At 37.9% G+C, this 115,343-nt stretch carries 105 protein-coding genes and 1 pseudogene (2 of these 106 only partly in view); 89 read left to right on the top strand and 17 right to left on the bottom strand.

Annotation, left to right across the window (positions count from 1 at the left end; translation table 11 throughout):
* A protein-coding gene (locus NST21_RS16540) for a magnesium transporter CorA family protein (protein ID WP_053346469.1) crosses the window boundary here: on the top strand, positions 1–609 show its 3' portion. The gene continues 330 nt to the left of window position 1, outside the view; the window shows 609 of its 939 coding nt (coding positions 331–939); its start codon lies off the left edge, out of view; its stop codon occupies positions 607–609.
* A gap of 31 nt (positions 610–640) precedes the next feature.
* Here the strand turns inward: NST21_RS16540 and NST21_RS16535 are convergent, their stop codons facing one another.
* Positions 641–835, bottom strand: a complete 195-nt coding sequence (locus NST21_RS16535; protein ID WP_053346468.1) for a hypothetical protein — start codon at positions 833–835, stop codon at positions 641–643.
* A gap of 100 nt (positions 836–935) precedes the next feature.
* Between NST21_RS16535 and NST21_RS16530 the strand changes: the two genes are divergently transcribed.
* The gene (locus NST21_RS16530) at positions 936–1,097 is read left to right on the top strand and encodes a hypothetical protein (RefSeq protein WP_252432287.1); all 162 of its coding nucleotides are present in this window, start codon (positions 936–938) and stop codon (positions 1,095–1,097) included.
* 36 nt (positions 1,098–1,133) lie between these two features.
* Here NST21_RS16530 and NST21_RS16525 read toward each other — a convergent pair whose 3' ends face one another.
* Positions 1,134–1,268 carry a YuzL family protein gene (locus tag NST21_RS16525; protein WP_098176396.1) on the bottom strand — a complete coding sequence of 45 codons (135 nt, stop codon included), beginning with the start codon at positions 1,266–1,268 and terminating at the stop codon, positions 1,134–1,136.
* Positions 1,269–1,366: 98 nt separating this feature from the next.
* Between NST21_RS16525 and NST21_RS16520 the strand changes: the two genes are divergently transcribed.
* Positions 1,367–1,618 (top strand): YkuS family protein, encoded by a 252-nt coding sequence (locus tag NST21_RS16520; RefSeq protein ID WP_056520657.1) that lies wholly within the window; start codon positions 1,367–1,369, stop codon positions 1,616–1,618.
* A gap of 45 nt (positions 1,619–1,663) precedes the next feature.
* Here NST21_RS16520 and NST21_RS16515 read toward each other — a convergent pair whose 3' ends face one another.
* The gene (locus tag NST21_RS16515; protein ID WP_057219033.1) at positions 1,664–2,116 is read right to left on the bottom strand and encodes an OsmC family protein; all 453 of its coding nucleotides are present in this window, start codon (positions 2,114–2,116) and stop codon (positions 1,664–1,666) included.
* Positions 2,117–2,365: 249 nt separating this feature from the next.
* Between NST21_RS16515 and NST21_RS16510 the strand changes: the two genes are divergently transcribed.
* Genes NST21_RS16510 through NST21_RS16500 form a run of 3 tightly spaced genes read left to right on the top strand, consistent with a single transcriptional unit; the run spans position 2,366 to position 4,748 of the window.
* Positions 2,366–3,145 (top strand): SDR family oxidoreductase, encoded by a 780-nt coding sequence (locus NST21_RS16510; protein ID WP_056520653.1) that lies wholly within the window; start codon positions 2,366–2,368, stop codon positions 3,143–3,145.
* A gap of 24 nt (positions 3,146–3,169) precedes the next feature.
* Entirely contained in the window at positions 3,170–3,700 is a 531-nt protein-coding gene (locus NST21_RS16505) for a hypothetical protein (protein ID WP_340890259.1), read from the top strand.
* Entirely contained in the window at positions 3,693–4,748 is a 1,056-nt protein-coding gene (locus tag NST21_RS16500) for an alpha/beta fold hydrolase (protein WP_340890257.1), read from the top strand. The genes NST21_RS16505 and NST21_RS16500 overlap by 8 nt, the downstream gene beginning before the upstream one ends.
* A gap of 177 nt (positions 4,749–4,925) precedes the next feature.
* Here the strand turns inward: NST21_RS16500 and NST21_RS16495 are convergent, their stop codons facing one another.
* A complete protein-coding gene (locus NST21_RS16495; RefSeq protein WP_340890255.1) occupies positions 4,926–5,057 on the bottom strand; it encodes a hypothetical protein in 132 nt (43 codons plus the stop codon).
* Between the two features lie 326 nt (positions 5,058–5,383).
* Here NST21_RS16495 and NST21_RS16490 point away from each other — a divergent pair.
* From NST21_RS16490 to NST21_RS16450, 9 genes and pseudogenes are all read left to right on the top strand, one after another.
* A pseudogene (locus tag NST21_RS16490) lies at positions 5,384–6,360 on the top strand (ring-cleaving dioxygenase).
* Positions 6,361–6,384: 24 nt separating this feature from the next.
* Complete coding sequence (locus NST21_RS16485; protein ID WP_340890251.1) at positions 6,385–7,332, top strand: ring-cleaving dioxygenase; 948 nt, start codon at positions 6,385–6,387, stop codon at positions 7,330–7,332.
* A gap of 5 nt (positions 7,333–7,337) precedes the next feature.
* Positions 7,338–7,952 (top strand): alpha/beta hydrolase, encoded by a 615-nt coding sequence (locus NST21_RS16480; protein WP_180320475.1) that lies wholly within the window; start codon positions 7,338–7,340, stop codon positions 7,950–7,952.
* 14 nt (positions 7,953–7,966) lie between these two features.
* Positions 7,967–8,575 carry a flavin reductase family protein gene (locus NST21_RS16475; protein WP_053348102.1) on the top strand — a complete coding sequence of 203 codons (609 nt, stop codon included), beginning with the start codon at positions 7,967–7,969 and terminating at the stop codon, positions 8,573–8,575.
* A gap of 577 nt (positions 8,576–9,152) precedes the next feature.
* Positions 9,153–9,596, top strand: coding sequence for a CoxG family protein (locus NST21_RS16470; RefSeq protein WP_340890250.1), 444 nt, complete (start codon positions 9,153–9,155; stop codon positions 9,594–9,596).
* Positions 9,597–9,781: 185 nt separating this feature from the next.
* The gene (locus NST21_RS16465; RefSeq protein WP_053346459.1) at positions 9,782–10,045 is read left to right on the top strand and encodes a metal-sensitive transcriptional regulator; all 264 of its coding nucleotides are present in this window, start codon (positions 9,782–9,784) and stop codon (positions 10,043–10,045) included.
* A gap of 249 nt (positions 10,046–10,294) precedes the next feature.
* Positions 10,295–11,752 (top strand): cardiolipin synthase, encoded by a 1,458-nt coding sequence (cls, locus tag NST21_RS16460; protein ID WP_340890248.1) that lies wholly within the window; start codon positions 10,295–10,297, stop codon positions 11,750–11,752.
* A gap of 82 nt (positions 11,753–11,834) precedes the next feature.
* Positions 11,835–12,584: a (S)-benzoin forming benzil reductase gene (locus NST21_RS16455; protein WP_340890247.1), complete on the top strand. Its 750-nt coding sequence runs from the start codon at positions 11,835–11,837 to the stop codon at positions 12,582–12,584.
* Positions 12,585–13,071: 487 nt separating this feature from the next.
* Positions 13,072–14,334 (top strand): glycosyl hydrolase family 18 protein, encoded by a 1,263-nt coding sequence (locus NST21_RS16450; protein ID WP_340890246.1) that lies wholly within the window; start codon positions 13,072–13,074, stop codon positions 14,332–14,334.
* 243 nt (positions 14,335–14,577) lie between these two features.
* Here the strand turns inward: NST21_RS16450 and NST21_RS16445 are convergent, their stop codons facing one another.
* Positions 14,578–15,780: an MFS transporter gene (locus tag NST21_RS16445; RefSeq protein ID WP_340890245.1), complete on the bottom strand. Its 1,203-nt coding sequence runs from the start codon at positions 15,778–15,780 to the stop codon at positions 14,578–14,580.
* Between the two features lie 221 nt (positions 15,781–16,001).
* Here NST21_RS16445 and NST21_RS16440 point away from each other — a divergent pair, with 221 nt between their 5' ends.
* From NST21_RS16440 to NST21_RS16315, 26 genes are all read left to right on the top strand, one after another.
* Positions 16,002–17,717 carry an ABC transporter ATP-binding protein gene (locus NST21_RS16440; RefSeq protein WP_053346454.1) on the top strand — a complete coding sequence of 572 codons (1,716 nt, stop codon included), beginning with the start codon at positions 16,002–16,004 and terminating at the stop codon, positions 17,715–17,717.
* Positions 17,718–18,015: 298 nt separating this feature from the next.
* A complete protein-coding gene (locus NST21_RS16435) occupies positions 18,016–18,234 on the top strand; it encodes a hypothetical protein (protein ID WP_201185275.1) in 219 nt (72 codons plus the stop codon).
* A 1,447-nt stretch (positions 18,235–19,681) separates the two neighbouring features.
* Entirely contained in the window at positions 19,682–20,707 is a 1,026-nt protein-coding gene (locus tag NST21_RS16430; RefSeq protein ID WP_340890243.1) for a TRAP transporter substrate-binding protein, read from the top strand.
* A 31-nt stretch (positions 20,708–20,738) separates the two neighbouring features.
* The gene (locus tag NST21_RS16425; RefSeq protein ID WP_340890242.1) at positions 20,739–21,314 is read left to right on the top strand and encodes a TRAP transporter small permease; all 576 of its coding nucleotides are present in this window, start codon (positions 20,739–20,741) and stop codon (positions 21,312–21,314) included.
* Positions 21,311–22,588, top strand: a complete 1,278-nt coding sequence (locus tag NST21_RS16420; RefSeq protein ID WP_201224113.1) for a TRAP transporter large permease subunit — start codon at positions 21,311–21,313, stop codon at positions 22,586–22,588. Before NST21_RS16425 ends, NST21_RS16420 begins: the two co-directional genes overlap by 4 nt.
* A gap of 61 nt (positions 22,589–22,649) precedes the next feature.
* Positions 22,650–23,690 (top strand): TRAP transporter substrate-binding protein, encoded by a 1,041-nt coding sequence (locus NST21_RS16415; RefSeq protein WP_223305490.1) that lies wholly within the window; start codon positions 22,650–22,652, stop codon positions 23,688–23,690.
* A gap of 27 nt (positions 23,691–23,717) precedes the next feature.
* Positions 23,718–24,968, top strand: coding sequence for a lactate racemase domain-containing protein (locus NST21_RS16410; protein WP_340890240.1), 1,251 nt, complete (start codon positions 23,718–23,720; stop codon positions 24,966–24,968).
* Positions 24,969–25,032: 64 nt separating this feature from the next.
* A complete protein-coding gene (locus NST21_RS16405; protein ID WP_340890239.1) occupies positions 25,033–27,237 on the top strand; it encodes a dihydroxy-acid dehydratase domain-containing protein in 2,205 nt (734 codons plus the stop codon).
* 61 nt (positions 27,238–27,298) lie between these two features.
* On the top strand, positions 27,299–28,066 hold the full coding sequence (locus tag NST21_RS16400; protein ID WP_057219004.1) for an IclR family transcriptional regulator: 768 nt from the start codon (positions 27,299–27,301) through the stop codon (positions 28,064–28,066).
* A gap of 31 nt (positions 28,067–28,097) precedes the next feature.
* On the top strand, positions 28,098–28,985 hold the full coding sequence (locus tag NST21_RS16395) for a fumarylacetoacetate hydrolase family protein (RefSeq protein WP_056520497.1): 888 nt from the start codon (positions 28,098–28,100) through the stop codon (positions 28,983–28,985).
* A gap of 11 nt (positions 28,986–28,996) precedes the next feature.
* Positions 28,997–29,302 (top strand): UxaA family hydrolase, encoded by a 306-nt coding sequence (locus tag NST21_RS16390; RefSeq protein WP_053346444.1) that lies wholly within the window; start codon positions 28,997–28,999, stop codon positions 29,300–29,302.
* 4 nt (positions 29,303–29,306) lie between these two features.
* Positions 29,307–30,464 (top strand): UxaA family hydrolase, encoded by a 1,158-nt coding sequence (locus NST21_RS16385; RefSeq protein ID WP_056520625.1) that lies wholly within the window; start codon positions 29,307–29,309, stop codon positions 30,462–30,464.
* 24 nt (positions 30,465–30,488) lie between these two features.
* Positions 30,489–31,955 carry an alpha-ketoglutaric semialdehyde dehydrogenase GucD gene (gene gucD / locus NST21_RS16380; protein WP_340892578.1) on the top strand — a complete coding sequence of 489 codons (1,467 nt, stop codon included), beginning with the start codon at positions 30,489–30,491 and terminating at the stop codon, positions 31,953–31,955.
* 67 nt (positions 31,956–32,022) lie between these two features.
* Positions 32,023–33,171, top strand: coding sequence for a galactonate dehydratase (dgoD, locus tag NST21_RS16375; protein WP_340890236.1), 1,149 nt, complete (start codon positions 32,023–32,025; stop codon positions 33,169–33,171).
* A 19-nt stretch (positions 33,172–33,190) separates the two neighbouring features.
* Positions 33,191–34,099, top strand: a complete 909-nt coding sequence (locus tag NST21_RS16370) for a dihydrodipicolinate synthase family protein (protein ID WP_328116413.1) — start codon at positions 33,191–33,193, stop codon at positions 34,097–34,099.
* Positions 34,099–35,046: a U32 family peptidase gene (locus tag NST21_RS16365; protein ID WP_056520502.1), complete on the top strand. Its 948-nt coding sequence runs from the start codon at positions 34,099–34,101 to the stop codon at positions 35,044–35,046. The genes NST21_RS16370 and NST21_RS16365 overlap by 1 nt, the downstream gene beginning before the upstream one ends.
* Before the next feature lie 75 nt (positions 35,047–35,121).
* Entirely contained in the window at positions 35,122–36,081 is a 960-nt protein-coding gene (locus tag NST21_RS16360) for a C-terminal binding protein (RefSeq protein ID WP_340890232.1), read from the top strand.
* 14 nt (positions 36,082–36,095) lie between these two features.
* Positions 36,096–36,959: a fumarylacetoacetate hydrolase family protein gene (locus NST21_RS16355; RefSeq protein WP_340890231.1), complete on the top strand. Its 864-nt coding sequence runs from the start codon at positions 36,096–36,098 to the stop codon at positions 36,957–36,959.
* Between the two features lie 23 nt (positions 36,960–36,982).
* A complete protein-coding gene (locus tag NST21_RS16350) occupies positions 36,983–37,939 on the top strand; it encodes a sugar kinase (RefSeq protein ID WP_340890229.1) in 957 nt (318 codons plus the stop codon).
* A 14-nt stretch (positions 37,940–37,953) separates the two neighbouring features.
* Positions 37,954–38,586, top strand: a complete 633-nt coding sequence (locus tag NST21_RS16345; RefSeq protein WP_053346437.1) for a bifunctional 4-hydroxy-2-oxoglutarate aldolase/2-dehydro-3-deoxy-phosphogluconate aldolase — start codon at positions 37,954–37,956, stop codon at positions 38,584–38,586.
* Positions 38,587–38,811: 225 nt separating this feature from the next.
* Complete coding sequence (larE, locus tag NST21_RS16340) at positions 38,812–39,627, top strand: ATP-dependent sacrificial sulfur transferase LarE (protein WP_053346436.1); 816 nt, start codon at positions 38,812–38,814, stop codon at positions 39,625–39,627.
* Positions 39,624–40,391, top strand: coding sequence for a nickel pincer cofactor biosynthesis protein LarB (gene larB / locus NST21_RS16335; RefSeq protein WP_340890227.1), 768 nt, complete (start codon positions 39,624–39,626; stop codon positions 40,389–40,391). Before larE ends, larB begins: the two co-directional genes overlap by 4 nt.
* Positions 40,372–41,253, top strand: coding sequence for a LarC family nickel insertion protein (locus tag NST21_RS16330; protein WP_340890226.1), 882 nt, complete (start codon positions 40,372–40,374; stop codon positions 41,251–41,253). Before larB ends, NST21_RS16330 begins: the two co-directional genes overlap by 20 nt.
* Positions 41,250–41,726 carry a nickel insertion protein gene (larC, locus tag NST21_RS16325; protein WP_340890224.1) on the top strand — a complete coding sequence of 159 codons (477 nt, stop codon included), beginning with the start codon at positions 41,250–41,252 and terminating at the stop codon, positions 41,724–41,726. Before NST21_RS16330 ends, larC begins: the two co-directional genes overlap by 4 nt.
* Before the next feature lie 500 nt (positions 41,727–42,226).
* Positions 42,227–42,385 (top strand): hypothetical protein, encoded by a 159-nt coding sequence (locus tag NST21_RS16320; RefSeq protein ID WP_157443803.1) that lies wholly within the window; start codon positions 42,227–42,229, stop codon positions 42,383–42,385.
* A gap of 4 nt (positions 42,386–42,389) precedes the next feature.
* Positions 42,390–43,151, top strand: coding sequence for an SDR family NAD(P)-dependent oxidoreductase (locus NST21_RS16315; RefSeq protein WP_056520517.1), 762 nt, complete (start codon positions 42,390–42,392; stop codon positions 43,149–43,151).
* A gap of 478 nt (positions 43,152–43,629) precedes the next feature.
* Here NST21_RS16315 and NST21_RS16310 read toward each other — a convergent pair whose 3' ends face one another.
* The gene (locus NST21_RS16310; RefSeq protein ID WP_056520520.1) at positions 43,630–44,547 is read right to left on the bottom strand and encodes a DMT family transporter; all 918 of its coding nucleotides are present in this window, start codon (positions 44,545–44,547) and stop codon (positions 43,630–43,632) included.
* A gap of 569 nt (positions 44,548–45,116) precedes the next feature.
* Between NST21_RS16310 and NST21_RS16305 the strand changes: the two genes are divergently transcribed.
* From NST21_RS16305 to NST21_RS16275, 7 genes are all read left to right on the top strand, one after another.
* Positions 45,117–46,073, top strand: coding sequence for a sugar kinase (locus NST21_RS16305; protein ID WP_340890221.1), 957 nt, complete (start codon positions 45,117–45,119; stop codon positions 46,071–46,073).
* 67 nt (positions 46,074–46,140) lie between these two features.
* The gene (locus NST21_RS16300; RefSeq protein ID WP_340890220.1) at positions 46,141–47,160 is read left to right on the top strand and encodes a zinc-binding alcohol dehydrogenase family protein; all 1,020 of its coding nucleotides are present in this window, start codon (positions 46,141–46,143) and stop codon (positions 47,158–47,160) included.
* Between the two features lie 13 nt (positions 47,161–47,173).
* The gene (locus NST21_RS16295; protein ID WP_340890219.1) at positions 47,174–47,794 is read left to right on the top strand and encodes a bifunctional 2-keto-4-hydroxyglutarate aldolase/2-keto-3-deoxy-6-phosphogluconate aldolase; all 621 of its coding nucleotides are present in this window, start codon (positions 47,174–47,176) and stop codon (positions 47,792–47,794) included.
* 12 nt (positions 47,795–47,806) lie between these two features.
* A complete protein-coding gene (uxuA, locus tag NST21_RS16290; protein WP_056520526.1) occupies positions 47,807–48,883 on the top strand; it encodes a mannonate dehydratase in 1,077 nt (358 codons plus the stop codon).
* A complete protein-coding gene (locus NST21_RS16285) occupies positions 48,880–49,716 on the top strand; it encodes an SDR family oxidoreductase (protein WP_328116430.1) in 837 nt (278 codons plus the stop codon). The genes uxuA and NST21_RS16285 overlap by 4 nt, the downstream gene beginning before the upstream one ends.
* 219 nt (positions 49,717–49,935) lie before the next feature.
* A complete protein-coding gene (locus NST21_RS16280) occupies positions 49,936–50,937 on the top strand; it encodes a LacI family DNA-binding transcriptional regulator (RefSeq protein ID WP_190271383.1) in 1,002 nt (333 codons plus the stop codon).
* A 173-nt stretch (positions 50,938–51,110) separates the two neighbouring features.
* The gene (locus NST21_RS16275; protein ID WP_340890216.1) at positions 51,111–52,352 is read left to right on the top strand and encodes an MFS transporter; all 1,242 of its coding nucleotides are present in this window, start codon (positions 51,111–51,113) and stop codon (positions 52,350–52,352) included.
* A gap of 204 nt (positions 52,353–52,556) precedes the next feature.
* Here the strand turns inward: NST21_RS16275 and NST21_RS16270 are convergent, their stop codons facing one another.
* Complete coding sequence (locus NST21_RS16270) at positions 52,557–53,426, bottom strand: AraC family transcriptional regulator (protein ID WP_162878626.1); 870 nt, start codon at positions 53,424–53,426, stop codon at positions 52,557–52,559.
* Positions 53,427–53,625: 199 nt separating this feature from the next.
* On the opposite strand from NST21_RS16270, the gene NST21_RS16265 reads away from it, so the two are divergent.
* From NST21_RS16265 to NST21_RS16245, 5 genes are all read left to right on the top strand, one after another.
* Positions 53,626–55,131, top strand: coding sequence for a UxaA family hydrolase (locus tag NST21_RS16265; protein ID WP_340890214.1), 1,506 nt, complete (start codon positions 53,626–53,628; stop codon positions 55,129–55,131).
* A gap of 60 nt (positions 55,132–55,191) precedes the next feature.
* The gene (locus NST21_RS16260) at positions 55,192–56,205 is read left to right on the top strand and encodes a zinc-binding alcohol dehydrogenase family protein (RefSeq protein WP_340890213.1); all 1,014 of its coding nucleotides are present in this window, start codon (positions 55,192–55,194) and stop codon (positions 56,203–56,205) included.
* 100 nt (positions 56,206–56,305) lie between these two features.
* A complete protein-coding gene (locus tag NST21_RS16255) occupies positions 56,306–57,802 on the top strand; it encodes a tagaturonate reductase (protein ID WP_340890211.1) in 1,497 nt (498 codons plus the stop codon).
* Positions 57,803–58,494: 692 nt separating this feature from the next.
* Complete coding sequence (locus tag NST21_RS16250; RefSeq protein ID WP_053346418.1) at positions 58,495–59,199, top strand: TerC family protein; 705 nt, start codon at positions 58,495–58,497, stop codon at positions 59,197–59,199.
* 394 nt (positions 59,200–59,593) lie between these two features.
* Positions 59,594–60,514 (top strand): SRPBCC family protein, encoded by a 921-nt coding sequence (locus tag NST21_RS16245; RefSeq protein WP_340890208.1) that lies wholly within the window; start codon positions 59,594–59,596, stop codon positions 60,512–60,514.
* A 331-nt stretch (positions 60,515–60,845) separates the two neighbouring features.
* On the opposite strand, the gene NST21_RS16240 is transcribed toward NST21_RS16245, so the two are convergent.
* Together NST21_RS16240 and NST21_RS16235 are read right to left on the bottom strand one after the other, a co-directional pair.
* Positions 60,846–61,406, bottom strand: a complete 561-nt coding sequence (locus NST21_RS16240; protein WP_340890206.1) for a cysteine hydrolase family protein — start codon at positions 61,404–61,406, stop codon at positions 60,846–60,848.
* A gap of 195 nt (positions 61,407–61,601) precedes the next feature.
* Positions 61,602–63,083, bottom strand: a complete 1,482-nt coding sequence (locus tag NST21_RS16235; RefSeq protein WP_340890204.1) for an aldehyde dehydrogenase family protein — start codon at positions 63,081–63,083, stop codon at positions 61,602–61,604.
* 904 nt (positions 63,084–63,987) lie between these two features.
* Here NST21_RS16235 and NST21_RS16230 point away from each other — a divergent pair.
* The 8 genes from NST21_RS16230 (at position 63,988) to NST21_RS16195 (ending at position 77,775) form a co-directional block, all read left to right on the top strand.
* Positions 63,988–65,838: a sigma-54-dependent Fis family transcriptional regulator gene (locus NST21_RS16230; RefSeq protein WP_340890203.1), complete on the top strand. Its 1,851-nt coding sequence runs from the start codon at positions 63,988–63,990 to the stop codon at positions 65,836–65,838.
* Positions 65,839–66,229: 391 nt separating this feature from the next.
* Positions 66,230–67,354 carry a histidine kinase N-terminal domain-containing protein gene (locus tag NST21_RS16225; protein ID WP_201250795.1) on the top strand — a complete coding sequence of 375 codons (1,125 nt, stop codon included), beginning with the start codon at positions 66,230–66,232 and terminating at the stop codon, positions 67,352–67,354.
* Between the two features lie 1,419 nt (positions 67,355–68,773).
* Positions 68,774–70,180 carry an amino acid permease gene (locus tag NST21_RS16220; RefSeq protein ID WP_340890201.1) on the top strand — a complete coding sequence of 469 codons (1,407 nt, stop codon included), beginning with the start codon at positions 68,774–68,776 and terminating at the stop codon, positions 70,178–70,180.
* A gap of 455 nt (positions 70,181–70,635) precedes the next feature.
* The gene (locus NST21_RS16215) at positions 70,636–71,394 is read left to right on the top strand and encodes a hypothetical protein (protein ID WP_340890200.1); all 759 of its coding nucleotides are present in this window, start codon (positions 70,636–70,638) and stop codon (positions 71,392–71,394) included.
* A 363-nt stretch (positions 71,395–71,757) separates the two neighbouring features.
* Complete coding sequence (locus NST21_RS16210; RefSeq protein ID WP_340890199.1) at positions 71,758–72,750, top strand: cation diffusion facilitator family transporter; 993 nt, start codon at positions 71,758–71,760, stop codon at positions 72,748–72,750.
* A 307-nt stretch (positions 72,751–73,057) separates the two neighbouring features.
* On the top strand, positions 73,058–73,801 hold the full coding sequence (locus NST21_RS16205) for a Cof-type HAD-IIB family hydrolase (protein WP_057218962.1): 744 nt from the start codon (positions 73,058–73,060) through the stop codon (positions 73,799–73,801).
* Between the two features lie 171 nt (positions 73,802–73,972).
* Entirely contained in the window at positions 73,973–74,971 is a 999-nt protein-coding gene (locus tag NST21_RS16200) for an NAD(P)H-dependent flavin oxidoreductase (protein ID WP_057218961.1), read from the top strand.
* Positions 74,972–75,390: 419 nt separating this feature from the next.
* Positions 75,391–77,775: a YhgE/Pip domain-containing protein gene (locus tag NST21_RS16195; protein WP_340890197.1), complete on the top strand. Its 2,385-nt coding sequence runs from the start codon at positions 75,391–75,393 to the stop codon at positions 77,773–77,775.
* Between the two features lie 106 nt (positions 77,776–77,881).
* Here NST21_RS16195 and NST21_RS16190 read toward each other — a convergent pair whose 3' ends face one another.
* Both NST21_RS16190 and NST21_RS16185 read right to left on the bottom strand, forming a co-directional pair.
* The gene (locus NST21_RS16190) at positions 77,882–78,481 is read right to left on the bottom strand and encodes an exonuclease domain-containing protein (RefSeq protein WP_053346408.1); all 600 of its coding nucleotides are present in this window, start codon (positions 78,479–78,481) and stop codon (positions 77,882–77,884) included.
* Between the two features lie 380 nt (positions 78,482–78,861).
* Entirely contained in the window at positions 78,862–79,755 is an 894-nt protein-coding gene (locus NST21_RS16185) for a helix-turn-helix domain-containing protein (RefSeq protein ID WP_340890196.1), read from the bottom strand.
* A gap of 370 nt (positions 79,756–80,125) precedes the next feature.
* On the opposite strand from NST21_RS16185, the gene NST21_RS16180 reads away from it, so the two are divergent.
* The 9 genes from NST21_RS16180 to NST21_RS16140 all read left to right on the top strand — a co-directional run bounded on the left by NST21_RS16180 (position 80,126) and on the right by NST21_RS16140 (position 89,573).
* On the top strand, positions 80,126–80,662 hold the full coding sequence (locus NST21_RS16180) for a GNAT family N-acetyltransferase (RefSeq protein ID WP_340890195.1): 537 nt from the start codon (positions 80,126–80,128) through the stop codon (positions 80,660–80,662).
* 245 nt (positions 80,663–80,907) lie between these two features.
* Positions 80,908–81,342 carry a DMT family transporter gene (locus tag NST21_RS16175; protein ID WP_201224171.1) on the top strand — a complete coding sequence of 145 codons (435 nt, stop codon included), beginning with the start codon at positions 80,908–80,910 and terminating at the stop codon, positions 81,340–81,342.
* A 437-nt stretch (positions 81,343–81,779) separates the two neighbouring features.
* Positions 81,780–81,893 (top strand): DUF1572 family protein, encoded by a 114-nt coding sequence (locus tag NST21_RS28910; RefSeq protein ID WP_377428799.1) that lies wholly within the window; start codon positions 81,780–81,782, stop codon positions 81,891–81,893.
* 901 nt (positions 81,894–82,794) lie between these two features.
* Entirely contained in the window at positions 82,795–84,429 is a 1,635-nt protein-coding gene (locus tag NST21_RS16165) for a peptide ABC transporter substrate-binding protein (protein ID WP_340890194.1), read from the top strand.
* 128 nt (positions 84,430–84,557) lie between these two features.
* Positions 84,558–85,487: an ABC transporter permease gene (locus NST21_RS16160; protein WP_053346403.1), complete on the top strand. Its 930-nt coding sequence runs from the start codon at positions 84,558–84,560 to the stop codon at positions 85,485–85,487.
* Positions 85,487–86,416 (top strand): ABC transporter permease, encoded by a 930-nt coding sequence (locus NST21_RS16155; RefSeq protein ID WP_053346402.1) that lies wholly within the window; start codon positions 85,487–85,489, stop codon positions 86,414–86,416. Before NST21_RS16160 ends, NST21_RS16155 begins: the two co-directional genes overlap by 1 nt.
* A 50-nt stretch (positions 86,417–86,466) precedes the next feature.
* Entirely contained in the window at positions 86,467–87,480 is a 1,014-nt protein-coding gene (locus NST21_RS16150; protein ID WP_340890192.1) for an ABC transporter ATP-binding protein, read from the top strand.
* A gap of 13 nt (positions 87,481–87,493) precedes the next feature.
* Positions 87,494–88,486 (top strand): ABC transporter ATP-binding protein, encoded by a 993-nt coding sequence (locus NST21_RS16145; RefSeq protein ID WP_053346400.1) that lies wholly within the window; start codon positions 87,494–87,496, stop codon positions 88,484–88,486.
* A gap of 232 nt (positions 88,487–88,718) precedes the next feature.
* Positions 88,719–89,573 (top strand): crotonase/enoyl-CoA hydratase family protein, encoded by an 855-nt coding sequence (locus tag NST21_RS16140; RefSeq protein ID WP_340890189.1) that lies wholly within the window; start codon positions 88,719–88,721, stop codon positions 89,571–89,573.
* A gap of 246 nt (positions 89,574–89,819) precedes the next feature.
* Here NST21_RS16140 and NST21_RS16135 read toward each other — a convergent pair whose 3' ends face one another.
* Both NST21_RS16135 and NST21_RS16130 read right to left on the bottom strand, forming a co-directional pair.
* Positions 89,820–90,020 (bottom strand): cold-shock protein, encoded by a 201-nt coding sequence (locus NST21_RS16135; RefSeq protein WP_029714163.1) that lies wholly within the window; start codon positions 90,018–90,020, stop codon positions 89,820–89,822.
* A 185-nt stretch (positions 90,021–90,205) separates the two neighbouring features.
* Positions 90,206–91,168, bottom strand: coding sequence for a D-2-hydroxyacid dehydrogenase (locus NST21_RS16130; protein WP_340890188.1), 963 nt, complete (start codon positions 91,166–91,168; stop codon positions 90,206–90,208).
* Positions 91,169–91,290: 122 nt separating this feature from the next.
* Here NST21_RS16130 and NST21_RS16125 point away from each other — a divergent pair, with 122 nt between their 5' ends.
* The 6 genes from NST21_RS16125 (at position 91,291) to NST21_RS16100 (ending at position 99,379) form a co-directional block, all read left to right on the top strand.
* Positions 91,291–91,839 (top strand): GNAT family N-acetyltransferase, encoded by a 549-nt coding sequence (locus tag NST21_RS16125; RefSeq protein WP_056520569.1) that lies wholly within the window; start codon positions 91,291–91,293, stop codon positions 91,837–91,839.
* A 376-nt stretch (positions 91,840–92,215) separates the two neighbouring features.
* Positions 92,216–93,673: a CoA-acylating methylmalonate-semialdehyde dehydrogenase gene (locus NST21_RS16120; RefSeq protein ID WP_340890184.1), complete on the top strand. Its 1,458-nt coding sequence runs from the start codon at positions 92,216–92,218 to the stop codon at positions 93,671–93,673.
* 68 nt (positions 93,674–93,741) lie between these two features.
* Positions 93,742–95,082 (top strand): aspartate aminotransferase family protein, encoded by a 1,341-nt coding sequence (locus NST21_RS16115; protein ID WP_340890183.1) that lies wholly within the window; start codon positions 93,742–93,744, stop codon positions 95,080–95,082.
* A gap of 502 nt (positions 95,083–95,584) precedes the next feature.
* Entirely contained in the window at positions 95,585–97,597 is a 2,013-nt protein-coding gene (locus NST21_RS16110) for a bifunctional metallophosphatase/5'-nucleotidase (protein WP_340890180.1), read from the top strand.
* Positions 97,598–97,873: 276 nt separating this feature from the next.
* A complete protein-coding gene (locus NST21_RS16105) occupies positions 97,874–98,488 on the top strand; it encodes an NUDIX hydrolase (RefSeq protein WP_328116462.1) in 615 nt (204 codons plus the stop codon).
* Between the two features lie 93 nt (positions 98,489–98,581).
* Positions 98,582–99,379, top strand: a complete 798-nt coding sequence (locus NST21_RS16100) for an endonuclease I family protein (RefSeq protein WP_340890179.1) — start codon at positions 98,582–98,584, stop codon at positions 99,377–99,379.
* Positions 99,380–99,555: 176 nt separating this feature from the next.
* Here NST21_RS16100 and NST21_RS16095 read toward each other — a convergent pair whose 3' ends face one another.
* The 3 genes from NST21_RS16095 to NST21_RS16085 all read right to left on the bottom strand — a co-directional run bounded on the left by NST21_RS16095 (position 99,556) and on the right by NST21_RS16085 (position 103,007).
* The gene (locus NST21_RS16095) at positions 99,556–100,620 is read right to left on the bottom strand and encodes a lactonase family protein (protein WP_340890178.1); all 1,065 of its coding nucleotides are present in this window, start codon (positions 100,618–100,620) and stop codon (positions 99,556–99,558) included.
* Between the two features lie 136 nt (positions 100,621–100,756).
* Entirely contained in the window at positions 100,757–102,526 is a 1,770-nt protein-coding gene (gene ade / locus NST21_RS16090) for an adenine deaminase (protein WP_340890177.1), read from the bottom strand.
* Between the two features lie 28 nt (positions 102,527–102,554).
* Positions 102,555–103,007, bottom strand: a complete 453-nt coding sequence (locus NST21_RS16085; RefSeq protein ID WP_377377866.1) for a nucleoside deaminase — start codon at positions 103,005–103,007, stop codon at positions 102,555–102,557.
* 265 nt (positions 103,008–103,272) lie between these two features.
* Here NST21_RS16085 and NST21_RS16080 point away from each other — a divergent pair, with 265 nt between their 5' ends.
* From NST21_RS16080 to NST21_RS16030, 11 genes are all read left to right on the top strand, one after another.
* Positions 103,273–104,175 carry an AEC family transporter gene (locus tag NST21_RS16080; protein WP_056520588.1) on the top strand — a complete coding sequence of 301 codons (903 nt, stop codon included), beginning with the start codon at positions 103,273–103,275 and terminating at the stop codon, positions 104,173–104,175.
* Positions 104,176–105,565: 1,390 nt separating this feature from the next.
* Positions 105,566–106,228: a DUF421 domain-containing protein gene (locus NST21_RS16075; RefSeq protein WP_340890174.1), complete on the top strand. Its 663-nt coding sequence runs from the start codon at positions 105,566–105,568 to the stop codon at positions 106,226–106,228.
* 378 nt (positions 106,229–106,606) lie between these two features.
* Entirely contained in the window at positions 106,607–107,017 is a 411-nt protein-coding gene (locus tag NST21_RS16070) for a hypothetical protein (RefSeq protein ID WP_340890173.1), read from the top strand.
* A gap of 507 nt (positions 107,018–107,524) precedes the next feature.
* The gene (locus NST21_RS16065) at positions 107,525–108,253 is read left to right on the top strand and encodes an amino acid ABC transporter ATP-binding protein (RefSeq protein ID WP_053346386.1); all 729 of its coding nucleotides are present in this window, start codon (positions 107,525–107,527) and stop codon (positions 108,251–108,253) included.
* Positions 108,254–108,275: 22 nt separating this feature from the next.
* Entirely contained in the window at positions 108,276–109,103 is an 828-nt protein-coding gene (locus NST21_RS16060; protein WP_340890169.1) for a transporter substrate-binding domain-containing protein, read from the top strand.
* A 126-nt stretch (positions 109,104–109,229) separates the two neighbouring features.
* A complete protein-coding gene (locus tag NST21_RS16055; RefSeq protein ID WP_053346384.1) occupies positions 109,230–109,868 on the top strand; it encodes an amino acid ABC transporter permease in 639 nt (212 codons plus the stop codon).
* Between the two features lie 14 nt (positions 109,869–109,882).
* Positions 109,883–110,533: an amino acid ABC transporter permease gene (locus NST21_RS16050; RefSeq protein WP_056520598.1), complete on the top strand. Its 651-nt coding sequence runs from the start codon at positions 109,883–109,885 to the stop codon at positions 110,531–110,533.
* A 174-nt stretch (positions 110,534–110,707) separates the two neighbouring features.
* Positions 110,708–110,989, top strand: a complete 282-nt coding sequence (locus NST21_RS16045) for a DUF4190 domain-containing protein (protein ID WP_082527392.1) — start codon at positions 110,708–110,710, stop codon at positions 110,987–110,989.
* Positions 110,990–111,097: 108 nt separating this feature from the next.
* Positions 111,098–111,418: a type II toxin-antitoxin system HicB family antitoxin gene (locus tag NST21_RS16040; RefSeq protein ID WP_056520599.1), complete on the top strand. Its 321-nt coding sequence runs from the start codon at positions 111,098–111,100 to the stop codon at positions 111,416–111,418.
* 650 nt (positions 111,419–112,068) lie between these two features.
* Positions 112,069–112,494, top strand: a complete 426-nt coding sequence (locus NST21_RS16035; RefSeq protein WP_340451947.1) for a nucleoside 2-deoxyribosyltransferase — start codon at positions 112,069–112,071, stop codon at positions 112,492–112,494.
* 117 nt (positions 112,495–112,611) lie between these two features.
* Positions 112,612–112,734: a hypothetical protein gene (locus NST21_RS16030; RefSeq protein WP_255264044.1), complete on the top strand. Its 123-nt coding sequence runs from the start codon at positions 112,612–112,614 to the stop codon at positions 112,732–112,734.
* A 418-nt stretch (positions 112,735–113,152) separates the two neighbouring features.
* On the opposite strand, the gene NST21_RS16025 is transcribed toward NST21_RS16030, so the two are convergent.
* A complete protein-coding gene (locus NST21_RS16025; RefSeq protein WP_340890164.1) occupies positions 113,153–113,899 on the bottom strand; it encodes a L,D-transpeptidase family protein in 747 nt (248 codons plus the stop codon).
* A 222-nt stretch (positions 113,900–114,121) separates the two neighbouring features.
* Here NST21_RS16025 and NST21_RS16020 point away from each other — a divergent pair, with 222 nt between their 5' ends.
* Positions 114,122–114,571, top strand: coding sequence for a YueI family protein (locus tag NST21_RS16020; protein WP_340890163.1), 450 nt, complete (start codon positions 114,122–114,124; stop codon positions 114,569–114,571).
* A 212-nt stretch (positions 114,572–114,783) separates the two neighbouring features.
* Positions 114,784–115,343 (top strand): IS3 family transposase gene (locus NST21_RS16015; protein WP_340888657.1). Its coding sequence is split into 2 segments (ribosomal slippage): positions 114,784–115,156 and positions 115,156–115,343, totalling 1,335 coding nucleotides; it runs 774 nt beyond the window's last position; the frame shifts between segments, so codons are not numbered across the junction.

Below are 115,343 nucleotides of genomic sequence, written 5' to 3'. Positions count from 1 at the left end.
ATATTAACAAACTTTAAAAACAATAAAATCAAAGGGTTTTTTACAAATAAGAAGACAAGGTTTGCCTTGCAATTATTATTTGAAATTTCATCGTATTATTTACGTTATCTAAAACAAATTAACAAGATGACTAATGAAGCGGAACGTGAATTGCACCAGTCAATGAAAAACAAAGAACTATATACATTCTTAGCATTAGAAAAAAGCCTGGTTTATTTCACGACATCATTGAAATCCAATAGGGTTGTTCTTGATAAAATTCTCCGATTTAATTATTTGAAAATGTATGAGGAAGATAAAGAATTACTAGAGGACGTAATTATCGAAAATGCACAAGCTATTGAAATGGCTGAAGTGTATTTATCGATTCTTAGCGGGATGATGGATGCATTCGCTTCAATTATATCCAATAATGTTAATAATGCTATGAAGTTTCTAACATCAGTTACGATTATATTAACGCTTCCAACCATGGTGGCAAGTTTTTACGGAATGAATGTAGAACTCCCGTTTGAACATAGTTCGTTTGCATTTATCTTTACTTTATTAATTGCTATTACTTTAGCGGGTACAACAGCATTTATTTTTTGGAAAAAGAAATATTTTTAAGATTAACCGGCTTACAAGTAAGCCGGTTTTGTTATGATTCCTCAAAATACTCATTAAAGCCTTCACTGCTTATTCTATCGGTATAGGGGTTCTTATCCGTTACATTCTTTGTATCTAAATTTGTTTTAATGACTAGTCTGGGGCTTTGTGATGGCTGCGCAATGATACGGTCATTTAAATCCTTAAAATCTGGTAACTCCTTATTGCCGGGATTGTTTGGTTCCAAAAAAATCACCTCCACTTGTATCTTTGCAAAAAATGATGCAATGTATTCATGAATATGCTCGTTGATGGAAATCATAAAAGAACAAGAGGAGGAGATTATGATGACAACATGGAATGAGCAGGCAGCTCCTGATAATAATTTAAAGGCAACTGATTTAAAACCAGAAAGGGCTGTAAAAGCAAAATCGAAAACAGTCACCATTGATGAAGATCAATTGAATGATGTGAAAATTCAACAGGAAATCATGAAACAGAATATATAATAACAAAAGGGGCCTAGTTTTAGGCCCCTTTTGTTATTATGAACGTTTCTGCTTTTTTTGTGATGAGGATTGGGTAAAGGAACCAGTTTCTTTCGTTGTTGTACCTTGTCCCTCTATTTGTGAAGAACCTAAACGAGTTTGCGATGCGTCTTTTTTATTTTTTCCATTCATATTTATCACCTCGACATTACTTTTCCTATTTCCTTTGCATCCTATACATATATTGAAGGTAAAAAGGACAGCTTAGCAAGTAGAGGAGGTGTGTGTTGATGTCAAAAATCGGTGTTGAAGAATCATTAACGAATATTCAGGAAGCACTTCGTGAAAAAGGTTTTGATGTTGTGGAGATTAAACAAGAAGCTGACGCAAAAAACTTGGATTGTTGTGTGGTAACAGGTTTGGAAACTAATGTGATGGGAATAATCGATACTTCATCTAAAGCTTCTATCATAGAGGCAAATGGTTTATCGGCTGATGAAGTGTGCCGCGAGGTTGAAAATAAAATTAACTCTATTCAATAGTACAAAAAGTGCCTAACCCTCTATAGGGTTAGGCACTTCTTCTGTTCAGGGCTGAGCTATGGAAATAGTAGCGTTTAATTCAACTTCTACATTGCCTTTGATGGCTCGGGAAATCATACAACTTGATTCCGCTTTTACTGCAAGTTTCCGTGCTTTTTCTGCCTCCTTTTCCGATGTAAAGGATGCTAATACGAGAGTTGGCCGATGAATGATTTTCTTGTATGTGAATACACCATTCGTAACATCAACTAAGGCTTCTGATTGCATTGTCAAACTGACCTTTTCAATTTTACTTCGCTCTAACATGGCAGCAAAGGTAATTATATAGCAGGTCGAAGCTGCTCCTAGAAGCATTTCATCTGGATTGGTTCCAATCCCAGGCCCTTCCATTTCGGTTGGCACGCTTATTTGGGTCTGAAGATTCCCCGATTGAATCGTGCCGATATCATTTCTTCCGCCAGGCCATTCCGCGCTTAAATGAAAGTGATGCATCGTCATATCTATAACCTCCTTAATATTCTTTTAGTGTAAACGAATAAACAGGCTATGTATTCGATTTTGCTCGTAAATCATGATGAAATCTCATATGATATTGAATTCTTAAGAAAAGCGAAAATTAGTAAGGCTAGTGAAACAAAAAGGCAGAGGCATTAGGCTATTTTAAGCACCATAATGGATAGGCTTTTCTATAATAATATAAATCGCTTTATAAAAAGATAGATATTTCATAACGGAAGGGCTGAAAAGTTGACAACATTAAGTAATCTGTTCGATTTAACGAATAAAACGGCTATTATTACCGGAGGCGGCAGAGGGCTAGGCAAACAGATAGCTTTGGCGCTGGCAGAGGCAGGAGCTAATATTGTTATTGCCTCACGCAATCTTTCTGCATGTAAAGAGGTCTGTGACCACTTACAATCAATAGGAATTAAAGCGATCGCCTTTGAATGTGATATTACCAATAAGAGTGACATCGAACATGTTGTAAAAGAAACTGTTTCTCAATTCGGTGCCATTGATATTCTTGTCAATAATAGCGGTACATCTTGGTCAGGCCCGCTATTGGATGTTCCTGAGGATAAATGGGAGAAAGTGTTGAAGGTAAATGTTACGGGTACGTTCTTGTTTTCGCAGGCTGTAGCAAAGGTCATGTTACAGCAAAAGTCCGGCAAAATCATTAATATTGCATCTGTGTCGGGTCTTGGCGGTTCGATACCTGAAGTATTGGATACCATTGCTTATAACACAAGTAAGGGCGCTGTGATAACAATGACTAAGGATCTAGGGGTTAAACTTGCTAGACACGGGATTCAAGTCAATGCGATAGCACCAGGCTTTTTCCCGACTAAAATCACAAAAAAAATCCTTGAAGAATCCAACTTTGACATCGTAGGTCAAACTCCGGCTGGCCGGTATGGTAATGAAGAGGATTTAAAAGGAGCCGCCGTTTTTTTAGCCTCGAAAGCGTCCGATTATTTGGTTGGACATGTTTTAATTGTTGACGGAGGTATAGCAGCATTAGCATAATCGGAGAAGAGAGGAACGATATATATGACAGAAAAAAAATCAGATTTATATAAAGAGCTAAAAGTGTTCGGCAAACAAAAAGAGCAACAGTTGAATAGTAAAATTCAGGAGTTAATAAATAATAGGGAGTTAATAGAATCAGTTAGTAGAAGTTCACAAATGCAGGTTCCAGAGATAATAAAGATGCAGGAGGCCTCAGAAAGAAGGTCCATTATCATGAATTATCCCACAAAAAAAGATGTAGCCAATATTGCGAAATTAGTCCTCCAGCTCGAAGAAAAAATTGACAAATTAGAAGAGCTACTTTCCACTGTAATTCCAGAAAGAAATGGGTTTCTTAGAAGTCAACCTTCTTTGAGTGATTTAGGGGTCGTTTATTCATTAGGTAGTAAAAAAATGAAATCAAGAGAGGAATCTAACAAAAAGGAAGGTAGTAAAAAAATGAAATCAAGAGGGGAATCTAACAAAAAGGAAGAGAATAAAAAAAGGATTTTAGATTTAATAAACCAATTACAAGATTTAAAATTTGTTGGACAGAGGAATAGAAATGTCTAAACGGAAGGTGCCAAAAAATCAACCTAATTCGATATCTAAATGGAAACATTTTTCGGATATTCCCAATCAGCCTATGCCGGAAATGGGATTAACACCAAAAATTCCGGTGTGGAAAAAAAATAAATCTACACTTTGGTATTATCCGGCGGTAAAAAAAAGATATAACGTGCCGGTTTTTCTAATTTATTCACTCATCAATACCCCGTTAATTCTCGATTTAGCTCCAGGTAATAGTTTAATAGAAGCTTTTGTAAATGAAGGGTTTGAAGTGTATTTGCTTGATTTTGGAAGTCCAGGCTATGAAGATGGTGACATCTCGATTGATGATTATATCGTCGATTACATTCAAAAAGGAGTCCAGCGCGCATTACGACACTCCGGAGCGTCAGAGATAACTGTAATGGGTTTTTGTCTTGGCGGTACAATAGCTGCTATGTATGCGGCTATTGCAGACGAGCCTGTTAAGAATTTAATTCTCTCCGTTACACCTATAGATTTTAGTGCCTCCCAATCTTTTGATCAATGGCAAGCTGCAATAAAAGATGGTACCGCAGATTTTGACGAGACGATTGACATTTTTAAAACGATCCCAGCTAGTGAGGTTAAATATGGAATCCGCTTGATCACATCACCTATCTATATATCACCCTATCTGTCTTTATTAAATCAAGCTGATGATGAAGAATATGTTCAACATTGGCGTCGATTCAATGCGTGGACAAATGGACACGTGCCTTTAGCTGGAGCGACTGCAAAACAGATAGGTGAAGATCTTGTGATAAACAATCGTTTGGTTAAGGGGAGTTTAAGAATCAGAGGAAAAAAAGCTATGCTATCCAATATTGACGCTAGTGTATTAGTATCAGCAAATGAAAATGACCGTCTGGTACCGCAGGAAATGATTAATCCGGTTATGAAGCATTTGACTTGTAAGGATAAGACATACATTCTCCTACCAAGTGGACATGCTTCCAAGGAGTATGTGAGTGGACTCCCACTTTACCTTAAGGAATGGCTTCCGAAGCGATCTTCTCCAATAAATAATTAACAGTTTTTGAAGGGAGATGTATGACGTACGTGGTAAATGAATATGAAAATTTTAAAATTATGCCAATTATAGGTTATTTAGGGTTTGCGCCCGTAGTATTCACAAGATTTTTTGGAACTATTCCAGATTATATCGGTTGAAAATAGTAGGGCTGGCTCGGAAGTTGAGCCAGCCCTACTACGTTATGGGATATTTTACTCGATCTTCAAGTGGGGAGAATGTTTTATCACCTGGGTCGGCAGTGGGTTTTCCAAATGGCATCGGTGCAATCAGCTTCCAATTCTGATGAATGTTCAATGTCTTGCTCACTTCGCCACCAATTGCTCTTGAAGACCTTTAATAAAAGCATGATAATCAACAAATAAAACCGTACCATATCCATTTTCATTTTCTCTACTGATTGTCCGAAATTTTTTTAAAAATAAGTAGAAATAAATGGTCGTATTTTTTTCATAGTATTTTCTATAAGTGAAAGGCAAGAATGGTTGACAAAAATATCACTCTAGTTTATCTTTGAATCAAGATATTTGGATTAAAAGCATTATTCTTTGTGCTGATACCTCGAAGTCGAGATATTAATCACAGGTTAATTTATCTCTCTTAAGGGGAGATATATATAGAAAGGAGTGGTACAGATGGAATTAAAAGGATTACATCACGTTTCGGCGATTACGGCTAGAGCGGGTGAGAATTTTGAATTCTACACGAAAACGTTAGGGTTGCGATTAATCAAAAAAACGGTGAATCAGGATGATATTCGTGTGTATCACTTATTTTACGGAGACGAGGCAGGTTCTCCGGGGACAGAACTAACGTTTTTTGAAATTCCTCAGGCTGCCCGTACACATGAGGGGAACAATAGTGTTTCAGAAATTGCTTTAAGAGTGAAAGATAATAAAGCGCTGGATTATTGGAAAAAACGGTTTGTAGAATATAATGTTGAGCACGACGAAGTAACGACTCGTTTTCAACGACAGGACTTGCATTTAAAGATCCAGAAGGGCAGAGACTACTACTAGTTTCCGATCAGGATAATAAAGGCGTTCACGGAGGAGTGCCATGGGATAAGAGCCCGGTACCTAAGGCATTTTCTATCCTTGGATTAGGACCAGTTAAGCTTACAGTTCCTAATATTGAACCGACTGAAAGAGTACTTACTGAGGTGTTGGGGTACAGGAAATCAGGCGCATATTCATCATCTATAAGGGGTCAAAGCAAGATTATCGTTTATGAGACAGGCAAAGGTGGAACTGGTGCAGAAATTCATATTGAAGAGCGGAATGACTTGCCGCGTGAACGACTAGGAAGGGGAGGCGTACATCATGTTGCCTTTCGTGTCGATAACGAAGAAGAACTGAGAAAATGGATAGAAAAATTAAATGAATCAAGTTTAATAAACTCTGGGTTTATTGACCGTTTTTACTTTCGTTCCCTCTATTTTAGGGAACCAAATGGTATATTGTTTGAACTAGCAACAGACGGACCTGGTTTTGCAACGGATGAAGAAGAGCAACACCTAGGAGAGTCTTTGGCCGAGCCACCCTTTTTAGAATCAAAAAGAGCGGATATAGAGGCGAATTTAAAACCACTAAATACAAAATCTACATTTTAATTGAATTGAAAGGTGGTTAACACCATGCGAAAGCAGACAAAAGGAATTCATCATATAACCGCCATAGTTGGTAATCCGCAAGAGAATGTGGATTTCTATGCAGGGGTATTGGGAATGCGAATGGTGAAAAAAACTGTGAATTTTGATGATCCAGGTACCTATCATTTATATTTCGGAGATGAATCAGGTTCACCTGGCTCCATCATCACTTTCTTTCCGTGGCCTGATGCATACCAAGGAAGAATTGGTTCTGGACAAGTAGGGATTACGACATATGTCGTTCCAGAAGGATCTATTGAATTCTGGGAACTACGTTTATCCAAATTTAATATTGAATTCGAGAAAGCCACCCGTTTCGGAGAGGAATATCTCGAATTTAACGATCCTCATGGTCTGCACCTTGAACTTGTCGCTCGTAAAGAGGGTAAAAATAGCGAGTGGTCATTTGGCGGTGTGCCTGCTGATAAGGCGGTCAAAGGGTTCGGTGGCGCGGTATTATTGACGGCAAAACCGGACAAAACGATGAAACTATTAGAAGAAGTGATGGGATTGAAGAGAATTGCAGAAGAAGGGGACTTTATTCGCTTCAAATCCAATTCAGACATCGGGAATTTGATTGATATCAAAAAAACTATTATGCCAATTGGGAAAATGGGAGTAGGGACAGTACATCATCTCGCATGGCGTGCGAATGATTTTGATGATCATAAGGATTGGAGAGAGCATATCGGAAGCTTTGGCTATGGAGTGACACCTTTTACGGACCGTCAATATTTCGATGCCATTTATTTCCGTGAAGAAGGTGGCATTCTTTTTGAAGTTGCCACAGATCCACCCGGATTTGCTCACGATGAATCGAAGGAAACAATGGGAAGTAAATTAATGCTGCCACCATGGTTGGAAGAAAAGCGAGAAATTATGGAAAAAACGTTACTTCCGGCTGTACCAAGGGTTCTTGAGGAGGATATATAATGTTAATGAAACATATTTTTGAAAAAGGAAGTAATCCAGGAGCTCCGTTACTTTTGCTTTTGCATGGTACAGGGGGAACGGAAACAGACCTTTTACCATTAGTAGAAATGGTTTCACCAGGTTCATCCGTATTGAGTGTGCGCGGAAATGTTCTTGAAAACGGTATGCCCCGTTTTTTTCGAAGGTTGGCTGAGGGTATTTTTGATGAAGAGGATTTGATTTTTCGTACAAAAGAGCTTAATGACTTCTTGGATATAGCAGCCGGAAAGTACGATTTTGACCGTGAGAATGTGGTAGCATTAGGTTATTCTAATGGTGCGAATATCGCTGCAAGTTTGATGTTTCATTTTGAAGGGGCATTAAAAGGGGCGATTCTTCACCATCCAATGGTTCCTAGACGAGGGATGACTTTGCCGTCACTTTCCGATGTACCTATCTTTATTGCCGCTGGGAAAAACGATCCAATTTGCCCGGCTCAAGAAACGGGTGAACTTTCACAACTCTTACAGCAAGCAGGTGCGACAGTCGACATTCACTGGGAAAATCACGGACATCAGTTAACACGATCAGAGGTCGAAGCAGCTAGTTCATGGTTTCAAAAACATTTATTGAAAGATTGAAAGAGGGAGAGAAGATGATTTCAGTAAATCCTGAAGGTCTAAGTGAACGGGAAAATTATAAATTTTTGACTGGAAGTATTATTCCGAGACCCGTAGCCCTTGTTACCACACAATCTGAAACTGGAGTATTCAATATAGCGCCGTTTAGTTTTTTTAATATAGTCAGTTCTAATCCTCCAATGATTTCAGTATCCGTTCAAAGGAAAAAAGGAGTGTCAAAAGATACTGCACGAAATGCGATTGAAACCGGTGAATTTGTTGTTCACATAACTGATGAAGACAATGTTGTAGATGCAAATCAAACGGCAGCAGAACTCCCAGCTGAGGAAAGTGAATTAAGGCTAACTAATTTCACGACGACGGCTAGTGATAAGGTTGCGGTTCCTGGGTTGCGAGAAGCGAAGGTACGCCTTGAATGCAAACTTGAACGGGCTATACCATTAGCAGGTTCATCAGATAAACCAGGTTGTGATTTGTTGATAGGGAAAGTAGTGTGCTACCATATCAAGCAAGACATCTATCACAATGGTCGTATTGACCAGAATGGACTCAAACCGGTAGCCCGGTTAGCTGGTCATACGTATACTAAACTAGGCGAGTTATTTGATCTTGAACGTCCTTAAAAATCACATTTTAAAACAAATGGCGACATCTTTTTTAGATGTCGCCATTGTTCTTACTGTTATTTTTTAAGAAAAAGACTTTATTCATGTAGTCACATGTATTTTTTTATTTTAGTATAACCATCGATCGCTAAGATTTCATTTGATTAGCATGACCAGATTGTTAATAACCTCCAAATTGTACAGAATTAAATATTGTATTGGAAATTAAAATTAAATCAGAACAATAATCAAAGGCACCGCTTAGTCGAATGCTGTTTCTGTCAGTTTGTCCCTTAGTGGGGCAAGTAGACCCTTAATGCCTAATGACGACAGGACCTAATGGGATGCTGAATGCAAGTGCATTTATACCTTTTGGAATAGCAAGTAACCCTGTTAAATCAACATTTTCATTTTAGCTTCCATGTATCTTTTGACGTATCATCTGTCATTGCAGTCCTTCTTTTCAAATGGTCAAAATTGCAATATGCGATATTGAGAAATTTGTTTCGGACTCTTTTCTAATATCAGGTCTAACCTAAATGCTGCAATGAATACATTAAAAAGATGTAAGTAAAATGATTAAGGGGGAACTCAGTTGTCAGAAGGATTACATAGTATCATCTTACCGGTTTCAATTGAAAATGTATGGGGGTTTGTCAGTGTCATTGATCTATGGGCGCCTCTGGTCCCAGGATATATTAGTCATGAGATAATAAATGATGAGACACTCGTATGGGAGTTTAAAAGCGATTTGGGTTTAATGAAAAAGAAAATTAAACTTGAAGTTGATATATTAGAATGGAACGAACCTAATAAGGTATCATTTAACCTTCGGGGATTAAATGAAAAATTTGATGGATATGGTTACTTTTTTGCTGAACAGATCGGGAAAGGACAGACTAAGATGACTGGTTGTCTTGCGATAATGGCTAAAGGAGCTAAAGCGCCGATTGTAAATGCTTTGTTAAAATCCTACGTTCCCCAAATGACTGTTGAATTTTCAGAGGCTATTGCACAAAATCTCCTTGTACAAAAATAGAGTATTTACCTATCGAATAAGGGTTATTTGATATAAATACTTGACAAGTATACCTGAGAGGTATGTATTATGAATTGTAAGGCGATAAGATTTATTTTATACATTCATTCCATATGGGACTAAACGTTGGATGGTATGCCTGATAAGAATAATAAGTTACAAGGGATAGGAGGTCAACCTCACACATGGAATATGAAAAGCAAATGAAAAATAGAGTTAAACGAATTGAAGGACAGCTTCGAGGGATTTTGAAAATGATGGAAGAAAATAAAGACTGTAGAGATGTCGTAACACAGTTATCTGCCACTCGATCTGCAATCGACCGTACAATTGGTGTAATTGTGAGCTCCAATCTTGTAGAATGTGTCCGGGAAGCTAATGAGACAGGTGAAAAGAACCCTGAAGAACTTGTTAAAGAGGCAGTTAATTTATTAGTGAAAAGCCGATAAAATAAATGAGTTAAATACAATGTATCCTGTATATTGCAATGAAAGTTTGTATAAGAAGATTAAAAGTCACCCTGGCAGTTATGGATGTTTTAAGGGGTGGTTCGAAAATACTTATATAGAGATAGGCCCCTACAGGAAGGGGCCTATTTATTGCGAATTTTTGTTTTCTTTTTTCTAATAGGCAAATCCTTTGATATAAAGAATTTGCATGTTATCCTTAAAGGGATAAAAATTGAGTGAGGGTATGCTATGGAATTTACGCATGTTACATCGGTTTTGTTAGGCCTCGTTATTATTCTTAATATTCTATTTGCAACGATTGTTATATTTTTTGAAAGAAGAGAAGCGAGCACGACCTGGGCTTGGTTATTGGTGTTATATTTTTTACCTGTAGTCGGTTTTATTTTATATCTTCTTTTTGGAACAAGTTTGAGGCACGCTCACTTATTCCAATGGGAGGATAAGAAAAAAATTGGGATTGAAGAAATCCTTGATAAACAGATGGAAGAGCTTTCTACGGATCACTTTCCTTTTCGAAATACCTCTTCGAGCAATTACCGTGATTTGATTTATATGCACCTTCGAAATAATGATGCAGTTCTGACGGAAGATAATCAAGTCGATATTTTTTCGGATGGAAGAAAGAAGTTTGAACAGCTTTTTAAAGATATCGAAGAGGCAGAAAACCATATACATATACAATATTATATTATTCAAAGAGACGGTCTCGGAAAACGGTTCATTGAGGCTTTGACGAAAAAAGCAAATGAAGGTGTCAAAGTCCGCCTGCTTTATGATGAATTAGGGTCAAGGGGAATGACAAAAAGTTTTTTCAAGGACTTTAGGCAGGCAGGCGGCAGAGTGGAAGCATTTTTTCCATCCAAGTTAAAATTTATTAATTTACGTTTGAATTTCCGTAATCATCGAAAGCTCGTCATCATAGATGGAAAAGTAGGGTATGTTGGCGGCTTTAATGTCGGAGATGAATATTTGGGGCTTAATCCAAAGTTCGGTTATTGGCGTGATACACACCTTAGAATAAAGGGATCTGCGGTCAAAGCCATTCAAACTCGTTTTATTCTTGATTGGAATCAGGCTTCAAAAAATCATGATATTATTTATCAGCCACATTATTTTCCTAATTTGAAGCCTCAGGGTAATATTGATTTGCAAATTGTGACAAGTGGTCCTGATTCTGAATGGGAACAAATAAAAAATGGCTATATTAAATTAATTTCTTCAGCAAAGAAATCGATTCTGATTCAAACACCTTACTTTATACCGGATGCTAGTTTATTGGATGCACTCCGGATTGCCAGCTTGTCAGGGCTGGATGTGAAAATCATGATTCCAAATAAACCTGATCATCTTTTCGTTTATTGGGCAACAACCTTTAATGCAGGGCAGTTATTAAGAGCGGGAGCTAAGGTATACATCTATGATAACGGTTTTATACATGCGAAAATGATTGTTGTGGACGAAGAGGTCTCTTCGGTCGGTACTGCTAACATTGATGTCCGGAGTTTTAAATTGAATTTTGAAGTCAATGCCTTTATTTATGATGAAGGAATGGCCGAAACGCTGACGAAAAATTTTTATAATGATGTAGAAGTTTGTAGACAACTAACAATTGAAGAGTTTGAAAAACGTTCAAAGTGGATTCGTTTTAAAGAGTCCATAGCAAGGCTGTTATCACCCATTTTATAATTTTTATACGGAGCAGCCAAACACTTTACGGGCTGCTTCTTTTGGTACAATAAATAATAATCAATGAAAGGGAGGATTTGTGGTGAAGACTTTTATAATCACAGGAGCTTCGAGAGGATTAGGTGCAGCTATTGCTAAGCAATGCATGCAGAAGAGTGACCATTGTATTTTATTATCTCGTACAGCTCATCCTGAAATGGTGGAAATAGCTGCTCAATTCGGAACAAAACTTACTTTTATTTCCGTTGATTTAAATGAAATTGAGCAGCTTACTTCGTTAGTCAATAAGATTCTTGAAGAGGTCGATGAAAAAAGCGAGATTTACTTTGTTAATAATGCTGGTGTAATTGAACCAATCAAGCCGGTAGGAAATCTGGGACAGGAAAGTTTGGAAACCAGCTTGCGAGTAAATTTTATGGCACCAGTAGTATTAGCAGATGCATTCGTTAAACGAACAAAGCAATGGGACCGAAAGAAGGTTATGGTCAACATTTCTTCAGGAGCAGCGAAAAATCCCTATCATGGCTGGGCTGCCTACTGTAGTACAAAGGCGGGACTTGAAATGTTCACCCGTGTTGCAGGATTGGAACAGGATAAGGCGCCTTTCCCTATGACTCTCATATCTTTTTCACCAGGTGTAATGGACACAGGGATGCAAGAAACAATTCGTTCAGCTAATGAACAGGACTTTTCCGACAGGGAAAAATTTCATGACTATAAAGAAAAAGGCACTCTAAGAAGCCCAGAATTCGTTGCGGAAAAACTATTGGAGCTACTCGAAGTGGATGAGTTGGAAAATGGAAAGTTTTACGATATTAAAAGTTTACTTTGAGGTATAGAAGAAAAGCTGGGATGGAAACTTAGCAAATAGTATTAAAAGTAAGAGGTTGTCCTTTTGGACAGCCTCTTTTCATTTTAAAGCAGTGATGATAATATATTTTTCTCTTTGTACACTTCTCACCATTTTGACAAGGTTCTATCCATGTAAACCAATCTTCTTTGCTTCATATGCTTTTCGAAGTACATTTCATAAAGAGCGTAAGTAGTTTGCAGCCAGACCAATAGAAATGGTTTTGTTGACAATTTGATAATTCCTTTAAATTAGCCTCCTATGACTGTTTTTTTGCGTCATGTATAAAAGTGCGGGGAGACTGGAATATTGTAAGTTTTATTTACAAATCAATCAGTATAGATTAATAACATGGCGGACTCTGAGTGTCAATATATTTAGAATATGCAACACGATGAAAATTTGATAATTCGTTCTATATAAATACCCGAATAACATACACTTTTTCGAGGGAGTGGGAGGGTTTTGAATGACGATCGTTATTGTGAAAAAAGGTGATAGCCTATGGGAAGTTACTAAAATGAATAAGGTTGACCCATCGAGGATAGTCGAAGTTAACGGATTGGAATCAACAGCACTGGTTCCCGGTCTGGCGTTGTATATCCCGGATGACAAAGTGGTGAATCGAACGTATCTTATAAAAAATGGTGATACGCTCTCTGAAATTGCCCGACGTTTTGGAACAAGTATAGCGGCCATCATGAAAGCAAATCCAGGGCTTGTTGCAAGCTCACTTAAGGTCGACACGGAAATTTTGATTCCGTCTCCTTACAAAAATCAATTGATCACGCTTGGGTTTGCCTTCCCAACTTCAGGTGGAGTAGTGTTTAAAACGCTTGAGGAGAATGGTGATAAGTTATCCTATTTAGCAATTGTAGCTTATTCCTTTACCAAGGAAGGCAATGCATTCGTTGATGGTGATGATCTCCCTCTTATCGCGAAATGCGAACAGACCGGGGTGACGCCACTATTGATGATCCGGAATTTTCAAGACGGTGATTTTGATGCTGACTTGGCGGGTGAAGTTCTCACTAGTTCGATTTACAGAGGGAATTTGATTAATAGTATGCTGAATTTCGTAAGGGAGAAAGGCTATGGGGGGGTCAGTATGGACATCGAATTCATCCCTCCTGCAAGACGGTCTGATTATGTGCTTTTTTTAAAAGAATTAAAAGAGGGGTTGAACGAACTAATTCTTCATGTTAACGTACATGCAAAAACATCAGATAATCCTGACAATCGAATTGTAGGAGGTCATGATTATCGGGGAATTGGAGAGGTAGCCGACCTTGTTGCCGTGATGACAATTGATTTTGGGTATCCAACGGGCCCACCCGAACCAATTTCTCCACTTTGGTGGATGGTCGAGGTTCTTCGTTACGCTTTAACGAATATCCCTGCGTATAAATTGCAGTCGGCATTTCCCATGTATGGATACGATTGGATTGTACCAAGCAATGAGACGAAGGCATTATCAGCGCAAAATGCACAAAATCTTGCCATTGCGACTGGCTCGGAAATCTCTTTCGACACGTCAGCGGCATCACCTACCTATTCTTATAGAAAAGAAAACTTGGATCATGTCGTTTGGTTTGAAGATATTCGTTCGATAAGTGCAAAATATGAAGTGATTGATGCCTATGAACTGATAGGTGCCACCTATTGGCAGATTGGTTTGGAATTTCCGCAGAATTGGGCGTATATGGAACAGAATATTATAATTATAAAATAGAATGTTTTGGTGTAAGTAATGAGCATTAAAAAGAGAATATCGATCAACCGTGCAATTTTGGATGGTTCTGTTGGTTTGCTGTTAACGGGTCCAAGCAAGTTCCTACCGAGGAAAAATATGAGGACAGCCAATCATGATCAACACAGCCTTGGGTGTCACTAAAAAGGGAAAGGAGCTACGAAATGAAAGCTCCTTTCAAATACAGAAACAAATGGAGGTACAAGAAGGCTTGCAGTGATGATTTTATATTTCTATCCCTTGAAAGTCCTTCCTTTTCCAAATCGCATAAAGAAAGGCAATGAATATTAAAATTGAAGAGAATTGGAAAGTTGTTTTGACACCGTATGTTTCCGTTATATAGCCTAGAAGCAGAACGGAACATGCAAACGTAAGATTGATAACAGCTCCCCAAACCGCATATATTTTTGCTAAAGTTTTTTCCGATGCTTGATCTTGGATAAGCTTGGTGTAAAATACATCCCGAATTTGTTCTGGGAGGCCGTACAGACATGCTAGCAGCAAAGCAATTGCTGGATTAGTATTTGCACCGAATAGCATTGTCAGTAGGGCACTGAGAAATAGTCCGAAAACAATGAAAAAGCAGATATATCTTTCTAGTAACTTTGCAAAACGGATGACAAGCAATCCACTAACAATCATGCCGATAAAGTAGCTTGTGTTAATATACCCCCACCATTGCTCTCCTAGTTTTAAGTTCTGTTCGACATATACATATATAACAGCAGCGACCCAGACGCTAGATGCTAAAGTTGTTATAAAATCAAGGGAGATGAGTGTACGGATAGTTGGGCTTTTCCGAATCGCCACCCATCCGGATTTAATCGAAGCCCGACTTGATGAAAGAATGGTTTCTGCTGTTTGTTCAGTGATTTCAATTTTTATGGTACAGATTGTTGAAACGGCATAAAGTATAACTGTCATCCAAATAATAAAGCTATTGCTGGTGGATATTAATAAAACAGAACCAAGTGGCCACCCTGAGACAAAGATTGTCTGGGTGAATACATTCAAAAAACCATTTGCCCTTATCAATTCTTCTTTTGGAACTAATTGAGGAGTCAAAGCTGCACTTACCGGGGCAGCTACTCCATCTAATAATGAAATCATGGCGATAAAGATTAGAGCTACCACAGCAAAAGCTTGATTAAAATTAGTTATATAGATTCCTAGTATAATGAGTAAGATAGTTTTCCACAATTGAGATAGTACAAGGATTCGATTTAAAGTAAATCTGTCAATAATGAGAGGTGCAAGTAAACTACTGATAAACCGAAAAATCGTTGTAGTGAACGGAAGCAAGCTCAAATAAAGAGCCGATCCTGTTAAGGCATATATAAGTGAAATCAACCCGACTACATAAAATATATCTCCAAGATTAGCAAACGCCTGACCAATCCAAAGGTGGCGAAACGATTTGTTCTTCATGATTACCATCCTTTTGAATGAATAATGTTATATGATATTAGAATGGATTTTAAAAATTACACTGGATTCACTCCTTAAAATTAATAGGTTTATGAGCCGGGTTAGTGGCTGTTTAATATAGATAATTTTACCATAATAGTAGCTTCGTAATCCGAAATACTTGAAGATTAATGAATATGGAATTATACTCCTATATATATGTTTAAAAGGAGAATAATTTGATGATTCGACGTTTTGCTTCATATTACCTGCCACATAAGCGGTTATTCATTATTGATTTCTTCAGTGCAGTGGTTGTTGCTGTGCTTGAACTTGCTTTTCCGCTAGCTGTTCAATGGTTTATAGATACACTGTTGCCGGGTGACGATTGGTCGGCAATTGTTTCTGTGAGTGCGGGCTTATTACTTCTCTATATTATTAGTACATTCCTGCAGTTTATCGTAGGTTACTGGGGGCATAAACTGGGGATTAATATCGAAACTGATATGCGCGAAGAGCTATTTGAGCATGTTCAAAAACAGTCTTTTAGATTTTTCGATAACACAAAAACTGGCCATATCATGAGCCGAATCACGAATGATTTGTTTGATATCGGAGAACTAGCACACCATGGTCCCGAAGATTTATTCATTGCTATTATGACCTTTATTGGAGCTTTTTGGATTATGTTGACGATCAATGTGAAGCTGGCGCTCATATCCGTTTGTATATTGCCATTCCTTGTTTTGCTAATTGTTATAAGTAATTTAAAGATGAATAAAGCATGGAAGCAAATGTACAAAGAAGTTGCAGATGTTAATGCACGTGTGGAAGACAGCGTCTCAGGTGTTAGGGTCGTTCAGTCTTTTACTAATGAAACATATGAAATGGAACGATTTTCGACGAATAATCGCAGATTCCGTAAGGCGAAGTTACTTGGATATAAGGTAATGTCCTTCAGCTTATCAGGCATTTACATGATGACAAGGTTTATGACACTCGCAGTGTTAGTAATGGGTGCTTGGCTTACTTTTCATGGACAGCTCTCATATGGGGAACTAGTCGCGTTTGTCTTATATGTGAACGTTTTATTTAAGCCAATCGATAAAATCAGTGCGTTGATGGAACTATATCCGAAAGGGATGGCTGGATTTAAGCGTTTTACTGAACTTCTGGATATAGAGCCAGATGTCGAGGATAAAAAGAATGCATTTGCCGTTAATGCTCTTTTAGGTGATATTTCTTTTAATGATGTCACTTTTAATTATGAAGACAAAAAAACTGTTTTAAAAGGCATTGATTTGAATATCAAAGCTGGTGAAACCATTGCTTTTGTAGGTCCATCCGGAGCTGGAAAAACGACTATCTGTTCGTTAATCCCTAGATTCTATGATGTTATTTCCGGTTCAATTTCTATTGATGGAATTGATATTCGAGAGATGACAAAAAAATCACTACGGTCACAAATAGGCATAGTCCAGCAAGATGTGTTTCTTTTTACAGGAACATTAAAAGAGAATATCTCATACGGATTGCTTAATGCAACGCATGAACAAATTCAAGAAGCAGCAAGAAAGGCCCATCTAGAGGCTTTCATTGAAGGATTACCAGAAGGATATGAAACTCAAATAGGTGAGCGAGGTTTAAAGTTATCGGGAGGACAGAAACAAAGAATTGCAATCGCCAGGATGTTCTTAAAAAATCCGCCGATATTAATTCTCGATGAGGCAACATCTGCGCTTGATACTGAAACCGAAAGAATCATCCAACAGGCACTTACCGAACTTGCTGAAAATAGAACTACACTCATTATCGCCCACCGATTAGCAACGATTCGAAACGCCGACAAAATAATTGTTGTTACAGAAGAAGGAATTGCTGAAGAGGGCCGCCATGAAGACTTACTTAAGCAAGGTGGTATCTTTGCTAATCTGCATAAATTACAATTTCAAAAATAATAGTGATATAAAGCTACATGTCCATTCATTGAGGATATGTAGCTTTCTTAATTTATTTGAATTATTCCTCAGTTATTGAAGTAATTTTAATTAATGATAACTAAAGTTACGAGGAAAAAGTTCTATTTTATTTAAAATCCATGAAAATTATCACCTAATCCGTTATTATATAGGTAATAAAGAATGGTTTTGGGAGCTGTTATACATTCGTTATAGTATAAAAGTAACGGTTTCTTAGTTGCTTTCTTTGCAAGAGAAATATAAATTTTTACTATATAAACATGTAGGGGTGCGTTAATTGGTTACGGATATCATTAAAAGAATGGAAGATTTCATGAATGAAATGGAGGGAAAATGGGGGGCAATGGATAAAGAGTTTGATAAAGTACAATTTCAGGAGGATATCTCAAAAAGGTTCCAAACAACTTTATACACCCTTAAGGACTCACTTTTTATGCAAGAGCAAATCGAAATTGAAAAATGGAAGAATCATGTGCAGAAACAATTGGAAGGATAGCTTGCTCAAATATCAAGATTTATTTAAAGAAGAATCTCCGGCAAGTAAAAAAAGCATCAGTAATCTCTTTGAATAAAAGGGGTTACTGATGCTTTTTGATTTTCTTTATAGGCCTAAGATTAAGGCCATATCGAAAGTGGCGGAAACTTCATCAAGTTGCTGAGCATTGTTGCATACCTAAAAGAGAAACTGACTTTTCGATATTAGTGCTTAAAAAGGGAACTTATCATGCGTTAAGTAACCGGAACCCTGAATTCAGAAGGCAAGATTAACTATTAAAATGGCTCCATCAAAAATCCGGCGATTAAGCATGAGAGCTATCGTAAAATATAAAAAGTTCAAGAAAACTTTCATTGGAATAGTGCGAAGGAAGGTAAGTTAAGTACCTCCGAATGTCACCATAATGAAAAATAAAAGAATGGATCGATAAATCGTAACTTGCTAACAGGTATAGGAATACTTTTTTATAGAATCGATAAGGCTAGGAGGATGCCGATAATCCCCGATAGCTCTATATATTATTAATGTCAATCTCCGCCAAAATTAACTCGGGGGAGGTCTGAATGCGAGAATAATTACCAGACATACCATATAGTAACCCATTACCTCTCCAAGACGCTTAGGTCGAAAGAGGTTTAAACGATTGTCGAAACATGTGTTCTGGATGTTCCCCAGCCTACATTCTGAATGTACCAAAACTTCATCTTTTTAGAAACATGTGATTCTGCTAGAGAATTGATTGATGCTATGGACAACAAAAATAACGTCAAGAAGGTTTCTGTTAAAGAGAGTAGGAAAGAGCGACTTTAATGTCGACTAATCAATGTCTTAAGAAATCTTAAAAATATCCTAATATAGAAAAAATGAAACTTCTATTCATTCATTCTTCAAATGGTTTAAATATTTATTGTTTAATTAATTTAGTGAAATTTCCAGAATGTTGTTATTCCCCTTGTGAATAAAAATCTTTGTGCTTGGGCTCTGTTGAAATAACTTCCTCCACCGAACCGAAAATGACAGATAGGGCAACAGAATTATGCTTTTATTTCCTTGAGGATATCGGGAGGAGATGTTTAAATATAGACTGGAAAGAAGAGTAACTATTGTATTTTGTTAAGTTGTTAAAAAATTCAAAAAATGGTTTGACAAGGATAAAAACAGAAGCTTATAATCAACGTAAGTTCTAATTTTGAAAACTGAGTTTTACATTATAGAACACATTTAATCTATATTTTAATACTGAAGGAAAAATCAGGTCTAAAAATTGCAGAAATAATGGGTGAAACAGGTATTTATTAGTAAATTATCTTCCTTGCTCCGGTTAAAACAAAACGGAGTTTTATATTATAAAACAAAATTCTGTGATACTAACAAGAAATAGTAATGGGAAGTTCTTAATATCAGTCTATAATGATAACGCTTACAAAAACTTTAGGGGGTGTTTTAAATGAAAAAAAGAAAGTTTTATGGATTTGCCACAAGCGTAACTCTTGCTGGGGTATTACTTCTTTCAGGATGTGGAAGTGAGGGAGAAAAGACTAGCGGATCTGGGATTGAAAAGAAAACCATTAAAGTTGCACATTATTTTGCTGAAGATCATCCTCAAAATATTGCATTAAAAGAAAAATTCAAAACACAGGTTGAAAAGGAAAGCAATGGAGAATTAGAGGTCCAAATTTATGCTAACAGTACATTAGGAGCGGAAAAAGAATTTTATGATGGTGTCAGAAACGGAACAATCGAAATGGGTATCCCAGGTCTAATAATGCAGGCTGACATTCCTAAAATGGGAGTTCCTGAATGGCCATTCCTATTTAGAGATTTCGAACATGTAAAATCGGTACTGAATGGTCCGATTGGTGAAGAATTGACCGCAGACCTAAATCCAAAACATGGAGTAACGCCACTAGCTTGGAGTGCAAATGGATTTAGAATGTTTTCGAGCAATCGTACGATAGAAAGTATGGATGACTTTGATGGCCTTCGACTTAGAATGCCTAACATTCCAAACTACATAAAATTAGGTGAATCGCTCGGAACAAACGTTAGTCCACTGCCTATTTCTGAAGTGTTTACTGCCCTTGAACAAAAGGTAGTAGATGCTCAAGATAACCCTATCGCCACGCTTAGATCCTCAGGATGGAATGAAGTTCAAAGTGATGTACTAGAATCAAAGCATATGTTTAGCCCTAATATTTACATTATTAATAGCAAATTCTTTAACGGCTTGACTAAGGAACAACAAAAAATTATTGAAACAGCAGCAAAAGAAGCAGCAGCATATGAGTTTGAATTATTGGAACAAAGCTATGAAGATGATAAAAAATTCCTCCAGGATAATGGAATCAAATTTACTAGGCCTGACGATAGATTTACCCAAGAAATGGTAAAGGCGTCTCAACCTGTATATGATGAAGTCTTTGCAGAAAATGATTGGGCAAAAGAGCTAGTTGGAAAAATTAAAGCAGAATAAAGCAAGGTCATAGGAAGGGGGAGATGTAAAGATGAGTAAAATATCCAGACTATTAGAAAATACTTTGAACATTGTTATGGCTGCTGCATTAGCGATCATGGTTGTTCTCGTCTTTGGTAATGTAGTTCTTCGATATTTCTTTAATTCAGGTATCACTTGGTCAGAAGAAATGTCAAGGTACCTTTTTATCTGGCTGACGTTCCTCGGTGCCATTGGTGCTTATAAAAACAAAGAACACTTGGGTGTTGACATGGTCATTAAAAGGCTTCCAAATAAAATGAAAAAAGTGGTGCTCGTTATTAGTGATTTGATGATATTGTTTGTCCTTCTCCTTGTCCTGGATGGTAGCTGGAAAATGACTTTGATTAACATTGATAGTACAGCGCCTGCTACTGGTATGCCATTAGCATTTGTATATGGGACAGGTATCCTTGTTAGTGTTTCCATGGGTTTATTGATCATTAACAATTTATATAGGATCTTTTTCAATAAGATTAAGGACGAAGAATTAGTCAGTATTAGTGAGTCTGAAGAGCTAATCTCTCTCCATGGTGATGAATTTATAACAGAAGGAATTGTAGAAGGGAAGGAGGAGAAACAAGGATGATAGGTGTATTTGTCGGATCTTTACTAGGAGCAATGTCTTTAGGAATGCCTATTGCTTTTGCCTTACTCGTAAGTAGCGTAGTGTTAATGTACGCTCTTGGTATTTTTGACAGTCAAATCATCGCGCAAAACTTAATCAGCGGTGCTGATAATTTCCCACTCATGGCGATTCCGTTCTTTATGTTGGCAGGGGAGGCAATGAATCGGGGTGGATTGTCACGGCGTATCGTTGAGATGGCAATGTCTATGGTTGGGCATATCAAAGGAGGACTTGGCTATGTTGCAATAATTGCGAGTGTATTATTTGCAAGTTTATCAGGTTCAGCCGTTGCTGATACAGCAGCTCTTGGGGCTATCTTAATACCAATGATGACAAAAGCTGGCTATAATGTGAACCGTTCAAGCGGGTTGATAGCATCTGGTGGAATTATTGCCCCAATCATCCCACCGAGTATTGGTTTTATTATTTTCGGTGTAGCCAGTGGTGTGTCCATTACAAAGCTATTTATGGCAGGGATCGTTCCGGGGATTCTACTTGCGGTCGGACTTACTATTACCTGGGCCATTATAGCACGCAAAGATAATGTAGCCGTTAAACCTCGTGCCTCAATTAAAGAAATACTTATTTCACTTCGTCAAGGGATATGGGCTCTATTCCTACCCGTCATTATCATTGGGGGATTGAAATTCGGATTATTTACACCGACTGAAGCTGCAGTCGTGGCTGCAGTGTACGCAATATTTGTCGGTCTAGTAATCTATCGTGAAATGAAAGTGACAGATTTGTACGATGTCTTTGTTCATGCCGGAAAAATGACAAGTGTGGTTATGTTTCTGGTCGCAGCAGCACTCGTGTCATCTTGGCTGATTACTGTAGCTGATTTACCTGGTCAGGTAATTGGCTTGCTGGAACCATTTTTGGATCATCCGCTCCTTCTATTAATAATGATTAACTTGCTGGTAATTGTAGTTGGAACAGCGATGGATATGACGCCGACGATCCTAATTCTCACACCTGTTTTGATGCCGCTAGTTGAAGCAGCAGGAATTGACCCAGTATACTTTGGTGTCCTGTTTATCCTGAATAATGCCATTGGTTTGCTTACACCACCGGTTGGAACCGTTTTAAATGTCATGTGTGGGATAAGTAAAATCAGTATGGAAGACATCATGAAAGGGATATGGCCTTTCTTGCTCGTTGAAGTAATTGTTTTGATTTTGTTAATCTTGTTCCCTTCCTTAGTATTAGTCCCTCTAGGATGGTTTACATCCTAATGGAATGAACCAGTAATTGGATTTGTATGCTCAGAGTTATAACATTTTAGGAGGAAATATGATGAATAATTGGCTTAAGCGATTGGCAGCTGGTGTGATTTTGCCGGGAATATTACTATTAAGTGCTTGTGGAAGTGCACAAAATGAAAGCGCTACAACAGACGGTATCCAGGAAAGAACAATCAAAGCAGGTATCGGAAATAGTAAAATGCACCCACAAGGGCAGGGGATGGTCAAATTTAAAGAACTGCTTGAAGAAAAAAGTGGAGGGAAAATGAAAGTCCAAAACTTCTTTGATGCCACCCTTGGAGATGATCAAAAAATGACAGAAGCTCTTCAAGGAGGCTTACAGGAAGTAACAGTTCCTTCAACTTCTCCACTTGTGGGGATGATAAAGGAATTTGGAATCTATGACTTTCCATTTGTCTTTAATAATGAAGAAGAAGCCTATTCAGTACTTGATGGTGCTATAGGTAAAAAGCTTTTGGATAAATTACCGGAACATGATTTAGTAGGTCTGGGATATTGGGAAAACGGCTTCCGAAACTTAACAAACAGCAAACACCCAGTTGTAACAGCTGATGATTTCAAGGGCCTTAAGATACGTACTATGCAAAATGAAGTGCACTTAGATGCATTTTCAAAGTTAGGGGCTAATCCATCTCCAATGGCTTTCTCTGAAGTGTTCACCGCATTAGAAACAGGCACTGTTGATGGTCAAGAGAATCCTCTCGCGACAATTCAAACGCAAAAATACAATGAAGTACAAGACTACTTAAGCCTTACAAAGCATGTTTATACACCATTTGTATTCCTTGTCAGCAAAAAGTTCTGGGATGACTTATCGGAAGAAGAACAAAAAATCATGAGTGAGGCCGCACAAGAGGCTGGAGAGTACCAACGGGCACTTAATCGAAAGGAAAATGAGAAAGCACTTAAATATCTAGAAGAAGAAGGAATGAAAATCAACGAAGTAAAGCCGGAAGAAATGGCAAAAATGAAGGAAGTTATTCAACCAGTGACGGACAAGTTTGCCCAAAAATTCGGCCCGGATCTTGTTGAAGAAATGATGACCGAAGTTGAAAAAGTGCGCGGTAATTAAACAGCACTGCAGTATGGAGGAATGATAATGAATATTATCTCTGAGCTTTTACGAGAAATTCAATTACCGAAAATGGTCAAAGTGCGGCAGGTATTTCATGCACCTCAACTCGCCGATGTAGCGGGTGAGGTGCAAAAGGCGATAAAAGAAGCTGGGGTCTTATCAAGAATAACTGAAAATGACAATGTGGCTATTGCTGTAGGAAGCAGGGGGCTAGCAGATCTCCCTATATTGGTAAGAGAAACAGCAGCTGCAGTTAAGAATGCAGGAGGCAATCCATTTATTGTACCTGCAATGGGGAGCCATGGCGGAGCAACAGCGGAAGGACAAATTGACGTGTTGCATCAGCTGGGTGTGACAGAAGAAGTGGTTGGAGCGCCAATAAGGTCTTCAATGGAAGTGGTGAAACTGGATGAGTTGCCTAATGGGCTCCCTGTATATATCGATAAATTTGCCTATGAAGCGGACAAAATTATAGTCATTAATCGAATAAAACCACACACTGCATTTCGTGGGCCGGTTGAAAGTGGTCTAATGAAAATGATCACAATTGGTTTAGGTAAACAAAAAGGAGCCGAAGCAGCTCATGCATATAGTTTTAAGTATATGGCTGAGCATGTACCTGAGATGGCGAAAATTTCCTTATCGAAAGCTCCGATTATATTCGGCATTGCGACTATTGAGAATGCCTACGATAAACCTGCGAAAATCGTAGCTGTACCGGCGGAGGATTTAGAAAAGGTTGAGCCGGGACTGTTGATAGAAGCGAAATCGTTAATGCCAAAGATTCATTTCGATAAGATGGATGTACTTATTGTAAATGAACTAGGAAAAGACATTTCCGGAGATGGAATGGATCCAAACATAACGGGCAACTTCGCCACTCCTTATGCTTCTGGCGGTCCAGAAGTTAAACGGACCGTTGTCCTTGGACTTACCGAGAAAACTCATGGGAATGCAAACGGCATCGGTATGGCTGATATGACGACGAAAGCGGTCATGAATGAAATCGAATGGGAAAAAGGGTATGCCAATGCACTCACCAGCACCGTGACAGATGTTGTAAAGCTCCCTATGTTTTTAGATACTCAGGAATTGGCTGTAAAAGCTGCAATCAAAACGTGCAATGCCTTCGATTTAAATCAAGTAAGAGTCGTAAGAATAAAAAATACACTTGAAATCGGTGAAATTTGGATTTCTGAAAGCATGATGGAAGAGGCTGAAAGAAATAGCAAGTTAGAAATCTTGTCAGAATTAGAAGACTTGGTTTTAGACTAATAGATACCCTTCTTTATTTCTTTTAATAGATTTCATTTGAAAATAGTGAAAAGGAGTGCTTTAAATGACTCACCTATATCCCCTCATTGATAACGAAGTTAACCCTTACCGAGATAACGTACAGGGAAAAGCAAATGAACCGATTACGGTCGCGGGTCTGCTTGACCGCTCCAAATTGACACTTGGTTCTACCTATGAAGGTGGCAAGCCGGACTGGACGCTGGAAGAAATTTATATGCGGCTTGAAAGAAATGCGCCGCGTATTGCGATTATCGGCGGTTCGTCCGATCACCCGGCGCACATTATGGATTACCAAACGTCCGCACGGGCAGCAATCCGCATCTGGCAAAATGGCGGTGTGCCGTTTCACTTCTCGACACCGGTAATGTGTGATGGAACTGCACAAAGCAATCAAGGGATGAGTTACTCACTTCAAAGCAGAAATGCGGTTGCACAAATGGTTGTTAATCAGCTTGAAGCTCACAGTTATCATGGTGCATTCGTTATTCAAGGGTGTGATAAACAGCCTCTTGGTGTTGTAAGCGCGCTCGCGCATGTCGACCGTGTGCGTCGCAACCGCGGTGAAGCGCCCTTTTTCGCGACATTCGCACCTGCTCACGTATTAGAAGGTGGTTCGATTCCTGCCGACGTGATAGAAGAATTGGAAGCACTGGCGAAAAAAGCGGAAAGTGAAGGTGTAGCTGATGTAGCGGTTGATTTACGTGATACGATGGCGTATATCTTGCAATGTTCATCGAATACTGCATTTCAGGGTGTATTCGAACGTGCATACGAACGTGGCATCTTGACGAAAGAACAGCATAAATATTTTGAAATGAGGCTTGCTGTGGCTACTTGTGATGGTCAGGGAGGCGTGTGTGCCTTTAACGGAACAGGAAATAGTTCACGTCATCTAGTTGCAGGCATGGGACTCGTTCATCCAGCAGTTGAGCTATTAACAGATCCACCATCACAGCGCCAGATTAACGCCGTGCTTGATAGCTTTTCTGTAATGATTAACGACGAGCGATACGGAGTGGCCAACATTGTCGCGACGAATATAAAAAATGCAATACGCATTCACAGCGCTTCGGGTGGTTCTACGAACTTAATGATGCATATCGTAGCTGCCATGTTATATGCAGGATACAAATTCAGCTTATGGGATCTTGACCGCATTCACCATTTACATCCGATTCCTGATTTATTTGATTACAGCTTGACTGAAGGACGTGACATTTATTCACTTGCAATGCAGTGTTGCAGTGGCACAAGCCGTGGGATGGAAACGCTTGTTTACGAACTTATTGAAAATGGTGTACCAATGGATCAGGATGCGCCAACAGTCGCCGCAAAAACGTGGAAAGAACGTCTTGCGATTACACGCAGCCTTCAGGCAGTAAATGTAAAGAATAATCAAGTTATTTTATCTACTCCACGCCGTGGATTCAGCGGTGTAGATGTATTAAAAGGAAACTTTTTTGAAAGTGCTGTTGTGAAAATTAGCGGGATGCCGACACCGCAGCTTAATCAGTTCAATGATAAGCTAGCATTCGTTCTTTATTACGAAAATGAAGATGATGCCAATAGAGGCCTGCTTGATTCAAGCCTGCTCTCGAAAATAAAAGAGCAAAAGCTGTTCGAGCATGATCATCTTCTTGCATCACTTAAATACAATAATGAGCCTGAATGGTCACGAATAAAAGATGCACCTTACGAGGAATTATTTGACGAGATGGCTGATCAAGGTACTTTGAAAATTGCCGTCATTATCGCAGGGCAGGGTCCCATTGCTTTCGGTATGCCGGAAATGTTTACACCGATGCAACATATTAATGCTAACCGTGTTATGAAAAAACTCGCAACAATCATTAGCGACGGCCGCTATTCGGGTGTCACTTACGGCGCCGCTATTGGTCATATGACACCAGAAGCATATGAAGATGGAGGCATTGGTTTCCTCCAAACGGGTGATGTTGTTCACCTTCAGCTTCGCGAGGGCCGCATTGATTTTGTCGATGCCGCTCAACTTCTTACCGGAAAGGTTGTGCATGAGTTTGAGGATTTTATAAAAGAAGAAAGACAATCATTGGTCACGGAACGTAAGCAACGAATGAAAAATCGTCAAAAAATGGTTGCGGCAAGCAACCGGATGTATGGACATACAGATGCGGCAAATGGGGTTGTACCAATCGCCGTCGTAGAAGATGCTGTACTTGATTATGAACAGGATATTTTGCTTCTGGAAAAAAACATAGTAATAAAGTAAGGAACGCTCGTCATAAATCCGATAAAATAAAGATAGACAGAAAATGAAGGAGTGAGGAACAATGCCTATCATCCAATCAGTGGAGCGCGCATTGAAAATATTGGATTTATTTGACGAGCGTGACAGGGAATTAACTATCACAGAAATAAGCAAACGAATGAATTTGCATAAAAGCACGGTTCATTCGCTTTTAAAAACCTTACAGCTGCATCAATATATTTCACAAGGTGAAGAAAATGGCAAATACTCTCTAGGTTTAAAGCTATTAGAGAGGGGGAGCGTGGTGGTGACCCATCTCGATTTGCGTAATGTCGCAAGAAAACATCTTGAATGGCTTTCCGAGACAACAAACTTAACGCTCCACCTCGTCATATTAGACGGGCAGGAAGGTGTATATATCGATAAAGTGGAAGGCAGAGGGGTTACGGTTTTGTATTCTCGTATTGGCCGCCGTGTCCCGATACATACAAGTGCAGTAGGTAAATCACTAGTGGCAACTAAAACCGATAGTGAACTAGATTTGCTCTTGGACGGCTATGTATATACAGGACCAACTGAAAGATCAATAAGGTCAAAAGAACAGTTCTTAGCTGAAATCGAAAAAGCACGTATTGCTGGGTATTCAATGGATAATGAAGAAAACGAACCAGGAATTTTCTGTCTGGCTGTCCCAATAAAAGATTATTCAGGCAAAGTAATAGCCGCTATGAGCGTATCGATGCCTTCATCGAAAGTAAATGAAGAAACACACGAGTATTATGTACGTATCTTAAAGGAATGCAGCAGTAAAATTTCGCAGGAGCTTGGATATGAATATCAAAAAATATAAAACGTGACTGCCATTTAGGAGGGACTAGCAAATGAGAATTATTCGCTATGTAAAAGAAAACGAGAAACAACTTGCTGCCGTGACAACCGAAAACAAGGTGGTGGATCTTCCGTTTATAGATTTTATGTCGTTGATTGAAACGGCACGTCAGAAAAACAAAACTGCGTTTGATATTGTAAAACAAATAGTTGCCGAAGAAGAAAAACAGCCATTAGAAGGTCTTAAATTAACAACGCCCATCGACGCACCAGAAGTATGGGCATCTGGTGTAACGTATAAAAAAAGCAAGGAAGCACGTAATTACGAAGCAACGCAAGGAAAGCTTGACCGCCAAACGTTCTATGACAAAGTTTATGATGCAGTGCGTCCCGAGATTTTCTTTAAATCGACTGCAGCAAGAACCGTAGGACCGAATGATCCAGTTTACTTACGTTCAGATTCACACTGGCAAATCCCGGAGCCAGAACTTGGTCTCGTCATCGACAAAGAAGGGACAATACTTGGATACATCGCAGGTAATGATATGAGCTGCAGGGACATTGAAGGTGAGAATCCACTTTATCTTCCACAGGCAAAAGTATGGAAAAATTCTTGCTCTATCGGACCGGCCATCTTATTAAAAGAGGCTGTTTCGGATCCATATGACCTTAAAATAATGTGCCGTATCTATCGAAATGAAGAAAAGGTATTTGACGGAGAAGCAAAAGTAAACCAACTGAAACGTAAACTGGAAGAGCTTGTGGAGTATTTAGTGTTAGATAACATTATTTTTGACGGAACAGTTCTGCTCACAGGTACATGCGTGGTTCCACCGAATGAATTTACATTGTATGACAACGATCGGATTGAAATTGAAATTCCAGGCATTGGAATTTTGAATAACCCCGTCATCCAAAGTAATGCCGTACAAACAATTTAAGGAGTGACAAAATGAGCGAATATAAAACCCTGTATTTAAGTAAGGAAGATAGTGTAGCTGTTGCCTTATCCGAAATTCCTGAAAAGACATCAGTGGTTGTGAAAGTAGGTCAAGATGACCTCGCTGTAACCGTAACCATTCTTGAACCGATTCGCTTTGGTCATAAGTTCGCAGTTAAAGCGATCGAACATGGAGCAGACATCATTAAATACGGTGAAGTCATCGGTGCAGCCTCCGCTTTTATTCCTGCTGGAGCACACGTTCATGTACACAATTTAGAAGGAAAAAGAGGAAGGGGTGACAAGATTGCAGAATGAAAAAATGCAGTTTTGGGGCTACCGCCGTCAGGATGGACGCGTAGGTGTCCGGAATCATGTTCTGATTTTACCGACGATTACTTGCGCAACGCAAACAGCTCAGCGCGTAACAGAGCTGGTAAGCGGAACAGTCACATTTATTCACCAGCATGGCTGTGCGCAAGTAGGCACTGATTATGATCAAACGGCCAGAACCTATGCGGGAATGGGTATGAATCCAAATGTATACGGTGTCATTGTACTTGGCCTTGGCTGTGAAACACATCAGGCGCATCGAATTGGAGATGAGATTGCCAAATGCGGCAAACCAGTCGAAACGGTGTCGATACAGGATCATGGCGGCACACTTCAAACCATTGCAGAAGTAGCTAAAATTGCAGTCAAAATGGTACAGGATGCCTCGATGGTACAACGAGAATTATGTGATTTTAGCGAGCTGATTGTCGGCACAGAATGCGGTGGGTCGGATGCATGCTCTGGATTATCGGCGAACCCGGCAGTCGGGCGTACGAGCGATTTGGTTGTCCAACAGGGGGGAACGGCTATTTTAGCAGAAACGACTGAACTCATCGGAGCAGAGCATTTGATAGCTAACCGGGCAGCAAACGACCAGGTAGCTAAAAAAGCTTATGCGGTTATTAAAATGATGGAAAACCGCTCGATTCAAATGGGCGTAGACATCCGCACCGGAAATCCAAGTCCGGGCAACATTGAGGGAGGTCTCAGCTCACTCGAAGAAAAATCACTAGGGGCTGCGACAAAATCAGGTACAACCCGGCTGGAGGAGGTCATTGATTATGCACAGGTACCGACGAAAAAAGGGCTCGTATGGATGGATACGCCTGGCCACGACATTGAACAATTGACGGGTATGGTCGCAGGCGGTGCCCAAATCGTTCTCTTTACAAGTGGACGAGGCACGCCAACTGGTTCTCCAATTGCACCTGTTATTAAAATTTCAACGAATACGCCAATGTTTGAGCGGATGAATGAAAATATGGATTTAAATGCAGGTACGATTGTCGATGGTATAGAAACCGTTGATGAAGTGGGCCGGCGCATTATGGATGAAATTCAACACGTTTCAAACGGAAAACTCACAAAAGCGGAAATATTAAAGCAACATGACTTTGGGATTTGGAGAATTGGACCAACATTTTAATATAAAAAGGAGCCAAAAACAATGATGTCAACTACATTTGCAACGAAAACATATAAAAATTTTATTAACAATGAGTGGGTAAACGCATCTTCTATGGAGACGATTAAAAGCATTAATCCGGCGGATAAAGAACCGGTTGGCTACGTTCAGAGCTCAACGGAAGATGACTTGAACAAAGCGGTAGTATCTGCGGATAAGGCGAAGAAAGCTTGGCGCAAGCTTGGGCAGTCTGCACGTGGCCAACTTCTTTTCAAAACGGCCAATATCTTAGAAGAAAACCTCGATGAAATTGCTGAAACAATGACCCGCGAAATGGGTAAAACATTACCCGAAGCAAAAGGCGAAACGGCACGAGGTGTTGCGATCTTACGTTACTATGCAGGGGAAGGAATGCGCAAAGATGGCGATGTTATTCCATCATCTGATAAAGATGCCCTTATGTTTACAAAACGTACACCACTTGGTGTTGTCGGCGTTATCACGCCATGGAACTTTCCAGTTGCGATTCCCATATGGAAAATGGCTCCGGCCCTTGTATATGGCAATTCAATCGTGTGGAAACCTGCTACGGAGGGAGCTGTTACAGCAGCGAAAGTGATGGAATGCTTCACAAAAGCCGGCTTCCCAGAGGGTGTTGTGAACTTCATTACCGGTACAGGATCTATCATCGGCCAAGGACTCATCGATCATCCGCTTTTAAATGCAATCACATTTACCGGTTCTGAAAGTGTCGGGCAAGGTGTAGCGAAGTCAGCTTCCGCGCGTGGCATTAAATATCAGCTTGAAATGGGTGGCAAGAATCCAGTTATCGTGACGAAAGATGCGAACATCGATCAAGCAGTCGAAGCAGTCATCAGCGGTGGATTTCGTTCTTCTGGCCAAAAATGTACAGCTTCAAGTCGTGTGGTCGTTGAATCAAAAGTCTATGATGAATTTAAACAAAAACTTGTAGACGCAGCTGCAAAAATTACCGTCGGCAATGGTCTACAAGAGGGTATTTGGATGGGTCCGTGTGCAAGCGAAAGCCAGTTTAATACGGTGAAAGAATACATTGAAAAAGGCAAGCAGGAAGGCGCAAAACTTATACATGGCGGCGAGATATTAACTGGCGGAGACTACGATAGGGGCTTTTTCATTACTCCAGCGATTTTTGAAGACGTCACGACGGATATGGTGATTGCACAGGAAGAAATTTTTGGACCAGTTATTGCACTTATAAAAGCAACCAATCTTGTCGAAGCAATTGACATGGCAAATAATACGAAATACGGATTGAGTGCATCGATCTTTACTTCAAATATTAGCTCAATTTTAGAATTCATCGATGAAATCGAAGTAGGGCTTGTCCGCATTAACGCAGAAAGCGCAGGCGTTGAGTTGCAAGCACCATTCGGCGGCATGAAGGCATCAAGCACAGGTTCTCGAGAGCAAGGTGAAGCGGCGAAAGAATTTTATACAGCATTAAAAACGGTTTATATTAAAGGTTCTTAACAAAAGAAAGAGAGGTTTTCATATTTGAAGATCTCTCTTCTTCCAAAAAAACATTGCGAGGTGCTTAATGAAAATCACAAAAATTTCTCTATTCAAAGTTCCACCCCGCTGGCTATTTTTAAAAATCGATACGGATGAAGGCATTTCTGGCTGGGGGGAGCCTGTCGTTGAAGGCCGTGCTGAAACGGTAAAAGCAGCAGTTAACGAACTGACCGATTATTTAATCGGGAGAAATCCGAACGACATTGAAGACATTTGGCAAACGCTTTATCGAGGGGGATTTTACCGAGGTGGCCCTATTTTAATGAGTGCCATTTCTGGCATTGAGCAGGCATTATGGGACATTAAAGGAAAATACTTTAACATTCCTGTATACCAAATGCTCGGGGGCAAAGCACGTGGAAAAATTAAAGTGTACTCGTGGGTCGGCGGCGATCGTCCAGTGGATGTCGTTGCTGCCGCAAAAGAAAAACAGAACGAGGGCTTTCTCGCTGTCAAAATGAACGCATCAGAAGAAATGAACTACATAGACAGCTTTTCGAAAGTAGAAGCGGTCATTGAACGCGTAGCGTCAATTCGGGAAGCGGTAGGGAAAGACTTTGGCATTGGTGTAGATTTTCACGGGAGGATTCATAAAACGATGTCAAAAACGATCGTGAAAGAACTCGAACCATACCGCCCAATGTTCATTGAAGAGCCGGTGCTGCCAGAAAATAATGAAGCACTTCGTGAGATTGCCTGGCACACGACGTGCCCGATTGCGACGGGTGAAAGGATGTATACTCGCTGGGGCTTTAAGCAGCTTCTTCAAGATGGCTATGTCGATATTATTCAGCCGGATCTGTCTCACACAGGTGGTATTTTAGAAGGGAAAAAAATTGCCGCGATGGCAGAAGCGTATGATGTAGCCATTGCGCCGCACTGTCCGCTCGGCCCAATGACACTCGCTTCATCGATTCATCTGGATGCTACGACGCCGAATTTCATTATTCAGGAGCAAAGCCTTGGTATTCATTACAACAAAGGGATGGATATTCTCGATTATGTTAAAAATTCTGAAATATTCGACTATGAAAATGGTTATGTGAACATTCCGGATAAACCGGGTCTTGGGTTAGAAATTGACGAAGAAAAAGTGAAGCAGGCAGCAGAAATAGGACATGATTGGAAAAACCCAATTTGGCGTCATGAAGACGGAAGTATCGCTGAATGGTAAAAAAAAGGAGGTCAAAACAATGAATTTTCATGGCATCATTCCGCCGGTAGTCACTCTTTTTGACGAAGCGGGAAATTTAGATATAGAGCTGAACAGAAGCTATATGGATCAATTAATTTCACGGAATATTGACGGTATTTTATTGATGGGAAGTTCAGGTGAGTTCTCATCACTTACAACAGAAGAACGAAAGCTATACGTACGCGAAATGATTAAGCACATTAACGGTCGAGTGCCGGTTATGGTTGGCGTTGGGCATACCGCATTAAAAGAGGTACATGAATTAACTTCTTATGCAGAAGAGCATGGAGCTGATGGGGTTCTTGTAGTCAACCCATATTACTGGAAACTGTCCGACGAACAATTATACCGTTATTATTCCAGCGTAGCTGATCACACAAATCTACAAGTGTTCATATATAACATTCCACTTTTAACAGGACAAAATATATCGGTAGAATTGATTAAAAGATTAGTAGTAGATCATTCAAATATTGCCGGTATTAAAGAAACGGTCAGTGATTTCGGCCACCTGCGGCAAGTCCTGACCGAAGTGAAAAAAGTTCGCAGTGATTTCCGCGTCTTTTCTGCATTTGATGAGCATTTGCTTCCAGCTCAAATGATTGGTGCAGCGGGTAGCATTAACGGAAGCGCTGTCTTTGCACCTGAAATATCCGTTGATTTATATAATTCATATCAAAAAGGTGATCTGGAAAAAGCACAGAAAAATCATCAAATGATTTCAAAGCTGATGGATATCTACACGTACGGACCGACATTTTTTACAGCCATGAAAGAAGCCGTTCATCAGCGCTGGTTTGACGTATCCGCTGGACACCGTGCTCCGTGTGATGTTTTCCCGGCTGATTTGCGTGACAAAGTAGCGGCTCTTTTAAAAAATATTGATATGAAAGAAGGTGTCCAATAATGAAAGAATCACGCGACTTGCTCGAGCAATTAGGCTACCCATCAACTGATCTTAAAGAACTTCCGACATCAACGAAAACATTTCCAGACGGGGCGCAATACCGCATTGAACTTCCAAGTGTAGAAGGTCCAGTTGCACTAAAAGAAACATTGAAAGAAATTGACCGCTTAGGCTTAACGATTCACAGAATATCTCAAGGAAGCGGCATCATGCTACAAACGGATGAAGAAATTAAAGAAATGTGTGAAATGACAGCAGAACGTGGCATGGAGCTTAGTTTGTTTGTCGGCCCCCGAGGTTCATGGGATGTCAGTGCGGGACCGCTTACACCTGGGGGCAAATCACAGGGGATACGCCATGAAGGTGCTGACCAGCTTGTTTATGCAATGGAAGATTTGAAAAGAGGAGCAGCTCTTGGTCTACGGGGTGCGTTAGTTGCAGATGAAGGACTTCTTCTTATGACGAAAGAAATGAAAAAGTACCGACAGTTGCCGGAAGATTTTGTTGTAAAAGTTTCGGTCCAAATGGGGTCAGCCAATCCAGTATCCGTTAAATTAATGGAAGACATCGGAGCGGATACGTACAACGTGCCACCTGCATTGACGCTTTCTAAACTTGCAGCGATTCGTCAAGCAATAGACATTCCAATTGATTTGTATGTCGAGGTACCGGATACATTTGGCGGCTTTTTGCGCTATTATGAAATACCGGAAATTATCCGTGTATTGGCGCCAGTTTACATCAAATTTGGTCTTCGTAATCACCCTGATGTATACCCATCTGGTAAACAATGGGAGAGTACGAACATCTCACTTGCACATGAACGTGTACGCCGTGCCGCAATTGGAATTCAAATGATTGAACGATATTATCCAGAAGCGAAAACATCGAAACTTGGTGCGGAAGGACTCGGAATTGCGAAAGTCGAAAAAGCAGCTGCGAAATAAATGATTTTCACCTGAAACGGGAGGAATCCCCCTGACCTAAAGGGGTTTATTACCATATGTGGGAGTGGAGTCTAAATGGCCTTTAAAATATTATTAACGGATTATGAATTTGAGAATTTGCAATATGAAGAAGACGTTTTTAAAGAAAGCGGATTGGACATTGATTTCATAAAAGCGCAATGCAAAACAGAAGAAGAAGTTATTGAGTTGGCAAAAGAAGTGGATGCGATTTTAAATCAATATGCTCCTGTCTCACGCCGTGTCATTGGATCACTTGAAAACACGAAAATCATATCCCGCTACGGTGTCGGCGTCAATACAATTGATCTCGATGCGGCGAAAGAAAAGGGGATTACTGTTGCCAATGTACCTGATTATGGCATGGAAGAAGTTTCGAATCATGCATTGGCGCTTTTGCTTTCATGGGCGCGCAAAGTGACGCTGTTAAACAATGAGGTAAAAAAAGGTAACTGGAACTTTAAAGCTTGTGTGCCGATTCATCGTTTTAACGAGCAAACGGTTGGGGTTCTTGGTTTTGGTCGTATTCCGCGTCGTTTCGTGGAAAAGGTGAAACCGCTCGGTTTTAAAACGGCTGCATACGATCCATTCGTATCGGCAGAAGATATGGCAGCCGTCGGCGTTCAAAAAATGAATCTCGAAGAAATTATTAGTGAAGCTGATTATTTGTCAGTACATGTACCGCTAATTGATGATACGTTTCATCTGATCAATGAGGAGCGCTTAAGACAAATGAAGAGAAATGCGGTCATCATTAACACAGCTCGTGGGCCGATAATCGATGAAAAAGCACTCGCTGAAGCACTTGAAAAAGGGATAATTGCAGGCGCCGCACTTGATGTTACAGAAGATGAGCCGGTCAGCATCGATAGCCCGCTTCTCAAAATGGACAATGTCATCATCACACCGCACAGCGCCTGGTATTCTGAGGAAGCGATGATTGAACTTCGTCAAAAAGCAGCGAAAAATATCGTTCAGGTCTTAAGCGGCGAAAAAACACCATACGCGTTGACGTAAGAAAGGATAAAAATATGAAAATAGCATCTTTTTCGGTAAAATCCGACCATCATATCGGCATCGTACAAGATGATCAAATCATAAGTTTAACGGCACTCGGTCCAGATGATTTTCCTGCTTGTATGAAAACGTTTATAGAACGAGGAAGCGAGTTGCGTAAACGTGCTGAACAGTTAATCGAGCAACGGGGTAATGACGATGCAAAATTCCCACTATCAGAAGTAAAATTCCTCCCACCGATCGCACAGCCGGAAAAAATCATTTGCGTCGGGCTGAACTATATAGATCATTGCAAGGAAACTGGAATGGAGCCGCCGGCTTCACCGGTCATTTTTTCAAAATATGCGAATGCGATTGTCGGTCAAAATGATGTTATTGAGATCCCAATTAATTCAAAAGAAGTCGATTTTGAAGCAGAGCTTGCGATTGTCATTGGAAAAAAAGCGAAAAATGTGTCAGAAGAAGAGGCGAATGACTACGTCTTTGGCTATACAATTATGAATGACATTAGCGCCCGGGATTTGCAATTTCAGGACGGCCAGTGGTCACGCGGCAAAACGGCAGACACATTTGCGCCAATAGGTCCTGTTGTCGTTACACATGATGAAGTGGGTGATCCACATGAGCTGGCGATTTCCCTTGAATTAAACGGAGAAATGATGCAGGATTCCAATACAAGTAACTTAATTTTTACCGTTCCGCAAATCATCTCATTTTTATCACAGTCCATGACGCTAAAGCCAGGTGATTTGATTGCAACTGGTACACCACCTGGCGTTGGAATGGGGCGTAATCCGAAAGTCTGGTTGAAAAACGGTGACCGGATGAACGTCAGTATTGAAAGGATCGGTACGCTTTCTAATCACGTTAAAGCCTAACATGAGAGAAAGAAGATGATGAAATGGATGTTGTAACAATCGGAGAAACGATGACAGTATTTACCCCGAATGAAGAAGGACCCCTTCGCCACGCCCGCTCTTTTTCAATGAAGTTCGGCGGTGCGGAATCCAATGTCGCGATCGGGTTAAGCCGTCTCGGTCACAGGTCACGCTGGATAAGCCGTCTCGGTGAGGATGAATTTGGCGATGCGATGCACTCGTTTATTCGCGGTGAAGGTGTCGATGTCTCATATGTAACACGAGATGCTAATGCGCCGACCGGAGTCTTTTTCAAAGAATTCAGGCGGCTAAATGATACGCGAGTCTATTACTACCGTAAAGATTCGGCGGCTAGCAAAATGACAGCAGAATTACTGCCGGAACATGCGATTCAAGACGCCTTTTACTTACACATTACCGGTATTACTCCTGCACTTGGTGAGTCGTGCCAGTTGCTCATAGACAAAGCGATCCGCATTGCCAAGGAAACCGGAACAAAAATCGTCTTCGATCCGAATATTCGGTTGAAAATATGGGCGGATGAAAATGAAGCGCGTCACTTCATTACAAAATACGCATCGGAAAGTGATATCGTCATGCCGGGTGTGGCCGAAGCTGAATTTTTATTCGGTTCCTACACACCGGAGCAGTTTATCGATCATTTTCATGAACTCGGTGTCGAAACAGTTTTGCTGAAATTGGGCAAAGAAGGTTCTCTAATTTCATCCCCGTCTGTACCGAAAACACACGTACCGGGATTTTTTGTAGATCGTGTCGTAGACCCAATCGGTGCTGGGGACGCTTTTGCATCTGGTGTACTCTCCGGCCTTCTTGATGGACTGGCGCTAGAAGAAGCTGCACGGCGCGGAAATGCCATGGGAGCAATGGTAACGATGGTAAATGGCGATGTAGAGGGTTTGCCGATACGTGACGACCTCGATTTATTTATGAGTGGCGGAGCAGAAGATGTGACTAGGTAGAAAGGTGGAAAAGAATGACTAAACTAGTAGAGCTGAAACAAGGGAAGCTAGTCGCCGTTATTCGTGGTGCACGTCCCGATCAAATTGTACCAATCGCTAGAGCCCTGAATGAAGGTGGGATCCGAACACTCGAAATTACAGTAGAAACACCCAAAGTTTGCGAGTTAATTGATAAAGTAAAAGAGGAGTTCGGCGATGATATCATAGTGGGTGCCGGTACAGTATTGGATCCAGAAACGGCTCGTTCGGTCATCATGGCTGGAGCGGAATTTATCTTTTCGCCAACCGTCAATATTGAAACGATTAAAATGGCAAAGCGCTATGGCATTATTAGCATCCCCGGTGCGCTTACACCAACGGAAATTTTGACAGCTTACGAGCATGGAGCCGACGTTATTAAAGTATTTCCGGCAGATGCACTTGGGGTTGGTTACTTTAAAAATCTTAAAGGTCCGCTGCCTCACATCCCTCTAATGCCGACTGGCGGTGTTAATTTGGATAACCTCGCTTCCTTTTTAAAGGCAGGTGCGGTCGCAGCGGGAATCGGCGGTTCTTTAATAAACCCAAAGAAATTGCTTTCAGAGGAAGATTACACTGAACTGGAAGAAACGGCCAAAAAATTCTCTGCTATTGTACAAAATAATTAGAGTAAGCCGAAGCTAATACGCGAGGCTTTATAGGGAAATAGGGATGAAATGAAACGTATAAAAAAACTGGATCCATTTCCACCTTCCCCATTTTGTCAATGGCACCTTAAAAAAATCCCTGTAGAGCTTCTGTTCAATCTTTATGTGGCCCATACAGGTGTTCCTGTTAGCGGTAAAAGAGGATAAAATTAGAATTGTTTTATCAAGAAAGGAGAACAATTTGGCATGATACAAGAAAAATACAAAAAACTTCAGGATATTCTTGTAAAGATGGAGACTGTTGTGGTCGCATTTTCAGGAGGGGTAGACAGCACATTTTTGCTTAAAGTTGCAATTGATACTTTGGGATATGACAACGTGTTAGCCATTACAGCGGATTCGGAAACTTATCCGTCGAGCGAGCTGGAAGAAGCCATTATGCTCTCAAAATGGATCGGTGCCAGCCATCGTGTCATTCAAACATCAGAGTTAGCCATTCCAGGATATACAGAAAATAACCAAAATCGCTGTTACTTTTGTAAAAGTAGTTTATTTGACCACTTGCTTCCTATTCTTGAAGATTATGAATTTAATAATATTATTTATGGGGTTATTGCCGATGATGCGAATGAATTTCGTCCAGGCATGAAAGCAGCAAAAGAAAAAGGCATCCGGGGACCTCTTCAAGAAGCGAATTTATTCAAAGAAGAAATAAGAGTGTTGTCTAAAGAAGTAGGTTTGCCAACTTGGGATAAACCATCATTTGCCTGCCTATCATCACGTATAGCCTACGGCGAAATCATTACGAAAGAAAAATTGACGAAAGTAGATAAGTCAGAGGCTTATTTAAAATCATTAGATATTCACCAGGTGCGTGTTCGGACCCATGAGGATACCGCCCGTATAGAAGTAGATCCTGCTGATATGCCACTTGTGCTTGAATATCACGTTTTAATTACGAAACGTCTGAAGCAATTTGGTTATAAATATGTCTCTTTGGATCTCACGGGCTATACAAGCGGGAGTATGAATTTAGCGCTTAAAAAGGAAGAAATGGTATGATTGACGATATTCTAGAGCAGGTACAAAATGGTACATTGACAGCAGCGGAAGCAAAAACAAAACTTGCATCCTATGAAAATTTAGGGTTTGTAAAAATTGATCATCATCGTAAAAAAAGACAAGGCTTTCCCGAAATTGTATTTGGAGAAGGGAAAACAGCAGAACAAATTTTAACGATTGTTCAATCGTTACGGGCAAGGAATGATTCTGTACTAGTGACACGTATTTCTCGAGAAAAAGCGTTATTTGTACAAAAAGAATGTCGGGACTTTGAGTACAACGAGATTGCACGGACACTCGCATGGGTTAAAGAAAAGAAGAAAACTAATGGTTCATATATCGCGATTGTGTGTGCTGGGACATCGGACTTGCCCGTTGCGGAAGAAGCAGCCGTCACGGCCGAAACTTTAGGTATTCCAGTCAGGCGTATTTACGATGTGGGTGTCGCAGGGCTGCACCGACTTCTTGATAATATAGACGAAATACGAAATGCGACTGTTTCGGTATGCGTCGCGGGAATGGAGGGAGCGCTTCCGAGCGTGCTAGGAGGCCTTGTCATGAATCCGATTATTGCTGTGCCAACAAGTGTTGGATATGGTGCGAATTTCAACGGATTATCGGCACTTTTATCGATGCTCAATTCATGCGCATCAGGTGTAAGCGTTGTCAACATTGATAATGGATTTGGTGCGGCATACAACGCAGCGCTCATTTACAAACTCGTACATAAAAAGGAGGTCAATGATGAGGACATTATATTTTGACTGTTTTTCTGGCATAAGCGGCGACATGGTAATTGGTGCTTTAATTGATGCAGGTGCCGATCCTTTTCAAATGGAAGAAGAGTTAAAAAAGCTAAATATAGAAGAAGAATATACTCTGTCCTGGGAAAAAGTTGTCAAAAATGGTATTACCAGTACAAAATTTGATGTCATTCTTTCCAGAAAACCGGAGCACCTTCATGAACACATCCATAGTCATGAACGCCATCACCATCACGAACATAATCACTCCAACGACCATAGCCATGATCACGAGCAAAGTCATATTCTTGATCACAATGAACATAGTCACTCCAACAGTAATAGCCATGAACACCATCATCATCATGATCACCGCACATACAAACAAATTGTCGAGATAATCAATGAGGCTAACTTTAATGCATCGGTTAAGAACATGTCACTTGCTATTTTTAAGAAGATTGGTGAAGCTGAAGGGCACATCCACGGGCTTCCCCTCGAGAAAGTTCACTTTCACGAAGTAGGAGCGGTTGATTCGATTATAGATATAATTGGAGCAGCAATTTTAATCAATCAACTCGGTATTCAATCGGTACTTTCATCAGCCATCCCAACGGGGTCTGGACATATTCATATTGATCACGGTATATACCCGGTTCCTGCACCTGCTACACTGGAAATATTAAAAGGTGTACCGATTGCCGCAAGCGATATTCGATCGGAATTGGCTACGCCCACAGGGGCTGCAATCGCAGCTGTTTTAGCAGAATCATTTTGTCCGCTCCCGACCATGACTGTCGAATCAATCGGCTATGGTGCGGGAACAAAAACATTTAAAAATCATCCGAACGTCCTTCGCATTATCATAGGAGAGATGCAATGAACCACCCACCTGATCACGAGCATATCGATGACCAAATGATCAAAATGGAAGTTAATCTAGATGATATTTCCGGTGAATGGCTAGGCTATGTAATGGATTTGCTGTTTGAATCAGGGGCAAATGATGTTTTTTACACGCCGATTTTTATGAAAAAAAATCGACCGGGAGTATTGTTGCAGCTTCTCTGTTCACAACAGATGATTCCCGAAATGAAAAAGATATTATTTGCTGAAACAACGACTCTTGGTATCCGCTACTATCCGCTTTCGGTGCACAGGCTTGAACGCTCATTTTCTAAAGTACATTCACTATGGGGCGCGGTAACGGTAAAGAAAGGGGTATATGGCGGGCAGCTCGTGCAACAAGCACCTGAATTTGAGGACTGTCGGAAAATTGCTGTTGAGAACAATATACCACTTAAACAAGTGTATGAAGAAGTATGGAAGTGTCTTGGGGAGGAGAAAGAAAATTGAGTCTTGTGTCTTCTTACATTGGATTCTTATTAGGGAAAAAACATTCATTAGTACCGGAGAATGTTATTGCAGTGGCAACTACAGCAGGCAATAAGAAAAAAATATTGCGGTCCTCACTTACGGGCGTGTATTGGGGATTCGGCCATACTTGTACTCTGTTCCTGCGTTGTATTAGGCTAGTAATACTTGGACCGAGCTGTTTTTTTACATACCGTCAGAATATCAGGCACGATCATGAGCATGAGTAACTTGTTTTCTCCTTAAAAAGGAAAGCAGGGTAATACAGACTGTCGGTAACGTCCAGGCAGTCTCTTTTTATATTTATTTATTAAGATTGTCGATAAGTACACATTACTGGGAAGCCTTCATCAAGGTAAAGATTTTTTCTGGTCTGGTACAGACATGGTGATTTATTTTGGAAAGCACCCAATAGCAAAAACCCCTCGTGCTATGTGCCATGAGTTCAGAACGACGACGAGATGCTTTCAGTCGGGGGGACTTTGAAATGCCATTCCCTTAATGCAACAGGAATGATTGTGGTTGCGCCATTCATTTCAAAGAAATTGCCGCTTGAAGAAATTGTGAAGGATTTTGGATTAATGAAGATCCCGAATGTATCTTTAAAGATATTATTTGGCCGGATTAAACGAAAGAGGTGAAGGTATGGTAGTCAATTTATTTGGATTAGAGGGAAAAGTTGCAGCGGTGACAGGGGCTACAAGAGGAATAGGACGTTCTATGGCTATAGCATTAGCAGAAGCGGGTGCAGACATTGCATTACTTCAGCGTTCGGTTGAACAAGTTGATGTAAAGTACGAAATTGAAAACTTAGGAAGAAAATGCTTGATTATTCCCTGTGATTTAGAAGATTTGAATCAAGTAAAGGAAGCAATTCCTAGTGTCGTCGCGCATTTTGGAAAGATTGATATTCTAGTTAATAATGCTGGTATTCAGCGCCGCTCACCTTCAGTCGATTTTCCAGAATCAGATTGGGATGATGTGATCCAGGTAAATTTAAAAACCGTTTGGCTTTTATGTCAGATGGCAGGTCGCTATATGGTACCGCAAAGAAGTGGGAAGATCATAAATATGGCCTCTCTGCTCTCATTTCAAGGGGGATTAACCGTCCCAGCGTATGCAGCAGCCAAAGGTGGAGTAGCACAGCTAACAAAAGCGTTGTCTAATGAATGGGCACAATACAATGTGAATGTAAATGCCATTGTTCCAGGTTATATAGCAACAGATATGAATGAGGCTCTAATCAATGATGCTGCAAGAAACAGGCAAATACTTGAACGAATTCCAGCGGGGCGCTGGGGAAACTCGGAAGATTTTAAGGGGGCTGTTGTATTCTTAGCTTCAGAGGCAGCAGGTTATGTTCATGGTCATTTATTATCTATTGATGGCGGTTGGTTAGGCCGATAATCTACAAATGTGTTATTTCTGGCGAAAATTAAAATTTTTGTAGAAAGACAGTTAAGTATTTGCTTAACCCGTTTTAGAATCCTAATAAAATTATGATTTTGTAATTAAACTAGAAGAGCTGAAAAATAGGATATTATTGAGATGAAGTTATATTTCCAGAAGATTTATAAATAAAGGATGGCTCAAAAATCAGTATAATTATTTTCCTCATGTTAAAAATTCTTGAAAAAATTACCTGCAGAATGAATCCGCAATAAATATTAAATATCCGGGGGTACATAATACGTAAATTTGAATTGCATAGCATTTTGAGACCATATAAAACACTTCCAATGTATGTACATTATTAATTGTACCATTTTGGAAGGTTAATGGTCTCTCAACTTTTAAGGTTAGCCCACCAGCCCCCTCTTGTATAAGTTCGCAGTCTGTTCATGGATTATAGACTAGCAAAATCTTCAATGTAAGTTGATTGCAACTATGCAGATATACCTTTATTTTTTCTCTGAAGAATCCATATTTCTAATGCCCCTGAGCCAAGCAAGACTCCTGAAATAATGAAGATAAGGCCCAAGAAATGTGCAGGCACAATAGCTTCATTAAGAAAAATGGCTGCCCCGACTAAAGAAAATAAGGTGTTTAAATTAAGAAATATAGAGGATTCGGCCGCACCAACCTGACCAATGGCGTAATTATAGCCCATATGCCCAAGTGCTGTGGCAATCACTGCTGAGAAAATGAAACCTACCCATATGGAAGGTGGAGCAGAAGCAAGTAATGCTAAGCCATCTGGTTCCTTCCATAAGCTGATGGCGAAAAGAATAAAAGATCCAATTAACATCATATAGCCGGTTAATAGGCGTGGATCCATTGTTTTTGAAGCTTGATTAATCAAAATAAAACTTAACGCTTGTGAAAGAATGGAGAGTAAGATATCCACATCTCCCAGATTAATAGAATGAATACCACCGCTTCCTGCCAAAACGGTAAAACTCACACCAAGAGCACCACAAATAAAACCAAGAAATCGGATGATAGTCGGCTTTTTACGAAAAAATATCATAGATAAAATGACTGTTAAAATTGGCCCCATGCCCAAAATCAATCCAGTATTTGTAGCGGACGTTTTTGATAACCCTTCAGCTAAAAAATAATGATGAAAAACGACGCTCAAAAGTGCCCCTCCGAAAACGTAGAAAAGTTCGTTTTTTTTAGGGAGACGTATTAGACCAAGAAAGTAGAGGATAAGGCAAACTATCAAAGAAGCCGTAAAAATTCTTAAAGAGGTAATTGTCACAGGTTGAGTATGCTCAACTAAAATTTTAATAACAGATACGTTTAACCCCCAAGTAATCATGATTCCGATAAGTAAGATGTAGATTTTTAAAGAGCTCATTCAAAACAACCTTTCAAACATATTTAACAATTGATATATTATACAACTATCTCCAAATTAATAGCAAAAAAGTAAATTTCGATAGTATCAATAGGGGGAAGGGGAAAATCGAAACTGCTAATCATATAGAACCTATGTAGCACATGTGTGGAATGAAGGGGGAATGGTTAAAAGATTATAGATTATGGAAATGATAGTGTGTAAGAAATACTAACTTAAGTTGTCTTGTTCAGATTTTCCCAAAATAAATCCATATGGATCCTCTGGCAGAGTTACCAAGAGGAGTGAAAAGTATTGAACTAAGCTTTTTATGTAGAGTTTCTTGGGAATATATAGGTATATTTGGTAATGTGTAGGGTTTAATGGTGTGGAAAATTCACGAATAGAAATAAAATTACAAATTATTAAATTTTTCTATTGTTTTTGGTAGGGTTTTCAATTACAATTTCCTTATGATTTACCAAACCGGTTTAGTAAATTACTAAATCGATTTACCTTAAAAGGAAAGTTGGATATGATCAAATATATTACCTTTTATTTGTGAATGTTCGAAAAAAGGAGGTACTGTATTGTCATCAAAATTTGGTGTTTTAACACTGGGTGACGCCATGATTACGTTAAACCCAGAAGAAACTGGGCCTTTAAGATTCGTGAACAGATTTGAGCGAAAAGTAGGAGGGGCTGAACTGAATTTTGCCATTGGTTGTGCTCGGCTTGGTATGAGGGCAAAGTGGTTAAGCCGTTTGGGCAAGGATGAGTTTGGTCGTGTTATTTATAATTTCGCACGTGGGGAAGGGGTGGATATGAGTGATGTTGCCTTTGTAAATGGTTATCCAACATCCCTAAATTTCAAAGAAATTCGAGAGGATGGTTCCGGAAAGACTTTTTATTATCGCTATCAGTCACCCATATTAACTCTAAAACCGGAAGATATCACAGATCGGATGTTTGAAGATATTGACCTTGTCCATCTCACTGGTGTTTTTTTGGCTATAGATCCTAAAAATGTAGATATTGCTAAGAGGGTTATGGAAATCGCTAAACAAAAAGATATCCCTGTCTCATTTGATCCGAATATCCGCCTAAAGCTATGGTCTATCGAAGAAGCGAGATCTGTTTATTTAGAAGTTTTTCCATCTGTTGATATTTTGCTAACAGGTCTAGACGAAATACGATTGATTATCGGGATTGACTCTGAAGAATCATTGGCGGAATTCGCAAATGTAAATAATATAGATCAGCTTGTCATCAAGGACGGGGAAAATGGCTCAAAACTATATACAAATAGTGTTTGGCATAAAAAAGAAGCATTCCCTGTTACCCCGATAGACACTGTTGGTGCGGGAGATGGCTTTGATGCCGGCTATATATACGGATATCTTCATGGTTTATCTATCGAAGAACGATTGGAATTCGCAAATGGCGTTGGAGCTCTTGTAACGACTGTTTCGGGAGATAATGAGGGGTTACCCTATTTGGAAGAGGTATGGCCTTTCATACAGAGTGAAACTGTTATTGAAAGGTAAGGTAATGAAGAAACAAGGTATCAATAGCGGCATATGGATATGAATTTCTTACAAAGTAGGTGGGGAAATGAAAGCGGTTCAAGTACGAAAAGCACATGAACTTGTTATTCAAGAAGTAGAAAAACCCGAGATTTCGAACTCAACAGATGTCCTTGTTAAAGTTAAAAGAGTCGGGATTTGTGGATCTGATATGCATATCTACCATGGTACAAACCCTCTTGCTACATTGCCCCGAGTTGTTGGACATGAGGTAGCGGGAGAAGTTGTGGAGATTGGTCAAGATGTCACAGGTATTAAAGTAGGGGACCACGTGGTTATTGAGCCTATCAGTTATTGTGGAGAGTGTTATGCTTGCCGTAAAGGTCGCCAAAATGTATGCGAAACATTGTCTGTATTTGGTGTACATGAAGATGGTGGGATGAGGGAATGGTGTGTTCTTCCCGAAAAACAACTACATGTTGTGGATTCCGCTTTAGCTTGGGAAGAAATAGTATTAGCTGAACCTTATACAATCGGTGCACAAGCGGTTTGGAGAGGAGAAGTAGAGAAAGGCGACACAGTACTTATTCAAGGAGCAGGTCCTATTGGGATTTGTATATTAAAGATGGCTAAGCTTCAAGGGGCATCGGTAATGATCACGGATTTAAGTGATGAGCGCTTGGCTTTTGCTAAAGTAAGTGGCGCTGATATTACCGTTCATGCGGGCAGTGAAGATGTTCAACAGCGTGTACAGGAATGGACGAATGGCGAAGGTGCCAATGTTGTCATTGATGCCGTATGTTTGCCCATGACTTTTGAATTGTCCTTTGATGTAGTTTCTACTGCAGGACGGATAGTCGTGCTAGGTTTTGATGAGCGAACTGCAGCGGTTTCCCAGCTTCCAATCACTAAAAAGGAAGTTTCGGTGAAAGGTTCTAGATTGCAAACCAACCAGTTCCCAAAAGTAGTGAAACTGTTAAATGAAGGTAATCTACGACATGAAGGTTTAGTTACACATACATTTTCCCTTGATGATGTCCAAAAAGCATTTAATTTTGTTGAAAACCATCCAGAGCAGGTTCGAAAAGCGATCATCGTATTTAATTAAGGGGGTTGACGTAATGGATAAACATTCAATAATTCACCAAATAACGGAAACGAAAGTTGTAGCTGTTATCCGGGGACAGGATGCAGAGGAAGCGGCACAACTGTCTAAAGCAGCTGTTGAAGGTGGTATACGGTCAATCGAATTGACTTATACAACACCACAAATTCAAGAAGCTTTCAAAGAACTGCAAAATACAGATGCTCTTATAGGAGCAGGTTCGGTATTGGATTCTGAAACAGCTCGCCATGCCATTTTAGCTGGTGCCAGTTTTATTGTGAGTCCCTATTTTGTTGAAGAAGTTGCTATCCTTTGTAATCGATATGGCATTCCGTATATGCCTGGTTGTATGACAATTCGAGAAATGGCTACAGCTCTTGAAGCAGGTTGTGATGTTCTGAAACTATTTCCGGCAAACCACTTTGAACCTTCTTTCATCAAGTCCGTTAATGGTCCGCTACCTAATGTAAGGATTATGCCAACCGGCGGAATTAATTTGGACAATATGAAGGACTGGCTGAATGCAGGTGCAGTAGCTGCAGGAATCGGTAGTGACTTAAACAAAGCCTATAAGAGCGGTGGCTATGAAGCCGTAGTTGAATTAAGTAGAAAATACATGCAGAAAATTGCAGAATAATGGGGGTGCACGATGAATATTACATTTAGATGGTATGGGAAAGACAATGATACCGTTACATTGGAGCAGGTTAAACAAATCCCTGGAGTTAAGGGGATTGTCTGGGCATTGCACCAAAAACCTGTTGGTGAGGTATGGGAAAAAGAAGAAATTAAAAAAGAAATTGAGTATATCCAATCATTTGGTTTCCACACAGATGTTGTTGAAAGTGTAAATGTTCATGAATCGATTAAATTAGGAAATGAAGATCGTATGATGTATATCGAGAAATACAAAGAGACGATCCGTAACCTTTCAGAGGCTGGAGTAAAAGTCATTTGTTATAATTTTATGCCGATTTTTGATTGGACTCGAACAGAAATGTTCCATCCATTGGAAGATGGTTCAACTGCATTATTTTATGAAAAAGCAAAAGTAGATACGTTAGATCCACAAGAGTTAATTCGTACGGTAGCAGAAGCTTCAGATTTAACATTGCCTGGTTGGGAACCAGAAAAGATGGAGCAGATTTCTGAATTATTCGAAGCATATAAAAGTATAGATGAAGATCAGCTGTGGGCGAATTTAGAAATTTTCCTTAAAGAAATATTACCTGTTGCCGAGGCATGCGGCATTAAAATGGCTATACATCCGGATGATCCACCATGGTCCATTTTTGGCTTGCCACGAATCATCACGGGAGAATCAAGTTATGAAAAACTAATCGCCATTTCGGATTCGACATCGAATGCGTTTACGATGTGTACAGGCTCGATGGGTGCGAACCCTGAAAATGATATGGTACAAGTAGCTAAAAAGTATGCTTACCGTGCTCCTTTCTCGCATATCCGTAATGTGAAAATTTATGAAAACGGTGACTTTGTGGAAACATCGCATTATACACAGGATGGATCCATTAATGTGCAGGGTGTTGTAGAAGAATTGAACAAGCAAAATTATACTGGCTATGTAAGACCTGACCACGGCCGTCACATTTGGGGAGAGGTTTGTCGCCCAGGTTACGGATTATACGACAGGGCATTAGGTATTATGTATTTACTTGGATTGTGGGATGCATATGAAGCCTCCAAAGTTGGTAAGCAATCATGATGCCTATCCACGAAAACTTAACAAATAGGGTGGCAGTAATCACCGGCGGCAGTGGTGTATTGTGTTCCAAAATGGCTGTAGAGTTAGCCCGTCATGGTGTCAAAATAGCTATATTGAACAGAACGGCTGAAAAAGGACAACAGATAGTCGATATCATTGGCCAAACAGGCGGAACTGCAATATCCATCGCGACAGACGTTTTGGATAGAATCTCATTAGAGAATGCAAGAGAGAAAATACTGGAAACGTTCGGACGAGTGGACCTATTAATAAATGGTGCTGGAGGCAATCACCCTGATGCCATTACAGCTCCAGAGAAATATGGGGAAGATGTAGATGGAAAGTCATTTTTCGATTTAGATGAAAATGGTTTTTCTCAAGTTTTTGCCAGTAATTTCACAGGTACATTTTTGGCGAGTCAGGTTTTTGGGAAAGCGTTATTACAAGTGGAAGCACCAGTTATATTAAATATTTCTTCCATGAGCTCTTACTCTCCAATGACTAAAGTACCAGCATATAGTGCTGCCAAAGCTTCGATAAATAACTTTACAATGTGGATGGCTGTTCACTTTGCTGAAGAGGGCTTACGTGTGAATGCTATTGCACCAGGTTTCTTTTTGACGAAGCAAAATCGAGACCTTTTGCTTAATGAAGATGGTAGTCTTACGGCAAGGTCCAATAAAATTATTACAGCAACACCCATGAAACGCTTTGGGCAACCTGAAGATTTGCTTGGTACATTGCTTTGGCTTGTTGATGAATCCTATTCGGGTTTTGTCACAGGAATTACGGTGCCAGTTGATGGCGGTTTCATGGCCTACTCAGGAGTGTGAACAAATTTCTTTTTTATAAATAAAGATGCCATGCAGGCGACTGGTCTTTTTATGATAGCTCACTGATTATGGGATGGTATTGGGATGTGCATTTTCGGTATAACAGAAGGTGATTGTAAAGCTGTTATTAATATAATAGAATATTTCTTATATATCATAAACCATTTTGTTAAATGGTGATAAGCACAGAAATGAAAACACGAGACAGGAATGAATGAAATGAAAACTATTACAATTACTGATGTCGCCAAACATGCGAAAGTATCGAAAAGCACTGTTTCCCAATACTTGAATAAGCGATACGAATACATGAGTGAAAAAACTAGAAAAAAAATTGAAGAGACTATTGAAGAGTTGAACTATCAACCTAATATTATAGCGCGCAGTTTAAAACAAAAATCGACTTTTACGGTTGGGGTAGTGGTTGCCAATATTCTTCACACGTTTTCTACACAAATTATACGTGCAATAGAAAACTACTTTTATAAACAAGGGTTTCATATTATTGTATGTAATGCAGATGATAATCCTGAGAAGGAAAAGAATTATATTGAAATGCTAAGAGCAAAGCAAGTTGATGGAATCATCATTTTCCCCACAGGGGACAATCTTGATTTATATAAACGTATGAAGAGTGATCAGTTTCCAATTGTATTTATGGATCGGACGATAGAAGAATTAAATATTGCTACTGTTATGCTTGATAATCATCTTGCGTCAAAGTTAGCGGTTGATCGGTTTGTAGAAAAAGGTTATGAAAAAATTGCAATCATAACCACTTCTATAATCCATAATATCAGTCCTCGAATTGAACGTATCCAAGGGTACAAAGATACACTCGCGTCACATGGAATACAATTCAATGCAGATTATATTAAAACAGTGAATGCAGAAGAAATTCCGAATGCACTTTCAGAATTTTTCGAATTAAAAAAACCGCCTCAAGCAATATTAGCAGGAAATGATATCGTACTTAATGAAATTTTGCGATATATGAAAAAACACGATATGAATATTCCTGAGGATGTTGCGGTTATTGGAATTGATGAAGTCCCGTACGCTAACTTCTATACACCGACTATAACAACGGTTAATCAGCCAGCAATTGAAATGGCAAATCAGGCAGCAGAGTTATTGCTTAGTCAGATAAATAAAACTGGAAAAGAAGACACAAGCGTGCATCGTTTGAAACCGAATTTGCTGTCAAGAAATTCTTGCTAGACGCAAGATTTTAAGTAAAAAAGAAAGCGCTTTTTTACTAGATTCGATTCTACTAAACCGATTTACTTTTGATGCTTTTTAAGGGTTTATTTTATATGTTTGGTTCTTGGTTATAAATTGGAAACGTTTTCAAAGGTACTTTTACATTTATTGAAACATCTAGGGGGTTCTTTATGTTTACAAAAGGTAGAGGAATGATCATTCTTTTCTTGTTCTTAGCAGGTGTAATAAATTATTTAGACCGTTCTGCATTGTCCATAGCAGCGCCGTTTATTCAAGATGATTTATCGTTAACAGCGACACAGATGGGGATTATTTTTAGTAGTTTTTCTGTAGGATATGCGATATTTAACTTTCTTGGAGGGATGGCATCCGATAAATATGGTGCGAAGCTGACACTTTTCGTTGCTATGATTGTTTGGTCTATATTCAGTGGTGCACTTGTACTGGCTGTCGGGTTTGTCAGTATGATTGTCATTCGTATTTTGTTCGGGATGGGTGAGGGTCCACTCTCCTCAACAATCAATAAAATGGTAAATAACTGGTTTCCTTCTAATCAACGGGCATCGGTTGTTGGTTTGACGAATAGCGGGACACCACTTGGTGGAGCCATTGCAGGACCGATTGTTGGTTTTATAGCAATCTCTTATGGTTGGAGAGTTTCATTTATTGCTATCATGGTGATTGGTCTTATATGGGCTGTTTGCTGGTGGAAATTTGCTAAAGAAAAACCAGAAGAGTCAACTGAACAGGAAAATGTGGGAAAAGAATATGTAGCAGCAGCAGCGGAAGGGAAATTGAAATTCACCTTCTATTTAAAACAAAAAACTGTATTATTTACAGCACTTGCATTTTTTTCGTACAACTATATCTTGTTCTTTTTCTTAACATGGTTCCCAAGTTATTTGGTAAATGCACGCGGACTAAGCGTAGAAAATATGAGTATCATCACAGTGATTCCGTGGATCTTTGGTTTTATTGGTCTTGCTTTGGGAGGTTTCGTGTCGGATTTCTTTTTTAAAAAGTTCGCACAAAAAGGCGTTTTATTCTCACGTAAGCTCGTGCTAGTTACTTGTTTGTTCTTATCGGCTGTTTGTATCGGATTTGCCGGCCTTGTATCGACAACATTAAGTGCAGTAACTCTAGTTGCACTTTCTGTGTTCTTCCTATATTTAACAGGTGCAATATACTGGGCGATTATTAATGATGTCGTAGACCCAGATAACGTTGGATCAGTTGGTGGTTTTATGCATTTCTTAGCAAATACAGCAGGAATTATCGGACCAACTTTAACAGGATACATTGTTGATACATCAGGCACATACACAGTAGCTTTCTTGCTTGCAGGTGGATTAGCTATTGTTGCATCGCTTGCAGTAATTCGCTTTGTACGTCCGATAGTTAAACCCGCGTAATAGATTAATAAAATAGAAGTGTCCCCCCAATGGAATTATCTATGGGGGGACACTTCTATTTTAATAGGATACGTATTTTTGCAACTACACAATATCGAAAGTTTAGTTAGCTTATATTTTATCCAAATAAGGAATTATGCGGTATTCTGTACGAGTCCGAGGGAGGTGTATGAATCATCATGCACCTACTCAATTTTTCTGAATCTAAGATTTATGGTGTGCCTTTCGAAAATTAGCTGGAGTCCTATCATTGTATTTTTTGAAGATACGATGAAAATGGGGCATACTTTCGAAACCACACATTTCAGCAATATGCGAAACTGTGTGATTCGTTTCCAATAACAGTTCCTTTGCTTTAATGACTCTTTTCGTATTCAGATACACGATTAACCCGATTCCAGTTGTTTCTTTAAAGACTCTACTGAAATGAGAGGGACTGACCAAGGATTTATTCGCAAGTATCGTCAAGGTTAATGGTTCACTTAAATGGTCATTAATATAGGCCAAAATATCTTTAATCCAAACTGAACTATAGGTATTAGTCTCCAACATATCCTGTTCGTTATTTATTCGAATACGGCATAAATCAAGCATAATCTGGTGAACAATCAGCAAAGTGGCATGCCTTGCGCCTAATGCATTTTCTGATGTTTCTTGATAAATGTGTAGAAGCTGTTCTTCCATTTTTATCTGTTTCTTTGGTGGTAAGGATATTTTATAATTCTTACTCTTTTTTGTCAGGTCAAACAAATTTAAATATGAAAAAGAATCATCAACAATGTCCTTATATATTAATGTGGGGCTGAAAAAGATAATCGTAGAAGTAACAGGGTCGTCCTTATTCGGCATTGCTCTATGAATCGTATTGTTAGGGATTAGGAATACATCTCCTTGTTGCATATCATAAAACACATCACCGACAAAAAAGGTCCCATTACCGCTATAAACATAAACAATTTCATAATAATCATGCATATGATCAGATAGTTCTTTCTGAGGACTTTTAGTATCTTGATAGACAAAAGATAAAGGGAACAGTAAATCATGATTGGACACTTTTTGATATTTTTTCATTTCGCTCATCACCTGATTGTATATTACAACAAAAATGAGTATATATATATCAAATAATGCAATTTATATTTCAATTCTTGATGTTAAAATGATAATAGATTCATAAGGAAATAAATTCATGCTTGAAAATGAAAGGGTTTTCTTATAGTGATTACCGTTTAGGTGTTGTACGCCAACACTCAAAATAGGAGGGGACAAAATGAATAAGATTGTTCAATTGCATTCAAAAGATGATGTGGTTATTTCCTTGCATGAGATCCGAAAAGGGGAGAGCCTGCAAATTCAATCGGGAGACAATGAAATTATCAATATAAAGGCTCGTGATGATATTCCGAAAGGACATAAGATATTAGTAAACCCGGTAAAGCAGGGGGCAGATGTTCTTAAGTTTGGCTACTCGATTGGGAAGGCCAAAAAAGATCTGTATGCTGGGGAGTGGGTTCATACTCATAACCTAGGATCCGGTTTGCAGGGGATATTGGAATATTCCTATCAACCAAGCATTCAAAATACAGAAGTCGAATACTCAAAACATACATTCCAAGGATATATACGTGAAAACGGGGATGCGGGAATCCGTAATGAAATCTGGATCATCAATACGGTTGGTTGTATTAATAAAACATGTGAAGTGCTTGCTAAAATGGGTAATGAGCAGTTTAAAGAGCGACAAATTGATGGAATTCATCACTTTCCTCATCCCTACGGTTGTTCTCAATTAGGGGATGACTTGACTAATACACAGAAGCTATTGGCATCCTTGGCTCAACACCCGAATGCAGCTGGAGTATTGGTTGTGGGATTAGGATGTGAAAATAATCAAATTGAAGCATTTAAAGAAGTCATTGGCGAGTTTCCCCCGAATCGTATTAAATTTCTCAAAGCCCAAGAGGTTAATGACGAATTAGAGTGCGGCTTACGATTATTGGAAGAATTAGTGGGATACGCGGAACAATTTGAACGTCAGCCGATACCGGTTTCAAAGTTGAAAATAGGATTAAAGTGTGGAGGGTCTGATGGTTTTTCAGGTATTACCGCCAATCCACTAGTTGGAGCGGTATCCGATCTTATTGTTGAAAATGGTGGGACAACGATTTTGACAGAGGTTCCAGAGATGTTTGGAGCGGAAACTATATTAATGAACCGGGCAAAGGATGAAGAAACATTTAATAAAATCGTTCATCTTATTAATGATTTTAAACAATATTTTATTCGGCATGACCAGGAAATTTATGAAAATCCTTCACCTGGAAATAAAGAAGGTGGTATTAGTACACTGGAGGAAAAATCACTTGGATGTACGCAAAAAGGCGGTCATGCTACGGTTGTAGATGTCAATCCATATGGCAAACGAGTAGTCAAACATGGACTGAATTTGGTCAATGCTCCTGGTAATGACTTGATATCGGTTACGGCTTTGGCAGCATCAGGGGCTCATATCGTTCTATTTACCACAGGAAGAGGAACACCATTTGGTGGCCCGGTGCCAACTGTGAAAATAGCGACAAACTCAGATTTAGCCAAACGCAAAAAGCATTGGATTGATTATAATGCGGGACAGTTAATTGAAGGTCAAAACATAGATGAATTAAAGCATGATTTATTCCGTTACATTCTTGAGCTTGCATCTGGTGAAAAGAAAACCAATAATGAAAAATTCGGCTATAGGGAGATAAGCATTTTTAAAGAGGGAGTCATTCTTTAAAATAGATAATTTTCTCATCTTTTTAGTAGATTTAAAATATAAAAAAAGGAGTGTTATTTTGTGAAAAGTATAGTCTGTGAGCAACCTTATCAATTTAAAATGATAGAGGCTGAACAACCTGTTCCAAACTCAGGAGAAGCTTTAATTCGTGTGAGGCGCATTGGAATATGTGGAACGGACATTCATGCCTACGGAGGTAATCAACCATTTTTTAGCTATCCACGGATACTTGGTCATGAACTATCTGGGCATATTGAATCCATCCCTGAGAATGCATCGGGACTAAAAGTTGGCGATCAAGTCTCGATCATTCCATATATGGAGTGTGGAAAATGTATTGCTTGTAAAAGCAGAAAAACGAACTGCTGTACGAGTATGAAAGTGTTGGGTGTACATATAGAAGGTGGAATGCGTGAATGGATTACGGTTCCTTATGATCATTTAGTGAAAACTGAAGGGCTTACCCTTGATCAATCAGCTATGATAGAGCCTTTAAGTATAGGGGCTCACGCGGTTAGACGTGCTGCGATTCAAGAAGGGGAGTTTGCACTCGTTATTGGTGCAGGTCCAATAGGATTAGGAGTTATGGCATTTGCTAAAGAACAAGGAGCGAAAGTAATTGCAATGGATGTAAACAATGAGCGCCTTGCGTTTGCTGGTAAATGGGCAAAGGCAGATTATTCGTTGAACGTTTTGGATCAACCATTAGAGAAATTAGCCGAGTTGACAAATGGAGAAATGCCTACCGTTGTATTTGACGCAACTGGTAATGCGAAGTCGATGATGGAGGCGTTTAAATACCCTGCTCACGGAGGAAGACTGATCTATGTAGGTTTAGTGAAGTCTGATATTTCCTTTAATGACCCTGACTTCCATAGTAAAGAACTTACCCTAATGGGAAGCCGTAATGCTACTCGAGAAGATTTTGATTACGTAGTGAATACGGTGAAAAATGGTGGAGTGGATTTAAGTTTGTATATTTCACACCGTACGCATTTGGATGAAATGATCCAACAGTTTGAAGGTTGGTTAACTCCAGATGCTAAAGTCATTAAGGCTATTGTTGAAATTTAAACGATGGTTTCATGTCTAATAAAAGCAACCGCGTGATGTGGTTGCTTTGTTCATCTTCTATAGAGAGAAATTTTCTGTTATGAAAGGGAGTTTAATAATCATGAATAATAATCAAAGTCATGTGAAGAGCCTAAGTAAAGAAACAGGAGCTGTGCAAATTGGACATATGATGCAGGATTACCCAGTAAAAGTACTGCAAATTGGAGAGGGGAATTTTCTGCGTGGCTTCTTTGACTGGATGATTTCTGAATGTAATAAACAAGGGCATTTCCAAGGAAGCATTGTCGTTACCCAGCCTCGCCCCACTGGAAAAGGAAAAATAGAGAAATTGAAGCAACAAGATGGATTATATACGTTGATGATACGGGGATTTAAGAATGGGGAGAAAGTAGATAATAAAGAGATTATCTCCGTTTTTTCGAAGGCAATTGATCCGTATGAAGAATGGGACGAGTTTTTGGCGTTGTCCCAAAACCCTACATTGGAATTTGTAGTCTCTAACACGACAGAGGCTGGGCTCAAATACCAGCATATTCCTTGGGAAGAGGGAGTACCGATTGAATCTTTTCCGGGGAGACTAACAGCATTTTTATATCAGCGATATTTATATTTTAACGGAGAAACAGAAAAAGGTCTCATCATGCTACCATGTGAGCTTTTGGAGAGAAATGGTGATATGTTGAAGCAATGTGTCCTTCAGCACAGTAGGGACTGGGAATTACCGAAGTCATTTATGGATTGGGTAGACCAAAATAATCTGTTCCTTAACTCCCTTGTAGATCGTATTGTAACAGGGTTTCCTGCTAAAGAGGCGGAAGAATTGTTTGCATCGTGGGAATATGAGGATTCTTTATTAAATACAGCAGAGCCGTATCATTTATGGGCTATAGAAGGTGATCCTTCTTTTGACCAGCGTCTTCCTTTGAAACAATCAGGCTTAAACGTGCATTGGGTAAAGGATTTAGTTCCTTATCAAATGAGGAAGGTACGTATTCTAAATGGTTCACATACGTTAATGGCTCCTCTGGGTATATTATCTGGATTGGAAGAAGTGAAACAGGTAATCGATCACCCTGATTTTAATCGATTTCTGCGCCAAGCAATCGAGGAGGAAATAATTCCTTCATTACCATTTGATCGTAATGAGATGATAATATATGGAGAAAGCGTTATGGAGCGTTTTATGAATCCTTTTGTTCATCATCGTCTGGCCGACATATCATTGAATAGTGTATCGAAGTTTAAGGTTCGTCTTCTGCCGACTTTAGAAGATTATTTTGAGAAGAAAGATAGACTGCCTGTCTGCGTTGTACGAGCATTTGCTGGACTGATCCGATTTTATAAGGTACAGAAAGTTAAAGGGAAATATGTAGGGGAAAGCTTTGGTGGTAAAGAGTATGTCGTAAAAGATGATGTAGAAACAATTGAATTTTTTAGAGAACAATGGCTTCGTTATGAGGCAGAAGAAATTTCACTTAAACAATTGGTTGAGACCTTTCTAGGTAATCAACATTTATGGGGGAAGGATTTGAACAAGTTCTCTACTCTTGTTGACGAATTATGCTACCACTTAGAAGTAATGGTTAGAAAGCAATGAGGTTGTGGGAACTGATGCTCAGTTGCCATGTTCTTTTTTTAATAACATATCAGATATCTAACGTTTTCTCTAATAGATTCCTTATCTTATTATTATGATGTAGAATTTTATATGGCTCTTTAGAAATAACCCTTTATAAAAATTTATCCCATTGTTAGTTTGACATTATTCTGTTTAGACTATGATTTACATACACGAATGAAATATGAAAAAGGTTAGTAGAACCCTAAAAGAAGATTTACAATTCAAATGAAAACGGTGATTATACCGGAACACAAGCTTATGAAAAGTTTCAACAGGATTAAACTAGCGGAAATATGATGATTTTGCGATGCCAGAAGATAGACCAAGACAATATATTCTATCTATAAGCTGATAAACCAATTATTTCCTAGGAAAGTCCAGAAAATTATTCATTATTTTTTACTTTATTTTATTCATATTTTTGGTATAATAGAGTTGCCATAAGATTTCTTTAAGTTTTCTATAATGCAAGATACTTAGATTTTAGGGAAAAATTTCATAATACTTATCCCGTGAAGGGGAGTAGCGTCAGGTGTAACCTGAAATAAAGTCGTCATTACGTGGAATTTCTCCACCGGCTTTATTGGCCTAATCAATTAGTGCTTAGCGAGACCTTTGCCATTTATGGCAGAGGTCTCTTTATTTTTGTTTAAAAGGAGGAAGATGTGTTGGATTTTTTAACAGGTGAATTTATTTCAGGTCTTTTAGCAATCATTATGATAGATTTGGTTCTTGCTGGAGATAATGCGATCCTTATTGGATTGGCTGCAAGAAAGCTTCCTAAAGATCAGCAAAAAAAGGTGATCATTTGGGGAGCAGTCGGGGCAATTGTTATCAGGATTATTGCAACGCTGTTGGTTGTTGTTATCTTAAAGGTGCCTGGCCTGCATTTAATTGGAGGATTACTGCTGGTATGGATTGCTTATAAGCTTCTTATTGATGAGGAAGAACATGATGTGAAACCCGCTGACTCAATGTGGGCTGCCATTAAAACTATTATTATTGCAGATGCTTTAATGGGATTGGATAATGTTCTAGCTGTTGCTGGCGCGTCACATGGAAATTTCACATTAGTAGTGATTGGTTTGCTTGTGTCGATTCCAGTAGTGATGTATGGAAGCACTTTGATCCTGAAACTGATTGAACGCTACCCATTCATCATAGTAATTGGAGCCGGGATACTAGGCTGGACAGCTGCTAAGATGATCGTAGCTGAACCTTTCATGCACAACTACTTTGCTAATCCCTTCGTAAAATACGGATTTGAAGCAATAGTCGTGATTGGGATTTTAGTGGCGGGTAACCTTAGACAACAAAAAGTAGAAAAAGAAAAAGCTATCAGAAATAAAATCCAAATCGAACAGAATGGTTAAACGGTAATCCAAAGAGACTTTTCGTAAAAGAAAGGTCTCTTTTTTCTGTCTATTGGGCCAGTGCTAGTTGATTCTTTCAGAGTTTTAATTTGAAACCTTTATGGAGTGTGTCGTCAGCTGATGTACTATACTAGTATACTTTTTTATGTTAACGGATAAGGGTCCTTAGTTGGAAAATAACTAGCCCCCTTTTAATAATGAAGGGGGAGAAAGCCCATTATAAAATAACAAATCGGGAGTCATACTATAGTGGTTGCATCGTAACTTAACAAGAAAAAAATTAAAGGGATATCATAATAAAAAACAGAAATATTTTATATAAGAAGAAGAAAACTGCGTTAAGGTATATTACCAATGGGATACAAATACATGATTATAACAGGAGAATTAGTAGATGAAACTAAAAGTTGAAGTTGAAAGAAAAATCTCTAAGTCAATTGACGAGGTTTTTGAAGCAATTGTTGATCCTGAAATAATGTCCCAATACTTTATATCTAGCGGGACTAGTCGCATTGAAAGCAATAAAACTATTACTTGGAGATGGGACGATGTTGGTGCAGAGTTGCCTATTACGGTTAAGAACGTTAGCGAAGAAGAGCACTATATAACATTTCTGTGGTCGGCTAGTGGAGTAGAAACTAATGTAGAATTCAAGCTAGAGTGGTTAGACGCAACCTCAACCTTGGTAAAGGTGAGTGAGGATGGCTGGGAAGGAAATGTACAAGGAATAAAATGTTACGGACAACAGACGCAAGGCTGGGTTGATATGATCTTATGTATGAAGGCTTTTCTTGAATTCGGTATCAATTTACGCTCTGGTATCAAAGACAAATTGATGGCAATGCCTATTTCAATACCAGATCTTTCATCAAGACCTTTTTCTCTAACGGTTGACCGTATAATTGATTCATTGCCTGATGCTCTTTTCCTAGCGTGGACTAAACAGTTTGACCTCTGGTTTGCATCTCCAGGATCGGTGTTAATGAATGGAGAAGTCAACTCGGTTTTCTTCTTTGAGACAATCTACGAATTCGAGACGGAAAGAAAGGCGAAGCGCCATCCCCATTACGGCCGATTTCTTAGGCTTGAACCCAATAGACTCATCGAATTAACGTGGGTTACCGGGGCTGAGGGAACAAAAGGAGCTGAAACGGTTGTTACGATTGAACTAGAATCTAACACAAACGGTACGCATTTGCGTCTTACTCATGCAGGCTTTCCAGATGAGGAGTCGAGAAATCAGCACGAACAGGCTTGGCCGATTGTGCTTGAAGAATTAGACAAGCGAATGAGGGCAAGTACCACCCAAGAATAAAGAATAGCCCCGGTTAGTAAAAGTGAGATATCGTAATAATGCAGCGATACTCCCTTCTTCAGTCTAAGAAAACGGCTTTTGTTTCCGATGAATGATCACACAAAAAAAGGGATGACAATTTGGAATGAAGAAGGAGTAAAGAAATTCTGAAAATTAAAAGATTTATTCTGGTTTCGTAATCTTTTATCGGGCTATTACAATAGGAATGTGTCAGAGAGAAATGGAAAGTTTGTTGATTTGGAAAAATGCCAGATAAATCAACAAACTTTAAACCATACTGGAAAGGCATTTTTAAAGCCCAACCTAAATCAAGTCTAGATCACTCTTATTTTTACTTTACTTTTGCTTTTTCTAAGTAAGCAGTTGCTGTTTCAATTGTAGCGTAGAGGCTTCCAAGCGCTGCCATAAATACGTCATGGACATCAGTGGCTTGTATGTTGCGTCCGCGAAAAGATAGGTCAGGAGATGTGCAGGCATCTTCAATGACGGTGCACGTGAACCCATAGTCTACAGCGGCACGGGCAGTTGCGTCGATACACATGTGGCTCATCATGCCACATATGACAACATGCTCGGTGCCAGCTTGACGAAGTTGATTAAGGAGGGGAGTCTCTCGGAAGCTATTCGGATAATTCTTCTGAATGATAGTTTCTCCTTCAAGTGGTGCAACAGCCTCGTTAATCGTGATTCCTTCTGTTCCTGGAGCAAAAAATGGAGCGTTGTGATCATTGAATATATGCTGAATATGAAATATTGGCATGTTTTGGTTGCGGAAAAAATTTAGCAACTTTCGGGCGTTATTTGCTGCTCTATTAGGTTCAAATAGCTCCATCCGACCATTTGGAAAATAATCATTCTGAATGTCAACAAGAATTAAAGTTGTCTTTTCCATTTAATACCTCTCCTTATTCTTCCATTTAGATAAAATCTGTTAGTATTAAGTGTTGGTTTTAGGGATTCTGCAAATCCTACCTATCTCATAGAAGGGATAAATTACAAATTAAGTTTATTTGCGTGTAACATAAATAAAATATATAAGCAAACAGGGACAAAGATGCCCCTGTTTTAAGTGGTTTATAAAGTTTTATTAGTTTAAGTTAATCCATACACTTTTAACTTCAGTATAGTTATCTAACGCATAGCTTCCCATTTCTCGACCAATTCCACTTTGTTTGTACCCTCCAAAAGGAGAAGCGGCATCAAAAGCGTTATAGCAGTTTACCCAAACTGTACCTGCTTTTAATTCATTGGCCACATAATGGGCTTTTTTCACATCTTGTGTCCATAAACCTGCTGCTAATCCATATTCGGTGTTATTTGCACGGCGAATCACATCGTCTAAATCGTCAAACGGCATGGCAGCTACAACAGGTCCGAAGATTTCTTCTTTAGCAATAGTCATTTCATCATTGACACCAGCAAATATTGTTGGTGCTACAAAATAGCCATCGCCTTGTCCATAACTACCGCCTGTAACCACTTCTGCACCTTCTGATTTTCCTTGTTCAATATAACTACCCACACGTTCTAGTTGCTCATTAGATACCAATGGCCCTATCTGTGTAGATGGATCAAGGCCAGCCCCTTGTTTAATGTTTTTTGCGTGGGAAACTAAATCAGCTACCACATTATCATAGGACTTCTTCTGAATATAAAGGCGAGAGCCAGCACAACAAACTTGTCCTTGATTAAACATAATGCCCGATAAAGCACCGGGAATCGCTTTAGTCATATCAGCATCTGGTAAAATGATATTTGGTGATTTCCCACCCAATTCTAGTGAAATCTTTTTCACTGTACCTGAAGCTTGGCGCATAATCATTTTACCTACTGAGGTAGAACCTGTAAAAGCAATTTTATCCACATCCGGATGGTCTACAAGTGGTGAGCCTGCTGTTTCACCAAATCCTGGTATAACATTAAGAACACCAGGAGGAAACCCGGCTTCGAGTGCTAGTTGACCTAAATACAATGCTGAAAGTGGTGTTTGCTCTGCTGGTTTTAAAACGATTGTACATCCGGTTGCAAGGGCTGCACCTAATTTCCACGCTGCCATAAGAAGAGGGAAATTCCAAGGAATTATTTGTCCAACTACACCTACTGCTTCATGGCGAGTATAGTTGAAGTAATTCCCTGCAACAGGAATCGTTTGACCGACAATCTTAGTAGTCCATCCAGCATAATAACGGAAGTGATCAATGGCAAGAGGGACGTCCGCATTAGTTGTTTCACTAATAGGCTTCCCGTTATCTAGTGTATCCAATTGTGCTAACTCTTCTTTGTGGGCTTCCATTAAATCCGCTAATTTATAAATGAGGCGACTGCGTTCAGAAGCACTCATTTTTTTCCAAGGACCATTGTCAAATGCTTGGCGGGCTGCTTTGACTGCTTTATCAACATCTTCTGGTCCGGCTTCGCTCACAATTGCTAAAACTTTCCCGTTGGAAGGATCAAGAGTCTCAAAAGTTTGACCAGAAGTAGCTTCTACCAATTCCCCATTAATCAAAAGCTTTTTAGTACCCTTTAAGAATTCTTGTACACGTGGATTAAGTCGAATTGTTTGTTCCATTTATAAAACCCCTTTTCATTTGGTATAAGTAAATGTTTATTCTTGCAAATTCGCTCAGATAATATGAAAGTCTATCCATGAAACCTATCAAACTTCAGTTTGCTATTAGAATTTTGGCATATAGATGTTATACCTAAATTATCAATCGATATATGTGTGCGACCTTTTGTTAATTCAACTATCCTTTATTCAGAATTCTTAGCCGTACCATTTATTGAAACGGCAGTACCTAATTCCTTCGCGAGATTAAGAGTATGACTCAAACACGTGACTACCAACTTCATCAATTACTGCACGAAATTTGTGTCCAATAACAAAGGGGATACTTAGACCGAATCAACAAAAATATTTATCCTTGCATGCAATCACTACGACAAATCATCTGCAGTTAGTGCTGAATCGGGCATTTTTAAGACCTTCAAGAGCTGTTGATGTTCAGTTAGTACCACAATGCTTCGTGACGAATCTGTGTTTTTTTATCCAATTTTCGGATGCAACTCATGTTTAAAACGGGTTTGTGCTGCCATTTATTCTTTCTATTTATCTATCTTTCCTGGTTATTTAAGCCTCCTTTTAAAAAAAATGGAATAAGGTACTCAACTGGTTATAATGCAAGACTCATGCCAATAACAAAAACCCTATGAAAACCGTAAAAAATGATTGGATAGTTTTTAGAAAAATAGTTTTTGTTCTAATATGGAACAATTACATGTTCCATATTAGAACAAAATTGAACGAAACGTAGAATCCGTTGGTTTAGTTTCTGAATTTTCTGCTATAATGAAATTGTATGGACAAACCCTTTTTAGCCTATAAAAATTTTGTTGTTCTATGTGTGCAAAGTTAAGATAGTGAATCAACAAAATTACATAAAGAGTATTTTACAAATGGGAGGAGTTATTCTATGTCGGTCAATATTAGCGCGCCTAAAGAAACCATTCCTACTTTCATTCAAGAATCCTGGAAGCGTTGCCATTCAAAAGGACTTCAACCTAGAATAATGGACAAGGAAAATATGCTGGGTGAATTTGAGCTGGCCGAATTCCAGGATCAATATGCAGAGCTCCTTTATTATTCTTCACCCATTTTAGAAGACGTGTATAGCTCTATTCATGGCATGGAATCTATTCTATTACTTGCTGCACCTGAAGGATACATCATTGAAACTGTCGGAGATCCATCATTTATTCGGCATGCTGACAATGTTGCCCTTAGAAAAGGGGCAAATTGGCTGGAGGAATCAAAAGGGACAAATGCAATAGGTACAGCTATAGTAGAGAAAAAAACAGTACTTATTCACGGCAGCCAACATTTTTATCAGGATAACCATTTCCTTACTTGTACCGCAACTCCCATTTATCATCCTGATGGTCATCTTCTTGGTGTTTTAAACTTAAGCAGTCATCAACAGGATTATCATCCGTTTTCTATTAGTTTAGTTCAAAGCGTGGCAGATAGTATTAAACAAGCCCTCTTATTAGCCCAAACACAAAAACGAGAGAAAAATCTTTATTTTATATATGATCAGCATCCTGACCCTCTATTTACAATTAATAAAGAAGGAAACGTTACAAGTCTTAATATCGCAGCATCCCGTGCTATTGGCAGTATAGAACAAACCACAACGGGGCAACCGATATCGAGTATAATATCAGGACTAGATACTCTTGCATTAATTAAAGGACTAGAACAAAAGGTTGCAATAAAAAATCAGAAGTTTACAGCACAGCCCCTTATTAAAGATACTCAACATCTGTCCTATGTGACTCTTCGGTTAGAGAAACTAAAACAGATAGATGAACAAACAAATCGTTATCATTTTTCTGATATCATCAGTAATGATTCTCAAATGAATCAAACGATATCCATAGCAAAAAGGGCTGCGAAACTTGATATTAGTCTTCTTATTACTGGTGAAAGCGGCACAGGCAAAGAGCTGTTTGCCCAATCTATCCATGGTGTCAGCCTAAGAAGAGATAAACCATTTATCGCGATTAATTGCAGTGCAATACCTGAAAATTTATTAGAAAGTGAGTTATTTGGGTATGAAAAGGGTGCCTTTACTGGTGCAAATAGCGGTGGACATAAGGGGAAGTTTGAAGCGGCAAATGGTGGAACCTTGTTTTTGGATGAAATCGGGGATATGCCGCTTACTGCTCAAGCGACTTTACTTCGGGTGCTTCAGGAACGTTGTGTGACACGTGTCGGCGGTAATACTTCGCGCCCCATCGATGTGAGAATAATCGCAGCAACTAACAAAGACTTACAGAAAGAAATAGAAGCAGGAAAGTTTCGTGCGGATCTATTTTTTCGTCTGAATGGTTTAACCTTAAAACTTCCAAAATTAAAGAATCGTACAGATTTATTAATGTTAGCTGAACATGTTTTATCGCATTTACCCTATAGAAATGAAAGTACAGAGTTAACAGAAGATGCTAAAACATTTATTTTCGAATATGAATGGCCAGGAAACTTCCGCGAATTACAAAACGTGCTAGGGCAGGCTGCTTTTCTAGCCAATCAGAATCCGATTACAAAGACTTTGCTCGTTTCACTTTGTCCAGTTTCATCTCCGTCAAGAAATGTAGAAGAAACAAAGGAGAAAGAACCTACAAGTATGCTAGATCAAGAAATCCAACTTATTAAAAAAGCGTTGGAACGAACAAATGGAAATATTAGCAACGCAGCAAAACAACTTAAAATTGGCCGTAATACTCTTTATAGAAAGATGAGAACCTACAAAATCATGCGATAACTCAAAAAGTAGGTGATTCAGAGTGTTTTTGAAGTATTTAACTGATGATACTTTTTAACCAATCACCAACTTCCCCGACCTATTTTGGTCGGTTTCTTTGTTATCCACCAACCATACTTGTGGTCTCCAGACTATTTTCCCTGTCACTTATCAACATTTCATCTACTTTACGAGCTGTTTTTTCATGTGTTTGTTCCTTTTGGAGTTTGTTTTTTCTATTCTAAAATCGTATCATAAGAAGATTAACAGATCTTGAATAAAACAATGATAGGCTTATCGTACTTATATAAATATGTCGTGTGAAGTGCAGGAAATTAAAACATCATATAGAATAATGTTATTAATATAATAATAAACTAAAATTCCGAAAGAGAATGTGGTGGTCAATAGTATGGAATTGTTATCAGAACAAAAGAAGTATAAAAAAGTATTGATTCAATATTTAGAAGAAAATCAATCACTGTTTTTAAATGAATGGAACGAGACCATCAAAGTAAATGAAATCGACCCCTACAAAGAAAAAATCAAAGAAAATGGATATGGGATGTACTCCCTAGTCATTAATATTTTTAAGGGATCATTGTCAAATGACGTGCTAACAAAATTGGCTTACCAGGTAGCAAATGAACGCCTTAAAGCAAATATTAATATTGGAGATTTTTTGTACAATATTAATTTAGGGAGAAATATCATTGTCAGAAATGTTTTTGGGGCAAATATCCCCATTAAATATATACAGAAGTTTATTGATGAAATCAACACACACTTCGATACATTCAGTTATCATGCCGTAACGAGGTATACAAATCTAACAAATGAAGTGATTGAGGAAAAACAATCTTTTATAAGTGAAAATCACAAAGATAAATTAGCGGTATTGGGACAAATATCATCAAGCTTTGTACATGAGTTCAGAAATCCTCTTACAGCTATTATGGGGTTTAATAAATTACTAATAAGGGAGAACCCTAATCTGAAATATTTAGATATAATAGATTATGAACTAAATCAGCTGAATTTTAGAATAACCCAATTCCTCCACACCTCTAAATCTGATTTTAACGAGGAACAAAGAGAGGAAATTTCTGTGTTGGAATTACTTGAAGAAATCCAACAACTAACATATGCGAGTATTGTCGATGCTAGCGTTAATGTAGAAATAGATATTTATCCGAACTTTGTCATAACAGCGAGCAAGGATGGACTAAAGCAGGTATTTCTAAACCTTTTTATAAATTCAATTGATGCTTTAAAGGGGAAAGACCAGCCTAGAACATTAAAAATACATACTATAACTGAGCCAAATGAACGGGTTATTAGAATATCAAATAATGGACCTGCTATTGCAAGTGAAATGATAGAATCAATTTTTGAGCCCTTTTTCACAACAAAAGAGTTAGGTACAGGAATTGGACTTTACGTATGTAAGAAGATTATAGAAAGTAATGATGGTTATATGAATTGTGTGTCTAATGACAATTTAACAACATTCAGTATACATTTCCCTAATAGTTAAATTATTAGTGACCTAAAAGTTCAAGTTCATGGGGATTCATACATATCTTAGGAATATAAAGACCCATTATTTCCTTAATACATATTCACATATTTTACAGCAGAAACTCGATGTAGTGTTGTATTTAGCTAAATAGTTGAAGCACATCACTAAACTTACGGTTATTTTAGGGAGGGGACCAACATCTCTATGGCCAATATACCCCGAAAATCAAGATTCTCTTACTTTTACAGGTTTTAGGTGTACGAGTTTACAGGGCAAGAATGATTTCTAAGGGCGGCGGAGTGATGAAAGCGATTAATCGGATAAAGGTGATTTCGTCTTTCCTAAGAAATTATAATAAATATTTAAAGAAGATGCCTAAATTAGTAATGGAAATTTAGGCATCTTCTTTTCATTTAATTATTAACCCTCTAGTCTGATATTTTTCACTACGGACATGTTTGAATATTTACGGATTTAAGCATTTACTACAATTGTCAGATTTTTAGACATTTTCAATAAATTGTCCTGGTATGACGATCAATTCATTTTCACCCGAAATGAACGGATGCAATATAACTTAGAAGTTCACCATAAAAGTTATGTCGAAATTCTAAAAGAAAACAATTAAATTGTCATTTTGTGATTCGAATATGAATCAAAAAGTGTTAATAATTAATTTATGAATCAAAAATTAAGTTTTTGATTCAATTTTGAATCGAATAAAAGTCATGAAACCTTCAAATCCTTATATACTAACAATCCTTTTTTTGGCATGGATATTGCTTTTATTTTAATATATAATTACAAATTTTCATTAAGAGAGGATGCTTTATATAAAAAAAGGTGAGGTAAAGAGAGTATTGATAGAGTCAGATATATAATGATTTATACATCAAAAGCCGTCGCTTTGTTAGTAGTAGCCGTCTGTTAAATTCAATTATACCGCAGTGAAGGTAGCATGATTATTGATCAATTAGATGATCAAATTCTTAACAAGTTAAGAGATTTCTTTATAGCGGAAGGCATCACCAAGAAGTTGGAGACGTTATTATGGAACCAGTGCAAGGAGAAGGCGGATTTATAGTGCCATCTGTGCGGTTCGTTTAAGGCCTGATGATGATTACTAAAGAGTAAGTTTCCTGATCAGTAGTTGCTGATATAAAAAGGTGGCTGTTTATGAAGAAGCACTAGAAAAAGCGAATGATACTACTTATGGTTTATGAGCTTCGCTTTTTGCAACAAATCTAGATAAAGCTTTTCATTTTATCAATAACAGTGAATTTGGACTTGTTCAAATTAATGGAGAAACTGGTGCGGATGAACCGAAGAAATAATTGGTGGAATGAAAGAGTCCAGCTCCGTTACCCGTGAACAAGGACATGCAGCAATTGAGTTTTTTACTGCTATTAAAAACAGTGACAATTTTAAGGGATGGTGACAATAGTGGCTTATCAACCAAATGAACTGAAACATGGTCTCAAGACTAGACATGTAACAATGATTTCTATTGGTGGGGTTATCGGTGCAGGCTTATTTATAGGGAGCGGGAATATTATTGATTCAGCAGGACCTGGTGCAATCTTATCTTATATAATCGCAGGATTAATGATCGTTCTTATTATGCGCATGCTTGGTGAAATGGCTGTTGTGAATCCTGATAGTGGGTCCTTTTCAACTTACGCACATCAAGCGATTGGTCCTTGGGCCGGTTACACGATTGGCTGGTTATACTGGTTTAACTGGGTAATCATTATTGCGATTGAAACCACTTTATTGGGTACTATGATTCATGATTGGTTTCCTGCTATACCTATGTGGATAGCAAGTTTATCTTTCCCTATTTTGATGACACTTACAAATATCTATTCTGTCAAAGCTTATGGAGAATTTGAATACTGGTTAGCTTTTATTAAAGTAGCTGCCATTGTAATATTCCTATGCTTAGGTGCAGCAATGATCTTTGGATTTGTTCCTGGATTTGAAACACCAGGTCTTTCTAATATTACTGGAAATGGCGTCTTCTTTCCGAATGGTTTTCTACCTGTACTCCTTAGTGTAATATTTATTACCTTTTCATTATCTGGGAGTGAGGTAGCGGCTATTGCAGCAGGAGAGTCTGAAAATCCCGAAAAAAATATTATAAGAGCAATAAACGCTGTAGTGTGGCGTCTTCTTCTATTCTTTGTTGGCTCGGTAGCTGTGTTAGTTATACTAATCCCGCAGGGGGCTGAAGGTTTACTTAAAACTCCCTATGCTAGCGTATTTAACATGGCAGGACTTCCTGGTGCTGGTCAAGTAATGAATATTGTAATATTCATATCATTGCTTTCTGTTTTAAATTCAGGGCTATATACAAGTTCACGTATGCTTTACTCCCTATCAAAAAAGGGAGATGCTCCTAGAATTTTATCCCGTGTGAATAAGAGAGGCATCCCAATTTGGGCGTTAATGGCAAGTGTTTTCTTTGCTTATGTGTGCACGACATTTAAATTTGTGTCTCCTGATAAATTATTTGCTTTTCTAGCTAATAGCTCGGGTGGAGTTACGATGATTATGTATATTTTTATCGCTTTTTCTCATCTGTTTTTAAGAAATAAGATTGAAAAAGAAAATCCAGGGACACTCAAAGTGAAAATGTGGTTATTCCCTTATTTAACCTACGCAACTATTGCAGCATTATTTGCTATTTTTGTTGCCCAGGCTTTCATTGATTCCATGCGCTTGCAATTCTTTCTCACCTCTCTTCTAACGATTCTCGTTATAGGTTCCTACTTTCTGTTTTATCATAAGAAAGAGGTAATAACTCCAAAGCAAGAAGAAAAACTAAAAAAAATTCTTTAAAAAAGTGTAAAGAATTCTTTTTCTGAATGACTGATAACATATTTAATAAATACTTACAGTAGTTTCTAGCTCTTAGTGTAGCTTTTATAGACAAATTATTCTTATTTAAATCCGTTTAGATATATTCATTGCTTTTAAATTGATTAATGTAAAAAGGCTACTCTTGATGAGTAGTCTTTATTCTGTTCCATAAATAAAGGGAGGATGTAGAGTTGATATTTTCAGATGAAAGTGTGCGGAATGACTACATCTTTACAATCCTTTGGTATAGTAACTACTATCATGGCAGACTACTTACATTTCTACGTAAAAACTGAATAATTATTTTTTATAGGGATTAGCAGGAGTTAGTTAGGAGTGGTCAGTTGAATTAAACTTAATTATGCTCATTCATTTGCAACTTTGCATTCCTTTGCTAGAATATAAGCATAAAGAAAAAAATAGGAGTGGTGACTGTGGCTGAAACTCCAGCTGAAGTAAAGGATTTAATTCACTATATTGAACCAAAGGGAGAGTTTATCTCTTTTTCAGATGAGGCGGATTATATCGCTAAAGGTTTAGAATGGAAATTATTCACTGCTCGTTCAGTAAAAAGAGAACTACTATATAAAAGCGGAAGCTATCAAGGAAAAGTGAAATTGGCTGGTTATGAACAATATGGTAACGGTCTTGATACGATTGTTGTTGAATTTGAAAATGGTAAGCTAAGTTGCATTCACCCTTCATATTTAAAGGAAATGCAAAGTTCGAATTTTGGTAAAGAGCTATTGAGTGGGCCAGTTGCTGGAGCATCTGCACCTTTAACTGAAGGTGAACAAGTAACAGTTGTCCAAGTGGCAGAAAGTCCTGAGCAGCTAAGTGAAGCACCAAAAAAGGCAAAGTCAAAGAGTAAAAAGGCACCAGCGAAACCTAAACTGGACTTACCAGCAGACAAAGTTCATTTCACAGCAACCGTCAAGGAATTTACTGCAAAAATGAACCATTTCACCGGTGAAGAAGATGAGGTAATCCTGTTAGAGAATGTCAAAGTGACCACAGATCCAGAACTCCCCATTGGTGATGCCTGGTGTGGATATAGCAAAACATTAAAAAAGGCAGAACTTGAAGAAGGCGACGAAATAGAATTTGACGGAAAAGTGGTTGACAAGAAATACGATAAAGAAATTCGTTATAAAGTGAACAATCCATCAAAGTTAAAAAAAACGGAAGCTTAATTCTAACTTTATACCTTAGTAAAATAGGTAGTAGGCTATTGCTTACTGCCTTTTTGTATAGATTATTTGCTCCAAGTGACAGGTATTTATAGCAAAAAATGTACAGAGGGGTTCGATTTTTATCTTAGTAATTGATGTTTAGAAGTGGCATATAATCATGAATATGGAGAACTGCTGAACTCATCAGTGATTAGAAGGATGAAGGGGCACTATTGAAATGCACGTTGGCAAATCATTCATGACAAGAATGTTGAACTCAATTGAAATAGATAGAGCTTTTTCCCTTTTTTGGTTTCATATAATACAGCGTTGGGGATAATACAATATTATAAAAGCTTATTAAAAGTAAAGGGGGCCTCTATTATGAAAGAATTATTCCGGTTATTAAAACAAGGCAATAAATCGGCATTTATTGCCGCTTGTGTGAATAGTATTATCGCTGTGTTAAAGGGGATAGCTTATTTCATGACGGGGAATGTGGCTATGTTTGCGGAAACATTGCATACCTTGGGGGATGCTGCGAACCAGTTTTTCGTTTTCATTGGTTCCGCATTAAGTAAAAAGTCACCAACAAATCGTTTTCCAGATGGATTCGGTCGACTGGTTAACCTAGTTCTTTTAGGGGCTGTGTTGGTTGTTGGGATCATGTCTTATGAAACGATAAAAGAAGGATTTCATCACATCTTGCATCCAGTAGAGTCAAGTGGGATGATAATTAATTTGTCCGTTCTCTCGTTAGCGGTTTTGTTGGAATCATATGTATTATTTAAAGCGATGAAAGAAGTAGTACATGAAGCGGGGATAGAGGCGAAAGGAACTGCAGTCATCTATAAAAGCTTCGCTGGTTTAAAACGTGCAAAACCAGCAACGAAATTAGTATTTATGGAAGATATGGTCGCAACAGGTGGCGGTTTACTGGCGTTAGTAGCCATATTGTTGGCGAATTTCACACCCTTTATTCAAGCAGAAGGTGTTGCTTCTGTCATGATTGGTCTCGGTATGTTTTATGTGGTTGGAAGGGTTTTTCTTGATAATGCAGCGGGAGCTCTTGGTGAAGCTGATATTGAGATGCGTCAGAAAATAGGAACTATGGTCATGAGTGATCCGGATGTGAGAGATATCCAAAAACTGGCGGTATTAAAAGAAGGAGAAGATTTTCATGTGGAATTAGAGGTAGAACTTGATGCCCACATTTCTATCGCCCAGGCTGATGACATTAAAGACCGGCTCTTTGATGAAATTTTCAAGGAAAGAGGGGTAACGGATGTCATTATAGAATTTGATGAAAATGACGGCGTTGCTAATTGGGAAGGTGAACTTAATAAGGAACTAAATGAAAGGAAACAAGATAAATAGAAGGGAGTGTCATATCTCCAAAATGTGAATCTTGTCTAATTGGTGTATGGGCTTCTATTGAGAATAGAAAATCAAATTAGGTTTGATTAAGGATAATATTAAATAAAAAAGTAACATTTATTTATGCAAGATAGTTAAAATTAATAAAATATAAATATAAATATAAATCTAAATAAAATGCTAAAAGGTCACAAAATTTTTGTGACCTTGAAACCTGTTCATTGAATCACGTTCTTTCCTTGGATAAGCAATATACGCTATTATGGAATTATGTACATAGAGAAGAATTCAGAAAGGGTGAATAAGAATGAATAAACCAGAAATTAAACTAGTAGCGCTCGACATGGATGGGACACTTCTAAATGAAGCGGGAGAGATTTCTGCGGAAAATCGGAAAGCAATTAAAGAAGCAGAAAATCAGGGGGTTTTTGTAGTGTTAAGCACTGGAAGATCCTATGCGACTTGCAGTGATTTTGCAAAGTCAATGGAGCTTCAGTCATATCTTATTACGGTTAATGGTAGTGAAATTTACGACAATCAAGGGAAATTGGTGGAAAGAAATATAGTCGATAGTGAATCCATACAATGGATGTGGGAATTAAGCCAAAAGCATAGTACGCATTTTTGGGCAATTAGTTGTGATAGTATATATAGGGCTGAAATGCCTCAACGAATTCATGACTCGCAATGGCTTAAATTCGGCTTTGATACAAAAGATGAAGCCATTCGCCAAACTATTATGGACGAACTTAAATCAAAAGGAAATCTTGAAATAAGCAATTCAAGTCCAACGAATATTGAAGTGAATGCACTTGGAGTCAATAAAGCGAAAGCAATTGACCTTGTTTGTTCATTGCTTAATATTACAATGGATAATGTAATGGCAGTAGGAGATAGTCTAAATGACCTTGCCATGATTCAAGAAGCAAAGATGGGTGTAGCGATGGGTAACGCTCAAAAGATAGTTAAGGAAAAAGCAGATTGGGTCACTGCGACTAACCAAGAAGATGGAGTGGCTAAAGCAATCCAAAAATGGGTGCTCTCCAATTAATTGAAAGCTGTATGTGGATTTAATCCATATACAGCTTTTTATTTAAATTTAACTCGTTAAATGTGGTATTTTGCCGCTGAAAATAATTTCTTGAAAATTTTGTCTTTAAGAAGTATGATAATCTTATAGTGTTATATTTTGGTAATATATTAAAAATGGGAGGTTTTATAGATGAGAAGAACTGTACCAGAACACTGGTGGAATCAATTATCTTTACCAGTTATCTCAGCGCCTATGTTTTTAATTTCTGGTCCTGAATTAGTGAAAGAATGCTGTTTGAATGGAGTAATTGGCTCTTTTCCAGCACCGAATGCTCGGCCGATAGAAGTACTGGATCAATGGATGGGTGATATAAATAACACACTAATTGCAGCAAGAGATAAAGAACCCAGCAAGAAAATTGCTCCATGGGCAATGAATATGGTTGTTCACAGAACTTATAGCCGTCTTGAAGAAGAATTGGAATTAGTCAAAAAGCACCAACCTCCCATCGTTATTACATCTCTTGGGTCTCCAAAACATGTTGTAGATGTCGTACATAGCTATGGTGGGTTGGTCTTTTCAGATGTCAGCAGCGTAGAATTTGCCAAAAAAGCTGCAGAGTCAGGTGTGGATGGATTGATCTTAGTTGCTTCAGGAGCTGGCGGACATGCGGGTGAGATAAATAGTTTTGCTTTCGTTGACAGTGTAAGGACGTTCTGGGATGGAATCATTTTGCTTGCTGGATCCATTAGTACAGGTCACAGCATCTTAGCTGCTCAAGCTGCCGGAGCGGATCTTGCTTATATGGGTACACGTTTTATCGTGGCAAAAGAGAGCAGGGCAAATGATGCATATCGTGAAATGCTTGTCGAGTCGAATCATGATGACATTATCTTGACTGATGCATTTTCCGGGGTTAATTGTAATATGTTGAAACCAAGTATTAGAAAGGCAGGTATGGATCCAGATCAATTAGCAAAAAAAGAAAATGTCGATTTTGACAGCATGTCTAAATCATCAGATTCTAAAGCATGGCGTGATATTTGGTCCGCAGGACATGGTGTAGGGGCGATAAAACAAATAGATACCACTGCTGGTATCATCAAACAGCTAGAAAAAGAGTATCAGGAATCCCTTGAGAGATTAACCGAGCAGGCGGGTAAATTAAAGGGTATTATATCAAAGTGATTTGAAAGCGCTTTATCAAGTTGTTCGAATTTTGTTGTTTTTTTGTTTGAAGAGGGTATCCATTATGGGTACCCTTTTTTTAGTGTTACATACTATTTTAGAATACATTATTTTAACGGATTACATAATCTTGTATAAATAACCATTCAAAAATACTACAGATAAGAAGAAAAATTATGTGATTTAAAAAAAGTAAATAAATTTGATATCCAGCAGTAGAAATGTTATATTATTTTTCGTGATAATGACCGGATGAACAATATAGTCATAATTTTTCTAGAAGAAAATATATATTTATAGTAAAGAAATAAAATATATATATTTTAGATGATAAGCAGTCATGAATGTATTTTCAATTCGCTTTACACCGAAGTAGAGTAAATAAACGACATGTTTGTCGTATAGGAGGATTTGATAGTGTGTTAAAATCGCTGAAAGGTGAATTATTGGCTATTATAAAAAAACCAATAATTCTCATTTCTATATTAGGAATTATTAGTGTTCCTTTACTTTATAGCGGGACATTTTTATGGGCATTTTGGGATCCGTATGGTAAGGTCGATCAATTGCCGGTTGCCATTGTCAATATGGATGAAGGAGCCGAGCTTAACGAATCAGAACTTACCATTGGGAAAGACTTAGTGAAAGAGTTAAAGGAGAAAAAGGACTTTGATTGGCATTTTGTCAGTCAAAAAGAAGCGAATGAAGGCCTGGCGAACCAGGACTATTACATGAAGATTGAAATTCCGAAAAACTTTTCGAAAAATGCAACTACCTTGCAAGAAGAAAATCCGGAAAAACTTGATTTAATTTATACATCAAATGAAGGGTATAACTATATTTCTACTAAGATAGGTGACGCAGCTTCCGAGAAAATTAAAGGTGAGGTTTCTGCGGCCGTTACAAAAACCTATGCTGAGTCAATGTTTGATAATTTGAAAGAAGTTGCTGATGGACTTGGATCCGCCAGTGATGGAGCAGGCGAACTGAAAGACGGGACCGATAAGGTAAAAGACGGGTCTAACGAACTAGGAGAGGGAATTAACTCTGCTAAAGAAGGTTCACAAAAAGTAGATGAAGGAATTGGTTCTCTACATTCAGGTTCAGTTGAAATCCATAAAAACCTGGAAACATTAGCTGAAAAGTCCTTGACCTTTTCGGATGGAGTGGGTTCAGCAGCTTCTGGCTCGAAAGAACTTAATCAAGGCTTGCAACAATTTAGTTCTGGGATTGGACAAATGAAAGATGGGCAATCAAAACTTTTAGAAGGAGCCAAAAAATCTGAAGCAGGTTCTGGGGAATTAGCTTCAGGGCTGCAACAATCTTTAGAAGGGTTCAATCAGATTGAAGAAAAGCTGCCTACTCTGACCGAGGGGGCAAATGGTGTTGCTACTGGTGCAAGCCAGCTCTCAGGTTCTTTGTCCGATTGGAGTGCTGCTACGAGTGAAGCAAAAGCAGGGGCATCGAACGTTGCGGCCGGATTGGAAGAAGTTATTTCCGGTTTAAAACAACAATCTCAAACTGCAGATGATCCTGCAGAGAAAGCTCGTTTAGAAGGATTAATTGCTTCTCTATCTGGAATTAGTGAAGGAAGTAGAGGAGTAGCTGAAGGAGTAGGAAAACTATCCGCAAGTGCTTCTGAAATTGCTAAGGGAGGCACTAGTCTTAGTGAAGGGGCAAATCAGTTAGGAAAAGGCACCAATGCGCTCAGCGGTGGTTTTACTCAATTAAAACAAGCTCAAGATAAACTTGCCAATGGAGCGAATGATCTGCAAAGCGGACAGGGTCAATTAGTAGCTGGATTGACAACATTTGGCGAAAGTATAGATTCAGCACAGAGTGGACTTGGACAATTAACGGAAGGCAGCAATAATTTGGTCAGTGGGCTTGATCAATTAGAAGATGGGTCGAAGCAATTATCAAATGGAACTTCTCAGCTATCAGAAGGTTCGAAAAGTCTGATTACTGGAACAGATAAGTTAAAAGAAGGTACATCAAGTCTTACAAGTGGCATGGGAGAGTTAGCGAATGGAGCTATTAAGCTTCAAGATGGAATCGCCAAACTTTCAGATGGTTCGGAAGAATTACATGACGAATTGAAAGACGGAGCAAGCGAAGCAGGTAATATAAAAGCCGATGAAGATGTTTATGACATGTTTGCAAGTCCAGTAAAGGTTGATAAATTGCCTATTAATAATGTGCCAAACTATGGAACTAGCTTTGCACCTTATTTAATTTCATTGAGTTTATTTATTGGGGCAATCGTTCTGACAATCATTTTCCCATTAAGAGATCCTGCTGTTATTCCTGCAAATGGATTCAGCTGGTTTATTAGTAAATACGGGGTCATGGCTATTATAGGAATATGTCAGGCTATATTGGTGGATTTGATATTAATATTAGGACTTGGAATTGAAGTCACTAGTCTGCCATTATTTTTTGTAGTAAGCATTCTTGCTAGCTGCACATTTATGGCTATCATTCTATTTCTTGGTTCAGCCTTTGATAATCCAGGTCGTTTTATAGCGTTACTCATATTAATTCTACAGCTGACCAGCAGCGGCGGAACTTTCCCAAATGAATTAGTTCCTAGCTTCCTGCAAGGGTTCACGCCATTCTTACCGATGACGTATTCGATTAATGCTTTTAGAGCAGTAATCTCAACTGGAGACTTTGGATTCATGTGGCATAACCTTAGTATACTTGCCATTTTCCTTGTAGTGGCATTAATACTATCTTTCGTATACTTCTTTTATAGATATAAAAAGATGAAAAACTTATTTACGGAAGATGCAGGCGAATAATAATGAAAAAACAGCGACTCAAATAGGGTTCGCTGTTTTTTTGTATTTTTACCAGGAAGTTTAAATAGAAAAGCAGGAAATTTATTTAGAATTTCCTGCTTTTCTATTATACCCAAGATTTTTGAGACGAAGGGGCATATTTTTTCATAGGATTTTTAGCAATAACATCTTTTAAATAGGGATAGCCCGAAGGACTAGGTTTTCGCAGCAGCTCCATTAGATAAGAAATGTCGTCCATTGCCCGGTGTGTTTGGAAATTTGTGATGTTATGAGCCCGCAGCAATGTTAAGAGTTTACTATTTACAAAACCGTATTGTTTCCATGGGACATTGCGCATTGTACAGAACCACTGATGGTTATTGATTTCTGGATACATATGGTAGAGGAAACTTCTGTCGAATGAAGCATTATGGGCAAAAATTGAGTCAGAACGATCTATAAAAGATTTTATTTTTTCATCGTGAAAGCTTTTTCCTTCGACTGAGCTATATGGAATTCCATGAACCCTGTATGCTTGATCATAATTCCTTCTTGCTTGATAAGAGAGGGGCTCTCTTAAAAACGATTCTTGATCAACAAGGTTAATAATTTCACCGGTTTCGCTGCTATAGGTAAAAAGAATAAGGGCAAGTTCGATAATTTCATCAGAAGTAGGACGCAATCCAGTTGTCTCTACGTCTAGTACTAAACCTAATCTATTAGACAATTAATTTTCCTCCATTTTGGCTACTTTTATCTATTATATCTGATTTTGGTTGCCTATTGAAAGTGGCGTATTTCTATATGATAGTGTTCCTTTGAGATTTCAATTAATTTATTGTTAAAATTTTATAGACGATAGCTAGGTACATATGAATTTGAGTAATAAAGGAAAAATTATTGAAGATGCTCATGGGAAGCATAGAGGTGACTGAGTAATCGGTTAACTTTTATGCGAGAAAAATTTAGTTAGATCTTCTATTGTTAGTGTAATTTCTATGCTTAATCACTAAATATTAGAGGATCACTTTCTTATTGATATGAAATAATAGGAAACTAAAAAAGATAGAGAAATGCTTTTTAAAGCAATCTCTACCTTTGTATAATTCAATTCAGGACTAGTATAGATTGTAAGATTCTTTCTAATTCATGGTCGACTATTTGTACATATTCTTCGTTTTTTTGAATACTGAATATGGTTCTGGAGTGATTTAAATATTGCAGTCCTTCATTCTGTTGTTGAAGATGAATCAGATTTTTCCCGGTAAGAAAATGAAGTTCTGCAAATAAATATAAAGATTCGATAGAATTACAAATATTAATGCCTTTTAGCGTATAATTTAATGACTCTTGATAGCAATGAAGTTCGGTTAAGGTTTGAGCTAATCCATGAATGATTTTTACCAAAATTGTACCTTCCTGATTCACATGAGGAATATTCTCGATAAATTCCAATGCTTCATTGAAGATGATTATAGCCTCATCGTAATCCTTTGTTTTAAAGTGAATAATTCCAATACTATTTAAAACTTCTATCTCCTGTTGATGAAGAATTACCCGTTTGCCCATTGTAATCTGAATGGCCTCATTTAATAAATCAATAGCCATTTGTTTATTTTTGAACAAATAAAAAAAAGACATACCCTCATGCCATTTTAAGAATTGATAAAATGATATGGATTTTTCCGGTGCCATTGCCATTTCTTTTTGGACGATTTCATAGATTGCTTCATAATTACGTGTACGTTTATATCTGTTTATTAATAATTTAATAGTTTCTATGTAATTATAAATCGGTTCATTTTTGGTAGTAAAAAAATAAGAAAGATCAACTTTAAGTTTATCTGCTAATAGTCCCAACTCATCAATTGTTGGTGATGAGATGCTTCTTTCATAATCTAACAAGGTAATAGGCTCGCAAATATCTTTTGCTAATTCTTCTCTTGTGAGATTTTGTTTTATTCTTAATTCGTTGATAACAGAGCCAACCTCTATTTTCATTGCAATTGCCCCTTTATACCTATGTCTAGATTTTCTATTGTAACATAATTTTTTTTTTTTCAATATGATTACTGAAAAGATAGTATTATGTAACTACTTTTAAAACTGCTGTATCCTTTGAAATCCCTATCCTTCCTTTTTAATTGGAAAGCTTACTATCGCATCTCGGGCGGGTATGGTTGGAACGGAACGGTTTACAGTGTTATTCTCTCACAAATTATTAGAGATTTGATTACTAAGGGCGGGCATCCCGATTCTGCATTAAACCTTAAGGAAAGGAAATTATTGAAAAGTATTGTCCATTAATACAGGTATCTCTTTTTCACAAATAGAATAAAGAAGATAGTGAATCCACGGGGGGTATTGTAGGATGAGATTTCAAGAGTTAGAAACAGAGAGGCTGCGTTTAATCGAAATAGGTCACCAGCATACGGAAAGTCTGTTTGAAATTCTCTCAAAAGATGAAGTAACCAAATATGATGGGATAGAAAGCTTAATTCGAGTGGAAGAGGCTCGTCGATTAATAGACTCGTTTAAAAGTGCATATATAAACAAAAGGGGGATTCGATGGGGAGTATTGGTGAAAGATTCCGGGAAATTTATTGGTACTGTTGGTCTTAATCATTTGAGCATATCTAATAAACGTGCTGAAATAGGGTATGAAATCCATCCGGATTATTGGAGGAAACACTTTACATCGGAAGCTGTCAGAGAAGTATTACGTTATTCATTTGAAGAATTAAACTTACATCGAATGGCTGCATTAACCTTCCCTGATAATATTGCATCCACTAACCTTTTAAAGAAATTTGGTTTTAAGCAAGAGGGGAATCTTAGAAATTATATATTTCTTCGTAATCAATCGCATGATGCCGTGATATTTTCCTTGCTATATACGGAGTTTTAGCTGATACATCACCTAGTTTAGTCAGTTTCCCCAATTAAATAAGGCAGAATCATTGATAAATAGTTTAATAAAAAGATGTAAAAGGATATCGGGGCTGGCCTTTTGGGCCTTTTTTTGTATATAAAGAAAGAATCTGCATATTACCATTTGTTTTGATAAATAAGGGAATCTATACATATTTTTCATGATAAAATTAAATGAATTCATCATCACGTCCATTGGACATGAAAAGGAGCATATTTATTGTGAAAATTTTATTTCCGTTACTTGCGGTCCTAGGCGGCATTACAATAGCAATTCAAGGACAGATAAATGGCGGTTTAGGAAAAAAAGTAGGGGTCATTGAAGCCTCTTTCATTTCCTTTGGAATCGGGACACTTGCTTTATTATTTATTGTTTTGTTTGCAGGAAATGGAAATATTTCAGCTATCACTTCTGTACCTAAATGGCAACTGATAGGTGGTCTCTTAGGGGCTATTTATGTCATAGTCATCGTCTTAGTAGTCCCTCAAATTGGAGTGGCCCCTACATTAGTTGGGGTTATCTTAGGACAAATACTGATTGGAGCTGTCATTGATCATTTTGGCTTATTGGGTGGGGTACGTATTCCATTGGATGCGAAAAAGATAGCAGGTATTTGTTTACTCTTTGTGTCATTGTATTTATTTAATCATAAGTGAAGTAGAACAGAAATAAAATGCTTAGAATTATTATGTTTTAATGAGGGCATAAAATGAATATTGGACATTTGAAGCACGGATTAGTCATTAAAGCAACTAAACTTCGGACATGGATCCTGTGGGGCAGCGTGACTGACATCCATAAGTGCGATCATAATTTCTCTGATTAACCAATTTTTGTATGTGATTGGCTAGTGGGTAATGAAAGTGAATATGTCGATGACATTATTATGTACAAGTTGGTTTATTAAGCTAACGGGTGCGTTCGTATTTTAAGATTAGCCAGTTTTTACTGGTTGATCTTTTTTTAGTTGATCTTTTTTTAATAGAATCTTTTATATCAGGAGCTAGGGTAGGACGTACAGGTGCGTGGGACATGATCCCGTGAACTAAATTGTCCGCCCCCTAATTTAGGAGAACAAGATTTTTTAAAGAATATTTATATTCGTGGTGAAAGTCATACAGTACTTAGAGCAATAGAGAGACAGACATTAGGACAAATTTTTTATATTGGTAATCAATTAAAAGATGAGAATTGGGAAGCCCCTTAGTTCCAAAAAAGGAAAATCGGAAGAATACTTGCTACACAAGCTTAAAAAACATAGGTGAAAGCAGCTATTGAGTTAACCTTTTATAGAGGCTTTTTTAAGAGAATTAAGCTTATTAAGTATTCAGGCGCAATCCTTGTACAAGGAATTGTGTTTTTTTTTGGGTGAACGACCTTGGTTCATTAAGACGTACTAAAGACCACAGGTGTTGTTTTAGAATAAAGTTTGCTCAAATGATACTAATGACCTTAAAAATAACAAATAGAAAGAGCTTGTTTTGAAAAAAGTTTGATCACTTCTGTGACCCTTATTCAAAAATGGAATCTAAAAAAAGTGGTTAACTTGGGAAGTTGAGTCACTTAATGATTCAACCTCTTCTGAATAATGAGAAAAATATGTATAATAAGATGATCAAATATAGCTTCCAATCAAGTAAATATAAATATAGTGATTTGTACTTGTGAGTCTAAATGAAACGCATAATGAAGGGGTTTGGAGTTGAAATAAGTTAATGTTTCATTTCTTTTTACCTACTATATAAATCAAAATTACTAGCATTTAATACCTATCTTGTGAAAAAGTACTCATTGGTTTATTGATTTTTTAATTTATTCGTAATATACTTAATATTCAACATCTTTAATTCAAAGTATAGTACCCTTTTGCGAGGTTGAAAGGAAGGTGGTTTTAAGCTATAAAACTGCTGATTTTGGGTTTTTGAGAAAAAACGTAAATTTATGCAAACGCTTCGCTAGTTATTTTTGGTGAGTTTCTGCTATGAATACTTCTAACTATCCTCGCAGAATAATTTAGTGTACTAAACCAGAAGTTAATAGATGGCAGAAGGATAATCTCTTAAACTAGGGATACTCCAAGAAAGACTAAAGATGAGGGGGAATATTTTTTGAAAAAGTCTAAATTTTCAGTGCTTACGCTTCTAATGGCTATTATGCTGGTTCTTGCAGCATGTAACAGCGGTTCGAAGGAAACTTCGAATGAAAAAGAAGGTGGCTCGAGTGACTCAGCCAAATCGAAAGTATTAAATGTAAACAACTCAAGTGAACCTGGTTCGCTTCATCCTGCTAATGCGCAAGGAACTCATGAATCATGGATTCTTGAACATACGTTTGAAGGACTGACTAAGAAAACAGAAGAAGGCAAAATCGTACCAGGTGTTGCAGAATCATGGAAGATCAGTGAAGATGGATTAAAATGGACATTTAAATTGAAAGATGGTTTGAAATGGTCAAATGGAGATCCGCTTACAGCGAATGATTTCGAATATGCTTGGAAATATGCATTGAAACCAGAAACAGCTGCTGATTATGCTTACCAACTTTATTATCTTAAGGGCGGGGAAGCTTACAACAGTAAAAAAGGCAAGGAAGAGGATGTAGGAGTAAAAGCAACGGACGACCTTACATTAGAGGTTACATTGGAGCAGCCTACACCATATTTTCTTGATTTGACTTCTTTCTATACTTTCTACCCGATCGATAAAAAGGTACAAGAAGAAAATCCGAAATGGGCTTTGGATGCCAAAACACATGTATCAAACGGTCCATTCAAGTTAACGGAGTGGAAACATAAAGAAAGCCTGAAAATCGAAAAGAATGAAAATTACTATGATAAAGATAAAATCAAATTGGATGCCGTTAATTTTGCTCTAATTGAAGATGAAAATACTGCATGGCAAATGTATCAGAGTGGCGAATTGGACATCGCTTATCCACTACCAGTGGATGTACAAGGTCAATTGGTTAATTCTGGAGATAAAGAATTCAAAAATGGAGCAGAACTTGCTGTCTACTATTACAACTTTAATACTAAAGTAAAACCTTTCAATAATGCTAAAGTAAGAAAAGCGTTATCAATGGCTATCGAACGTAAAAAAATTACGGATAATGTTGCTCAAGGTGGTCAAAAGCCTGCCTTTGGAGTAGTCCCGCCAGGTATTCCTGATGCTAGTGGTGATTTCCAGGAAAATACAGGTGACCTGTTTGCGGAAAATGTTGATGAAGCTAAGAAATTGTTAAAAGAAGGACTAGCTGAAGAAGGCATGAAAGAACTTCCTGATTTTTCAATTTTATATAATACATTAGATTCTCATAAAAAAATTGCTGAAGCCGTTCAAGGAATGTGGCGCGATAACCTAGGTGTTGAAGTTACACTTGAAAATGCTGAATTCCAAGTTAAACTTGACCGTGAAAAAGCTGGGGACTTCGAGATTTCCCGTGCAGGATGGGTTGGTGACTATGTTGATCCGATGACATTCATGCTTTGGGAGACAGACGGTGCCTATAATGATGCGGATTGGTCCAACAAAGAATATGATAAATACTTAAAAGAGGCGAAATCTACAATGGAACCAAAAGAACGGATGGCTGCTTTGCATAAAGCAGAGGAAGTTCTGATTGATGAAATGCCGATTCTCCCGGTTTACTTCTATACAAAACCATATATGGTTAAATCGAATGTTACTGGGGTTTATGCACCAATAAACGCTTATCCGAACTTTATTTACGCGGATAAAAAATAAAAGAAGGATGAAAATAGGAGGTATGTCCGATTATGGACATACCCCATTTTTCAATTGCGAATTTGAATATTTCATGAATTCATTTCCGTTTTCAACTCCTTAGAAAATCGATGATTGGGGTGATTACCATGTTGAGATATACATTAAATCGTTTTAAATGGGCGATTATTACTTTATGGGCGGTTATTACATTAACGTTCATCATAATGCATACGATTCCGGGAAATCCATTTGCGAAAGAAGGAGCAATGCCTCCCGCTGTTTATGAAAATCTTCAAGTCCACTATGGATTGGACAAGCCTTTGTTGACCCAATATGGAAATTATTTGTTGGAAGTCGTTCAATTTGATTTTGGTCCCTCTTTGAAATCCTCATCCATTTCTGTGAATGATTACATTTTGAAGGGATTCCCAGTGTCCTTGCATTTAGGAGCGCAAGCACTGGTGATTGCCATCTTTTTTGGGCTCATTTTAGGTGTAGTGGCATCACTGAAACGAAATAAATGGCCTGACTATTTATCAATGGTCATTGCCATCGTCGGGATATCTGTTCCGAACTTTATTTTGGCGACTATTTTAATCAATTATTTTGCAATAAAATGGCATATATTCCCTGTTGCTACATGGGCGACATGGCAGCATACCATATTACCATCCATTGCCCTGTCGATGATGCCTCTTGCTTTCATTGCCAGATTGATGCGGACAAGCATGCTTGAAGTAATGGGACAAGATTACATTTTGACCGCAAAGGCTAAAGGGTTAAAACGTAGCGGTGTCATAATCAAACATGCGATCCGAAATGCTTTATTGCCGATTATCACGATTCTTGGTATCCTAACGGCTAATATCGTTACAGGAAGCTTCATTATTGAACGTATTTTTGGTATTCCGGGCATGGGAGATATGTTTGTAAAGGGAATATCCAATCGAGACTATCCGGTCATTCTTGGTTCCACAATTGTGTATAGTGCAGTGCTTATCCTATTGATATTCATCGTTGATATAGCCTATACGTTGATTGATCCTAGAATTAAAGTGACGGGGGAGAAAAAATAATGGCAGATAAAGTGCATTTAACCGAAGATATGTTCCTACCCGCTGAAGGAAACTTTAAGGAAGCTGAAAAAATTGCTAGGCCAACGGTTTCATATTGGTCTGACGTCTGGCGTCGCTTTAAAGAAAATAAACTAGCAATGACGGGGTTTGTTCTAATTATCCTGTTGGTCTTGCTGGCTATTTTTGGTCCGTATATTAACGGATATACTTATTATGGTCAAGATTTCGAGAAAAAGAATCTTAGCCCCAATGCCGAGCATTGGTTTGGGACGGATTCATCAGGAAGGGATTTATTTACGCGAGCTTGGTATGGTGCAAGGATATCCTTGTTCATTGGCTTGATGGCGGCGCTAATAGACTTTTTAATTGGTGTCCTATATGGCGGGATTTCAGCCATTCGTGGCGGACGCACCGATAATATAATGATGAGGTTTGCTGAAGTGATCTATGCGATCCCTTACCTATTGATGGTTATCTTGATGATGGTCGTATTAAAACCTGGTATATTGCCGATAATCATAGCCATGTCGATTACAGGATGGATTCCTATGGCCCGGCTGGTAAGAGGGCAGGTTTTACAATTAAAAGAGAATGAATATATTCATGCTGCAACCATCTCTGGTGCTAATACGAGCTGGACTTTAAGAAAACACATGATTCCAAATACAATGGGACCGATCCTTGTCAATTTAACGTTGACTGTACCTACGGCGATTTTTGCCGAAGCTACTCTAAGCTTTTTGGGACTGGGTGTGCCAGCACCTCAGGCAAGCTGGGGAACATTGACCAGTGATGCTCTGGGAAGCATTTTGGTAGGAAATTTCTATCAACTTTTAATCCCGGCGATATTGATCTCATTAACCATGTTCGCCTTTAATGTAGCTGGTGACGGACTACAGGATGCCCTAGATCCAAAACTACGGAAATAAATGAGTCCTAACATAAAGATTTTGATAATACTAGAATAGGAGGGACGATGATGGAGAACCTATTAGAAGTTAAGAATTTACACATCACCTTCCATACGTATGCAGGAAAAGTACAAGCTGTTCGCGGCGTGAACTTTGAAGTAAAAAAAGGGGAAGCCGTCGCCATCGTTGGAGAGTCCGGATGCGGCAAAAGTGTTACTGCGAAATCGATCATGCGATTATTGGAAACACCTCCAGCAGAGTATGGAAAAGGGTCAATATCATTTGGTGGTAAAGACCTTATTAAAATGAGTGAAAAGGAAATGCAGAAGATTCGTGGAAATGAAATCAGCATGATTTTCCAGGACCCAATGACTTCGCTCAATCCAACGACTAAAATCGGCAGCCAAATTATGGAGGGTATTTTAAAGCATAATAATAATATCTCTCGAAAAGATGCATATGAACGAGCGTTAGAAACGCTTAAACTGGTAGGTATTCCTCAGCCGGAAAAAAGGATGCAGCAATATCCACATGAGTTTTCAGGGGGCATGCGCCAGCGGGCGATGATAGCGATGGCTCTAGCCTGTGAACCGAAATTGTTAATTGCCGATGAACCTACAACGGCATTGGATGTAACGATACAAGCGCAAATTTTAGAACTGATGAAAGATATCCAACGTAGAATGGATACTTCCATCATTTTAATCACTCATGATCTAGGTGTGGTTGCGGAAACTTGCGAAAGGGTAGTAGTCATGTATGCAGGTAAAGTTGTGGAAACAGGTACAGTTGAAGCAATATTTGCAAACCCGCAACACCCATATACAAGAGGATTGCTTAAAACGGTGCCAAGGCTGGATATGGAAAAAACGGCTCCGTTGGTACCTATTATCGGATCACCACCTGATTTGTTAGATCCGCCAAAAGGATGCCCATTTTATCCAAGATGTGAATCTGCAATGAAAGTGTGCAAAGAACATGACCCGGAACTTGAGGTAGTAGAAGAGGGACAGACAGCTGCATGCTGGCTTCACCATCCAATGGCAAAAGCAACACGCGTTCAAGCACCGACTAATGTTTAAAGGAGGAGAACCAATGGTTTCACTAAAGAATAAGTCAGTAAAAGAAAAGACAGTCAACGAAAATTCTCCTCTTGTTGAAATAAAGAATCTGAAGAAATATTTCCCTGTTGGTTCACAGTCGTTGAAAGCGGTAGATGGTTTGGATCTCAAAATCTACGCAGGGGAAACTGTCGGACTTGTTGGGGAAAGCGGTTGTGGAAAATCTACTGCTGGGCGTACGATAACCCGCCTTTATGAACCGACAGAAGGAGAAGTTCTTTTTCAAGGGAAAAATATTTTTGATTACAAACCTGGTGAAATGTCACATATTCGCCGTGAAATCCAGATGATCTTCCAAGATCCTTACGCTTCCTTAAACCCAAGGATGAAGGTAGAAGAATTAATTGGTGAACCACTTGCCATTCATGGGATTTCAAAAGGTAAAGAGAGAAGAAAACGGGTGGAAGACCTGTTAAAACTGGTTGGTTTAAGTCCGGAACATATCACTCGTTTTCCGCATGAATTCAGTGGCGGACAACGTCAGCGTATCGGAATTGCAAGGGCGCTGGCTTTGAATCCTAAATTCATTGTTTGTGATGAACCAATTTCTGCACTTGATGTTTCAATCCAAGCTCAAGTAGTAAATTTATTAAAAGAGTTACAAAAAGAAATGGGCTTGACTTATTTATTCATCGCCCATGATTTATCGATGGTCAAGTATATTTCAGATCGTATTTTAGTTATGTATCTTGGGAGAATGATGGAACTTTCAGATAGTGATTCTTTAACGAAGGATCCGCTTCACCCATACACACAAGCCTTGCTCTCTGCAGTGCCGATACCAGATCCCACTATTAAACGGGAAAGGATCGTACTAAAAGGCGATGTACCAAGTCCGATCAATCCGCCGAGCGGCTGTGTATTCCGTACTCGTTGTCCGAAAGCGATGGAGATATGTTCTAGCGCTGTGCCTGAATGGAAAGAACAAAAACCTGGGCACTACGTTGCTTGTCATTTATATTGGTAAATAAAATAATGAGGCCAGTTGCAAAATCTGCGGCTGGTCTTTTTTTGAAAATACACATTAATAAAGCTTTTTATTTTCAGGAAAGATGCCACTAGGTTTTTAGAAAATATTTTTTATAGATTTATAATAATTAAATCTAGGAATTTGAAAATAAAACATATAAAATGTAATTATATGTAAAATTAAAATAACCCAGAAATGGCTTCATTTTGTGAGATAAGGAGGAATAATGTTGTATTCCACAATAACTAGTGAAATTGTCGATCATGTCATGATTATTACACTTAACCGACCTGAAAGAATGAATGCCTTTAATGAAAAAATGTGTGAGGAAATGATTCGTGCTTTTGATGAAGCGGATGAAAATGATGACGTACGAGTCATTATTTTAACTGGGGCAGGGAAGGCTTTCTGTGCTGGCGTGGATTTGGAAAAAGGTGCAGAAACTTTTATGGATCACACTCCTTTAGTTGAGTACCGTGATGCAGGTGGTGTTTTATCATTAAGGATTTTTGAGATGAAGAAACCTATAATAGCAGCAATTAATGGAGCAGCGGTTGGTATTGGTATAACTATGACTTTGCCTATGGATATTAGAATTGCTTCAACTGATGCGAAAATGGGGTTTGTTTTTGCAAGGCGAGGTATTACAATGGAGGCTTGCAGTGGTTGGTTCCTGCCTAGACTTGTCGGAATGGGGAAGGCATCCGAATGGATTTTTACTGGAAGAATGATTTCAGCTAAGGAGGCCTATGAGGGGAGACTAGTTAACAAGATTGTAGAGCCTGATGAATTGATGCCAATTGCAATGGAAATCGCATCTGAAATAGCGGAAAATACCTCTTCCGTGTCTGTGACATTATCTCGGCAGCTAATGTGGACTATGCTTGGAGCAAATCATCCAGTTGAATCACATAAAATAGAATCGAAAATGCTTCATTGGACCGGAAAGCAAGCTGATGCACAAGAAGGAATCGAAGCTTTCTTAGAAAAACGGAAAGCTGAATTTACAATGAAGAGCAGCTCTGATATGCCGCCGTTTTACCCGTGGGGTCTGGATCGAACATACGAATCAGATAAAAAATAAATGATTAATTCTGTATTGAAATCATTCTTAGGAACTGTGTGAGAATTTTTACTTTTCGGATAAATTAGGGTTTCTTTTCTTAGTGTGTTATACTGTGTTTACCATTTACTAAACTTGTTTCATATTCCCCTATTCCTTGTGAATAGGGGTTTTTTTATTTTCAAAAAAAGATATTCTATAAAGAATATTTTTATTCGAAAAAAAACAGACTCTACAAGTAGAGTCCGTTATATATTGTATTTAAAATTATGCTTTTTGAACGTTAGTAGCTTGGGGTCCACGTTGACCTTGCTCAACTTCAAAAGTAACTTCTTGACCTTCGTCTAGTGATTTGAATCCTTCGCTTTGAATAGCTGAGAAATGTACGAATACATCGTCTCCGTTTTCGCGTTCGATGAAGCCAAATCCTTTTTCTGCGTTAAACCATTTCACTTTACCTTGTTCCATTGTTGTTGCCTCCTAGTGTGAATCCACACAATGTGTTACTACCCTTGCTCAATCTTCAGACGAAAAGTGTTTCACTTATCAATCTTCCCGAACAAAAATAATTCTTATTAAATATAACAGATAATGTCGGAATCTGCAAGCTAACATAGTAAGATTATTTTTTGTGAAATTGCTATGAAGATTCGTTAATATCCTTTCTTGTAATTAAGTAAATTTGTTGTAGGGTTTTTACCGTTGAGATAGTTCTTCAAATTGGGAATGAAAATATCTTCAATCAATCGTTTGTCGTAATATTCAGTGTTTCCGGATGTGTGTGGCGTGAGGATGACATTGTTCATTTCCCATAAAGGGCTACTTTCCGGAAGTGGTTCAGTTTCAAACACATCTAGTCCTGCACCTGCAATCTGCTGGTCCTTAAGCGCTTGAATCAATTCATTTTGAACAACGAGAGATCCTCTTCCAATATTAATGAAAAAAGCGGAAGGCTTCATTAACTTGAATTCGTTTGTGCCGAACATATTCTGTGTTTCTGGAGTCAAAGGTAATGTCACGACAACATAATCACACTTAGGGAGAAGATCATTCAATTGTTTCTGGGTGAACATCTCATCAACATATTCTTCTGATTTACCAGAATGGCGAACCCCTAATACGGTCATTCCAAAAGCCTTGGCAATTTTAGCTGTTTCCTTCCCGATTTTTCCAACCCCAATGATGCCTATAGTCTTTTCGTGAATTTCCTGCTTCATATCAGCGTGGTGCCAAGTCTTTTCCTGCTGTTGCTTAACATATGTATCTATTTTTCTTGTAAAGGCGAGCATTAGGGCGAAAATGGTCTCTGAAATGGGATATGCATGGACACCATTTGCAGTCGTAATCTGCACATTCTTTTGTTCTAATTTTTCCAGTGGCAAAGCATTCACTCCAGCACTCCATGTCTGGATCCATTTCAATTCACTTGCTTCATATAATATAGGTTCGTACATTTCTGATTTCCAGCCAGCGATTATTTCCGCATCGTTTATATGATCCTGCCACATTGCAGGGGCTCTTCCAGTAATCACAGTCCAATCGGGAATCAATCCTTTAACTTGCTGCAATAAATGTTCATTCAGGTTTTGGGTAATAATGAGTTTTTTATTTGGCATAATCATCATCCTCTTTCATTTTTCTGAATTATACGTAAGTTTTGAGAATAATTCAATTGGAAACAGTGATTACTAAGCAATCTTGATATAATACAAATATCTAACAAGGATGGGGTGTAATCATGAAGGTGAAGGATATATATGGGCAGCTACCAACTTTAGAAACAGAACGTTTAATTATGAGGAAAATCACTATGAAGGATGCTGAAGATATGTATGCATATGCTTCAGATAGTGAAGTATCTCGTTTTGTCACGTGGGAACCGCATCGTTCACTATCTGATACAAGAGATTTTATCCAATTCGTGTTACAGAATTATGAAGATAATAAGCTTGCTCCATGGGGAATTGAATACAAGGACAATGGTGAGTTTATTGGTACTATCGACTTTGTTTCATGGCATTTGAATCATCAAATCGCTGAAATAGGGTATGTCCTTGCTCCACAATATTGGGGAAATGGCATGATAACGGAGGCTGCCAAAAAGGTAATAGAGTTTGGTTTTGAAAATATGAATCTTGTTCGTATTCAGGCCCGCTGCTTTGTGGATAATCTTGGTTCAGAACGGGTCATGCAAAAGTCTGGAATGTCTTTTGAAGGTATTTTGCGTAAAGGTATGTTTGTTAAAGGTAAGCATGAGGACCTGAAATTATATTCAATTATTAAATGATCATACATTAATGAAAGGATTACGAAAAATCTATAAGGGTTGCTGTACTTTTAAGGGGATGGACTTATAAATGTTGAAGAAGTCAAACCAATTCTTAGGTTAGCTCACTGTTTCCGTCAATGTGAAAATTCTGGAAAACACTCATTTCCCATTTTATCAATAATAATAGAAAGGAAACTGACAGCCTTCAATTTGCATTTCTAGCTCTCGCAAATTTTGAAGAGGAATATTCCCTGGCTCTATGAAGATATGAAATTTAAAAACAAACAAAATGTGCAAATAATCATTCAAAAACTATACAAAACGTCTAATGTAAAAAGTCCGTTTAAAAAATATAATAAAACTATGAAATCGGGTTGAAATGGAGGGTGTCTTAATGGCAGTTATTAATGATGTAGAAACGTTAAAAAATTATATTGGTGGCAAGTGGGTAGAATCCACAACGTCAAAACATGAAGAGGTGCCTAATCCGGCAACAGGAGAAGTGTTGGCGATTGTACCGCTTTCCACAAAAGAAGATGTCAATCAAGCAGTTCGGGTTGCAAAAAATGCTTATAAAGAATGGAAAAAGGTAGCTGTACCTAAAAGAGCTCGCTTCTTATTCCGCTACCAGCAATTGTTGATTGAACACTGGGATGAGCTTGCGAAGCTCGTCACCATTGAAAATGGAAAAAGCTATACAGAAGCATATGGTGAAGTTCAACGTGGTATTGAATGTGTGGAATTCGCTGCAGGTGCGCCAACCTTAATGATGGGCAGCCAGCTTCCGGATATTTCTCCGGGTATTGAATCGGGCATGTACCGTTATCCAATGGGAGTAGTAGCAGGCATTACTCCATTTAACTTCCCAATGATGGTTCCATGTTGGATGTTCCCGCTTGCGATTGCCTGTGGAAACACATTTATTCTAAAACCTTCTGAAAGAACGCCTCTCCTAGCCAACCGTCTTGTTGAGTTAGTAACAGAAGCAGGTGTTCCAGATGGTGTTGTAAATATTGTCCATGGGGCACACGATGTGGTGAATGGGATATTGGAGCATGAAGACATTAAAGCAGTATCTTTTGTTGGCTCCCAGCCAGTTGCTGAGTATGTATATAAAACAGCAGCTGCTAATAAAAAACGCGTTCAGGCTTTATCAGGAGCAAAAAATCATTCAATTGTAATGCCTGATGCAGATCTGGATAATGCAGTAACCAACATTACCAACGCTGCTTTCGGATCTGCAGGTGAGCGCTGTATGGCCGCTTCAGTAGTTGTTGCAGTAGGAGAAGTGGGAGATCTGCTTGTAGAAAGATTAAAGGCAGCAGCTGATGAAATCAAGATTGGAAATGGAATGGATAAAGAAGTTTTCCTTGGCCCAGTCATTCGTGATACTCATAAAAAGAGAACGGAACAATATATTGAGATTGGTGAAAATGAAGGGGCTGTTCTCCTTCGTGACGGTCGAAATGAAGGTGATCAGGAAAACGGCTATTATGTAGGACCAACATTATTTGATCATGTTAAAACAGATATGAAAATTTGGAAGGATGAAATTTTTGCTCCTGTTTTATCAATAGTGCGGGTTAATACACTTGAGGAAGCAATCGAATTAACTAACCAATCCGAATTTGCTAATGGTGCCTGTCTCTATACAGATAGCGCGAAAGCTGTCCGTGAATTCCGTGAAGAAATTGATGCAGGAATGCTAGGGGTGAATCTTGGTGTACCTGCTCCGATGGCATTCTTTCCATTCTCCGGCTATAAAAGCTCATTTTATGGAGACCTGCATGCAAATGGAAGAGACGGCGTAGAATTTTACACAAGGAAAAAAATGCTAACAGCAAGATACTGATATAGAAAGGAGGTCGACGCTATTTATGGTCGGCCTTCCTTTATACAATTATAAGAGGAGTGGGGATTATGCAGGTTGAAAAACAAGGTCAAGATCTTAAGACAATAGATGAAAAATATGTTTGGCATCATATGAAAGGAGCTGGACCGAATCCTGGGACAATGGTCGTTCAAAAAGGGGAAGGGGCATGGATCACGGATGTTGATGGAAATCGTTATCTTGACGGGATGTCAGGATTATGGTGTGTCAATGTTGGTTATGGACGGACAGAACTAGCAGAAGCAGCTTACGAGCAGCTGAAGGAACTTCCGTATTCTCCTTTAACAAACAGTCACATTCCCGCTATTAAGCTTGCAGAGAAGTTAAATGATTGGCTGGGAGGAGATTATGTAATTTTCTTCTCGAACAGTGGTTCAGAAGCAAATGAAACCGCTTTTAAAATTGCCCGTCAGTATCATCAGCAAAAGGGTGAACATGGACGCTATAAATTCATTTCCCGTTATCGTGCTTATCATGGAAATTCAATGGGAGCGCTCGCAGCGACTGGGCAGGCACAACGGAAGTATAAATATGAACCGCTTGCGCCAGGGTTTCTTCATGTCTCACCTCCTGATTTATACCGTAATCCAGAAGACGAAAGCGGTGAAAAAAGTGCTGCGGAAATTGATCGTGCCATTACATGGGAATTAAGTGAAACGGTAGCGGCAGTTATTATGGAACCGATTATTACTGGCGGAGGGATTCTGATGCCTCCTGATGGATATATGAAAAGGGTTAAAGAAATTTGTGAGAAAAATGGAGTTCTTCTTATTTCAGATGAGGTTATTTGCGGTTTTGGCCGTACTGGTAAGAAGTTTGGATTTATGAATTATGATGTTCAACCAGACATCATTACCATGGCAAAAGGGATTACTAGCGCTTACCTGCCGCTTTCCGCTACAGCTGTAAAACGTGAAATTTATGAAGCTTACGCTGGTTCCGAAGAATATGACCGCTTCCGACACGTAAATACATTTGGTGGCAATCCTGCTTCCTGTGCCTTGGCTTTGAAAAATATGGAGATATATGAAAATGAGAAACTAATTGAACGGTCCAAAGATTTAGGTCTTCGTTTTCTACAAGAATTCGATGAAATTAAGTCTCATCCAAATGTTGGAGATGTCCGTGGCAAAGGTTTGTTGGTTGGAATTGAACTTGTGGAAGATAAACAAACAAAACAACCGATTGATATTTCCAAAATCAATAAAGTAATTGCATCGTGCAAAAATAAAGGACTCATCATCGGCAAGAATGGTGATACCGTTGCTGGTTTCAATAATGTCCTGACGCTTGCACCTCCGTTAAGTATTACTGAAGAGGATTTTTCTTTTATTGTAATGACGGTAAAGCAAGTATTAGCTGAACTGTAAAAAATATTAATAAACAGTGGGAACAGAATCTATTTTTCTTCTGTTCCTTTTTTGTATATTAAAGTATGTTATCTCCGTTCCTTGAAAAGTACTAGAGGAGTGATGAAAAACTAGAATGCACTAAAAATTGTAGGGTTATATGATTTATATCACCAATTTATAGGAAAGTCAGATGCAATCTGCGCTCTAATTTCCCTGATTCTTTCTTCCTTAAAATCTTGGAAAATTACGAAAAAATCCCAAAGTATTTCTGATGTACTGCAGGTATTGTTATTGTCTATCTTTAGATGGATATTGTTCTTAGATCTTGAAACTCTTATCTTTAGGAAATTACACAAGGCATGTTTCAGGAATACGAAAACCATAACCAGTTTACATTATTTCCCTGTTGTTATAGAACTTATTATTTTTTTAATTAAAGGCAATAAATAATAATATTCCTAATTTAAGATGGTTGGTTGTTCTTTAATGAACTGAAATGGTGAATAAGGGGGGATCTGGGTTGAAGTTATCAATTTTGTGCACCTTTTCTATGCTTAGTTCATTGGTAATCGTTTTTTCATTATTACCAAATAATGTGCTGGTGGCAACAGCAGAGAATGGAAACAAGCAAATCACGATTTTTCACACCAATGACATGCATGGCCATTTGCTGAATAATTCGATTCAGATTGGTATTGATATTATTGCAAGTATGAAAAATATGGAATCGAATTCTCTGCTGATTGATGCTGGGGATGCAACCCAGGGCCTTCCTTTTGCTAATTTAAGAAAAGGTAAAGATATGATTACCTTAATGAATGCAGCTGGTTATGATGGTATGGCTTTGGGGAATCATGAATTTGATTTTGGCTTGGAACAAGTGTTAAAGAATGTGGCACTTGCTAAATTTCCTGTTATCTCAGCCAACACGATATATAGGGGCAAACCACTTCTTGCAGGTATAAACGGAAATAACGGGGAGTTCTTCATTAAAGAAATTAATGGAGTAGAAGTAGGGTTCTTTGGAATTACCACTCAAGAAACCGCGTATAAAACTAACCCGAATAATGTGAAGGGAGTTACATTTGAAGATCCTTTAAAAACTGCACAAAATCAGGTCGACAAGTTAGAAAAAGCAGGAGCAGATGTTATTGTCGGTATTGTTCATATAGGCAATGAAACTTCCAGTAAATTGAAAAGTGAAGATATTGCAATTGAAGTAGATGGAATTGATGTTTTATTGGATGGTCACAGTCATACTCTCATTAATGAGCATGTGAATGGAACATTGATTGCTCAAACCGGCAGTGCAAGTGCAAATGTAGGCAAAGTGGACATTACTCTAATAAATGATGAAATAGTCGAAGCAAAAGAAACCTTGATATCTAAAACAGAATCTTTGACCTACAAGTCTGAAGTCGAAGTGGCTAACTTCACTAAAAAAATCAGTGAATCACAAGGTACGAGCTTTAATCAAGTTGTTGGCCGAACTGAAACCCCTCTTTGGGGTGCGACAGTAAATGGGATTGCTATCGGCAGGATTAGTGAAACTAACCTAGGAGATTTGATTGCGGATTCAATGTTTTGGTCTGCTGCGTCACAGGTTAAAGAATCCAGTTATGAAAACCAGCCGATTGTCTCCTTGATAAATGGGGGAGGCATACGCGATTCGATACCTGAGGGTATTATTACCCGAGGACAAGTCATTTCGATCCTCCCTTTTGGTAATATTTTATTTCTCAAAGAAGTTAGTCCTGCTATTTTATATGATGTACTGGAAAATGGTGTTTCAAAAATAGAGAGCGTTAATCCGAAAACTGGGTTTATTACCGGTGTGGATGGAAGGTATCCACAAATTTCAGGAATGCGATTTGAATTTGATCCATCCAAAACCGCTGCCAATACGACAGACACTACAAAGCCGTTTACAAAAGGCGAACGGGTCACTAAAATCATTTTACTTGATGCAGAAGGGTCAGATGGCGAAGTATTAAATCGTTCAGACACTACGACAAAAATCGTACTTGCTTCAAATAATTTTGAAACAGCCGGTGGAGATGGCTATACAATGCTAAAAAGCCTAACTAATATTGGTGAAGGTGCTTCATTGGATATAATATTTGAAGAGTACATTACAAAGTTGACCAAAGCGGGGGATGGAGTTTTTTACTATCCGGTAAGCAAAAGAAGGTCAAGGGCAGTTACTTCTCATGTGTACTATCCTTATACTGCAGCTATTACAATCAAAAAAGGCAGAGAGATTGTCGCTAATAGTGAAGTGGTGTATACGATTGATAAAGGGAAAGCATTTAAGGGAAAAACAGATGAAAAAGGGATTTTGACTATTGGTCATATCAAATCAGGACCACATTCAATAGCTCTCTCATCTAAAGGATTATCAACGTATATTTATGTAAATGATTTGATTGATTCCACAATTATGAATTCAAGTCTTGGATCTGAAGAATATGGCAATGTCAGCAGCTATCAATTTAATCAGCGCACTACCAGAAACAAAAACAAGCTGCAATAAAGAGGAGGTTGCTTTTAGAAGTTTAGTTTGGTCGAGTCGCAAATACAGGCAGTCAAAAATATTGTTTAGCATAAGGATGCTGAAAAATAACTAAAACTAAATGAATAGCTACCTTATTGTTTAAATGAATGATAAACATTGTATATATTAAAGATAATACAATGGAATCGTTTTCCTTGCTTAGTTATACCAGATGTTTGAAAATAGAATTATAATAAATGATTGGAGAAAAAAAGATCTCATCTTTATTATTATCAGTCAAAAGAGGTGTGGGACATGAAAAATGAAGACATAACCAAAAAATTAACTTTACATAACCCCGAAATTTTAGGGAGTGGGAATTTCTCAAAGTATGCAGTGCTTTTACCCCTCTTAGAAAAAGAAGATGGCATACATGTTCTTTTTGAAGAGCGCTCACACAAACTAAGAAGGCAGCCAGGGGATATTTGTTTTCCAGGCGGAAGAATCGATAAACAGGATAGTAATGAGCAGGCAGCAGCTCTCAGGGAAACACATGAAGAACTTGGTTTGAAAAAGGAAGATATATATAATGTCTTTCCGATTGATTATCTGGTTTCTCCGTTTGGGATGATTGTTTATCCCTATGCAGGATTTGTCCGTAACCATCATCAAATAACACCTAACCCTTCTGAAGTGGAAACAATTTTTACGGTACCCCTGTCTTTTTTTATGGAAAAACCGCCAGAGATCTATCATGTGAACTATAGAGTCGAACCACCCGATAACTTCCCCCACAAATTAGTAGTTGGCGGGGAAAATTATAAATGGCAGCCTAGACAAATGGAAGAATATTTCTACTTGTATAACGGCCGAGTAATCTGGGGAATGACGGCGAAAATTCTTACCCATTTTATTGAAATTCTACGTTAGACACTTCTAAAGCACCTTTTATTCTGAATTGAAATCTATTAAACTTTAAATATGGTAAAAGTTAGGTTTAATAAAAGGCGGGGGGATGAGTGGATGAAGAATAGTTTGGAATTACTTGAAAGGGAACGAGAATTGGCATTAGCCGAACTTGTGAAATTCAGTGAAAACCGTGAATACTACGATGAAAAAAAAGATCGAAAAATTCAGGAAGAATACTATCAGGCTGGCTCCTGGGACAGAGAAAGACTGAACAACCTGCTTGTAACCACCCACAAAAACCAGCTGAACTACTCCCCACATCGTCATGTTTATCCATGGGTTGATTTACAGGAAAACGGCAAGCTGAAAAGTTTGTATTCGGGGAAAAGGATGGACCCTGTGCAGGTCATAGAGGAAGATATTCGTATCCTTGAAATCTTGACAAAAGACATTCAAACATCAAATGTTGAAAATATTATCGTTAATTGCGAACATGTCGTACCTCAATCATGGTTTAGTAAAAAAGAACCGATGAGGGGGGATTTGCATCACTTATTTGCCTGTGAACCAACTTGTAACAGTAGCCGAGGGAACTATCCATATCATGACTTCAAGGATTATGTGCCTGAGGTATCATCTAGAGGTATAAAAGAGGGTTGCGGAAAGACAGAGGAAGGAAAATTCGAGCCAGAATATGGTAAAGGTATTGTGGCCAGGGCGACTCTGTATTTTTTACTCCGATATGAGGGGATCATTGATAGCGCCAATGTTAACATGGAACTATTGTTAGAATGGCATCAGCTTTTTCCAGTCAGTCTTTATGAAAAGCATAGAAACCAAGCTATATTTGAAGTGCAGGGTAACCGAAATCCATTCATTGATTTCCCAGAAATGGCGGAGGTATGGAAGTAGAGAAATAAATTTATTTATTTATTATTATCAAATTTGAAAGTCTGTCGTAAAAATAGATTAAAGAAATCAATTTTACAAATGGATATATTAGATAATAATGCATTTGTTTATTGAAAAAGAAAAGGATTGAAGCTGTAGTTTAGCTCCAATCCTTTTTTTAGGTATTACCAATAAGATTAGCCTTGAAGAAATTTCACACATACAGGGAAGGGAACTTGAACATCCTTTTGAAGTAATGTTAATTTTCCAGTACTTTCATTCCGAGAATATAGTGTCAAGTTTCCTGATTCTTCATTAGAAGCAACAAGGAATCTTCCGCTAGGATCTATTGCAAAGTCCCGTGGCCAGTGGCCTTCGGTTGATACCAGTTCAACTAATGTAAGATTACCGGTTGCATGATCAGTTTGGAAAACAGCAATACTATCATGTCCACGGTTTGCGGCATAAACGAAATGCCCATCCGCTGAAATATGAATGGCACTGCCTTGATTATTTTCACTAAAATCTTCTGGAACAGTCCGTACGGTTTGTAATTCAGAAAAGCGCCCGTTTAAGCTGTCGTAGCTTAACACAATAACTTCGGGTACTAGCTCTGCCATCACAAATGCAAATTTTCCATTAGGGTGGAAGGTCAAATGCCGGGGGCCGCTGCCGGGAGCTACTGATAAACTATGTACTTCTTCCAAGACTCCATTATGTATTTTATAGGTGATGACTTTATCAATTCCGAGATCAACTACCGCTATGAACTTTTCATCCGGTGTGAATCCTGCAAAGTGTGTATGTGCTTTTTCCTGACGATCCTTATTCGGTCCTTTTCCTTCATGGCGGATAGTGGATGATACAGGTAGAGGGGTCGCATCTTTCTGAAGTTGATAAGCTTCAATAATGCCGTCTCCGTAATTGGAAGTAACTAAAATGTGTTTCTCGCTATCGATACTGATATGGCAAGAAGACCCATTAGGTGTAAGTTGTTTGCCTAGGTAAGTAAGATCGCTTGAATCTTCATTGATGGAGTAGGCAGAAACACCGCCGCTTCCTGCTTCCTTTAAAATGGCATATAGATGCTTATTGTCTTCGCTAATTGTGATATATGTTGGATCGGTTAATTCTGCTGCAAGTACAGGTGTACTTATTTTTCCTTCAACTGTATCGAGAGTAAAACGATAAATGCCCTTGCTGTTTCCTTTTGTGTATGTTCCTATATATCCTATAATGGTTTGTTGATTCTGTTTTACCATATTTATCCCCTCCAAGAAAGATTTGAGTTTATTTTAACATAGAAAGCACATATATACCTTTTTCCTGGTTTAAGTGGAGTTGGAACCTTTATTATGTAGAAGTTTTTGAATGAATAAAAATCCCCCTTGTAGGGGATTATGTATTTTCCATTCTATTGACTGGTAAAACTGCTTCGATAGAGATGTGCATAAAAGAGGAGACCGAAAATAAGCCTTGGTCTGTCAGTTTAATTTCCGGGATAACAGGAAGTGCTAAAAAGGCGAGAGTCAGGAAAGGATTGAAATGGCGATTAGCACCGAGTGTTAATAACGCTTCGTCGATCCTTTTTAAGGATTCAACAACTTCATTATAAGTACCTGTGCTCATTAATCCGGAAATAGGGAGAGGGAGGGAAGCAAGTGTTCTTCCATCTTGGATTACGACCAATCCACCCTGCATCTTTTTAATTTCCTTTGCTGCTATGAGCATATCCTGATCATTCGTGCCCGCAATGATTAAATTATGTGAATCATGGGCGACTGTCGTGGCAATCGCACCTGATTGCAAGCCAAGTCCTTTGACAATTCCGAGCCCTATTTGTTTTGTCATATGATGCCGTTCAATAACTGCGAGCTTAATGTGATCATTTCGTTCAGAAAACTGGAATAGGCCATTATTAAGATAAACCGGTTCAATCAGGTGCTTTGTAACCAAGCTGTTTGGTGTTATTTCAATAATATTAGCCAATTTATTTTTGAGCTGAATGGATAAATCTTTCTCTGTTATATTATGAAGGTTTACAGAATGTTTTAAATCATTTTCCATAATACATTCCTTGTTTTCCGGAAATTTTATTAGTTGATTATTTTGTACAATAAGATTTCCATCTTTAAATACGGAGTGAATTTGGAGAGAAACAAGATCATCAAATAGAAGAAAGTCTGCCTTATATCCAGGTGCAATTGCCCCGTGTTCCTTTAACCCAAAGCATTCGGCCGCGTTAATGGTCGCCATTTGAATTGCAGTCAGAGGGGGAATGCCATTTTCTATGGAAAGTCGAACGTTATGGTCAATGCTTCCTTCTGACACAATATCATCCAGATGCCGGTCATCTGTGACAAATAAACAACGACGGGAATTTCTCTCGTTTATGGCTGGAACCAGGTTTATTAAGTCTTTTGCAACAGTGCCCTCCCTGATCATAAGATACATTCCTTTACGAAGTCTCTCTTTTGCCTCTTTTGCTGTGGTGCATTCATGATCGGTTTTAATACCTGCAGACATATACACATTGAGCTGTTGTTCGGTTAAGCCCGCGGCGTGGCCATCAATGTTTTTGCCATGTTTTATTGCATCGTTTAATTTTTGCAGCATATCCTCTTCTGTATTGGAGACGGCTGGAAAATTCATCACTTCGGCTAAACCAAGCACCCTTGGATTTTGATAGAATGGAGTTAGATCTTCGCTATTTAAGACAGCACCTGAATGTTCGAATTTTGTCGACGGTACACAAGATGGCATCATAAAGTAGAAGTCAAAAGGAAGGTCATTGGATTGTTCGATCATGTATTGAATGCCCTTTGTTCCTGAAACATTGGCAATTTCATGCGGATCTGCAACAATGCAGGTCACTCCATGTAAAAGCAGTATTTTTGCTAGTTCAGAAGGACGAACCATTGAGGATTCAATATGGACATGACCATCGATAAAGGTGGGTGAAACATATTTTCCAGCGGCGTCAATTTCTGATATGCCATCGTAACTTCCAATACCGGCAAAAAAACCATCCACGATTGCGATGTCGCCAGTATAGGTGTCGCCATTAAATACATCAATAATCCGGCCATTTTTAATAACGCAATCAGCAGGCTTTCTTCCTGACGCAACGTCGATTCTCCTTTGAAGCAAATTTTTTTCCATTATCATGCCCTCCTTTTCTAAAAAATCTTTCCGATTAGTATTTCACTTTTTCCGAATATGTCTCCCATGTACGGAACGGTAAATCATGGTTACTAAAAGACATTTGCTGCATTTTAATAGAACGGCTCTCCATTGGTAGGGCGAGTTCTTGGTATATAAAATGATCATCAAAGCCGATACAGGCAGCATCCTCTTTTGTACAAGCGTAATAAATCACTTTTGGACGGGCCCAATAAAGAGCACCGATACACATTGGACACGGTTCGCAGCTTGTGTATATTTCACAATCAGTAAGCTGGTAACTGTTAAGATTTCTGCAAGCATCACGAATCGCTTGTACTTCAGCATGAGCGGTCGGATCATTGGCTGTTGTCACATTATTACAACCTCTTCCAACAACCACGCCATCTTTTACAATAATAGCCCCAAATGGTCCTCCGTTCTTTGCTAATACATTTTCATATGCAAGTTGAACTGCCATCTCCATGAATTTTACATCCAATTAAAACACCCCTTAAAATATTTTAGATAAACAGTAAAGAGTTTGTGTGATATTTCATGACGTAAATATAATAAATAATATACCATATATGGATAAAAGTTGAATAATATTTTCAGAAAATAATTAAAAATACTTTTGTGTTAGAAAATATAACGTATAAAATATTTAAAATATTGAGTAGTATTTTTACAAATTATTTTAAAACTGATATTGTTAGAAGAAAATCATTAAGATTATGAAGGTGAAATGTATGGGGTTTTTGGGAGTTCTTTTACCGATATTCGGTATTTTTGTTTTAGGGTTCGTCGGTCAGAAAAAATTTCAACTTGATACAAAATCCATTTCGACGGCAGCATTATATTTAATGTCACCTTTTCTTGTGTTCCGTACGTTTTATACAGCTGAATTTAATGTTAATTATTTTTATCTGTTTTTATTCACGATTGTACTCTGTCTTTCTCTTATTTTGGTTGTCTATATCATTTCGTTTTTTCGTAATTATACAGTAACGGAAACGAGTGGGATGATCTTAGCGTCCGCATTCATGAATAATGGAAATTACGGAACACCAGTCATTTTCCTTCTATTTGGAGCAGCAGGACTTGATTATGCCATCATTCTAATGGTAGGCCAGCAGTTAGTCATGTGTACAATAGGTATATATTTTGCTGCAAAGGGAAGTCCGGAAGGTAACGGAGTACATTCTGCACTTAAAGCCGTGTGTAGGATGCCGATTGTGTACGGAGCAATTGCAGGTGTGGTTTTTAAGTTTGTGAACATTCCTTTAAGCAATTCGGTTATGGAAGCCGTCAACCTTGTTGCAAATGCGGCAATTCCGACAATTATGATTACACTTGGAATGCAGCTTGCCAACATCTCACTAAAAAAAATTGCGCTACAAAAGCTCTCTATCTCGTTGCTGGTAAAGCTTGCTATATCTCCAGCCATTGCTTTCCTATTATCACTTGCTTTGCCGGTAGATGATATGGTCAGGCATATTATGATTATTGTAGCTGCTATGCCGACGGCAGCTAACACCACGATGTACGCTCTCCAATTTAATACGGAGCCTGAATTTGTATCAAGTGCCACGTTCATTAGTACATCCTTAAGTTTGATTACGCTTCCTATCGTCTTTTTCTTTGTATTATAGATTAATATTTTAATATTTATGAAAATAAATTAGGAAACTTTAGTTTATTATGAAATTTAAAATCTTTCCGTACCTACAAAAAAACAAACCGAAATATTACTTTGATTATTACAGGGATTTTGTCCCCAATTATATCGGTTTTTATTACTCTTGAAGTATTAATGACTGTTGAAAAAAATAGCAAATTCAGAAGTGAGCTTCATGCTTTATTCGCTATGAATACGTATATATATAGTACTGCCATTTCTTATTTTGTGGCAGAATGTTCTTGTAGGTGCTGCTTTCTCTCTGGCAATAGGAATTGTATTTGATATTTTATCTGCGAAAAAGGCGTCAAGATTAAATCTGATTAAACCTCTTGGCCATGAATAATATGTGTGAAAAACTTGTACATCAATAATCTGTACAAGTTTTTTTACATTGCAAAAGTGTATAAGGATAATTGATGTTAAAATTCATATACTATTATGCAATAAGAGATACGTGGATTAAAAAGCTATGCATCCATCCAAGTAGATGGGAAAATGCCAAAATAGCTAATAAATAAATACCCATCAATGCAACATTAAGAACGATAATAGATGATAGATAAATGGGTGACTCCAGTTTTTTTCTCTTTAGTTAGCATCAAATTAACCATCCTTTCGAAATGTTAATTTTACTATAAAGGGATTTCAGAAAAGGTTGCCCAATGACTATTTTTGAACCTGTAGATCAATGATACATTTTTCTTCGTATAGGTGGGGAATCGTTAGAAAGATATACTTAATGTTGTAAAACCGCATTTTCAGAACGGTACCCCAATTAGCGTAATTAGGAGAAGACCTGCAGCGATTCCGATAAAGACTGGATTAATCATAGCTGCAAGATTCAAGAGAATAACGCTTAATAAGGATGGTGTAATTGCCAATGGAAAATGCTTGTTCATATTTCACAATATTTTTGCAAAAACCAAATAATAGATGGTGAATAAAGACGTAAAGATCAGTCAATAATAGGGAACGAAAAATAGCTAAGAGAACTGATTTAAAGTTATGGTTAGGAAAGAATAGAATAGGCCTAAGTTAGGAAAGTTACTTAATAATTGTAACGGTATTACTATGTCTGAACTTAGTAGCGGCAAGGGTAAATAGAAATAGCATTAGTAGAACAACTCAAACTAAGAAATTAAGCTGACTTTGACAAATGCAGCTATTATCAATCATTAAGGCTTTGAAAAAAATGGACATAATAATTATGATGGTTTATAGAGCAAATAAAGTGAGGGGATTTTTTATTTATATTTGGAAGGAGAAAACCACGAAAAGTATACGGGTTTGATTTAGATCTGTTGTATTTATTGGAATAAGAAATCTCAAAGAAATTTGAAACATACTAAAAGGAGTTTTTCATGGAAGACTTAATGCAACCAATTCTTCGTACAGGTATTTCCTATATAGTCTTACTTGTTTTTACATACTTGTTTGGTAAACGCATGAATTCCCAACTAAATTATTATAGTTTTGCTTTATCCATAACAGTTGGCTCCTATATTGCAAATATGGGATTTGATACAAACCTTAAATTTTTTCCAACACTTGCTTCTTTTCTAACACTGATTTTTATCTTTTTTCTATCTTCTATTTTTTCTTTCAAACAAAGAGGTTTTCGAAAATACTTATCAGGACAGCCTATTATTATTATTGAAAAAGGGGAAATCAATGAGTTCAACATGAGAAAAGCTAAATATTCTATCGATGATTTAAAACAGCAAATCAGGGAACAAGGGGTATTTAAGATAGATCAAATTGAAACAGCAATACTTGAAGTTAGCGGTAAACTTTCGATTGAAAAAAAAGAAGAATACCAGCCATTATTGAAGAAAGATAAAGATCTATTATCTTCCGAAATTCCCATTGAACTCATATTTAATGGTGTAATTATTACAAAAAATTTAACCTCTGTCTACAACAAAGAATGGGTTATGAAACAATGCAAAGATCGCAAAATAACGGCTAAGGATGTTCGATATGGAGTCGTCGGCAGGAATGGAGTTTTTTATGTAATGAATTGATAGGAGATAATTATGCGGCATTCAGGATATTTTAACACCACAAGATTCATAAAATCCTATATGCTAATTTAACTTGAAAAATAAAAAAAGCTCTTTTAACAGGTGGGGCCTAGATATCCCTTCTTTATATTGAGGAGGGAATGGCTTTTTTAGTGTTCTAATAAAACTTCCTGGAGAAGTTTGGAATGATGCAGGATCCTTTGTTACAGGATGCGTAGCTATCGTGTCTTGGAATGATTCAACTAAAGAAAAAGAGGCAGTCTGGCATGTGGAATCTAGCATAAAATTCTAGAGCTGAGCTTACTTTTTTTATTTTCTGCGCAGCTAGTTTATAATTGTATAAACAATTATTTTTAAAAAAACTGGGGAGGAGATTTTGTGTTTCAGACTAAAATCCAACTAGCTAATCCTGACAAAATTGATTCCGTTTTAAAAGAAATTGTTCGAAACTCCTATGAAGAGGTGCGGGAAGAAAGACTTCTGCTATGTATGGAATGTGGAGATGTGGATCTTTATATCGCCGCTTCAAATCATGAAGAACTTCAAGATGCGATTAACGAAAATTTTGAAATTGATGAATGTGGTGAAATCATAAAGTTAGAAGAACACCAACAACTTATGGATGATCTATACGAGTATTTCTTAAAGCTGCATAGGGAAAGTAATTTGTTTGATTTTTTTCCTGCAGGTTATTATATTGTGGATGGGGAAAGTCGTGAATCGGAAACGGATATGTTGGGACCAAAAGGTCTATTTTCAGCGCCGTTTGAAGATGCTATAAAGGAATAAAAAAGACGGCGTATTGCTGTCTTTTTTATTGGTCTACTTGTTTTATTAACATTTGCTGTCTTCCGCTAAAACGTACGTACCACTGACCAGTGTTTTTGGGAAATAAATACTTTTTTTGATTATGGAGGAAAATAATGAGTGGGGAAATGGACCTGATTAGGTGAGATTTATGAAATATAGCAATAATATCATGAAACATAATGAGGATTTTAACAATTTTAAGTTTATATGGTAATTTTAAGAAATATTAGATATAATAAAAATGTAATGATAGAATATGATATTTAAATTACTAGTTTAATATAGCTTTAATAATCGTCTTATATATTTTCATCGTTTCAAGGGAAATAATAGAAGATGAAGGTTTAACTTATGATTTCAGATAGATATTAAAAAGAAGATGTTTTACCCAACAAATTGCAACTTTCTATATTTAGAATTCTGATTATTATTAATTTTCGGACTTTAATCACTTTTACATATCTTACAGGCTTAGGGAGGTTAATTATGATTGTTTTTGATCAAGTTAATAAGTATTATGGTGATTTTCATGTTTTGAAAAATATTAATCTTACAATTAACAAAGGGGAAGTAGTTGTTGTCATTGGTCCATCCGGCTCTGGAAAAAGTACACTGCTTCGTTGTATTAATCGCTTAGAAACGATATCAGAAGGTTCACTTTCGGTTAACGGTTTGAATGTAGCGGATAAGAAAACAGATATAAACAAGCTGCGCCGAAATATTGGTATGGTTTTTCAACATTTTCATCTCTATCCTCATAAAACCGTGCTTGAGAATATCATGCTTGCTCCTAAGAAGGTTTTAGGACAAACAGATGCTGAAGCGAAAAAAATCGCGCAAAAGTATTTGGAAAAGGTGGGAATTGCAGATAAAGCAAATTCTTTTCCTTCGCAGCTTTCAGGTGGACAGCAGCAGCGGGTAGCCATTGCCAGAGGCTTGGCTATGGGACCGGAAATCATGTTGTTTGATGAACCAACCTCAGCCTTGGATCCAGAAATGATTGGCGAGGTACTGGATGTAATGAAGGCACTTGCCCATGAAGGAATGACGATGGTCGTAGTAACGCACGAAATGGGATTTGCCCGTGAAGTCGCAGATCGAATCGTTTTCATGGACGAGGGCAAGGTTTTAGAAGAGGCAATACCGGCTGAGTTTTACGCAAATCCTCGTGAAGAGAGGGCTCGATTATTTCTTAGCCGTATATTAAATCATTAAATAAAAAACAGGGGTGAATAACATGTTGAAGAAAAAAAAGTGGTTGCAATTATCATTGCTATCAGTACTGGCTGTAATTTTATTAGCTGGCTGTGGCGGGGACAAAGTGGACAATAATGGTAAAGAAAGCGGAAGCAAAGACAAAGATAAAGACGTTCTAACACAGGTAAAGGATAATGATAAGATTGTTTTCGGCGTAAAAAATGATACACGGTTATTCGGCTTGAAAAACCCGAGTACAGGTGAGGTAGAAGGCTTTGATATTGATATTGCTAAAGCTCTTGCAGCTGAGATCCTTGGTGACGAAAAGAAAGTTGATTTCAAAGAAGTAACTTCGAAAACAAGAATGGCATTATTGAATAATGGAGATATCGATGCGATTGTAGCTACTATGACAATCACAGATGATCGTAAAAAAGAAGTTGATTTCACTGATGTATACTTTGATGCTGGACAATCTTTACTTGTTAAAAAGGGAAGCGATATTAAAGGTATTGATAGTTTAAAAGGTAAAAAGGTATTGGCTGTAAAAGGTTCGACTTCAGCTATAAATATCCGTGAAAAAGCTCCTGACGCACAAGTACTGGAATTTGAAAACTATTCTGAAGCATTTGCTGCACTTAAGTCTGGCCAAGGTGACGCCTTAACTACAGATGATTCCATCCTTTATGGAATGGCAGATGAAGATCCGAATTATGAGCTTGTTGGTGGTACATTTACAGACGAACCTTATGGAATTGCTGTTAAAAAAGGAAATGAAAACTTTGTGGCTGAATTGAATAAGGCACTTAAGTCTCTTAAAGATTCAGGCAAGTATGATGAAATCCATGATAAATGGATTAAACATTAATACATTTACCTTTTAAAAAGGTGAATAAGTTTAAATTGGATTTTTATAATAATTCTGAAGTTTAAACATTGTCATCTGTCAGGATGAGCAAATTACTCATCCTGATTAGTTAGGGGAGTGTATGCCGTGCTTGATTTCTCCATTTTAACAGAGAATCTAGATATGTATTTAGTAGGCTTCAAAAATACAATCATGTCGAGTTTGATAGCGTTGGTAGCGAGTTTGATTCTTGGTGTGCTTGTTGCTATTATGCGGATAGCCCCGCTAAAGCCACTAAACTGGCTTGGAACCGCCTATGTCGAGATTATTCGAAATATTCCGTTATTGATTATTACATTTTTCTTCTTTTTGGGTCTTAAATTAAGTGGAATATACGCAGGAACCTTAGCCTTAACTATTTACACGTCATCTTTTATAGCAGAAGCCATTCGTGCTGGTATACTTTCTGTACCAAAGGGCCAAATGGAAGCTGCGCGTTCATCAGGACTGACTTATGGGCAGGCAATGAGACTTGTCATTCTGCCACAAGCGGTAAAAATAGTTATTCCCCCGCTCGGAAACCAATTTATCAATCTTGTTAAAAATTCTTCCATTTTAGCCGTGGTTGCTGGGCTTGATCTTATGTACCATGGTGATTTGATTTCTTCAAGGACATTTATTGTATTCGATGTCTATATTTTCGTCGCAGCTTTTTACTTAATTCTTACCATTCCTTTAAGTCTTGGCGTTGGTTATTTAGAAAAACGTCTGGCTAAGAGTAATTGAGGGAGGTATAAGACATGGATTTTGCAGGTGCCTATACACCAGATAATATCAAATTTTTATTAGAAGGTTTTTGGGTAACAATACAGGTGGCCTTTGTATCTATTATTTTGAGCTTCATTATTGGTGGGCTTGTGGGAATAATCCGCTATGCAAAAGTGCCAGTGTTATCACAAATATTAGCAATGATTGTGGAAACAGTACGTAATTTACCACTGCTATTAATTATATTTTTTACGTATTTTGCTTTACCAGAGATACGAATAAAATTAGAAATCATTCCGGCTGCTATCGTTGCCTTGACAATTTTTGAGTCAGCCATGCTTTCTGAGGTAATTCGAAGTGGATTAAAATCCGTTGATAAAGGCCAAATGGAGGCTGCGCGTTCATCAGGTTTGAGCTATGTACAGGCATTGATACATATCATCCTCCCTCAGGCTTTGCGCCGCATGGTACCTCCTATTGTCAGTCAATTTATATCTTTATTAAAGGATACCTCTTTAGCGGTTGTTATATCATTACCGGAGCTAACTCATCATGGCCAAATTATTTATGGGCAAAGTCAAAAATTTTTAATACCAATTTTAATTCTCGTTGCTCTCATGTATTTCGTCGTTAATTATAGTTTGTCTATAGTAGCACAGAGACTTGAATTGAAACGAACTTAAAAAATCCGACTCATTATTTGAGTCGGTTTTTTTAACATTCATGTTTTATTTGGAGGATTCAATCCACTCAATTGGCATAGTATCAAAAAGTAGTTTGCAATGAATTACTCAATAAATGAATCTTTTACTGACATAAACCGTATATATAAGTAAAAAAGAAAGTAGGTGGAATAATTGTCTGAAATTAAACAAAGTAATAGTAAAGCAATTGTATCATTAATTATGGGGATTTTATCTCTTCTTATTCCATTCATCGGAATTATATTAGGTATTCTAGGTTTGATTTTTGCTTCAAAGAGTAAAAAAGAAATGGCCCAATCGGGGGAATCTGGAAAGGGTTTGGTGACTGCTGGTAAAATATGTAGTATTATCGGAATAATCCTAAATGTGATTACGATTCTTATTTTTCTTGTGTTATTTTTTTTCGCAGTAAATACGGACAGTATGGTTTATTAAATTTCAAATGTAAACTTGACAAAGAAAAATAAGTTGAAACTATTTTAGATGGAATTTTGTGCTATAATTAACATAAAAACCTAAATATTCATAGGAGGGATGATATTTTTGACCGTTCAGATCTATGAGTATCCAGCCGTTTTTTATTACGAAAAACACCCCTTAATATTAGACTCATTTTCCGTTCAAGTTTGTTTTCCAGATTTTAAGCGAAAAGGAATTATCTCAACCGTTAGCGGCAGAAATCGGGTCGAAGCTTTAGCTTGTGCTCAAGAACTGTTAGAATCCATGGTCGAACATTTTATTCACGACAAAAAAACAATCCCTGATGCCAGTGAAATGGAAAAAGTGAATTTAGATAGAGGTATTAATATATGCGAGGCTGCTCCATTTCGCATTGAAATAGAAAATATCATATATGAGAAATAAAAAAACCTTGCCTGGTAGAAGACAAGGTTTTTTGTTTGATAATAATAACATCTATGAGTCCTTTAGAAGTTGTAAAAACTGAAGTATCTAGCTGAAAAGAAAAATTGCCATTTGGGTTACCAGCTTATGTAATAGCCCAATTGAAATCGATAGATCTTGTAACTGCAGAATATAATTCTTTCTCCTAAAAAATAACCTTATATAAATTGGCGCATTGGTATGTTAAAACCGTTACAAAGATATTGGGTCTTGCATTCTCGAGCCTAAAAAGGCTTACTTGTTTGTCAATGTTATGATCTCGAAATCAGGAAAACAATGATAGCAAATGAAGAGATATAATTTGATAACTTTTTTCCTGAAGGCATGGAGAGCGCATCCGATTATTGAGTTATAGTATGGGAGCAAAGGGGAAAGAGACCTTCTTTGAAAAATATAATATTGAAAACAAAACCATCATTACCTATAGAGGAATGATGGTTTTGTTTTTTAAAATTAAATAAAATATGAAAAACAATTACTTAATGAAATAATCCTTATTTATTAAAATTAATATTTTTTTGGAAAGGATATTGCGTTCTCTATAACGAATATGTATAGTAAAGGTAATCTAGGTAAAAAGTATCAATAGTTAAAGATTTGGAGGTATATGAATGAAATATTATATAGCATCAGACGAAAAAAATTTGAAGCAAGTTAGATCGTTGATAAAAAAATTGAATGCCAAGGGATTTACATGTGTAAATGACTCGAATTTAATCGAGAACGACGATAAACAAGGAGTTATAGATAGTATAGGGGAGTACGAAAAAAAGGGGATTGAGGATGCAGATTTCATGCTAATTTTTCTTACTGCAGGTAAAGGAAATCTTTATGAGCTTGGATATGCTTTGTCCTTAAATAAGAAAATTGTTGTATATTCTCCAGAGAAAGACAATTACCATATTAATAAAAAATCGATTTTCCATAATCTACCCGGAGTAACTATTTGTAGTGGAACGTTATATAAGCTTGTTAAATTGATACATACGCTTTCTTCACAAGGAGTAGATGAAACAAGTTCACTGCACCTTAAATAAATCTCAAATGTAGAAATAGGTAAAGATACCCTCAAATAAAATATCTTTTGAACGTAATGTTTAATATATTAAAAATGAGGGTAAAAGTTACTTAAACTAAAAGGGAGGCAGACTGTTTTGGCTATTATAGATATCGACCAATTGTTGCTAGCTACAGAAGAGATTGCCGAAGAGTCAGTTCCATTCCATCTCTATACATTTGACATTGATCAATTATTAGATAAAACGGATAACTGGTAAAGTAAAGCATGCCTAGAGGATATGCTTCTTTTCTGTGGGAAAATTAACCTGATTACCATTATAAAAAGAAATATAAAGTAATCAGGCAGTGAAGTCCATATTAAGAAGTGGGAAAAAAATTAAAAATGGCGCCCTTTAACGAATCCTAAAATCACAAACATTGATATAGTACCGGCAACAAAAGTTACTTTAATTATATTTATGAGTAGTTCATCGTACATTTGTATTCCCTCCTTGTATGTAATGAAAGACAATGCGGTTATGATTAGCTGTTTATGTATAAATTATAACATAAATTTTACAAATGAAGGTGGGAAAAAGGCACCGAAATGTATGAGAATGTAATAATTGTTACATTTTAGACTAAAATCTAGCCGAAAAAAAGATATCATCAATAACAGATGATATCAATGATCGATTATTTAATTCCAAGGGCTTTCTTCGTTTTTGGTCCAACTATCCCATCAGGTGTTAGTTTGTTATTCTTCTGGAATTTCTTTGCAGCTATTTCTGTATTATTTCCAAATACCCCATCTATTCCCTTTGTACTATATCCAAGAGTTGTTAATCTTTTTTGAAGTTCACGTACTTGTGGTCCGTTGCTTCCTTTCTTTAATATTGAAATTGTATTCCCCACTGGGATACTCTCTGATCCGCTAACCTTATATCCATTTGTAGCCGCTATGGAAGCAAATGATTTACTGGAACTGGTAATTATGACGGTTGTGTTCATATTAACCTTACCATATAACCACTTTACATCTTCATTATACATACGAACACAGCCGGCACTTATATATTTTCCAATGGACTTTGAATCATTATTTCCATGTATTGCATACGTATTTCCTGGTGTATTTCGTGCATTAATCCCCAACCATCGATTGCCTAGAGGATTTTTAGGATCTCCTCCTCTAATTTTGCCTTTATAATAGGGGCGATTGACAATCTTTGTAACTACCTTAAACTTTCCTTCAGGAGTGTAGGAGGATTTTTTTCCAGTCGCTACGATAAATACCCTCACTAATTTATTATTTTCATAGTAAGCAAGCTGATTATTGGACTTATTGATGATAATCAGCTGTTTTGATGCTGCATCTGAAGAATTACTGTATCCACCAAAACAAAAAAAGAACATTAATACAAATACAATGAATTTTTTCATGTTTTCCCCGTCCCTTATTTAAGTACCTGCATATTCACGCATATACTATCCTATGCACGAAGTGAAGCTAAAGTGACATTTTTTAAAGGAAAGGTAAACTTAAAATAAGAAGGATTTACTTAAATCGGATTTTATCGTTGCAAAATTACTAAAAAGAAAGAAGGGCACTGTTTGTGGTCACATTACATACATTATTGAAGTGAAACCGGAGGTGGGAAAAGATTGTCACGCTTAAAAGTAGAGGACTACCTTGAACAAGGGATGTACGGTCCAAAAGAAATAAAGCCTGGTGAACGAATAGAATTCCTTGGCACATTACGAGAGCGCGTTATTGTCGTCCTAAAAAAACCTCAAGTATTTGAACTAAATGTATATCCAGAGATTGAGGAAATGATGAAGCAATTTCCTCTGTCAAATTTGTTTTTAAATGGTCAAATGGACTATCAATACCTAGGGAAATACATTAAATTAGCTAATCGACATAATATTCCTTACAAAATTGTCCTAAACAAAGACCATAACTCCGAATTAGGCCTAGTACTAGCAGAAAAAAATGCCATAAATAAAGAAGAGATTTATATTGAGAAGAAGCAGTTCAATCAAGTTAAAAAGAAAAACAGTGTCAAAGCATTTATCAAACAATTGGTTAGAAAATTTATAAAAAAACGCTGAAAAATTCAATCAGCGTTTTTTTAGTAAACTCCTATAGGGTTGTTGAAATTAATGAGTGATTAATGAAGTTATATTCAATTACCCTAATAAAATAAAAAGGGTGCCTATCTGCTTGAACTATACCCCGGATAACGGACACACATAAAAAAGTGTCCCTTATCCGGGTTTTTTTATGTTTCAATAGATGTAATGAGTATGGACGGAGGGTTTATATGAGTAAGAATATATATACTGAATTTCAGATTAAAGAACTTGAAAAGAATCCAAATATCATTAGTGCTTCCGAGCGATCTATTTCCTATAGTCCGGAGTTTAAGACAAAAGCTGTTAAGGAATATAAAAAGGGGAAAGCCCCCTCTCAAATTTTCATTGACCAGGGAATTAATCTCGAAATAATTGGAAAGAAACAACCCAAACGTTGTCTACAGCGCTGGCGTAGTACCTTTGAAAGGTTTGGTGAGGAAGGCTTCCTTACGGAACGCCGTGGAAAAGGAAGTACAGGACGCCCCACTTCCAAGCCACAGTCTGTAGAGGATCAACTTAGGAAGGCCGAGGCGAGAATCAAATTCCTTGAAGCAGAAAATGACTTCCTAAAAAAGCTGGAAGAGCTAGAAAGGCAGGCTCTGAAAAAGAAATGATTCTAACTGCTGCTGAGAAGTTCTATCTGATTGAAAGGACGATCAGAATACACCAATTAAAGAAGGCTGTTTCTTATCTATGCAAATTGGCTGGTGTAAGTCGAAGTGGCTACTATGATTGGTTAAAGGCAGCT

This window comes from Peribacillus sp. FSL K6-1552 (assembly GCF_038005205.1).
GTDB lineage: Bacteria > Bacillota > Bacilli > Bacillales > DSM-1321 > Peribacillus > Peribacillus butanolivorans.
This window is presented reverse-complemented; position numbering and strand designations above follow the sequence as displayed.

Excerpts from the sequence above, each read along its gene's own strand:
- NST21_RS16530 (WP_252432287.1), top strand. The coding sequence starts at position 936 with ATGACAACATGGAATGAGCAGGCAGCTCCTGATAATAATTTAAAGGCA.
- NST21_RS16525 (WP_098176396.1), bottom strand. The coding sequence starts at position 1,268 with ATGAATGGAAAAAATAAAAAAGACGCATCGCAAACTCGTTTAGGTTCT.
- NST21_RS16520 (WP_056520657.1), top strand. The coding sequence starts at position 1,367 with ATGTCAAAAATCGGTGTTGAAGAATCATTAACGAATATTCAGGAAGCA.
- NST21_RS16515 (WP_057219033.1), bottom strand. The coding sequence starts at position 2,116 with ATGACGATGCATCACTTTCATTTAAGCGCGGAATGGCCTGGCGGAAGA.
- NST21_RS16505 (WP_340890259.1), top strand. The coding sequence starts at position 3,170 with ATGACAGAAAAAAAATCAGATTTATATAAAGAGCTAAAAGTGTTCGGC.
- NST21_RS16500 (WP_340890257.1), top strand. The coding sequence starts at position 3,693 with ATGTCTAAACGGAAGGTGCCAAAAAATCAACCTAATTCGATATCTAAA.
- NST21_RS16485 (WP_340890251.1), top strand. The coding sequence starts at position 6,385 with ATGCGAAAGCAGACAAAAGGAATTCATCATATAACCGCCATAGTTGGT.
- NST21_RS16480 (WP_180320475.1), top strand. The coding sequence starts at position 7,338 with ATGAAACATATTTTTGAAAAAGGAAGTAATCCAGGAGCTCCGTTACTT.
- NST21_RS16475 (WP_053348102.1), top strand. The coding sequence starts at position 7,967 with ATGATTTCAGTAAATCCTGAAGGTCTAAGTGAACGGGAAAATTATAAA.
- NST21_RS16465 (WP_053346459.1), top strand. The coding sequence starts at position 9,782 with ATGGAATATGAAAAGCAAATGAAAAATAGAGTTAAACGAATTGAAGGA.
- cls (WP_340890248.1), top strand. The coding sequence starts at position 10,295 with ATGGAATTTACGCATGTTACATCGGTTTTGTTAGGCCTCGTTATTATT.
- NST21_RS16450 (WP_340890246.1), top strand. The coding sequence starts at position 13,072 with ATGACGATCGTTATTGTGAAAAAAGGTGATAGCCTATGGGAAGTTACT.
- NST21_RS16445 (WP_340890245.1), bottom strand. The coding sequence starts at position 15,780 with ATGAAGAACAAATCGTTTCGCCACCTTTGGATTGGTCAGGCGTTTGCT.
- NST21_RS16440 (WP_053346454.1), top strand. The coding sequence starts at position 16,002 with ATGATTCGACGTTTTGCTTCATATTACCTGCCACATAAGCGGTTATTC.
- NST21_RS16430 (WP_340890243.1), top strand. The coding sequence starts at position 19,682 with ATGAAAAAAAGAAAGTTTTATGGATTTGCCACAAGCGTAACTCTTGCT.
- NST21_RS16425 (WP_340890242.1), top strand. The coding sequence starts at position 20,739 with ATGAGTAAAATATCCAGACTATTAGAAAATACTTTGAACATTGTTATG.
- NST21_RS16420 (WP_201224113.1), top strand. The coding sequence starts at position 21,311 with ATGATAGGTGTATTTGTCGGATCTTTACTAGGAGCAATGTCTTTAGGA.
- NST21_RS16415 (WP_223305490.1), top strand. The coding sequence starts at position 22,650 with ATGAATAATTGGCTTAAGCGATTGGCAGCTGGTGTGATTTTGCCGGGA.
- NST21_RS16410 (WP_340890240.1), top strand. The coding sequence starts at position 23,718 with ATGAATATTATCTCTGAGCTTTTACGAGAAATTCAATTACCGAAAATG.
- NST21_RS16405 (WP_340890239.1), top strand. The coding sequence starts at position 25,033 with ATGACTCACCTATATCCCCTCATTGATAACGAAGTTAACCCTTACCGA.
- NST21_RS16400 (WP_057219004.1), top strand. The coding sequence starts at position 27,299 with ATGCCTATCATCCAATCAGTGGAGCGCGCATTGAAAATATTGGATTTA.
- NST21_RS16395 (WP_056520497.1), top strand. The coding sequence starts at position 28,098 with ATGAGAATTATTCGCTATGTAAAAGAAAACGAGAAACAACTTGCTGCC.
- NST21_RS16390 (WP_053346444.1), top strand. The coding sequence starts at position 28,997 with ATGAGCGAATATAAAACCCTGTATTTAAGTAAGGAAGATAGTGTAGCT.
- NST21_RS16385 (WP_056520625.1), top strand. The coding sequence starts at position 29,307 with ATGCAGTTTTGGGGCTACCGCCGTCAGGATGGACGCGTAGGTGTCCGG.
- gucD (WP_340892578.1), top strand. The coding sequence starts at position 30,489 with ATGTCAACTACATTTGCAACGAAAACATATAAAAATTTTATTAACAAT.
- dgoD (WP_340890236.1), top strand. The coding sequence starts at position 32,023 with ATGAAAATCACAAAAATTTCTCTATTCAAAGTTCCACCCCGCTGGCTA.
- NST21_RS16370 (WP_328116413.1), top strand. The coding sequence starts at position 33,191 with ATGAATTTTCATGGCATCATTCCGCCGGTAGTCACTCTTTTTGACGAA.
- NST21_RS16365 (WP_056520502.1), top strand. The coding sequence starts at position 34,099 with ATGAAAGAATCACGCGACTTGCTCGAGCAATTAGGCTACCCATCAACT.
- NST21_RS16360 (WP_340890232.1), top strand. The coding sequence starts at position 35,122 with ATGGCCTTTAAAATATTATTAACGGATTATGAATTTGAGAATTTGCAA.
- NST21_RS16355 (WP_340890231.1), top strand. The coding sequence starts at position 36,096 with ATGAAAATAGCATCTTTTTCGGTAAAATCCGACCATCATATCGGCATC.
- NST21_RS16350 (WP_340890229.1), top strand. The coding sequence starts at position 36,983 with ATGGATGTTGTAACAATCGGAGAAACGATGACAGTATTTACCCCGAAT.
- NST21_RS16345 (WP_053346437.1), top strand. The coding sequence starts at position 37,954 with ATGACTAAACTAGTAGAGCTGAAACAAGGGAAGCTAGTCGCCGTTATT.
- larE (WP_053346436.1), top strand. The coding sequence starts at position 38,812 with ATGATACAAGAAAAATACAAAAAACTTCAGGATATTCTTGTAAAGATG.
- larB (WP_340890227.1), top strand. The coding sequence starts at position 39,624 with ATGATTGACGATATTCTAGAGCAGGTACAAAATGGTACATTGACAGCA.
- NST21_RS16330 (WP_340890226.1), top strand. The coding sequence starts at position 40,372 with ATGAGGACATTATATTTTGACTGTTTTTCTGGCATAAGCGGCGACATG.
- larC (WP_340890224.1), top strand. The coding sequence starts at position 41,250 with ATGAACCACCCACCTGATCACGAGCATATCGATGACCAAATGATCAAA.
- NST21_RS16315 (WP_056520517.1), top strand. The coding sequence starts at position 42,390 with ATGGTAGTCAATTTATTTGGATTAGAGGGAAAAGTTGCAGCGGTGACA.
- NST21_RS16310 (WP_056520520.1), bottom strand. The coding sequence starts at position 44,547 with ATGAGCTCTTTAAAAATCTACATCTTACTTATCGGAATCATGATTACT.
- NST21_RS16300 (WP_340890220.1), top strand. The coding sequence starts at position 46,141 with ATGAAAGCGGTTCAAGTACGAAAAGCACATGAACTTGTTATTCAAGAA.
- NST21_RS16295 (WP_340890219.1), top strand. The coding sequence starts at position 47,174 with ATGGATAAACATTCAATAATTCACCAAATAACGGAAACGAAAGTTGTA.
- uxuA (WP_056520526.1), top strand. The coding sequence starts at position 47,807 with ATGAATATTACATTTAGATGGTATGGGAAAGACAATGATACCGTTACA.
- NST21_RS16285 (WP_328116430.1), top strand. The coding sequence starts at position 48,880 with ATGATGCCTATCCACGAAAACTTAACAAATAGGGTGGCAGTAATCACC.
- NST21_RS16280 (WP_190271383.1), top strand. The coding sequence starts at position 49,936 with ATGAAAACTATTACAATTACTGATGTCGCCAAACATGCGAAAGTATCG.
- NST21_RS16275 (WP_340890216.1), top strand. The coding sequence starts at position 51,111 with ATGTTTACAAAAGGTAGAGGAATGATCATTCTTTTCTTGTTCTTAGCA.
- NST21_RS16270 (WP_162878626.1), bottom strand. The coding sequence starts at position 53,426 with ATGAAAAAATATCAAAAAGTGTCCAATCATGATTTACTGTTCCCTTTA.
- NST21_RS16265 (WP_340890214.1), top strand. The coding sequence starts at position 53,626 with ATGAATAAGATTGTTCAATTGCATTCAAAAGATGATGTGGTTATTTCC.
- NST21_RS16255 (WP_340890211.1), top strand. The coding sequence starts at position 56,306 with ATGAATAATAATCAAAGTCATGTGAAGAGCCTAAGTAAAGAAACAGGA.
- NST21_RS16245 (WP_340890208.1), top strand. The coding sequence starts at position 59,594 with ATGAAACTAAAAGTTGAAGTTGAAAGAAAAATCTCTAAGTCAATTGAC.
- NST21_RS16240 (WP_340890206.1), bottom strand. The coding sequence starts at position 61,406 with ATGGAAAAGACAACTTTAATTCTTGTTGACATTCAGAATGATTATTTT.
- NST21_RS16235 (WP_340890204.1), bottom strand. The coding sequence starts at position 63,083 with ATGGAACAAACAATTCGACTTAATCCACGTGTACAAGAATTCTTAAAG.
- NST21_RS16230 (WP_340890203.1), top strand. The coding sequence starts at position 63,988 with ATGTCGGTCAATATTAGCGCGCCTAAAGAAACCATTCCTACTTTCATT.
- NST21_RS16225 (WP_201250795.1), top strand. The coding sequence starts at position 66,230 with ATGGAATTGTTATCAGAACAAAAGAAGTATAAAAAAGTATTGATTCAA.
- NST21_RS16210 (WP_340890199.1), top strand. The coding sequence starts at position 71,758 with ATGAAAGAATTATTCCGGTTATTAAAACAAGGCAATAAATCGGCATTT.
- NST21_RS16205 (WP_057218962.1), top strand. The coding sequence starts at position 73,058 with ATGAATAAACCAGAAATTAAACTAGTAGCGCTCGACATGGATGGGACA.
- NST21_RS16200 (WP_057218961.1), top strand. The coding sequence starts at position 73,973 with ATGAGAAGAACTGTACCAGAACACTGGTGGAATCAATTATCTTTACCA.
- NST21_RS16185 (WP_340890196.1), bottom strand. The coding sequence starts at position 79,755 with ATGAAAATAGAGGTTGGCTCTGTTATCAACGAATTAAGAATAAAACAA.
- NST21_RS16180 (WP_340890195.1), top strand. The coding sequence starts at position 80,126 with ATGAGATTTCAAGAGTTAGAAACAGAGAGGCTGCGTTTAATCGAAATA.
- NST21_RS16160 (WP_053346403.1), top strand. The coding sequence starts at position 84,558 with ATGTTGAGATATACATTAAATCGTTTTAAATGGGCGATTATTACTTTA.
- NST21_RS16155 (WP_053346402.1), top strand. The coding sequence starts at position 85,487 with ATGGCAGATAAAGTGCATTTAACCGAAGATATGTTCCTACCCGCTGAA.
- NST21_RS16150 (WP_340890192.1), top strand. The coding sequence starts at position 86,467 with ATGGAGAACCTATTAGAAGTTAAGAATTTACACATCACCTTCCATACG.
- NST21_RS16145 (WP_053346400.1), top strand. The coding sequence starts at position 87,494 with ATGGTTTCACTAAAGAATAAGTCAGTAAAAGAAAAGACAGTCAACGAA.
- NST21_RS16135 (WP_029714163.1), bottom strand. The coding sequence starts at position 90,020 with ATGGAACAAGGTAAAGTGAAATGGTTTAACGCAGAAAAAGGATTTGGC.
- NST21_RS16130 (WP_340890188.1), bottom strand. The coding sequence starts at position 91,168 with ATGCCAAATAAAAAACTCATTATTACCCAAAACCTGAATGAACATTTA.
- NST21_RS16125 (WP_056520569.1), top strand. The coding sequence starts at position 91,291 with ATGAAGGTGAAGGATATATATGGGCAGCTACCAACTTTAGAAACAGAA.
- NST21_RS16120 (WP_340890184.1), top strand. The coding sequence starts at position 92,216 with ATGGCAGTTATTAATGATGTAGAAACGTTAAAAAATTATATTGGTGGC.
- NST21_RS16115 (WP_340890183.1), top strand. The coding sequence starts at position 93,742 with ATGCAGGTTGAAAAACAAGGTCAAGATCTTAAGACAATAGATGAAAAA.
- NST21_RS16105 (WP_328116462.1), top strand. The coding sequence starts at position 97,874 with ATGAAAAATGAAGACATAACCAAAAAATTAACTTTACATAACCCCGAA.
- NST21_RS16100 (WP_340890179.1), top strand. The coding sequence starts at position 98,582 with ATGAAGAATAGTTTGGAATTACTTGAAAGGGAACGAGAATTGGCATTA.
- NST21_RS16095 (WP_340890178.1), bottom strand. The coding sequence starts at position 100,620 with ATGGTAAAACAGAATCAACAAACCATTATAGGATATATAGGAACATAC.
- ade (WP_340890177.1), bottom strand. The coding sequence starts at position 102,526 with ATGATAATGGAAAAAAATTTGCTTCAAAGGAGAATCGACGTTGCGTCA.
- NST21_RS16085 (WP_377377866.1), bottom strand. The coding sequence starts at position 103,007 with ATGGAGATGGCAGTTCAACTTGCATATGAAAATGTATTAGCAAAGAAC.
- NST21_RS16080 (WP_056520588.1), top strand. The coding sequence starts at position 103,273 with ATGGGGTTTTTGGGAGTTCTTTTACCGATATTCGGTATTTTTGTTTTA.
- NST21_RS16075 (WP_340890174.1), top strand. The coding sequence starts at position 105,566 with ATGGAAGACTTAATGCAACCAATTCTTCGTACAGGTATTTCCTATATA.
- NST21_RS16065 (WP_053346386.1), top strand. The coding sequence starts at position 107,525 with ATGATTGTTTTTGATCAAGTTAATAAGTATTATGGTGATTTTCATGTT.
- NST21_RS16060 (WP_340890169.1), top strand. The coding sequence starts at position 108,276 with ATGTTGAAGAAAAAAAAGTGGTTGCAATTATCATTGCTATCAGTACTG.
- NST21_RS16050 (WP_056520598.1), top strand. The coding sequence starts at position 109,883 with ATGGATTTTGCAGGTGCCTATACACCAGATAATATCAAATTTTTATTA.
- NST21_RS16035 (WP_340451947.1), top strand. The coding sequence starts at position 112,069 with ATGAAATATTATATAGCATCAGACGAAAAAAATTTGAAGCAAGTTAGA.
- NST21_RS16025 (WP_340890164.1), bottom strand. The coding sequence starts at position 113,899 with ATGAAAAAATTCATTGTATTTGTATTAATGTTCTTTTTTTGTTTTGGT.